The 115343-nt window shown below is 41.1% G+C and carries 74 protein-coding genes, 2 tRNA genes and 2 pseudogenes (1 of these 78 running past the window's edge); 25 read left to right on the forward strand and 53 right to left on the reverse strand.

The window, feature by feature from the left end; genetic code table 11:
• Positions 1-118: 118 nt before the first annotated feature.
• The 3 genes from ACHFIY_RS09150 to ACHFIY_RS09160 form a co-directional block, all read right to left on the reverse strand.
• On the reverse strand, positions 119-1972 hold the full coding sequence (locus tag ACHFIY_RS09150) for a glycosyltransferase family 2 protein (protein WP_410845780.1): 1854 nt from the start codon (positions 1970-1972) through the stop codon (positions 119-121).
• A gap of 146 nt (positions 1973-2118) precedes the next feature.
• A complete protein-coding gene (locus ACHFIY_RS09155; RefSeq protein ID WP_410845781.1) occupies positions 2119-4128 on the reverse strand; it encodes a cellulose biosynthesis cyclic di-GMP-binding regulatory protein BcsB in 2010 nt (669 codons plus the stop codon).
• A 45-nt stretch (positions 4129-4173) separates the two neighbouring features.
• Positions 4174-5550, reverse strand: coding sequence for a sensor histidine kinase (locus ACHFIY_RS09160; protein WP_410845782.1), 1377 nt, complete (start codon positions 5548-5550; stop codon positions 4174-4176).
• A 115-nt stretch (positions 5551-5665) separates the two neighbouring features.
• Between ACHFIY_RS09160 and ACHFIY_RS09165 the strand changes: the two genes are divergently transcribed.
• A complete protein-coding gene (locus tag ACHFIY_RS09165) occupies positions 5666-6703 on the forward strand; it encodes a glycoside hydrolase family 5 protein (RefSeq protein ID WP_410845783.1) in 1038 nt (345 codons plus the stop codon).
• 377 nt (positions 6704-7080) lie between these two features.
• Here the strand turns inward: ACHFIY_RS09165 and ACHFIY_RS09170 are convergent, their stop codons facing one another.
• Both ACHFIY_RS09170 and ACHFIY_RS09175 read right to left on the reverse strand, forming a co-directional pair.
• A complete protein-coding gene (locus tag ACHFIY_RS09170; protein WP_410845784.1) occupies positions 7081-8022 on the reverse strand; it encodes a TIGR01777 family oxidoreductase in 942 nt (313 codons plus the stop codon).
• Positions 8023-8180: 158 nt separating this feature from the next.
• Entirely contained in the window at positions 8181-8558 is a 378-nt protein-coding gene (locus ACHFIY_RS09175; protein WP_410845785.1) for an MGMT family protein, read from the reverse strand.
• Positions 8559-8695: 137 nt separating this feature from the next.
• On the opposite strand from ACHFIY_RS09175, the gene ACHFIY_RS09180 reads away from it, so the two are divergent.
• Positions 8696-9325, forward strand: coding sequence for an acyltransferase (locus ACHFIY_RS09180; protein WP_410845786.1), 630 nt, complete (start codon positions 8696-8698; stop codon positions 9323-9325).
• A gap of 83 nt (positions 9326-9408) precedes the next feature.
• On the opposite strand, the gene ACHFIY_RS09185 is transcribed toward ACHFIY_RS09180, so the two are convergent.
• Together ACHFIY_RS09185 and ACHFIY_RS09190 are read right to left on the reverse strand one after the other, a co-directional pair.
• A complete protein-coding gene (locus tag ACHFIY_RS09185) occupies positions 9409-10608 on the reverse strand; it encodes a sugar transferase (RefSeq protein ID WP_410845787.1) in 1200 nt (399 codons plus the stop codon).
• Positions 10609-10634: 26 nt separating this feature from the next.
• Positions 10635-11033: pseudogene (locus tag ACHFIY_RS09190) on the reverse strand (response regulator transcription factor); the annotation flags it as partial.
• A 178-nt stretch (positions 11034-11211) separates the two neighbouring features.
• Here ACHFIY_RS09190 and ACHFIY_RS09195 point away from each other — a divergent pair.
• Positions 11212-11661, forward strand: coding sequence for a methylglyoxal synthase (locus ACHFIY_RS09195; protein ID WP_410845789.1), 450 nt, complete (start codon positions 11212-11214; stop codon positions 11659-11661).
• Positions 11662-11736: 75 nt separating this feature from the next.
• On the opposite strand, the gene ACHFIY_RS09200 is transcribed toward ACHFIY_RS09195, so the two are convergent.
• From ACHFIY_RS09200 to ACHFIY_RS09210, 3 genes are all read right to left on the reverse strand, one after another.
• A complete protein-coding gene (locus tag ACHFIY_RS09200) occupies positions 11737-13350 on the reverse strand; it encodes a VWA domain-containing protein (protein ID WP_410845790.1) in 1614 nt (537 codons plus the stop codon).
• A gap of 178 nt (positions 13351-13528) precedes the next feature.
• The gene (locus ACHFIY_RS09205; protein ID WP_410845791.1) at positions 13529-13873 is read right to left on the reverse strand and encodes a nucleotidyltransferase domain-containing protein; all 345 of its coding nucleotides are present in this window, start codon (positions 13871-13873) and stop codon (positions 13529-13531) included.
• Positions 13874-14134: 261 nt separating this feature from the next.
• On the reverse strand, positions 14135-14617 hold the full coding sequence (locus ACHFIY_RS09210; protein WP_410845792.1) for a LexA family protein: 483 nt from the start codon (positions 14615-14617) through the stop codon (positions 14135-14137).
• A gap of 322 nt (positions 14618-14939) precedes the next feature.
• Between ACHFIY_RS09210 and ACHFIY_RS09215 the strand changes: the two genes are divergently transcribed.
• Positions 14940-15311 (forward strand): DoxX family protein, encoded by a 372-nt coding sequence (locus ACHFIY_RS09215; protein WP_410845793.1) that lies wholly within the window; start codon positions 14940-14942, stop codon positions 15309-15311.
• Here the strand turns inward: ACHFIY_RS09215 and ACHFIY_RS09220 are convergent.
• Together ACHFIY_RS09220 and ACHFIY_RS09225 are read right to left on the reverse strand one after the other, a co-directional pair.
• Positions 15294-16595, reverse strand: coding sequence for a hemolysin family protein (locus ACHFIY_RS09220; protein ID WP_410845794.1), 1302 nt, complete (start codon positions 16593-16595; stop codon positions 15294-15296). The genes ACHFIY_RS09215 and ACHFIY_RS09220 overlap by 18 nt on opposite strands.
• Positions 16596-16646: 51 nt before the next feature.
• On the reverse strand, positions 16647-17279 hold the full coding sequence (locus ACHFIY_RS09225; protein ID WP_410845795.1) for a phosphatase PAP2 family protein: 633 nt from the start codon (positions 17277-17279) through the stop codon (positions 16647-16649).
• A gap of 909 nt (positions 17280-18188) precedes the next feature.
• Here ACHFIY_RS09225 and ACHFIY_RS09230 point away from each other — a divergent pair.
• The 4 genes from ACHFIY_RS09230 (at position 18189) to ACHFIY_RS09245 (ending at position 22381) form a co-directional block, all read left to right on the forward strand.
• Complete coding sequence (locus ACHFIY_RS09230) at positions 18189-18737, forward strand: DNA-3-methyladenine glycosylase I (protein WP_410845796.1); 549 nt, start codon at positions 18189-18191, stop codon at positions 18735-18737.
• A 654-nt stretch (positions 18738-19391) separates the two neighbouring features.
• A complete protein-coding gene (locus tag ACHFIY_RS09235) occupies positions 19392-20000 on the forward strand; it encodes a superoxide dismutase (RefSeq protein WP_410845797.1) in 609 nt (202 codons plus the stop codon).
• A 541-nt stretch (positions 20001-20541) separates the two neighbouring features.
• Complete coding sequence (locus tag ACHFIY_RS09240; protein WP_410845798.1) at positions 20542-22014, forward strand: glycoside hydrolase family 10-like protein; 1473 nt, start codon at positions 20542-20544, stop codon at positions 22012-22014.
• A gap of 58 nt (positions 22015-22072) precedes the next feature.
• A complete protein-coding gene (locus ACHFIY_RS09245) occupies positions 22073-22381 on the forward strand; it encodes a hypothetical protein (RefSeq protein WP_410845799.1) in 309 nt (102 codons plus the stop codon).
• A 726-nt stretch (positions 22382-23107) separates the two neighbouring features.
• Here the strand turns inward: ACHFIY_RS09245 and chrA are convergent.
• From chrA to ACHFIY_RS09270, 5 genes are all read right to left on the reverse strand, one after another.
• Complete coding sequence (gene chrA / locus ACHFIY_RS09250; protein WP_410845800.1) at positions 23108-24367, reverse strand: chromate efflux transporter; 1260 nt, start codon at positions 24365-24367, stop codon at positions 23108-23110.
• Between the two features lie 181 nt (positions 24368-24548).
• Complete coding sequence (locus ACHFIY_RS09255; RefSeq protein ID WP_410845801.1) at positions 24549-25493, reverse strand: isopenicillin N synthase family dioxygenase; 945 nt, start codon at positions 25491-25493, stop codon at positions 24549-24551.
• 56 nt (positions 25494-25549) lie between these two features.
• Positions 25550-26701: an adenylyltransferase/cytidyltransferase family protein gene (locus ACHFIY_RS09260; protein WP_410845802.1), complete on the reverse strand. Its 1152-nt coding sequence runs from the start codon at positions 26699-26701 to the stop codon at positions 25550-25552.
• Positions 26702-27143: 442 nt separating this feature from the next.
• A complete protein-coding gene (locus tag ACHFIY_RS09265) occupies positions 27144-28589 on the reverse strand; it encodes an ammonium transporter (RefSeq protein ID WP_410845803.1) in 1446 nt (481 codons plus the stop codon).
• 290 nt (positions 28590-28879) lie between these two features.
• Positions 28880-29953 (reverse strand): outer membrane beta-barrel protein, encoded by a 1074-nt coding sequence (locus tag ACHFIY_RS09270; RefSeq protein WP_410845804.1) that lies wholly within the window; start codon positions 29951-29953, stop codon positions 28880-28882.
• A gap of 628 nt (positions 29954-30581) precedes the next feature.
• Between ACHFIY_RS09270 and ACHFIY_RS09275 the strand changes: the two genes are divergently transcribed.
• On the forward strand, positions 30582-32771 hold the full coding sequence (locus ACHFIY_RS09275) for a glutamine synthetase III family protein (protein WP_410845805.1): 2190 nt from the start codon (positions 30582-30584) through the stop codon (positions 32769-32771).
• Between the two features lie 244 nt (positions 32772-33015).
• Here ACHFIY_RS09275 and ACHFIY_RS09280 read toward each other — a convergent pair whose 3' ends face one another.
• Together ACHFIY_RS09280 and ACHFIY_RS09285 are read right to left on the reverse strand one after the other, a co-directional pair.
• A complete protein-coding gene (locus ACHFIY_RS09280) occupies positions 33016-33726 on the reverse strand; it encodes an RluA family pseudouridine synthase (RefSeq protein ID WP_410845806.1) in 711 nt (236 codons plus the stop codon).
• Positions 33727-33865: 139 nt separating this feature from the next.
• A complete protein-coding gene (locus ACHFIY_RS09285; protein ID WP_410845807.1) occupies positions 33866-35110 on the reverse strand; it encodes a pseudouridine synthase in 1245 nt (414 codons plus the stop codon).
• 763 nt (positions 35111-35873) lie between these two features.
• Between ACHFIY_RS09285 and ACHFIY_RS09290 the strand changes: the two genes are divergently transcribed.
• Together ACHFIY_RS09290 and ACHFIY_RS09295 are read left to right on the forward strand one after the other, a co-directional pair.
• A tRNA-Ser gene (locus ACHFIY_RS09290) sits at positions 35874-35962 on the forward strand.
• 21 nt (positions 35963-35983) lie between these two features.
• Positions 35984-36057, forward strand: a tRNA-Pro gene (locus tag ACHFIY_RS09295).
• A 294-nt stretch (positions 36058-36351) separates the two neighbouring features.
• Here ACHFIY_RS09295 and ACHFIY_RS09300 read toward each other — a convergent pair.
• The 9 genes from ACHFIY_RS09300 to ACHFIY_RS09340 all read right to left on the reverse strand — a co-directional run bounded on the left by ACHFIY_RS09300 (position 36352) and on the right by ACHFIY_RS09340 (position 47078).
• On the reverse strand, positions 36352-37263 hold the full coding sequence (locus ACHFIY_RS09300; protein ID WP_410845808.1) for a hypothetical protein: 912 nt from the start codon (positions 37261-37263) through the stop codon (positions 36352-36354).
• Between the two features lie 94 nt (positions 37264-37357).
• Entirely contained in the window at positions 37358-37591 is a 234-nt protein-coding gene (locus ACHFIY_RS09305; RefSeq protein WP_410845809.1) for a DUF1016 N-terminal domain-containing protein, read from the reverse strand.
• 17 nt (positions 37592-37608) lie between these two features.
• On the reverse strand, positions 37609-38631 hold the full coding sequence (locus ACHFIY_RS09310; protein ID WP_410845810.1) for a PDDEXK nuclease domain-containing protein: 1023 nt from the start codon (positions 38629-38631) through the stop codon (positions 37609-37611).
• Between the two features lie 157 nt (positions 38632-38788).
• On the reverse strand, positions 38789-39448 hold the full coding sequence (locus tag ACHFIY_RS09315) for a BRO-N domain-containing protein (protein ID WP_410845811.1): 660 nt from the start codon (positions 39446-39448) through the stop codon (positions 38789-38791).
• A gap of 145 nt (positions 39449-39593) precedes the next feature.
• Positions 39594-42455: a M1 family metallopeptidase gene (locus ACHFIY_RS09320; protein ID WP_410845812.1), complete on the reverse strand. Its 2862-nt coding sequence runs from the start codon at positions 42453-42455 to the stop codon at positions 39594-39596.
• A 302-nt stretch (positions 42456-42757) separates the two neighbouring features.
• A complete protein-coding gene (locus ACHFIY_RS09325; protein ID WP_410845813.1) occupies positions 42758-43333 on the reverse strand; it encodes a sugar transferase in 576 nt (191 codons plus the stop codon).
• A gap of 6 nt (positions 43334-43339) precedes the next feature.
• Positions 43340-44317 carry a Gfo/Idh/MocA family oxidoreductase gene (locus ACHFIY_RS09330; RefSeq protein ID WP_410845814.1) on the reverse strand — a complete coding sequence of 326 codons (978 nt, stop codon included), beginning with the start codon at positions 44315-44317 and terminating at the stop codon, positions 43340-43342.
• A gap of 79 nt (positions 44318-44396) precedes the next feature.
• Positions 44397-45035 (reverse strand): protein-glutamine glutaminase family protein, encoded by a 639-nt coding sequence (locus tag ACHFIY_RS09335; RefSeq protein WP_410845815.1) that lies wholly within the window; start codon positions 45033-45035, stop codon positions 44397-44399.
• A 276-nt stretch (positions 45036-45311) separates the two neighbouring features.
• Positions 45312-47078 (reverse strand): glycoside hydrolase family 3 protein, encoded by a 1767-nt coding sequence (locus ACHFIY_RS09340; RefSeq protein ID WP_410845816.1) that lies wholly within the window; start codon positions 47076-47078, stop codon positions 45312-45314.
• 161 nt (positions 47079-47239) lie between these two features.
• Here ACHFIY_RS09340 and ACHFIY_RS09345 point away from each other — a divergent pair, with 161 nt between their 5' ends.
• The 8 genes and pseudogenes from ACHFIY_RS09345 to ACHFIY_RS09380 all read left to right on the forward strand — a co-directional run bounded on the left by ACHFIY_RS09345 (position 47240) and on the right by ACHFIY_RS09380 (position 56232).
• Positions 47240-47473, forward strand: coding sequence for a hypothetical protein (locus ACHFIY_RS09345; RefSeq protein ID WP_410845817.1), 234 nt, complete (start codon positions 47240-47242; stop codon positions 47471-47473).
• Positions 47474-47771: 298 nt separating this feature from the next.
• A complete protein-coding gene (locus ACHFIY_RS09350; protein WP_410845818.1) occupies positions 47772-48002 on the forward strand; it encodes a peptidase associated/transthyretin-like domain-containing protein in 231 nt (76 codons plus the stop codon).
• Positions 48003-48014: 12 nt separating this feature from the next.
• Positions 48015-48227 (forward strand): hypothetical protein, encoded by a 213-nt coding sequence (locus ACHFIY_RS09355; protein ID WP_410845819.1) that lies wholly within the window; start codon positions 48015-48017, stop codon positions 48225-48227.
• 35 nt (positions 48228-48262) lie between these two features.
• A complete protein-coding gene (locus ACHFIY_RS09360; RefSeq protein WP_410845820.1) occupies positions 48263-48631 on the forward strand; it encodes a hypothetical protein in 369 nt (122 codons plus the stop codon).
• 48 nt (positions 48632-48679) lie between these two features.
• Positions 48680-48835, forward strand: a complete 156-nt coding sequence (locus ACHFIY_RS09365) for a hypothetical protein (RefSeq protein ID WP_410845821.1) — start codon at positions 48680-48682, stop codon at positions 48833-48835.
• A gap of 18 nt (positions 48836-48853) precedes the next feature.
• Positions 48854-50029, forward strand: a pseudogene (locus ACHFIY_RS09370) (outer membrane beta-barrel family protein); the annotation flags it as partial.
• 80 nt (positions 50030-50109) lie between these two features.
• Complete coding sequence (gene rpsA / locus ACHFIY_RS09375) at positions 50110-52263, forward strand: 30S ribosomal protein S1 (RefSeq protein WP_410845822.1); 2154 nt, start codon at positions 50110-50112, stop codon at positions 52261-52263.
• A 351-nt stretch (positions 52264-52614) separates the two neighbouring features.
• Positions 52615-56232, forward strand: a complete 3618-nt coding sequence (locus ACHFIY_RS09380; protein ID WP_410845823.1) for a M36 family metallopeptidase — start codon at positions 52615-52617, stop codon at positions 56230-56232.
• Positions 56233-56430: 198 nt separating this feature from the next.
• Here ACHFIY_RS09380 and ACHFIY_RS09385 read toward each other — a convergent pair whose 3' ends face one another.
• The 5 genes from ACHFIY_RS09385 to ACHFIY_RS09405 form a co-directional block, all read right to left on the reverse strand.
• Entirely contained in the window at positions 56431-57813 is a 1383-nt protein-coding gene (locus ACHFIY_RS09385; RefSeq protein WP_410845824.1) for an alpha/beta hydrolase family protein, read from the reverse strand.
• Between the two features lie 395 nt (positions 57814-58208).
• A complete protein-coding gene (locus ACHFIY_RS09390; protein ID WP_410845825.1) occupies positions 58209-58748 on the reverse strand; it encodes an acyl-CoA thioesterase in 540 nt (179 codons plus the stop codon).
• Between the two features lie 786 nt (positions 58749-59534).
• Positions 59535-61310, reverse strand: a complete 1776-nt coding sequence (locus ACHFIY_RS09395; protein ID WP_410845826.1) for a DUF7619 domain-containing protein — start codon at positions 61308-61310, stop codon at positions 59535-59537.
• 2051 nt (positions 61311-63361) lie between these two features.
• On the reverse strand, positions 63362-64642 hold the full coding sequence (locus tag ACHFIY_RS09400) for a Y-family DNA polymerase (RefSeq protein WP_410845827.1): 1281 nt from the start codon (positions 64640-64642) through the stop codon (positions 63362-63364).
• Between the two features lie 32 nt (positions 64643-64674).
• Complete coding sequence (locus tag ACHFIY_RS09405; protein ID WP_410845828.1) at positions 64675-65475, reverse strand: nitrilase family protein; 801 nt, start codon at positions 65473-65475, stop codon at positions 64675-64677.
• Between the two features lie 289 nt (positions 65476-65764).
• On the opposite strand from ACHFIY_RS09405, the gene rho reads away from it, so the two are divergent.
• Positions 65765-67693: a transcription termination factor Rho gene (rho, locus tag ACHFIY_RS09410; protein WP_410845829.1), complete on the forward strand. Its 1929-nt coding sequence runs from the start codon at positions 65765-65767 to the stop codon at positions 67691-67693.
• Between the two features lie 169 nt (positions 67694-67862).
• On the opposite strand, the gene recR is transcribed toward rho, so the two are convergent.
• Together recR and ACHFIY_RS09420 are read right to left on the reverse strand one after the other, a co-directional pair.
• A complete protein-coding gene (gene recR, locus ACHFIY_RS09415; RefSeq protein WP_410845830.1) occupies positions 67863-68480 on the reverse strand; it encodes a recombination mediator RecR in 618 nt (205 codons plus the stop codon).
• A 217-nt stretch (positions 68481-68697) separates the two neighbouring features.
• Positions 68698-69825 carry a glycosyltransferase family 4 protein gene (locus ACHFIY_RS09420; protein ID WP_410845831.1) on the reverse strand — a complete coding sequence of 376 codons (1128 nt, stop codon included), beginning with the start codon at positions 69823-69825 and terminating at the stop codon, positions 68698-68700.
• 204 nt (positions 69826-70029) lie between these two features.
• Between ACHFIY_RS09420 and ACHFIY_RS09425 the strand changes: the two genes are divergently transcribed.
• Positions 70030-70365, forward strand: coding sequence for a hypothetical protein (locus tag ACHFIY_RS09425; protein ID WP_410845832.1), 336 nt, complete (start codon positions 70030-70032; stop codon positions 70363-70365).
• Positions 70366-70580: 215 nt separating this feature from the next.
• Here ACHFIY_RS09425 and ACHFIY_RS09430 read toward each other — a convergent pair whose 3' ends face one another.
• The 6 genes from ACHFIY_RS09430 to ACHFIY_RS09455 form a co-directional block, all read right to left on the reverse strand.
• Entirely contained in the window at positions 70581-70868 is a 288-nt protein-coding gene (locus ACHFIY_RS09430; protein WP_410845833.1) for a hypothetical protein, read from the reverse strand.
• Entirely contained in the window at positions 70868-71113 is a 246-nt protein-coding gene (locus ACHFIY_RS09435) for a hypothetical protein (protein WP_410845834.1), read from the reverse strand. Before ACHFIY_RS09435 ends, ACHFIY_RS09430 begins: the two co-directional genes overlap by 1 nt.
• Before the next feature lie 208 nt (positions 71114-71321).
• On the reverse strand, positions 71322-72758 hold the full coding sequence (locus ACHFIY_RS09440) for an NADP-dependent isocitrate dehydrogenase (protein WP_410845835.1): 1437 nt from the start codon (positions 72756-72758) through the stop codon (positions 71322-71324).
• A 237-nt stretch (positions 72759-72995) separates the two neighbouring features.
• Positions 72996-74393, reverse strand: coding sequence for a TolC family protein (locus tag ACHFIY_RS09445; protein WP_410845836.1), 1398 nt, complete (start codon positions 74391-74393; stop codon positions 72996-72998).
• Positions 74394-74532: 139 nt separating this feature from the next.
• The gene (locus ACHFIY_RS09450) at positions 74533-75888 is read right to left on the reverse strand and encodes an HlyD family secretion protein (protein WP_410845837.1); all 1356 of its coding nucleotides are present in this window, start codon (positions 75886-75888) and stop codon (positions 74533-74535) included.
• A 30-nt stretch (positions 75889-75918) separates the two neighbouring features.
• Entirely contained in the window at positions 75919-77562 is a 1644-nt protein-coding gene (locus tag ACHFIY_RS09455) for an ATP-binding cassette domain-containing protein (RefSeq protein ID WP_410845838.1), read from the reverse strand.
• A gap of 164 nt (positions 77563-77726) precedes the next feature.
• On the opposite strand from ACHFIY_RS09455, the gene ACHFIY_RS09460 reads away from it, so the two are divergent.
• The 3 genes from ACHFIY_RS09460 to ACHFIY_RS09470 all read left to right on the forward strand — a co-directional run bounded on the left by ACHFIY_RS09460 (position 77727) and on the right by ACHFIY_RS09470 (position 81047).
• Positions 77727-78650 (forward strand): LysR family transcriptional regulator, encoded by a 924-nt coding sequence (locus ACHFIY_RS09460; protein WP_410845839.1) that lies wholly within the window; start codon positions 77727-77729, stop codon positions 78648-78650.
• An 809-nt stretch (positions 78651-79459) separates the two neighbouring features.
• Positions 79460-80686: a hypothetical protein gene (locus ACHFIY_RS09465; protein ID WP_410845840.1), complete on the forward strand. Its 1227-nt coding sequence runs from the start codon at positions 79460-79462 to the stop codon at positions 80684-80686.
• A 148-nt stretch (positions 80687-80834) separates the two neighbouring features.
• Positions 80835-81047, forward strand: coding sequence for an addiction module protein (locus ACHFIY_RS09470; RefSeq protein WP_410845841.1), 213 nt, complete (start codon positions 80835-80837; stop codon positions 81045-81047).
• A gap of 94 nt (positions 81048-81141) precedes the next feature.
• Here ACHFIY_RS09470 and ACHFIY_RS09475 read toward each other — a convergent pair whose 3' ends face one another.
• Positions 81142-83664: a helix-turn-helix domain-containing protein gene (locus ACHFIY_RS09475; RefSeq protein WP_410845842.1), complete on the reverse strand. Its 2523-nt coding sequence runs from the start codon at positions 83662-83664 to the stop codon at positions 81142-81144.
• 870 nt (positions 83665-84534) lie between these two features.
• On the opposite strand from ACHFIY_RS09475, the gene ACHFIY_RS09480 reads away from it, so the two are divergent.
• Positions 84535-86325 (forward strand): AMP-dependent synthetase/ligase, encoded by a 1791-nt coding sequence (locus ACHFIY_RS09480; protein ID WP_410845843.1) that lies wholly within the window; start codon positions 84535-84537, stop codon positions 86323-86325.
• A 270-nt stretch (positions 86326-86595) separates the two neighbouring features.
• Here the strand turns inward: ACHFIY_RS09480 and ACHFIY_RS09485 are convergent, their stop codons facing one another.
• The 11 genes from ACHFIY_RS09485 to ACHFIY_RS09535 form a co-directional block, all read right to left on the reverse strand.
• Positions 86596-87675: an Ldh family oxidoreductase gene (locus ACHFIY_RS09485; protein WP_410845844.1), complete on the reverse strand. Its 1080-nt coding sequence runs from the start codon at positions 87673-87675 to the stop codon at positions 86596-86598.
• A gap of 216 nt (positions 87676-87891) precedes the next feature.
• The gene (locus ACHFIY_RS09490; RefSeq protein WP_410845845.1) at positions 87892-88821 is read right to left on the reverse strand and encodes an alpha/beta hydrolase; all 930 of its coding nucleotides are present in this window, start codon (positions 88819-88821) and stop codon (positions 87892-87894) included.
• 241 nt (positions 88822-89062) lie between these two features.
• Positions 89063-90070 (reverse strand): pectinesterase family protein, encoded by a 1008-nt coding sequence (locus tag ACHFIY_RS09495; RefSeq protein ID WP_410845846.1) that lies wholly within the window; start codon positions 90068-90070, stop codon positions 89063-89065.
• Positions 90071-90143: 73 nt separating this feature from the next.
• Entirely contained in the window at positions 90144-91775 is a 1632-nt protein-coding gene (locus tag ACHFIY_RS09500) for a glycoside hydrolase family 28 protein (RefSeq protein WP_410845847.1), read from the reverse strand.
• 230 nt (positions 91776-92005) lie between these two features.
• A complete protein-coding gene (locus ACHFIY_RS09505) occupies positions 92006-94624 on the reverse strand; it encodes a T9SS type A sorting domain-containing protein (RefSeq protein ID WP_410845848.1) in 2619 nt (872 codons plus the stop codon).
• An 82-nt stretch (positions 94625-94706) separates the two neighbouring features.
• Positions 94707-95498: a rhamnogalacturonan acetylesterase gene (locus ACHFIY_RS09510; protein WP_410845849.1), complete on the reverse strand. Its 792-nt coding sequence runs from the start codon at positions 95496-95498 to the stop codon at positions 94707-94709.
• Between the two features lie 66 nt (positions 95499-95564).
• Positions 95565-99020: a pectinesterase family protein gene (locus ACHFIY_RS09515; RefSeq protein WP_410845850.1), complete on the reverse strand. Its 3456-nt coding sequence runs from the start codon at positions 99018-99020 to the stop codon at positions 95565-95567.
• Between the two features lie 45 nt (positions 99021-99065).
• A complete protein-coding gene (locus ACHFIY_RS09520) occupies positions 99066-100088 on the reverse strand; it encodes a GntR family transcriptional regulator (RefSeq protein ID WP_410845851.1) in 1023 nt (340 codons plus the stop codon).
• 315 nt (positions 100089-100403) lie between these two features.
• Entirely contained in the window at positions 100404-102446 is a 2043-nt protein-coding gene (locus ACHFIY_RS09525) for a T9SS type A sorting domain-containing protein (RefSeq protein ID WP_410845852.1), read from the reverse strand.
• A gap of 98 nt (positions 102447-102544) precedes the next feature.
• Complete coding sequence (locus ACHFIY_RS09530; protein WP_410845853.1) at positions 102545-112711, reverse strand: T9SS type A sorting domain-containing protein; 10167 nt, start codon at positions 112709-112711, stop codon at positions 102545-102547.
• A gap of 1157 nt (positions 112712-113868) precedes the next feature.
• A protein-coding gene (locus ACHFIY_RS09535) for a pectinesterase family protein (RefSeq protein ID WP_410845854.1) crosses the window boundary here: on the reverse strand, positions 113869-115343 show its 3' portion. Its footprint extends 1423 nt past the window's final position; only the last 1475 of its 2898 coding nucleotides appear in the window; the start codon falls outside the window, past its right edge — the gene reads right to left on this strand; its stop codon occupies positions 113869-113871.

Raw genomic sequence — 115343 nt, forward strand, 5'->3', positions numbered from 1 at the left:
AACAAATTTTCAGAATGCTCATACCCAGTCCTGTGCAAAATCCAGGACAACACCAAATAGAACACTAATAAAACAAGTGCCAAAAACCCATTAATATATTTATCAACAAATCTATTCATTATTCGGGGGTTACAACTGCGCTTGTAGAAGACAACTTACTTAAACCATGGTTGGTTTTTTCCCAATAAAAAGGCTTTGTAATCAATTGCCACAAGCCCATGTAGGCAGCCCTTGAGTGCATTAGCCAATAAATTGGGTTTAATATTGCAAATAATATCAATTCATAATACCGCCTTTTAAACACGGCCAGCATATTTACATATATCATCAACACATTGCCCGCAATAAAATTAAAGATGGAAATATACAATACCCAGTCGGGGAAAATAGACCGTATGAATGCAAATTTGAATATCATGTACAAAACAAAGAATGCTAGCAATATAGGATATAATAAAAAAGTAAAGGATGTGCCGCCAATAAAAAAGTTAAACCCAAAGAAACCCCTCCACCCTACTTGCCGTACCAACCTGGCAGGATTGCGCATGTGAACTAGATAGGTTTGCATATAACCTTTTATCCATCGGCTGCGCTGGCGTATCCAGTTAAAAAATTCATTGTTTGCTTCTTCTAAAGTAGTACTATTTACAACCCCTACTTTCAAGCCCCTGTCATATACACGAAGCCCCAAGTCGGCATCTTCTGTTACATTAAATGGATCCCAAGCGCCTAGTTCTATAAGGGTAGCCAATTTAAAGTGGTTTGATGTGCCACCCAAAGGAATAGGCACGTCTAATGTTTCCAGCCCACTTAGCATATAATCGAACCAATAAGAATATTCTAACGTAAACATCCTTGTAAGCAGGTTCTCATTTTTGTTAAAGTAGTTTAAGGCCCCTTGCAGTACCACAAATTCTTCGGGCAGTTTCCTAAACTGGCACACTACTTTTTTTAGCTGATCGCTATCTGGCACGTCTTCCGCGTCATAAATAGCTAGGTATTCGCCCCTAGAAAAATACAAGCCATAGTTGCAAGCTTTTGGCTTGGTTTTGGGCATGTGGAAAGGCACAACAATTACCTCGAAATTAGCTGGGAAGTCAAGGTTCCTTACTGCATTCAATGTTTTGTCGTCATCTTCTTCTATCAGTAGCTTTACATCTAGTTTTGCCCTGGGGTAGTCTAGACTACGCAGGTTCCAAATCAATTTACGGATTAGTTTATCCTCTTTATACACCGGCAATAAAATAGTATAAACCGGTAGCGTTGCCTCGTTTACGCCTTTTATTTCTTCTTTAGATACTACCTCGTGCAACTCAGACTTAGATCCAGTAAGGGCTAGGTATAGCTTGAACAATATAGAGAACAAAAAGAAAATAGAGGAAAGTAAGTTGAGGACAATAAAAGTTGGTTTAAAGAAAATGATGATAAAAATGAACCCTAAAGCCACAGACCCAAAAAGGAAATACAACTGCGGATCGGTAAAAGTGATTAATGCAGAACTTTCTGGATATTTTTTCATCAAGCTGAATACCGCTTCTTTTACAAAGAAACCGCCTCTTAACTTGTGCGACAACCAAGTAATATCTAAGTCAGATGCAGCTACAAGCTTTATCTTGCACTTAAATTTTACAACTAAACTGGTTACCAATTTTTCATCAAAAGGGTCTGCTGCGGCTACTAGTAGTTCGCCACTTCCATTTTTGCGGATAGGCAAATACAAAAAAGCATTCATGTGCGATATATCGCATTGGTTCACATACGCTTCATCTAGCTCTTCGTCACGTAAGTTTATCGCTACGTGACCTTGTTGTTCTAAGTAAACTAAATAGTCCCTGCGTACTAAAAAACCAAAGTTTAGTGCAGCTTTAATAGGCGCATAACTATAAATGTTGGCAATATTTAATACAGCATCAAGCTTTTCATCCGTAAATGAATTGCCTGTTACCATTCTATGCAATACACACTGTGCCATACATTTAGTTAACGAAGTATAATTATACTAACCTAAAACAGGTTTTCGATTATCCTTATGTTTATATTAAAAGATTGCTGGTTATGGTTGTCAGTGTGTTGCTGAAACACAACCTGAAACCTATAACCAGCAAACTGTAAGAAAAATTAAAGCTCTTTAAATGTTTCCTGAGACTCTTTTACTTTATTGCGCACAAATAAAAGGGCTAACAATACCAATACTAGCAGCAAACAAAGCAAAATCCATTTGTATTTTTCATAAAACACTTGAAAACCATTAGACTCACCCCTATAACTAACCAAATCGTTGTCTTCTGGCAGTTTAAAGAAGTAGTTGCTCTTCCCACTACTGTTTGCAATACAAACATTGCTTTCAATCTCGGTAAGCTGCGTACTAAAATTTTTAATTACGCTTTCAAAAGCGGTCTTATTGCTGCTATCCCCTCCCAAGGATGTAACCATAAGCACAGTACTGCCCCGTTCCTTAAAAATCTGTGCCATCCCACTACTAGAAAAATCATTTATATTATAAGTAATTTTCCCATCATTGTCTTTATACAATTGAAAATCTTTTGTATAGTTTACTGGCAGCTCCGTGAAATTTTTCACGAAAGGATCCGTTTTTGTAAGCAAGGCTATAACATTAAAGCCTTTTAGGTCATCCATTGTTGTTTTATCTGACGCAACAAGTGGCGGAACAATTATTTTGTTGTAATTAGGATTGAAAGGGGCGTTCAATTGGTAGAAAAGCTCGCCAACTGAAGATATGATGTTTGAGTTGTATAAGCTAGGAGAAACCAATATTTTGGTAGGTACTTTCCTAAACTCGGCAGGGAAATTGAAAAAACTATAAAACTTGTTTACCTTTTCGCCTACAAACGTAAGCGTAGAAGCTTTTACATTCACGAAAGCAAAGAAACTGCTAAAGCCTTTTTCACAAGTTTTCTCGTATGGGCGAAACCTATACTCCACTTCAAGTGTGTTGAATTTGCTTAGCATATACGGTTTCAGCTCTATGTCTTCAATAAAGTTTACCCTGTTTTTAAGGTTGGAATTATATACAAGGTTTTGATTGAGGTATATATTAATAAACCCCCTGTCATCCTGCTTAATAGCAGAAAAGAAACTTTCTAAGTGAAACGTTAGCTTGGTGGGTATTGCATTAAACTCTGTTAAAGAGAATACATACTTGCTTTTTAGCGAGCCAATTCCTTCTAATAACGACGGTGTTGCACCAAGACTTTCGAGTGAAACAATTAGCGGAGACTTGTTATCTACGTTTGAATAACCTGGAACAGCCTCGTCAATCAACATTTTTTCAGAAAAGGCGCCGCTCAGCCGTTTGTTACTGGTAAGTGCGTTGATTGCTTTTTTATAGCCTTCTGCATCTTGGCCAGTTATAACCATTACAGTCCTCATCCCCAAACCTGTGGTAACACGTGCAAGCGATATTAAGCCCTGCCCTTTGCCCATAGAGGGTATTACCTGCCTAACTGAATATGGAAGCTTGTCTGCAACACCTGTAATAACACCAAAAGGCAATGAATCATTAGAATTATATACGCCTGTATAAATGTCTTTCTGCGTGCCTTGTTTTAAAATGGTATAAATAAGGCCCCCAGCAGTTAAATCATTCAAATCTGCTGTTGCAGGAGAATAAACAGAAGTAAATTCCTGTATCCATTCTTTAAGGCTGCGTTGGTAGCCAACTATGTCCTGGCTAACTACGCTTATATAAGAACTGTTTTTTATACTCATCCACAAAGCTATATTATCTATATCACGGCACTGATCGCCGCTAATACTCATGGAAGCTGCTATTTTTAGCTTTATGAACCTTCCATCTGGCTGTAACTCAGATTGGTTCAATGGTACTTCTATCCTAAACATGGTATCGGTAGCTGTTACAGCTACCCTTTGCGTATATACTGGCAAATCTTTAACGCTTACCACAATAAACGAGGTATTTGCATCCAAAACCTGGGACGCAGAGATATTCAAAACCAGCTTACTTCGATTTATGTCGTCATCTGGTTTTACTTTTATATAATAGCTCAACGACCCCGTAATACCATTGATAGAAGCATCTTCATAGCCCATCGACTCGAACGAGCGGATTGACTGTGCTTCCAAGCTGGCCATTTTTAAAACCAACATTAAGATTAAAATAAATTTAAACCTCATTTTCATTTTCATTTTCATTTACTTAGAAAGATTAAATTCCAACCGATAAAAATTCCCTGTACTTTCATCGCTATTATATGTAAGCTTACCACCCATTTGTTCTGCTAGCGTTTTTGCTACAGAAAACCCCAAAGTAGTTTGTGTTGCAACCCCATGCGACTGGCTCAGCTCGTCTAAGCCGTTAAAAAGCTGTTCCAATTTTTTGCTACCCAAAATTTTACCTTTATTGGCTATATCCAGCACTGCTTTGTTATCTACCTTATGTAAATGGATAGATACAATAGTGTTACTTGCAGAATACCTAACTACGTTAGACATTAATTTAACCAATACCTGATCTAAAAATATTTTATCCAAATATACAATAGTAGAAGATGGGTCAATATTAAGCTGCAACTTTATTTGCTTCATGGTAGCTGCGTCAGACATGTCCATTGTAACCTGCTCTACCGCCTTCCCAAAATCAATATCAGTATAGTTATAGTCTATTTGGCTACTTTCCGATTCGGCTGAATTTGCCATTTTCTCAGATAAATACTTCAGTTTTTCGTTTCCAACACCAATATAGCCCAATATTTCCGTTTGCTCTGCTGTAAAATTTTCATTTGTCTCTTTAAGCAAGTCAAGCGACATTTGTATAGAACCTGTAAAATTCCTAAAGTCGTGCAGTATCATGTTCAAAGCGCTATACCTATACTCGCTTAGTTTATTTAGCTTCCTGTTTACCTCTTTTATTTCATTTTGCTGGTCATTAATTTTTTCATTCTGTTCTATTACCCTATTGCTGGCCACTTCTATAATCAGGTTCTTTAAAATTTCTTTTTTTGCTATCTGGTATCTGTTGAATCCAATTAAACAAGAAAAAGCAGAAAGTACAAAGAAAATGCCTCCACCATTTGCTATCAACACATCATAACCATCATATTTGTTGAACAACTTATAAAAAACAATTAATACCCCATAAGCAATTAAGCATTGTAATATAGAATAGAAAGGTTTCCAAAACACTGTTATATTCAATAATACAAAGAAAATTGAAAACAACAGGAAATACGGCAATATAGAAGAAACAGAAGCGATGGAACAAATACTGGCATAAAAAAATGTATTCAATCCTACAATAATGGATAGCGTCATCTCCGTGCCCCAGTTATTTTTTGCAAGCCCTCCATAAATGTAAAAGCAATGCGACAAAAAAACAATACAGATACGTATGGCAAACAACCACAACCAATCTGCCGACAAAAAAGAATAATCCAACAACCAAAACAGCGGTAAAGCATATATTAATGTCCAGTGTATTACATTAGCATAATATTTAGCCTTAGCTTTCATTTCCATAGAAAGGCTTTCTTGGTCTATATTTACAAAAGAAAACTTTAAATCGTTTACCATGTTGGGGGTTATACTGTCGAAATTTCAAATTTTTGTGAAAATAGAGATTAAAAATATAAAATTCATACTATTAGTAATATTTTCTGCATTTACTACGCTACTTTTTGCTAACACTGTGGATAAAAGCCAAATATATAGCAGAAATAATGCACATTTAGCAGAAATAATAGGTGCAGGGGTAAACCTGTCGCTGCTAGAGCATACATGGGAACATGCAGAAGATTTATTAAAAACAGACATGAAGCCCAAGCTGGAAGCCATTAGAAAATCTGGTTTCCAAACAGTGCGTGTACCCGTTGCCTTTGATATGTTTTTGCAGCCAAACTCGTCTAATTTGCAAATAGAATTGATAGACAAACTGGGCGAAGCCTACAACACCTGCGAAAAGCTAGGCCTCCACATGATTATAACTTACCATTATGGGAAAATATACTATGGCAGCGACAACAGGTATGCAGAAAGAGACAGGGTAATGTGGATGTGGAAGCAATTGCAAAACAAATTCAAAGGCATGGGCTACGACAAATTATTTTTTGAGCTGTACAACGAGCCAACGGAAGAAAGAAATGCGTGGAAAGAAGATGTTACCTACCTAGTAAATGGCCTGCGGTGGGAAGAAAAGGAACGCTATTATATTATTGGCGGCACCAATTACAACAATGCTGACGAATTGCTAGACCTTGGAAAACTGGAGGACGACAAAGTTTTATACACATTCCATTACTACGAGCCTTATCTGTTTACACACCAAGGAGCCGAATGGGTAAAAGACCGGACTGCCCTTAGCAATATACCTTACCCTTACGACAAAAACAAGATGCCTCCTTTGATGGACAGCACAATAGGGTCTGCAGTAGAAAAAGATTATACCAAATACCCTGCAGAAGGTACAAAAGAGTTTATGATGCTAAGGGTACGCCTGATAGCTGCCGAGTGCAAGAAAAGGAATATGCCGCTTATTTGTACTGAGACGGGCGTTATAAACCAAGTGGAAGATCAATACCGGGGCAATTATTTAGAAGATGTTACTTCCATAATGGACAACCTTGGCATACCTACTTTGCTATGGGACTATGACCAAAGGTTTAGCGTAGTAAAACCCAATGGAAAGCTACTAAAAGAAGTAAAACAATGGCTAGACAGCAAAAGATAGCCATTTATATTTTGCCATGAAGGCGGAAAGACTCGAGGGTGTATTTAACCTGTATTTTGCAGTTGACTTCGTTATGAAAGACACAAATCCAATAAAGACAAGTATTTGAGCCGAATTTTGGGTCGAAAACATAATGTACTATGGCAAGGCCAAAAAATCCAGCAAATGCTTGTGTTTGAAGTAGTTGGGGCTTGCAATAGATTTCAACTGCAAAACCCTAGTTAAAATCAAGGTGGCAAAATGTTGCTTTTTTCGATGGGCTACACCAATCGCTTATTTATGACAACCCTTCGAGGCTTTGCAGCTCTATTTGCCATAACTTCATTTTCGCTAAACTCTTTTTCTTAGTGCTATTTTGAGCCTTCGTGTCTATGTGGCTATTTTTTTTGTGACAATTCATTCAAACTTTTCAATGCTCCTTCTAGCTCTGGATATTTATAGGTAAGCCCCGCTGATTTTATTTTAGCGTTGCTTACAGTAGCACTTTTTAGTATTTCTACGCTCATTTCGCCCATGGCTAACTTAAGTACAAATGCGGGTACATGAACGGGTATAAAAAAACTGCCTTTCTCTATTTTAGCTAAGGCAATCGTAAAATTATTATTCGTTACTGGGTTAGGGGCTACAGCGTTGTATGCGCCATTCATGTTTTCATTTTCCAAGGCATAAACAAACATCCGGCACAAATCCTCAATATGTACCCAGCTAATTACTTGGTCTCCATTACCTAATATAGCTGCAATACCTACCTTCAATGGATTCTTAAACTCGGGCAATGCACCGCCTTCGTTGCTTAGCACAATGCCGATCCGCAGTTTCACTAGCCTTTTCCCCAGTTTTATTACTGGCTCCATGCTTTCCTCCCAAAGCCTACAAGTTTCCCCAAGAAAAGCATTGTCGGCAGGCTCGTTTTCCAAAAAGCCAAGCTGCTTGCTTTTGGGCGTGTCTGCCCCATACCAGCCAATGGCAGACGCACTTACAATACAGGCAACCTTATTGGGCATCGTTTTCAATGCTTTTACTATCAAGGCACTGCTCTTAACCCTGCTTTCTACAATTTCTTTTTTTCGCGTGGCACTCCACCTTTTATCGGCCACGCCAGCCCCTGCTAGGTTGATGATATAGTCTGCCTTGGCTATGGCAGCGGCATCAATGGTTTGCTTTTCCACGTCCCACAAGGCATAGCTGATGCTTGCGTGCCTTTTTGCAAAAGGCTTGCTGCGCGTGAGTATAATAACATCATATCCTTTTACTATCAGCAGCTCGGTCAGGTGCTTGCCTATCATCCCTGTGCCCCCGGCAATTAATACTTTAGCCATATTGCAAAAATACACAAAGTGCTTGGGAATACCCAGGGTATAAATGGCCATGGGTAAATCACACCCACAAGGAGGCACGAAAACACAATGCAGCATTAAGGAATTAAGCAAAAAAGAATTGTACTTTTTAGCATTTGGCGAGGTATAACCAATTTTTTTTAAATTGAAGGATCCCAAAATTTATTTTCAAAGTCTTCAATCCTGTCGTTTTGCACCTTTATGTTTTCTTTGGCAAGCAGCTCTTCCATTAACGTGGGGGTGGCAAAATGGGCTTTGCCGCTTAGCTCTCCCCTCCTATTTACCACCCTTTGTGCTGGCACGGGCGGAGTTTGGGCATGTGCCGCATTCATAGCCCAGCCTACCATTCTTGCACTTAGCTTAGTGCCTAAAAATGCTGCAATGGCACCATAGGTAGTAACTCTCCCTTCGGGTATTTGGCGTACTACATTATACACTTGTTCAAAAAAAGGCATGTCTTTTTTGCCACTTGGCAGCGTGGCGGTAAGTTTGTCTATTGCTGTTTTATTTGTTGCCACGGGCAATGAATTTTAAGTTGCAACTTAACCGTTTTGTTTCAATTAGATTTAGTAAAAATAATCAGGCTGCTTGTATATAACAAACATCCGTATTTTCGATGGATACAGGATTGCAGCAAAAAATTTAAACACTTACCATGTCTTTAAAAGAATCTATTAAAAATAACCCCCGCCTAAAAAAAATTATCCATTGGATGCTGGTACCTGCCAACGAGGCTAGGCCAAGAGGCTGGGTAAAAATGCTGGTAAACCCTTTTTTGCACAAGCGTGGCAAAGGCTCGGCTATACGCCGAAGGACAAGGATAGACGTGCTGCCGTTCAAAAAGTTTGTACTGGGCGAGCATTCTGTAATTGAAGATTTCTGCACCATTAACAATGGCGTTGGCGATTTGATTATTGGCCACCATACGCTTATTGGCATGGGCAACACCATTATTGGTCCTATTAATATTGGTAACCATGTTATTTTTGCCCAAAACATTGTTGCCAGCGCATTGAACCATGAATACAGGGATGTAACAAAACCAATACATGAACAAGCCATTTTAACCGCCCCCATTGTAATAGAAGACGAATGTTGGATTGCTGCTAATGCGGTGATTACAGCAGGTGTTACCATTGGAAAACACAGCGTAGTAGCTGCCGGGGCAGTAGTAACCAAAAGCATACCACCGTATTCTGTAGCAGTGGGCAATCCTGCCAAAGTAATAAAGCAATACGATTTTGAAAAAAAGGAGTGGGTGAGGGTAGGCATAAGTGATAAGTAATAAGTGGTAAATTATAAGTCGTGAGTCATCGAAGAATTTATCAAGCTCTTTTTGCTATTACGACTTACCACTTACCACTAAAATTACACACTCTCAGACTGGAACAATGCCGGTATTGTTCTTAATAATAGTTTTATATCGTTGCCAAAGCTGTGGTTTTCTGCGTATTTGTTGTCCAGCATTAGGCGTTCATCCTCGCTCATTTCTCCCTTTCCTCTTTTTTCTACCTGCCACAGGCCTGTAATGCCAGCTGGTGCCATAAAACGTAGGGAATATTTATCCGTGGTTAATTTTTCAGCCTCGTATAGCGGAAGCGGGCGGTTACCTACAATGCTCATGTCGCCAATTAAAACATTCCACAACTGTGGCAATTCGTCAATACTCGTGTTGCGCAGCACTTTGCCCACTTTCGTAATGCGGGGATCGTCTTTTAGCTTAAAGAATGCAGAACCTGCATTGGCTTTCCTGAAGTCGTTAAAATTCTTTTCGCACCATTGGTTGTCATCGGAAAAAAATGGCTGCTGGCATTTAGTGCCTTTTCGCATACAGTCTTCGCACAGCAATGGCGCATCTGCTACTGTTTCTTCTAATGCTTCCGGGGTAGCAGCATATTGGTTTAGGTGTTTTAAGTCTTTCAGGCGCTTGTCGGCATTTACAAACATAGACCTGAACTTGTAAAACTTAAATATTTTATAGCCAGTGCCTACCCTTAACGAATAATAAAATACCGGCCCCTTAGACTCTAGCCTTAATAAAATGATAACAATCAGCAACACCGGGGAGAGGCACAGCAAGGCCATGCTAGCAAAAAATATATCGAAAGCTCTCTTGATGGCAGGGGTTTTGAAAGCCGTGGCCTTGTCTGATTTTTCTTCCTTTTTTAGGGCTGCCCAGTTGCCGACTAAGAAATTAATCCTTGTCTCCAGCACTTTTGGCTTTACAGGCAGCTTGAACACATCTGCCACGCCAAACTTTAAGGCAACCTGCAAGGGGCTGCCACTGAAATTGTTGGTCAAAATAAAATAAGGCACATTTACAAAGTGCTTGTTTTGTAGGGTTTGCAACAGGGTAACACCATTGGGACCTAAAATTTCGCTTTCTACTATCACTGCTTTGATGGGAAGTTGCTCCCTTTCCCAACGGGAAAAAAGTTCTATGCCAGTGGCAAAAAACAATAATTCCAAATTGTTGAAGTTGCATTGCTGCAATGCCTGTATATGCTGTTTTTGAATGGCTATTAAAGCAATGTAAGATTTGCCTTTGGCTTGTACTAGGGTATCCATAAATAGCTTTAAATAGTTGAAATTTTTCCTGTCCGCCTTAAAATTGCATTGATGCGAGCCAACAATTCCCTTGGATTAAAAGGTTTTACCAAATAATCATCAGCACCTGCCTCCAAGCATTTGATCCTGGTATCGGTGCTTTCCTCGCCCGACAAAACGATAATGGGTATAGAGCTAAAAAAACCGCTTGCCCTAAGCTGGTCCAGCAGTTCGTAGCCATTCATGCGGGGTGTGTTCAAATCGGAAATAATAATGTCCACCACATTGCCCTCGTGCAAATACGATAAAGCCTCGAAACCATCCGGAAAGATGGTAACCTTGTAATTGTTGGTGTTCAAGTGGTGGCTGAGCACAAGCTGCATAGGCTTATTGTCTTCTATCACCATCACTTTTATCTGGGAAGCTGTTTCTTGCTCGCTGCTCATTTTTTTTTATTTAATATTTCTACACAGTCAGGGGTTGTTTTGCATCGGGCTATTGGCGCACAAATGATTGCAACGCTCAAATATAAAAATTTTATAGTCATCCGGTAAAATATTCGTGATAATAAACCGTGCAATTGCATGAATACTTATCTTCATTTTTCAATGTTAGTGAAAATTTATGAATAGGAACCTAACTGCTAGGAAAAGAATAGCCATGATAGCCCACGACCACAAGAAAGAAGACATCGTGCAATGGGCCACGCACAACAGGCATACACTGGCCAAGCACGAGCTATATGCCACAGGCACCACAGGCAGGCTAATAGAAGAAGCACTGGACAGGCCGGTGAAAAAATTGTTAAGTGGTCCGTTGGGCGGCGACCAGCAGATTGGCAGCCTGATAGCTACTGGCGATATAGACATCGTGGTTTTTTTCTGGGATCCCATGGAGGCACAGCCGCACGACCCCGATATAAAAGCATTGCTAAGGCTTTGCGCTGTTTGGAATATACCCATGGCTTGCGACCGCTCCACGGCCGATTTTATTATTACTTCCCCTTTCATGCACGAGGCTTACGAAGTGATTATAACAGATTATTCTGCATATTTGAAAAGGAATATTGTTTAGGGGCGATATGTTTATATGTTAGTTAGCTTTCGTGAGTAAACAAACAACTTATTACTTACCACTTACGCCTAAATTTTACCAATCCTTCTCGGCCTTCATGTCTGGGTTGGCTTTCTTTTGTTGTACTTCTTGTTGCAGCCGTTTTTCTTCTTCCCTTAGCATATTAAGTTGTTGCTCAGCCTGTTTTTTATTCATGGGCTTGTTTTGCTCTTTCTGCTGGTTCCTTTTGGGTTGCTGCTGCTGATTTTTTTGCTGGTTTTGTTTTTTTAATTCATTGATTACCATCTGCAAATTTTCACGTGTGGCTTCGTCATTGTTGTTCAACATCAACGATTTTTTAAAAGATTGCAAAGCCGCTTCCATTTGCTGCTGCTTTGCTTCGGCTACACCTTTGTTGTACAACGCTTTTGCTTGCAGCAAAGGGTCATTTGTACTATTGGCCAATGCTTCCATCTGCTTGGCAGCCTCTGCAAATTGTTGCTGGCGGTATAGGCTATTGCCGTTGTTAAATGCTGCTGCGGTGTTTTTAGTATCTTCACCCAATACTTTTTCATACGCTGCCTGCGCACCCTTATAATCGCCTTTACGGTACAGCTCGTTGCCTTTCAGTATGTTTTCAGTATTGGTTTGTGAAAAACCAGGTACTGCTATCAATAGTAGGGGAACAAGTGCAACTAGTGCCACTTTTGAACGTGGCTTGGCCTTTTGTTCGCTAATAAAACTTTCTATTAGCAGCATCAAAACAGCAACGCCTAAAAAGATAAAAGCATAAGATTTGTAATTTACATAGCCGCCCGGGTTCAAAATGGCTTTTTTCTCCATCCCGTTTAGAATTTCTGCCAAATCTGCACTTACATTGGTTGTATTGTCTAGCTGATGGTATGTGCCACCTGTAGCAATGGCTATTTGCTCCAATAGGGCTTTGTTCAACTTGGTAATAACGGTTTGCCCGTTTATGTCTCTCTTGTATTCATTTGTCCCAGGTTCTGTAATGGTGCTTCCTTCGGCAGAGCCAATGCCAACGGTGTGCACAATTACCCCTTTTTCTGCTATTGTTTTTGCCGCTTCAAGGGCTTTGTCGTCTTGGTCTTCCCCATCGGTAATTAAAATGGCTGCCTTGTATTTTTTTTCTTTCGTATTCAGGCTGTTGCTGCAAAGCGTCAAGGCACTGCCAATGTCTGTGCCTTGCAAATTGACCAAGCTGGGGTTGGCATTGCTTACAAACATTTTTGTAGCCGCAGCATCCCCCGTTAGGGGCATTTGCAGAAAAGCATGGCCTGCAAACACCACTAGGCCTATTCTATCGTTTTGCAATTGCTGGCAAAGTTGGTAAATCAGTTCTTTTGCTTTGCCTAGGCGGTTTGGCTTTTCATCTTCTGCCAGCATGCTGTTGCTTACATCCAAGGCAATTATTACATCTATGCCACTAGCCGCAGTGCCTTTGCCAGCAATGGGTTTGCGGAAGTTGGCAGCAGCTACAAGCAGCAACGCAATAGATATGAGGATAGAAATTGTTTTAAAAAGGTACTTTTTGTGCGAATAGCTGATGGTCAACTGGTTTACAAGCCTTTCATCGCCCAATAATTTCCTGGTTTTTTGCTTCCAGTTCAGCACATACAGCAGCAAGCCCACTAACGGTAGCAGCAAGGCAAGCCCGTATAAAAAAGATATGTCTTGAAATTGGAGCATGGTTAAATATTAATGATTTTTTCAGCCATTGCAATAAAATATTCTGCTGCTGCAATGGCATTCGTAATATCTATAGTAGAAAGTGGGAGCTTAACATTTGGATACAGTATTTCCACGCCATATTATTTTGGCCGAACCTATATCATGGTATGCTTTTTCCATCCATTGCAATGCCATTTCAAGGTTTTCTTTCATACAATACTTTTGAAGTGGGGATTGCTGATTTTAAAAATGAATAGGGGCTGTTTGCTTCAAGGTCAAACTCGCTGGGTGTATAAAACAATATATCCAGCGGCACTTGCGACCCTATTAATGCCATCCGTGTTTCATAGCTCCTTTGCATCCTCGGCAAGGTCGATTCTTTAATAACAAGAAAATCAAGATCGCTATCCACTGTTGGGTTTCCATTGGCATAAGAGCCAAACAAGATTAACTTATCGGGGTCAGAGGCTTTGATAATAATTTCTGCTATTTCGTTTATTTTCTCTGACGTGTACAATTGCAATGTGTTTGTTGCTTCCATAACTACATATTTTACTTAAACGCAGTGTAAATATAAGCCTTTCTCCTAAAAGCGGGTTACTACTCAGGTGAGAGTTTGGTTAATATGCCACAACGGCACGAAGACACAAAGAGGCACAAAGTTTTAAAGGAAGAATAAGAAAAGAAAAAGAAGAAAAATGATGTTATCAATATCTTCCAAACTTTTTTTCTTCGTGCATCTTCGTGTTTTTGTGCCTTTGTGGCTAAGCAAGGGGCACTTATATATCGTGTCTACCACGCTTTACTTCTTACTCCCCTTCTTTTTAGGGGCATTATATGCAATAAGCGCAGGCTCAAATAAATGTACTACACAAGTAACTACGCCCCATGCACTATATGCAGTGAACTCCTGAAGCATGATATTGCGGTGGTTTTTGTTTGCGGCCTCCAGCCAATAATTGCCTGCCAATTGGCGGTAATACCTCACAAGCAATTCGCCATCTACAGCAGCCACAATTATTTTTCCCGGCGCAGCTTTTATGCTCCTGTCCACTATCAGCACATCGCCGTTGCTAATGCCAGCACCCAACATGGCATCGCTGTCCATCTTAAAAAAGAATGTGGCTGGCTTGTTCATGATCAGTTGTTCGTTCAGGTCTATGCCCCGTTCGGCATAGTCGTCTGCCGCGGCCCCAAACCCAGTGGCGTTGGCTGTTTGCACGTCATCTTGGCTAAATTTTTTTGTGCCGTTGTAAGTTGTATTGTATAAGCCCTCTTGTAACATAGCTTGTATTTTATTGCTAAATTAGTTAGTTTTTAAATAGCAAAATAATTTAGCAATAAGTGAGTAAAAAAATATTTTAAAAAAAAAATTGCTTATAACGGGTATTTTTTGTTATCAGTAATTTGTTTCCTTGTTACAAGTAGTATCTACCCATTGGCTCTTTTTCTGGCTTCTCGGTTTGTTTTGTATTTAAAACAATTAAAGAAAGTAAAGTTTGGTTACTAACAGGGTTCAGGCAGTGGGATAGTATTATAATTCGCAAATAACGAAAGCCCTGTTTGATGTAAGCTATTGGTATCTTTACTAGTACAACAAGTTTTTAATGAAAACAAACAAGCAAGCATCAGTATTTTTATTTGGGATTATTTTGATAATAGGAGGTATTTTCCATTTTTTAAAACCACTTGTATATTTCCCATTTATACCAGATTTCTTGCCAAAATATTTGGTCAACTACTTGGCAGGGGCAGTAGAAATAGTATTGGGCATTGGTGTTTTTGTTCCAAAGCTGGCTTCAATAGCAGCTTATGGCATATTCCTGTTGATGATTGCTTTCCTGCCTTTGCATATGGCTGATGTATTTAAGCTGCATCCAGCTATTGGCAGCCACGCCATTGCATTAATCCGGTTGCCAATGCAATTTCTGCTCATCTGGTGGGCATGGGCTAATTATAGGTTACTTTATCAATCCTAGCAGCCCGCCATTTCCTTGTTCTTCTTTTACCAGCACCTTGTCTATTCGGTGGTTGTCCATATCTACAATTTCAAAGTCGTATCCACGCCAGGAGAAAGTGTCTCCTGTCTTGGGTATTTCCTGCAGCTCGGTTAATATAAAGCCTGCAAGCGTGTCAAATTCTTGGTCTATCTCGTCTATCCATTCGGTTTTGTCAATATGTTTCAGGAAGTCGTAAAAAGATAATTGCGCGTCAATCAAAAAACTGCCATCTGGGCGTTCTGTAATTTCATACGCTTCCTCGTCAGGCTGGGGTATATCGCCCACAATGGCTTCCAATATATCGTTTAGCGTTATCAAGCCTTCCACGCTGCCATATTCGTTTACTATAAAGCAATGGTGTATTTTAGTGCCTTTAAATTTTTCCAATACCTGATAAGCGGTATTATTTTCGGGCACATACATGGGTTGCTTGATGATGCTTTCAAGCAGCACGCCCGCATCGGCCGTAAACAATTCCTTGATGGTTACAAAACCTTTTATTTTATCGATGCTGCCCTCGCATACAGGGTAAACCGAGTGCATGGCTTCTTTCAGTTTGCCCTTTACTTCGCCTACGGTTTTGGTAGCCTCCAACCACTCTATATCGCTGCGGTGCGTCATCAGGCTGGTAATATTCCGGTCACTCAGGTGAAAAACCCGTTCTATTATTTCTTGCTCGGCTTCCTCAATAGTGCCTTGCTCAGTCCCTTCGCTGATGATGGCTTTTATTTCTTCTTCCGTTACAGATGTGTCGTTGTGCTTAATGCCTAGGATATTTACTAAGAAATCAGAAGAATGGTTTAGCAGCCACAAAAAAGGAAAAGTAATAGTAGATAATACCTGCATGGGGCCCGCCACAATTTTGGCTATGGCTTCTGGATTGCTCAGCCCAATGCGCTTAGGCACCAGCTCGCCCAATACCAATGACACATAAGTAATTACTATCAGCATCAACACTTTAGATATTGAGTTGATGTATGGCTTTACTACGGGAAAATGCTGCAGCCAATCTGCTATATGCTGCTTAATGCCCTCTTCGGCATAAATACCTAGCAAGATGCTAATTAAAGTAATGCCAATTTGCACCGTGGCTATAAAAGTATCGGGGCGGTTGGTAAGCAGCAAAGCCCGGCGGGCTTTTTTGTCGCCTTTGTTAGCCTGTGCTTCCAGCCTAGCTTTTCGGGCAGATACAAGCGATATTTCGGCCATGGCAAACAATCCATTGAGCAACACCAAGCCAATTATGATTAAAAATTCTATCATTTCGAGTTAAAAATATATATCTTATTTGCTAAGATAGGGGTTAGAACGGCACTATGTATCAGGAATTATTAACGGATAATGGATTGCGACCCGCCTGTTGTAAAAAGAAGCCACCATATAGCCAATGCCACAGCCCAGCAAAGCACCCACAAAAACATCTAAAGGGTAGTGTACGCCCACATAAATTTGGCCATAAGAAATGCTGGCTGCCCAAAAGTATAAAGGCCATTTGAATTTATTGATAAATGGTTTTAATGTTTGCAAAAGGAACATGGCAAAACCAAAATGGTTGGTGGCATGGGATGAAGTAAAGCTATAGCCTCCAGAACAATGGTCGAGCAAAAGCCTTACGTTAAACTGCAAATAAGGGTCAGCACAAGGGCGCAGTCGCATAAACTGGTGCTTGAAAAAAGTACTGCTTATTTGATCAGACAACATAATATTGAAAATAACAAACAACAGCCAAGGCCAAACACGTTTGCCAAAATTCAAGAATAGGAACACTAAAATAAACAAGTAAAGCGGCACCCATGTAGTGCTTTCCCTGTACCAAGGGTAAATGCTATCCAGCCAAGGGGTGGTGAACTTGGAATTGATGAGCTGGAACAGTTTTTTGTCGGCTTGGATTAAAGCATCTATCCAATGAGCGGATGAAACTTCTATTATTTGGGAAAACAATTGCATGGCGTAAAGATAATAGCTCTTTTATAATGTGGATAATAACAGCTAGGCAAGGGGTGCATTTCAAATCTTCGCTTTTTATGGGCCTTTTTTTGAAGAGGCTTTACTATTTGATTGTGAAAGCCCCACCCTAAATCCCGACCTCACCCGAACCCGCTCCAAAGGGAGAGTAGGGCAAGAACAAGGGAAAGCGAGCAAGAACAAAGGAGGGGAATGCGAAGGCTTAAGCGAATACTTCAACTGGGTTATTTTTTGTTTTTCGGTGGTTTATTTTTTTTGCTATTTCCCTTTTTTTTGCATTTAACTCATTGATATTCAGTTGTTTATGTTTTTTTTGGCCTCATTTTTTATTATAATTTAAGTGAATTTTATGATAATTTATTGATAATGGAATGATAGTTTTATTATAGTAGAATGATAATTTATTGATAAGAAACCTATAAGATTTTGATGGTGGATTATCATTTTCCCAAGACAACTAATATCCGATGCAGGAGGCAAGGCCAAGATGCCCCTAGTTGCTCCTGTAATGTAAAAGTCGGATACATAAGTATATAGCCCAAAATAAAAATCCTATATGGGGGAAATATGCCCCCATGAGCATCCCAAAATTCCCCCATATAGGATGCTTGCTGGCAGCAAACAGCAGGGATTGACTTATTACAAGAATAAATATTTCGTACTTCTGCCAAATTGAAAACAACAAAAAAGCGAAATTTTGAAATGCACCCTTGAAAAGGTGTTTCAAAAATATATGGCAAGATAGAGTTTGTGTAATAGTTTACTAAGTATAAAGCAAAACTGGTGGGTAGCCAATAAAATTATTTTGTGTAATTGGTGTATATATTTACCAAATATTTTGGCAAAATGCAAATTATAAAAGCTTCACCTATTTTTTTAAATTAGAACATCATGTCTTACTGTGCCGCAATAGAATATATGCCGGAGGAAAGGAAGGCATTGCACAAAGCCTACCACGACACATTATATGGCTTCCCTATACACGATGACAACGAATTGTTTTGTCGCTTGGTGCTGGAAATAAATCAGGCTGGCCTTAGCTGGGAAACAATATTGAAAAAAGAAGCCACTTTCAGGAAGGCATACCACAATTTCAACATAGAAAAGGTAGCTGCTTATACCGAGGCAGACAGGGAACGCTTGATGGCAGACCCAGGCATTATACGCAACAGGCTAAAAATAAACGCTGCCATAGAAAATGCAAAAACCATATTGGCTTTGCAAAAAGAACATGGCTCTTTTGAAAAATGGATAGCAGCGCACCACCCCAAGACAAAAGAGGAATGGGTAAAACTGTTTAAGAAAACTTTCCGCTTTACAGGCGGCGAAATTGTAAACGAATTTTTGATGAGCACAGGGCATTTGCCGGGGGCACATACGCCGGATTGCATTATTTATAAAGAGGTAATGCAGAAGGAACCCATGTGGGCCAGGCAATAAATCCACATATTATTTAACTAAACCTAGTTACAGCTACATCTAGGCAAAATGGCACAAACTTCCGTAGACGTAGGGGCTTGGCTTGCCTCTGACCTTTCCTAAACTGGGCATGCCCAGCCCATTCCGCAATATCGCTTACCCCACCCTTTTTACAATTAAAGCATTTTGAATAAGGGCAAACATCCCAATTTATATACAAAAACCCAAATATCACAATCAGGGCAGGGGCAAGCCCAGCCACTACAGGGCAAACGCATCTAAATTTATTAGAGGTAAGATTTGCGCATTGACACCAGTAATTGCACAAGCCACCTCATTTTATGGGGTTCCGTCGAAGACGGAATTGAAAAAATCGGCACGAAATTTTTTTCAAAGCATAAAATGGAGTGGTGGTGCAATTACGAAGCCCGCCAGCTGTGAGGCAAAATTCCTTAAACTGAAATACTGTAGAATTAGATAGGCAATTTGGCATAAAATAATTTTGATGCGCTTGCCCTACCAGCCCCTACGTTCACCACGCTGCCTCAAAGTGATTTATAATTGTTAAAGAGCAGATACTCCTCAAATCATAACTTATAATTCATAACTCATAACTACTTACTTCCTACTTTTGTAGTGGACAATTTAATTTTCATTTTTTAAAACCATACAATTATGTCTTTTACCTTACCGGCATTGCCTTATGCACTAGATGCCTTGGAACCATTTATTGATGCTACTACCATGCAAATACACCATGGCAAGCACCACCAAGCATACGTTGACAATTTAAACAAAGCCATTGCTGGCACGCCAAACGAAGGCAAAACACTGGAAGAATTAGTAGCAGTAGCTGGTACTATTTCCCCAGCCGTTCGCAACAATGGCGGTGGCCATTGGAACCATACTTTTTTCTGGGAAAGCCTTGCCCCGCACACTGGCAGCAGCTTGCCTACTGGTGCAATAGCCGATGCTATTACTGCTGCTTTTGGCAGTTTCGATGTATTTAAAGAAAAATTTGCAGCTGCTGGTGCTACCCGTTTTGGTAGTGGCTGGGCTTGGCTGATAGTAAAAGATGGCAAGCTGGAAATAAGCTCTACACCCAACCAAGACAACCCATTGATGGACGTTGCCGAGGTAAAAGGGACACCAATTTTGGGCGTTGATGTTTGGGAACATGCATATTACCTGAAATACCAAAACCGCCGCCCGGAATATTTGGGTGCTATCTGGAACGTGATTAATTGGGCAAAAGTAGCTGAGCGTTTTGCTGCTTCTAAATAAAAAATAGCCACAAAGGCACGAAGGCTCAAAGTGGCACGAAGGAAATAAGAATAAAAAAAAGCCGCTCCGTTTTATAATGGGGGCGGCTTTTTTTCTGCCATGAAGACGCCAAGCCTCAAAGAAGCACTAAGAAAAAGAAAGAAAAAGGGATTACTTTCTTTCTTTGTTACTACTCAGGTATTATTTATATCCCATGTATTTAAAGCGAAAAAGAAAGAAGTACAAGCCTAACCACAAGGTTCACAAAGGGTTTACACAATGTACACTAAGAAATTCTCTTTAAAATAAGTACTGCGTTACACTTTAAGAACACAAGGATTGTGCGGAACCCTGCCACTTATTCGGGATTTTGCAAATTCTTTGTGCCATTCTTTTCCTTGTGTTCCTTGTGTTTTCTATTCCTTGTGTACCTTGTGGTAAAAATATCCTTTCTTTTTCTTCTTCCCTTAAAACTTTGTGCTGCTTTGAGCCTTCGTGCCTTTGTGGCAAAAACATAATATTTCCAAACAATCATATTCCTCTGTGTTATTATCTTCGGAGCATGAAAAAAAGGGTTTCAGGCGTGCTATTTTTGGTTTTTTATGCTCTTTCATGGGCAAGCGGGCAAGTGAATTTTGAATTTAGGGGGGTATGGGTGGCCACAGTAGAAAACATTGACTGGCCTAGCCAAAAAGGGCTTTCTGTAGAGGCTCAAAAGACCTCATTTATCAGTATGATCGATAGCCACCAGCGCAATGGCATCAATGCTATTATTATGCAAATACGCCCTGCCGCCGATGCCTTTTACCCCTCTCTCTTCGAGCCTTGGAGCGAGTACCTCATGGGCAAACAAGGCACGCCGCCAGACCCTTATTACGATCCGCTTGCTTTTATGATTGAGGAAACCCATAAACGGGGCATGGAGTTCCATGCATGGTTAAACCCTTACCGGGCAGTTTTCAATGTTTCTAAATCGTCTGTTTCCCCAACGCATATTACCCGCCAGCACCCAGAATGGTTTTTAACCTACGGCACCATTAAATATTTCAACCCAGGGCTGCCGGAAGTAAGGGCGTTTGTAGGCGAGGTAGTAAGGGATATTGTAAAACGCTACGATGTAGACGGCATACACATGGACGATTATTTTTATCCTTACCGCATACCCGGCAAAGAATTCCCCGACGAAAAAGCATACAGATTATATGGCAACGGGCTAAGCAAAGACGATTGGAGAAGAAGCAATTGCGACAGCATCATCAAAAATATTTATGAAATAATCTGCGAGACCAATGTGCGGGTAAAGTTTGGCATTAGCCCTTTTGGCGTGTGGAGGAACAAAAGCCAAGACCTAGATGGCAGCAACACAAAAGCTGGCGTAACCTGCTACGACGAGCTTTATGCCAATATATTATTATGGCTGGACAAAGGATGGATAGACTATGTAGCCCCTCAGCTATACTGGGAGCGTGGGCATAAACTTTGCGACTATGACGAGCTATTAGGCTGGTGGAACAAGCATACCTTTGGCAAGCACCTATACATTGGCCATGCCCCTTACCGTGCCAACAGCAATGCCGCCTGGCGAAATAAAAATGAAATACCCAACCAAATAAAAGGCCTGCGCAATTACGAAACCACGCAGGGCAGCATTTTTTTTAGTAGCAAAGACCTAGTGCGCAACGCCAATGGATGGGGCGATAGCCTACGCTATAATTATTATGCCCTCCCTGCAATTGTGCCACCAATGGATTGGATAGACAGCATACTGCCTGCTAACCCAGAAGTGATAAAGGGGCAGGGCAGCTTGTTTACATTTAACTGCCCGCCAAAAACCAAAATAAAAGGCTTTGCCATTTTTGCGCTACCGCCTTTGGTAGATGCCAAAATAGAATACGCAACGCTTGTAAAAATATTAACAGCTACAACCAGTGCCGGCTTTGATAAGGCAGGGACCATTGCCCCTGCAAACAACCGCTTGTTTGTCGCCACTATCAGCATTAACAATAATATAAGCAGCTGGGTAGAGCTAAAATAATTTTAACCAACAGTGTAATATTTTCTTAAAGACTGTTACTAACAAATAAACATCTGTAATGGAAACTATTAACACAACCGCTGGCAGCAATAATGCACAGCCAACCAATCCAAAATACATTTGCAGCACGAAAGTAAACAAGGTGCTTTATGCTTCATTTGTAGTGTTGGGTATATACTTTTTAATAAAAGGCGATGCTATGAGTGCCGCATCTAACGTAGGAGTTGCCTTGGTTTTTGACCCTTTCGACCAAACAGTAATGTGGAAAAACAGGCCGCTTTACCAGCGGGCTTTGCTGTTCGTGCAGGTAAGCATAGTATTAAGCCTGTTTGTTTATGGCATTGTTTACCCTACTGGTGGAAAGTAAAATAGATACAAAACATCAAATAGCTCTTAGGGATAGAATAAAGAAAAGTAGGGTGCATAAATATTTTCGCTTATCTACTTTTTTTGATTTACCCAGAAGCGTGCCTTAATTTACCAAAAACCTTATATTTGCGCTAGAAATGCATCTCATACTAAGCATTTACAAGCTAGTTTCCAGGCAGTAGCATGATAGTTCCTTTTTTGCTAATATTAAAATAGTTGTAGTGCTAAAATTGGTGTTGCGTTTATCACCCACAAATCACTCACTTTTTCTCACAAATCACTCACAAAACACGCACAAATCACTCAAAAAGTACGCACAAAACACTCATGAATCACTCACAATTTTTTTCAAATATTGTTGATAATCAATGGTTTAAATGAGCGAAAGCGATTTTTTGTAAAACGGCAAAAGTGGAAAAAAGACCCAAAAATGGCCAAACTGAAACTATTTTAATAAAAAACCCAGTAAAAGTAATAGTATAAAAATTGTATAAGTGTTCTCGTTTTGCACTCCATCTTCTTGCTCCATCCCCGTGGGTTAGTTGGTTTCAGCCTTTCAGGATAAGTGAGGCCGGATGGGAACAGAGTTGTGCTACGGTGATTTTTTTACTAAAAAACTGAAAAAATTTTATGCACCTACCAAAATTCATGGCAAACAGCACCGCACATTCCCGAAGGGTGTCATATATTAACGATGGGTATATCCCAGCAAAAAAACAAGTCTCTAAATCAACCAGCCCAGCAAGAGGGAGGCTACAACAATAAATGGCGGAGGTATTTTGGTAAATTGCAGCGTAGCAAAAGTTAATACAATTGCGCCAATATCTGCCACGGCAAGGATAGGCAGTTTGGTTTGATCAAGCTGTATAATGTCTTTAATTAAGTATAGCGTAGCACCTCCCATTAGGCCTACTACTGCCGCATTAATGCCTTCTAGGGAACGATAAATCACAGCATATTTTTTCAGGTTGTGCCACACTGGGAAAAAGAATAGAACCAGCAATACACTGGGCAAAAAAATACCAATAGCCCCTAAAAAGCAGCCGAGCAATTGGGTAGCTACTGTATTGTCAGTACGCAGCACCATGCCACCAGTGAATGCCCCTATAGAAAACACGGGGCCAGGTATGGCACGCACCATCCCCGACCCAGTAAGGAAATCGGCCTTGTCCATCTGCAGCACATCCCTTCCTGTTTCCTTTATATGTGGCGTGGTAGGCCTTACCACAAACTGCTCGTACATCATGGGCATCAGCACATCGCCACCGCCAAAAACAAGGCTCCCAAACCGGTAACTATTTTCAAATACGTTGAATGCTTTGTGGCTAGGCCATTTATACCTTGTTGCCGTTTCTGAAAGATAGCCAGCAATGCCAAAAAGGGCTAAAAATATAAGCATATTGCCCCATTTTATTTGCTTGGGAGGAACGCCTTTTTGAGGTATCCGTTTGCTGCTAAAGTTGGTGGCAATGCCAGCGGCAATGATAACCAAAGGAAAAACCCAGGGCGTTTTGAAATAAAAGAAAGTAATAAGTGCCGATGCAGTTAATATAACCCGTGTAATGGTATTGTTGATAGCAATTTTAAATACCCTAAAAGCAGAAAAAGCAATAAAGCCAACGGCCATGGGCTGTACAAAATGAAAGATATGGATGTTTACAGCCCTGTCGTCGTAATAATCCAACAGGAAAGACAATGCCCCCATAATGGTGCAGGCAGGTGTTATCCAAATAAGCAGGGTGAGAATTGCCAGGGGAATGCCACCCCGCTTGTAGCCAATAAGCGTAAGTGTCTGGGTAGAAGATGCCCCGGGGAGCATGTTGCAGAAGCTAACAAAGTCTATCAGCTCGTTTTCTGTAATGTCTTTCCGCTGCTGCACAAAAGTGCGCATCATCATGCCGTAATGCCCCTGTGGCCCGCCAAAAGCAGTAAGACTATGCACGAACACTGCACGCAAAAAAGGGAAATGGCGGAGTAAAACCATGGGCGGAATGAGAAGCGGTTTATATTCTTTAAAGCCTTTAAAAATGAAAAGTAGGTTGTATTATTTACACATGCAAATAAAAAAAGGGAAAGTAAGTAGCTATATAGCTGTTACTTACTTTCCCTTGCTGGAAATATTGCTTTAAACGTAATACCTATAAGATAAAACCTACAACTTACTACTATTTCTTCAACCCAATTTCCCTAAGCCTTTCGTCCAAGTATTCGCCTGCTGTGGCATCAGGGTATGCTTTTGGATGTGTTTCGTCAATACAACTGTCCAAACATGCCAAGCTCATCTCGCTGCGAGGGTGCAAGAAAAACGGCATAGAAAACCGTGGCGTACCCCAAAGTGCCTCTGGCGGGTTTACCACCCGGTGCGTGCTGCTGCGCAATTTATTGTTGGTAAGTCGTTGCAGCATATCACCCACGTTTACAACTATTTGGTTTGGCAAAGATGTAACGCCAATCCATTCACCTTGTTTGTTTAATATTTCAAGCCCATCTGCAGATGCGCCAACCAATAAAGTAATCAGGTTTATGTCTTCATGCTGTTCTGCACGCAGTGCCTTTTTAGGTGCTTGCCTAATAGGTGGGTAATGTATGCAACGCAAAATAGAATTGCCATTGTGTATGTGGCTGTCAAAATAATGCTCGTCAAGGCCTAGGTACAATGCTATTGCTTGAAGCAGGGATTTACCTGTTTTTTCGTAGCTGCGGTAGGCTTCTTCCAAAGTAGGGTTGAACTTGGGTATTTCTTTTACCTGCACATTGTCTGGATAATCCTCCTTGATGGCATCATTATCCACAACCATTTGCCCAAATTGGAAAAATTCTTTTAAATCTGGTGCATCGCTGCCTTTGGCGTGTTCCCTTCCAAAACTGGTAAAGCCACGCTGGCCAGCAAGTTCTGGTATTTCGTATTTTACCTTTTCTTCTACAGGAAGCGTGAAAAATTCTTGCACATACTCGTAAATCTCAGCAATAAGCGCATCGGGCAAGCCATGGTTTACTACCGATACAAAACCTACTGTTTCGTAAGCCGAGCCTAGTTTCTGTACAAATGCTTCTTTTGTTTTTGCATCGCCTTTTAAAAATTCTGACAAGTCAACCACTGGGATAGACATAAATAATTATTTGTTGTTAAAGTGAAAAATAAAAATAAGGCATACAAGATAGCTTTTTAATTTGTATCTTTTCGCCTAATTTTTATTTGAATAGCATTTTCCAGTGGCTTATCTGCAATAAACACCAAATAACCGCCCCCGCCGGCCCCACTTAGCTTCCAGCCAGCCACTTTGTCTTTATAACTATCAATCATCGAAAGGATGTCGGGCGATACCATGTTGGGGAACATATTAATTTGCGCCTCAAAAGAAGCAGTAACGGCTTTGCCAAAAGCGACAATGTCTTTTGCCTTTATTGCATCCCAGCATTGTATGGTGGCATCTGCTAGTGCTTTTGCCCCATCGGCAGTAATGTTGGTACCTTCAAGAACAGAATAGCCCGATTTCCTTGGGCCAAGTGTAACCAAGAAAAGGTGTTTTTCTATCCAGCTAATGACACCTTCATCGTCAACAGATTCTATTTTGTGTGGCCAATAACCACCACTATAGTCATATTTATTTAGGCACGGCATCACAATGCCCAAGGCATCCTGCGAGCCAGCAATGGTTTCTGTACCGGGGGGGTTTTCAAAAGTAAACAATACCTTGGCCAATTTTTCTTTGTCGCCAGAAGGAATTTCAGTCCGCCAAAGCTCAATGGCTTTGTTTCGTGTACTAGACGACATCCCACTTCTGTTGTTAAATTCAATGGTTGGCTCAATGCATATCGTGATCACCGGGCCTGGGTAATGCTTTGAAACAAAAGGTTGGTCTAGCCAGCCGCCAGCCAAGTCTATCCTGAAAGGGATTAAACATTCCGAACGCAAGCTAGTGGTGGAACGTACTGGCAAATCGCCATGCGGCACTCTTGGGAATATTTTGTATTCAATGCCCCTCTCTGCACAAATCCTAGCTTTTTCTGGCGTAGATCCATCTTCGTTTACCAAGAAGATATCTGGTTTTATTTCTTCCATCTCGCCCAGGAAATCAATAATGCCAAATCCTTTATTGATTTTGCATTCAGCAACGGCAGACAGATTTTCCAACATGTACTTCCGCTCGTACTGGTGGTTAACGGGGTAACGGCCTTTTAGCTGGTACACATTCTCATCGTTGCCAATGCAGGCGTGTACTTCGCCCAATTTTTTTGCCTCGTTTAAAAAAGCAACATGCCCGCTATGCATTAGGTCGAAGCAGCCTGTTACCATTACTTTTTTGGTCTCGCTCATTTTGTTCTTTTTTTTTATTTTATTTTCCAATATGATTCAATCGTATCAAGGATTACGAAAATAATTAAATAGCATACAATTCTGGCTATTTTTTGGCGGAAATCCTTGTATTTGTTGGTTTATTATTAAGCATATTTCAAATATTATCAACAATCCGCACTATGTTATCAAAATAGGCAAAAAAATAGTTTTTTAGCAATAATTTTTTATTTTCATTAAGGCTAAATGGCACAAAAGAAGCAGAAAAATCTTCAATACTGTACCTTTCTTCTATTCCATACCTTAAACCCTAAACCTTATGCTTGCGCCCCCAACCTTTGTCCTTTACGCCACTTTAAGTATTTATCCCTTTATAGCAAAAATAAACCTGTTACACAAAATAAAAAAGGGCACACCAAATTGGTATGCCCTTTTTTAAAAGGAAATTATTTGTTTTAAAAAATTATTGTGCAGGGTAAGCTAGACTACCATGTTCCAGTAAGTCAAGGCCACCTTCTTCAATTTCTTTTTCAACACGTAAACCCCATGGGTTTGGAAGCATTTTAATAAGCCACATCATAAGGAATGTAATTACAAATGTAGCTATTGCAATAGTGAAAGTGCCAATACATTGGGCTTTCAATACGCCTACGCCACCACCATAGAACAAACCAGCCACTGGGGCAGAGTTATCAGCACCTGTAGGGCCAGTAGCACCATATTGGTTGCTTGCAAATAAGCCTAAAGAAATAGTACCCCATAAGCCACAAAGGCCATGCACAGGAACCGCACCAATAGGATCATCTATACGTAAGTATTCCAATAACAATGTACCCAAGTACACTACCAACCCAGCAATAGCACCCAAAAGTACTGCTCCTAACGGAGATACCCAATAACAAGGGCATGTGATGGCAACTAAACCACCCAATACACCGTTACAAGTAAAGCCAAGGTCAAATTTACCTTTTGTGTCGCCAAACCAAAGGGCCAAATACATTGCTACCATACCACCGGCACAAGCAGCCAAAGTAGTATTAGCAGCCACGCGGCCAATACCTTGCATGTCAACAGCAGATAAAGTACTACCTGGGTTAAAGCCGTACCAGCCAAACCATAGGATAAAAGTACCAACTGCGCCGAGTGTAAGGTTATGCGGCGACATTGGGCCACCGCCATCTCGCTTAAAAACACGACCTAAACGTGGGCCTAATACAATAGCACCAGCTAAAGATGCTACACCACCAATGGTATGTACCACAGTAGAGCCAGCAAAATCCCTGAAGCCATTGCCCAAAGTAGGCAAGAAATGATCTGCACTACCCATTAAAGCTAAGAAACCATCTGGTCCCCAAGCCCAGTGTCCAATAATAGGATAGATAAACCCTGTGATACCAATACTGTAAAGGATATCTCCCCTAAAGCTAGTACGGCCAATCATAGCACCAGATACAATAGTGGAGCAAGTATCGGCAAATGCATATTGGAAAATCCAATGAGCAAGGATAGGTATACCTGTTGCAAAATAAGTGTCAGGCGCACCTTGCAAGAAATACCAATGCTTGCCAATAAAGCCGCTTCCTTCGCTAAACATAAATGCATAACCAATAGCCCAGAACAGCAAGCCGCACAAACAGGTGTCAAAAATACACTCCATCAATACGTTCACGGTTTCCCTTTGGCGGGCAAAACCTGCTTCAAGCATTACAAAACCTGCTTGCATGCCAAATACCAAAAATGCAGCTACCAACGTCCAGATGGTGTTGGCTGTGTTTATCAACACAGTTTCGTGTGGGGTGTATGTTTCACCCGCAGAAGCTGGTGTGGCAATCATGCCAGGCAACAATTTCATTGCTGCTAAAATAATCAATAGACCCAGGATTTTTCCGGTAAATAACGTTATGCCCAAACGCCAGTTTTTACCTTTAATGAACCTTTGCAAGAAACTCGGTGTAGATAAGTTGATCGACTCCATAATTAGTAGGGGGGTTTAATGAATAAATAGTGTTTAAAGGAAGAAGTTTCAGCTAAAATACAAGGTTTATTGTTTCAAAAATCACATTGCAATAAATTAGATTTGTAATATTTGCACAATCAGGCCACTGTTTGCTTACAAAACACCTAGTAAGTTTAACTAAAACCATCGATTATTACATAAAAATCAAATGGTTTTAGTTTAAAACATCAAGTTTAAATTTATTAGAATTTATAAGTTGCAGCTAGAATAAAACTAGCAGCTGATTTAGTAGCAGCACCATCTTTCTTAGCAAAATAATCTTCTTTAGAATTGTCTAGCCTTAACTCTGGTATAATTGTAAGGTTAGCAAATTTAAGGTTGCCAGACAATGTTGTAGCAAATATGCTTTTTGGCCATGTTGTGATAGTTGTAACTGGGTCAGTGTAAGATACTTTAGCACCATCCTGGTCGTTATAATATTCACCACGTAGTGTTAAGCCAAACATACTTGTTGGGTCATAATTTAAATAAAGTGCATTGCTGCTCCAAGTTGATTTAGCACCACTCATGTACTTAATACCTTGAACAGTTCCATCATAAACAATTCCAAATTTACTGCTCAACAAAAAGTTTAATACTAAATCTACCTGATTAAGTTTAGAACCAGCTTGGTCTGTACCACCCTGATAATTCAAATACGCCTTTACTTTGTCATTTTTTGTTCCAGTACTAAATTGGGCAATTGCCATTTTGTTTTGAGAAGTTGTAGTGCTAAAATCAGTAGGATTTGCAATACCAACCATTAAAGCTGATTTGCCGCCCAAAGAGATGTCCGCCTTAAGTCCTGTATGAAAGAACGGACCCTCGGAAAAGCCATAACTCATACTGTAGTTTCTATTTGCATAAGCATCTACCAATTCCCAGCCAACATGTGTAGCCCATTTACCTGCTGTAAACTTAAGTTTGCTAGACGGGGCATAACTTAGGTAAGCTTGTTTAACTGCAGCAATTGAATTTGTACCATCGTTATAAGAAAATTCAGAAGCTCTTCGACCAAATCCTAGGTCAACTGTAGCTGCAACTTTACCAATTGTATGGTCAATTTTTACACTTGCCATGCCAAGTTCAAAAGAATTTTTTGAATTAGTGAAACTGGTAATGTTATTTGTGGTGGTACCAGGTGCATTATTAAAATCATACCTGTAATACGCATCTACTGAAGTTGTAAAGGTAGTAGTCCCTTTAGTAGAATCCTGACTGTGCGCGGCAAAGAACATTGCAACCGCTGTGCTTAGTGTAAGTACTTTTTTTAACATGTTTTTAAATTGTTTTAAGTGTTAAGAAAGAAAAAGAAATCTAATTGCTACAAGCCATAAGCTTTGATCAAGAGCTTATAAAACCTACAAACAATTAGTTTTCCGTATAAAGCATAACTTATGCAGCGCATAAATAATGGTATAAATATTTTTCTATTCACTCGCAACAGGTTTTGCGGGCTTTAACTGTAGGTAATTATTAAGGTATAGTGGTGGCAACTTCTGTAAAAGCTTTTCCTGCGTGTTTTTTAAAGGATAAGCTGCAGCAAATGAAACCGTAACTAACCTGAAAAATTACAAAGAACTAAAGGGCAAAATGGGGCTAAGAACGAGTGATTTTTATCCAAAAACAGTATAAATCAATTAGTAATACATCAAAAACGATTGCAAAATAGTAATAAAAAATTAAAAAAGCTAATAAAAAATTATATTTTATTTATTTTAATGAGTTACTCTTTCAATAAATTCATTTAAGATAAATATGTTATTTATACACACCTAATGGCTTTTTAAAAGCAAAAAGCCGCTATAAAAGTTATTTTTTTATGCACATCAAATCATTTTTTGGAAAAAAAGAAAAAATATGTTTCTTTTGGGGAATTATCAATTAATCTAAATTTTCGTAACCATGTCATTAAGATTTGATGCAATCACAAAGCTTACCGACGAAGTTGAAGCCAATGGCTCAAAATCTTCGAAAATAACCGCCATCTTTGGCGAGAATGTATTTACCCTTAAAACTGCCAGGGAATTTTTAAGCGACGATGCTTATAAAAGCTTGGTGGGGAGTATTAAAGGCGGAAAGAAAATTGATCGCTCCAACGCCGGCCAGATAGCCAATGGTTTACGTGCCTGGGCAGAAAGCAAGGGTGTTACGCACTATACCCACTGGTTCCAGCCGTTAACGGGTACTACTGCCGAAAAGCACGATTCTTTCTTTACGCTAAAAAGCGATGGCACAGCCATTGAGGAGTTTGATGGCGGAGCCTTGGTGCAGCAGGAGCCGGATGCTTCTTCTTTCCCGAATGGTGGCTTAAGGGCTACATTTGAGGCACGTGGCTATACGGCCTGGGATCCTTCTTCCCCTGCATTTATTATTGAAATTGGGCCAGGCAGAACCTTGTGCATCCCCACTGTTTTCATTTCATATACTGGTGAGTCGCTAGATTATAAAGCACCATTGCTAAAGGCATTGGAAGCATTAAACAAACATGCTGTTGATGTTGCACATTATTTTGATAAGAATGTAAACAAAATCACGGCTACATTGGGCTGGGAACAAGAATATTTTGTTATAGACGAGGCATTAGCCAATGCCCGCCCCGATTTAGTGCAAAGTGGCCGTACCGTGTTTGGTGCCGCACCTGCTAAAGGGCAACAACTGGAAGACCATTATTTCGGCTCTATCCCAGAAAGGGTTTACGCCTTTATGAGGGACTATGAAAATGAAGCCTATAAACTAGGTATTCCTTTGCGTACCCGCCACAATGAGGTTGCCCCTGCACAGTTTGAGTGCGCCCCTATTTTTGAAGAAGTAAACATAGCTGTAGACCATAACACTTTGTTGATGGACGTGATGAGCCGTGTAGCCAAACGCCACAAATTGCGTGTGTTGCTACATGAAAAACCATTTGCGGGTATCAACGGTAGCGGCAAGCACAATAACTGGAGTTTGGCTACAGATACTGGCGTTAACCTATTGGCACCGGGCAAAACACCAAAAACCAATTTGATGTTCCTGACTTTCTTTGTAAACACAATTAAAGCAGTGCATGATTTTGCAGACATCCTTAGGGCTTCCATTGCATCTGCCCCTAACGACCACCGTTTGGGCGCAAACGAAGCACCTCCTGCCATTATTTCTGTTTTCGTTGGCCAGTACCTGTTTAAAGTATTGGAAGAAGTAGAAAGCCGTGTTGGCGACAAGTTTGACGAGCAAGACGAAGCAATCCTGAAACTAGATTTACATAGGAGCATACCAGAAGTACTGCTAGACAATACCGATAGGAACCGTACTTCTCCATTTGCGTTTACAGGTAATAAATTCGAGTTCCGTGCTGTTGGTTCTACTGCCAATTGCGCCAACCCAATGACTGTGTTGAACACCATTATGGCAGAAACGCTAAAAACCTTTAAGAAAGACGTAGATGCGTTGATTGACAAAGGCGAAAAGAAAGAAGTGGCCATCATGCAAACCATACAGCGCTACATTGTAGAAAGCAAAAAAGTGTTGTTTGAAGGCGATGGCTATGGTGAAGAATGGCACAAAGAAGCCGAAAGACGCGGCTTGCCTAACTTGAAAACTACCCCAGTTGCCTTGGATGCGATGATGACAGAAAAAACAAAAAAACTGTTTGAATCAAATGGCATTTACACCCATAGCGAATTGGAAGCTAGGTACGAGATAGAGCTGGAAAAATATGTGAAGAAAGTACAGATAGAAGCTAGGATAATGGGCGATTTGGCACTGAACCATATTATACCTGCAGGTGTTAAGTACCTTACCCAATTGGCTGGCAACATCGAGAACCTGAAAGCTGTTGGCGTTCCAGAAACAACGTATAGGAGCCAGTTGGCTATCTTGAACGAAGTAAGCGAGCATATAAACGTTGTTTACGAAAAAGTAAACGAAATGGTTGAAGCAAGGAAAGTAGCCAACAATATCAGCGATATGAGGTCAAAAGCCATTGCTTATTGCGATGATGTGAAAGGGGTTTATTTCGACATTATCCGCTACCATGTTGACAAACTGGAGCAATTGGTAGATGATGAAGAATGGACATTGCCTAAATACAGGGAAATGTTGTTCTTAAGGTAATCAGTTTTATCAACATGAGAAAATAGCAAAAACTGCCTCCACTTAGTTTTGGGGGCAGTTTTTTGTTTGTTATTATTCGCCACATTGGCACATAGTTTATAACAGGAGCTTTGTTTTTCATTAGCACACATAGTCTTGCAAAAAAGCAAATTTCTTAAGAACGTAAGCCTATATTAAACCTTCCTAAATGCCCATAATACTTTTCAAATCTATGTGCTAATTTGTCTTTGTGGTGAAACTTTTTCTATCCTTTCCATTTCCTCAATTGTTGCAACGATGCCCTTATATCTTTGGGCAAAGGGGCTTCAAATGAATAATCTTGCCCGTTTAGGCTAAACTGTAGCGAGGCAGCATGTAAACCCAACCTTGCCAGTATGGGTTTTTCCTCCTCCTCTTTCTTGGCAAGATTATACCGTTTTTTCAGGGAAGATATTAGCACAGGTAAGCCATCCCCATATAAAGGGTCGCAAGCAATGCTATGCCCTATATGCTTTGTATGCACACGTATTTGGTGTGTTCGGCCTGTATGTATCTGAAACTGTACCCATGAATAAATCCCGAAACTTTCCAGCACTTCATAATCCGTAAGCGATGCTTTGCCGTTGGCATGTATGGCCATCGTGCCGTTTTTGGCAGGGTGCTCCATAATGGCAGCATCAACGCTCCCTTTTTGGTTCATTAGTGTGCCATTCACTAGGCCTAGGTAGTGTTTTTTCACTTCCCTCCCTTCAAAAAGCTGGGAAAGCTGCTTGTGGGTTTCCTCGTCTTTTGCAAAAACAATAATTCCGCTAGTGTCTTTATCTAGGCGGTGCACGGTAAAAATAGTTTCATATTTTTCTTTCAATATGTCTTTTAGCGAAGGCTCGCTTTGCATCCTGTCGGGTATAGATAACATGCCCGATGGCTTGTTTACGGCCACAAACCATTCGTTATCTGCTAAAATATCAAGTTTCATTTGAGTGGTACGTTGTAAGTGGTACGTTTTAGGTGTTTAGCCATTCTTGATGCTAGGGTTGCCAACCTTTTGAAGGTTGGCAACCCTCAAAACCCTCTTTGCCCTTAATTTAAAACTCAAAATTTTAAATAATGCTTTCTTATTCCTCCATTGTATCCAGCTCGGGATTGCTGGTTTCTTTTTTCTTGGTGCTTTTGTTCATGTATTTCAAAAGCCTTATTTCGCTTTCGTTTAGGAAACGCCATGTGCCACGCTGTACATTTTTCTTTGTAAGCCCTGCAAACATTACTCTGTCTAGCGATTTTACCTCGTAGCCCAAGTGTTCAAAGATGCGGCGCACTATGCGGTTGCGGCCGCTGTGTATTTCTATGCCTACTTCGCTTTTGTCTTTTAAGTCGGCGTAAGCAAGGCTGTCGGCCTGTACCATGCCATCCTCCAGTGTAATGCCTGTAAGTATGCTTTCAAAGTCTTTCTTGGTTACAGGCTTGTCTAACCTCACGGCATATACCTTTTTTATCTGGTAGCCGGGGTGGGTTAGCTTTTGTGCAAGCTCGCCGTCATTGGTCAGTAGCAGCACGCCCGTGGTGTTTCTGTCTAGCCTGCCAACGGGGTAAACCCTTTCTTTGGTGGCATCTTTCAACAAATCCATTACTGTTTTCCTGCCTTCAGGGTCAGACGAGGTTGTGATGTAGTCTTTCGGCTTGTTCATTAAAATATACACTAAGTTCTTTTTCGGGAATAATTTATTGCCTTTTAGCAACACAGTATCCGAAGGGGCAACTTTGTACCCCGGCTCATATACAACATCGCCATTCACTGTTACAACACCCTGTTTTACCATCTCTGCTGCTTCTCTTCGGCCACAAATGCCTGCATAAGCTATGTATTTGTTTAGGGGCATTGCATCGACTTCATCGGCCCTGCTACCTGTTTCTTTTGCGCCTAGCACTTGGTCGCCTTTAAAATATTTATCGCTATTGCTGGTAATATATTTTTTAGAAAACTTCTTGTCGGCTGGCTTCCCTTTTTGTGCTTCAGGGCTTGTCCTTTTTTCAGCACCATTGCTTACAGTGGGTGCATCCTCATCCTTTTTGTAGAACTGGCGTTTGTTCAACCGTTGTTTCTTTCCAGGTGTTGCTTCCTTTTCTTGGGCTTTTTCAAATTTCTTATTGGGTGCTTTTTCAGTTTTTTCTACACGTTTTGCCTTAGCGGCTGGGGCAGGGGCTACAACACCATGTTCCTTTTCCCACTTTTCACGGCGTTTTTGGTCGCCAATGGCTTTGGCTTCTTTCTTGGCACGCCGCTTCTCGACCTTTATCATTTCTTTTTTCTTGGCCCCTTGGGGTTCACTGTTCATAAACTTGTCAAACGCATGTTTTGCCATAATATTTCATTTGCTGTTTTTTCAACAGGTAGCACAAAGGTAGTACAAACGAGTGCATTTCAAATATTCGCTAATAGGTTAGAATGCATAAAACTTTTTCGCTTTTTATTTAACCCAGCACAACCTCACCCCTTCCGAAAAGCCGAGACAAGTTACCCAAAGGAAAGAATAAAAGGGCAAAGAGACAATATGTGCATATTTTTAGTAATATAGATATCTGCTAGTTTTATATTAAAATAGTTTCAGTTTTTCCATTTTTATGGTTTTTTTACTTTGTTTCTTTTTTTCAAAAATCATTACCTCCCTTGTAAACCATTGATTATCAATTCCAATATCAAATTTTTGTGCGTGATTTGTGCTTATTTTGTGCTTATTTTTTGAGTAATTTGTGCCTGATTTGTGCATAGTTTATGCTCATTTTATGCATAAATTGTGCGTATTTCACAATTATAAATGCAAGACCAAATTTTGGAACTACAACTATCTTAATATTAGTAAAAAAAGAGCTACGATTGGGATGCCAAGACACTAGTTTTGTAAGTAGTTTGTATCAAGTGCATTTCTAGCACAAAGTTAAGGTTTTTATAGATTTGGGCTTATTTGGACAAAACGAAAAAGTTTTATGCACCCATGGGTTATTGTGCAAGTGCAGGCAAAGAGTAAAAAGCGTAGTAAGCAGGTAAAAAAATATGTTTTATATTTTTTTTGGGCGTTTGGCACAGCATCCCTATTTTTGCAGCCCTCTCTGAAAAAGAGCAAGGACGGTGAGGTGGATGAGTGGCTGAAATCAGTAGTTTGCTAAACTGCCGTACGGGTTAAACTGTACCAAGGGTTCGAATCCCTTCCTCACCGCTGAGGTTTGGCAAAACCAATCGGGAAGTAGCGCAGGCCGGTAGCGCACCTGGTTTGGGACCAGGGGGTCGCAGGTTCGAATCCTGTCTTCCCGACTTTATAAAAAAGGTTGTATCGTAAATGATGCAACCTTTTCTTATCTATAGCCTGCCTCATTTTTTGGAGTTTAAGGAGTAATGGACAAAATTGATGCTATTTTCTGAGTTCCAATGCCTTAAAAAACTCATACAATACTTGCCAGTACTGCATTTTAGATGTTTTTTTGTAATCAATATTCTATTGGAAATACTTTGATTGCTTAAAACACAATGCTAGCCTTAATTACAGGGAATTTGAGCATCAATTTTGTCCATTACCCCAAGTTTAATCTATTTATTAGTGCCAAGTATTTAACCCTTTACCATCTTTGCAAACCAAGGTAATTTATTAAAATGCCAATGAAAATACGGCTGGTTAATACTCCCCATACTTTCATAAAAACTTTTTACTCCGGGCAAATCGCTCCCTTCAAAATCAAAAAGCATGGGCTGGTTGCTTAGTTCCTTAAAAAGGTTATCATACAAAAAATAATTGCTTTCCAACCCTCTGCCTAGCGGTGAAGTATAATTAAGGATATTGTAATACCGTTTGCCATCTTGCAATATCAATACAATGCTTAGTAATTCATTGTCATTGTTTGTTACTTTCCTTATTGCAACTTTATTTAGTTTAGCCAATTGCTGGCAAAGGCTGATAAAAGAAGCCATATTTGCTTCTGTAACATGGCCGATATTGGGTTTATTGTATTGGTAAAATAAATGACTGGCTTCGTATACATCTGTGTCTATTTGGTATTTAAGTCCCTGCTTTTCTGCCCTGTTTATGTTTTTCTGGAATGATTTTTTATACCCTTCTTTTATGACTTGGTAGGGCTTGTTTAAATCTAGGATATAATTGTTGTACAAACTGCCGTTTAATGGGTTTAGGAAACTTAGGTTTTCGTAGTTAAAAAGATGAGAGCCATATTTTGCAAACCTTTGGATAGTCTGTTCCAATTGGGCAGCACTAATACTTGCTTTGCCTATCAAGCCCAACTGCTGCGTGAGTGGCGGGGTATATAAATAGCGGAAGCCCCATTTTTTTAGCCATGGCAAGGGCATAATAGCTTCATAATCGTCTATGACCAAGGCACTCCAGTTATCTGCCATCGCATTTAAGTAATGGGCTGTAGCATATATTAACCCATTTACATTTGCCTCCACGCAAGCATCCCACTTGGCAGTGTCAATTTGATGGGCAGGGATTATTTGAATTTGTTCCATGGATACCTTTTTTTATTTAATGTGTCCAACTGAATTGTGTCCGCAGTACAGACACAATTGGGAATGTTCGGTAAAACTGACGATACCAATTTAGCTAACGATAAGAAAACCCACTACCAAATTGGGGTTCCAAATAATCAGATAATGATTTTATAAGAAAATCTCCATAGCCTGCTCGTTCTTTGCCCTCTTGTTCCTCTTCAAATATTATCTTGCCTATTTGCCAATACATGAGCAGCCTTTCGTTATCTACCGACCGGATTGCCCTTTCTTTTGCAGTAGCAATAATGTCGTGTATTTGCTGTTTAAGTTGTTGTTTAATTTCCATTGGCAAAATATGAATGGTTAATTATTAATCATTTTCTCTCTTTCCAATCTTTCTTTGGCTTCTATTAAGATGCTATGTATTTTTTGTTCCAATTGTTTTTTAGGTGGCAGTTCTGTCCAGTACTCTGCTACCATGATGCCGTCTTTGTGCATTTCTAACAGTTCTATTTGTTCCCTGCTGCTTTCGGCACAAAGTATTAAGCCTACTGGGGTATTTTCCCCTTCTGCTTTTTCGTATTTGTCCAGCCATTTTAGGTACAGTTCCATTTGCCCTTTGTGCTTGGCTTGAAACTTGCCTAGTTTTAATTCTATGGCTACAAGCCGTTTTAAATTGCGATGGTAAAAAAGCAGGTCTAAATAAAAATCTTCGCCATCTATTATCATTCTTTTTTGCCTTTCTACAAAGGCAAAGCCTTTTCCCAGTTCTAATATAAAGGCTTCTAAATCCCGCAAAATGGCAACTTCCAATTTTTCTAAATAAGTGTTCTGAAGCCCTAAAAAATCTAAAAAATATGGGTCTTTAAATGTATTGTGTATGGCAGGATGGTTACTGATGTTTTGCAAATTGGCTATTGTGCTTCGTTCATAAGTTTTGGAGCTAATTTGTTTGCGTAAATCTCTCACACCTAATGCTTGGGCAGCAGATGCTTGCGCATAATACATTTTTGCTTCTTGGCTTTTAAGTGGGATTAATTCTCTAAAATGAGACCAGCTCAATTGTCGCGACAGTGTCGCGACAATTGATAAATCTGGGAACTGCTCTGCGAACTGCATCATTCTCCGCAGGTTGCCCAATTCAAAATTCCTGCCATAACTGTTTTTCAATTGTGTAGACACTGTCAACACAATTTGTTTTCCATAATCCGCCCGTTTGTTTTGCAGTATATCTTCGTTGATGCGTTTGCCCACTTGCCAAAACAATAGCGTAAGGGTGCTATTGGCTTGGGCTACCACTTGCTGCTGGCTTTGCTCTATAAGTTGAGACAACTCGGTGAGTAAGTCTTGTCCTGAATTATGTATGTTTGGTGTATTGCTTTTCATTTCAATTTTTTATTTTCCTTTTTTGGTGCAAGGAAGTTTTCGCCAGTAACCACACTTTTACCTGTTTGAGCTTCTAATTCTTTCTGTGCATTTTAGCTACTAATCCTCCTTTTTTACTGGCTACTGCATTTTGTTGCAAGCCTTTGGCTTCTTCTGTTTAAGCTATTTGCCTTGTTGATAATTCCGCAAGTGCTGTAAAAATTAATTCAGCTTCGCTCATGTGGTCCCTTAGGTTTTGAGATTGCAAGCCTTTTAAATCCTTATGTTTTTTTACGGTTAGCCCTGTCCATTCTTGGTGTATGATATTGGTAAGCGCTGCAAACTCTTCCCCTTTTTTTACGCCGCTTTCCTGCCAGTAATCGGTTAGTTTGTTGCGGGTTTCCTGCCCTGTCATCCGTTGGTGTATCCACTTTTCGCTGCGGCCTAGTTTTTGCCAGTTTTCCCTTGCCCGGTCTATGCCTTGGCTGGGGTCGGCTATTTCCTGCATACGCTCGTAGCCTACTTTTGACAGCCATTGTTTAAAGGGTTCTGCCTTGGGGCTTGGTATGGATTGGATAATGCGTAGCAAGGTTTGGGTATCGGCTATATCTGTTTCTCTCAATTTCCCATCATCGGCAGGCATTTTCAACTGTCCCAAAAATTGGGACAGTTCGCTTCCTTCCGCAACAATCTTTGTTTTTAAAGCACTCCAATACTTTCGCGGCCTTGGGCTATCTGTTAGTATTTCAATCACATCTATTACGCTGAAATACCAAATTTCATTATCGGCATCGTAATGGCTCCTTACTTTTTTCTCCTCAAATAATTTTACATTCATAGCATTTTATTGAGCAATAAAGATAGTAATTAATTGCTAAATTAATTAGCTTTCCGGTACTTTTTTATTTCGCTGCTGTATATATTTAGATAAGGAAGTTGTTAAGGGTTTTGAACCATTTCAGGGCAACCGCAACGGATTGCCCCTACAAAGGCACGTTTTTCACCAGTTTATTCAATTGTATGTTTTGGATGTCTATGCTAAAGGAAATGCTTTTGCCAAAACTTTTGCCAGGGAAAACAGAGTTGTAATAATCCCTATACACTTGGCTATACATTAGCGGCAAATAAATATTTACATATTTCAGCAATGATATTTGAATGCCTGCATCATAAAGGAAACGAGGCGTATTCACAGTAGGATCCCATGCCTCGGCATAAGTACCAATATCAACAAAAAACTTAAACGGCAATGGGAAATGCCTTATTACAGCATCGGGAAAAAGGCGCTGCACAAACTTAGGGATGTCGCCAGTAAAATTAACTGCGGAAAGCCATTTGTCGGTTTTGCCCACCTGCCCTTGCAATTCTTTGCCTACTTTAAAAAAGCCGTCTCGTTCCATTAATTGCTGGCTGTTAGCCCCTTCAAAATCGCCACGGCCTATAAAGTAATTGCTGTAAGTATAGTCCTCATTGCCACGAGGGCCAGTAAGGTTCAAGAAATACCTGGCGGTTTCATATTGGTATTGGCTGCCAATATGAAAAAACTTACCTGCAAAAAAACGCACATTCAAGCCTTTTCCATCCTGCTGCTCACTAGCATAGTTGAAGAAATAATTGGCGGTTAGCCCTGCCCTCGCAAAATCTTTATTGGCATCTATGGTCAAATCAACATTGTAAGGGTACAAGGCCTTGAAATCTTCCAGCCTCAATTTTAATTGTACCAAGTTCCTATTGGTGCGTTGGATAAAACTGGAATCGTATCCTTTTACGCTTTTGCTATTGTAATCCTGCTCGCCTATAAAAAATGTCTTTAGCTGGATTAATTTTTTTACGCTGCTCGCAAGGTATTTGTTCCTGATATTGAAACGGATAGTAGGGTCTATCTTAAAAAACTGAACATTGTAGTGTGCTGGGAACAATGAATCATTAAAATCAATATGCTTGTAGCTAAAACTGCTGAATGAGCTGTTGATATTTATATTGTCTAAAAATCCTTTTTTTACAGGTATCTTATAGGCTACCCTTGCATAATAATTCAAGCGGCTGGTCTGCGTGCCGTAAAGCGGTATTGCCAAGAAATTAAATTTGCTCAAGGGCAATTCGTAATTGTGTATCATGCCGCCAATCATCAGATTGTCGTAGGCATTGTAGCCTATCATGGGCGAAAGGGAAATAAACCTGTATTTGTCTGTATTTTTAAAAGGAAAAAATGCGGCTAGCCGGTATGGCTTGTTTACTGCTGGTGGTGGGGTACGCTGTGCAGCAGTTGTAAACAATTGGGTATATAAGCTATCTAAAGGTTGGTTGCTGGCAGTTTGTATGGATTGCTTAAAGTTTTCTGGGTAAGGGTGCTTGAACTGCCATTGGGCATAATAATTTTTCATGCTTTTTTCAAACAAGGGCTTGCCAAGCTGCTGCTCTAGCTGCTGCATCCATACGGCTGTTTTTTCGTAAACAAACAAGCCATAGTTTACCATAGTAAAAGAATCGGCTGGCAAGTCAATCGGCTGGTCTTTGCCAATATTTTCCAGGTTTTTGATAACAGACTTTTCAATGCTTTCTTCTGTTGAAATGCCTCCTTTTTTGGCAGGTGGATATTTTTCAGCAGTATATTTTTTCTCATAAAAACTATTCATGCCCTCGTCCATCCAAGCGTGGGCACGTTCATTGCTTGCCAGCGATCCATAGAACCAATTGTGCCCCAGCTCATGTGCAATAACTGCATCTAATTCCTGTCCACCACCTTGCGTGGTTATTAGTGTGATTGATGGGTACTCCATGCCGCCGCTACCTATTGTTTGCGGCCCGCTTAACACGCTAGCGGTGCTGTAAGGATAGTTGCCTACATGCTTGTCATAAAATTTCAAGCCATTTTTGGCATAGGCAATACTTGTTTTCCAGTTTTCATATTGCCACGGTGGATAATAGGCAAAAACATCAACGGATTTGTTTTCCAATTGCACAGTATCGTGCTGCACTAAAAATTGCTTACTGGCAAACCACGCAAAATCATGTGCATTATTTAGTTGATAGTGAAGCGTTTTGAGTGTAGCAGCAGATTTTGGGGCAATGGATTCCTTGGTTTTAAAATTTTTATTTTTTGCAGCGGACGTACTTTTTACAACAGTTGTAAATTTATTATCCCTTTTTTTATTGTAATAGATATAATTTTCTTGTTTGATGGGTTCTAACGCGGCTATGCCCAGCAACTTTGTTTTTTCTGCTTCGGTTTGCAGGATACCCGAAGCTGCTACAATATAGTTTTGGGGCAGGGTAATTTGAACATCGTAATTGCCAAATTCGCTGTAAAACTCACCTTGGTCAAGATAGGGCATTGGGTGCCAGCCTTTGTTGTCATATACAGCAGGCTTGGGGTACCATTGGGTTATCTGGTAGTTTTGCTTTACATGCCCGCTCCTAGAAAAATTGTAAGGCAGTTTTACATGAAAGGAAGTAGCTATATTTATAGACTGTCCAGGAAACAAAGGCTCCTTTAACATTAACTTTACTACATCTATATATTGCTGGTGCTGCTGCGTGTCGGCTTTTATATTGTTTACTTTAAACGAAAGGTTGGATATATAGCCCCTGTTTTCTTCCTTGGAAAAATAAAAATCTGTCCTGTCGTTTTTTAGTAACTGCTCGCTAAAAGCAGTACGGTCGTTTTTGTAGGCATTTGGCCATAGGTGAAACCAAATAAAATGGAGAGTGTCGGGCGAATGGTTGGTATAGGCAATTTCCTCATAGCCATCTAAGCTGTGCAGAATATCGTCTAATTGTACCTTGATGTTATAATCTACCTTTTGTTGCCAATAGCTAGCAGGAACAAAGTTGCCTTGTGCCATGGAGGCACATAGGTGAAAAAGAAAAAACACAGTTATTAGAAGATAACGCACTTTATATCAAGATTATAGTAGTAATTAAATTGTACTTACCGCGGGTTGCACCCGTGGCTACTATTGTTCAACCCTTGCAGGTTTTTTGGGCAAAATACTAATTCATAAGTATGCAGACTTAATTAAGTTAATACTATTTTATTTTAAAGACCTCACCCCCAACCCCTCTCCGAAAGAGAGGGGTAAGAACAAAACCCTCTTAGAATTATATTAAGATAATTATGGCTCATTACTTAATTATTAATTCCTAATTATTTCCCTTTCCCCATCAATACCTTCCACATCCCTTTGGCAATAATACGCAAGTCTTTAAAAGGCGATGGATTTTTTAGGTATGCCAAGTCGTATTGCATCCGCTCTTTCATTTCTGCCACGGAAGATGCGTAACCATACTCTACAATGCCTATGGATACTAAGCCAGGCTTTATGCTTAGCAAATTAGTATATTCTGGTGCTATTTTTACCAATTGGTCTATATAATATTTCCGCTCTGGCCTCGTGGAGCCAACAAAACTCATGTCGCCTTTTAATATGTTCCACAGTTGGGGCAGTTCGTCAAACCTGCGTTTGCGCATAAAAACGCCCCATTTGGTTTGCCTTTTGTCGCCTTTTACCCACAATGCCGGGCCATTTTTTTCAGCATCGGGATACATGCTTACAAACTTATACATCATAAAGGGCTTTCCTTTATACCCAATCCGCTCTTGACTGTATAATATTGCACCACCTGACGATAGCGCAGTAATTATAAGTACTAATAAAAAAAGAGGGGATAGTATTACGATAGCTACCAATGCCACTACCACATCAACACAGCGTTTTAGCATACGGTACTATTTGGCCTGCCTATTGGCACTATTAATTTTTTCTATAATCTGGTGGGCCACTTCCATGGCTAGGTAGCCATCTATTTCGCTTACCACGGTTGACGTGTTGTTTACAATGCTGCTTACAAACGATTCTAGTTCTAGTTTTATAGCATTGGCAACAGGCACTTCGGGGCTGCTTACGGAAATGGTCTTGGTGCCATTGGGCGTTTCCAAGTCGAAGGAGAACGTGTCTTCGTCTCCTTGTTGTTGTAATTTTATTATTTCTGTTTTCTTTTCTAAGAAGTCTATGCTTATGTAGGCATCCTTCTGGAAGAACCGCATCTTGCGCATTTTTTTCATGCTGATGCGGCTACTGGTAAGGTTGGCCACGCAGCCATTATTGAACTCGATGCGCACATTGGCAATGTCTGGTGTGTCTGTCATCACGGCCACGCCGCTTGCATGTATATTCCTCACAGTGCTTTTTACAACGCTTAGCACAATGTCTATGTCGTGGATCATCAAATCCAAAATAACGCTTACCTCTGTGCCCCTAGGGTTGAATTGTGCTAGGCGGTGTACTTCAATAAACAATGGGTTCATTGGAACGTTTTTCAAAGCCAAGAAAGCAGGGTTAAAGCGTTCCACATGCCCTACTTGCATTTTCACATTGGCTTCCTTTGCCATGTTTACCAAGTCTTTTGCCTCCTCCATGGTATTTGCCAAAGGCTTTTCTACAAATACATGCTTGCCTTTCCGCAAGGCTCGCCTACACACTTCGTAGTGGCGGTCGGTAGGCACTACCACGTCTATAATATCGCAGGCATCAAATAGCTTGTCTTCGTCTAAAAAACGCTTGATGTTGTAGGTGGCAGCCACTTCTTTTGCTAGTTCGTTATTAGGGTCGAAAAAGCCAACGATTTTTACGCCGTCTATTTCTTTCCAGTTATTCAAATGGAACTTGCCCAAGTGCCCTACCCCAAAAACACCAACATTCAACATACATGCAATATTTAAAGACAGCAAATATAACCCATTGGGTAAAGGAAGGAGCGGGTATTTTTTAGAGGGTAGGCAAATTTCACCTAAAGGGCGAACCCCCATTCTTTAGCCTGTTAAATTCCCGCTTTGTTTTTTCAATTAGCCTTTGGTTGCTTTGTATCATTGCCTCGCCTTCTGGCGATGCGCCGTTCAGGCCAGCTAGGCCTTCTATTGTCCAAGTATAGTTTTCATCGTTCCTAATATGCCAATTGTCTGTTTGTATCATTTCGGCTGGAAAAATATAATACATACTTTGCTTTATTACATAGTAGCTAAAAGGCAAGTCGGTAACATTGTTTGCCCACCAGGATACAGGCTGGGCTTGGCTCTGCGTAGCGGGGTCTATGGAATAAAATTCTATCACGTTGTTTATGGAAACAGGTATCAATGGTGCCACATGGTAATTCCACAGGTTGGTGAGCGTGCCTTGTTCGTTTTTAAGGAAAAAACCGCTGAACACCCATCCTTTATAGTTGGGTATATTCCATGCTTCTAATAACAATGTAATGGCATTTGCCCTGTCTTCACAGTCGTTATTGGCATTGTCCCACATAAACAACCAATGATTTTGGAAAAAAGTGAAGATTCTATTGGCATATTCCAGCGTCAGGGGGTTGGCCACGAATACATCATCGGAAACTGTTTGGTCGAAGAAGGTATTTAGCTGGGCATTTTCCATTTGTACTAAAATACGGTATTATTCGGTATTTGCAATTAGTTTTGTATTATTTTTTTGTTACTAGGCTACAATAAAATATAGCCACAAAGGCACGAATACACAAAGCAGCACAAAGTTTTAAGTGAAAAATGAAGTATAAATCGTTTTATACTTCATTTCTTAGTGCTTATTTAAACCTTTGTTGCAAAAAAGGAAGTGAGTAGCTTGAAGGTCAGAACCGTTCAGGGCGTTGAGAGAAGGGGCTAGCAATAGCAGCATATACTCGCTGGCAACTTTCTACTTACCAACCACCCCATCCCCAAACTTCAAATTTCCACAAACAGTTACTGGCAGCTTCCCTTTGGCAATTAACTTACCTTCAAGCCAATCTGCTGCCACTTGCTGTATGCTGCTGTCATCCTCATAGCAGGCAAGCAAAGTAGGCGCATCGCAGGCAAATTTAATGGCATAGGGGTTGCCAAAGAAAATAGTAATGGGGTTGGGGGTTTGCTGCAAAGCTTTTAGTAAATAGATAGACGCATTGTCCAACCCAAAATTATTGGCCGGGCGGCGGCTATAGTTGTGTACGCCAATAATAATGGCATCATATTGCTTTTGCTGTAATGTATTGATTAATTGCTGGGCTGCCGATATGTTTATTTTATTGCCATATACTTTTACGCCCAGTTGTGGCTCGATGGTTTCCTTCACTGTGTCGCTTTTGCCCAAATCGCCCGAAAAAAAGTAGTTGTCGCAGTTTAATTCATTTTTTAGGCGAGTTGCTAATAGGCTTTCTTTGCTTATGCCAATGCCTATATAGGCTATGCGTTGCCCTTTTCTTAGTTGGGTAGCGGCTGTTTTGGTTCTAAGCAATGTAAGGGCATTCTCAGCAATTCGGCGTTTGATACTGTCTGTTGAAATATTCAATTCAGCAACCAAATGGCTGGTATCAATGGGCTGCAATTGGGCTAGCCCAAGATTATATTTAGCCAGCAATACTTTTTTCACGCTTTTGTTAATTTTTTTCCAACTAAGCCTGCGTTCTTTAATGGCTTGCTTAATAGCAGCAATGGCTTCTGGCACATCGCTGGGCAAGCAAAGCATATCGTTCCCTGCAATAAGGGACAATACAGAGGCCTCCCCACTAGGGAAAAACTTGCTGATGCCTTTCATTTCCAAGGCATCGGTAAAAGTGATGCCCTTAAAATGCAATTCATCCCTTAAAATACCTGTAACGCTTTTTGCTGACAGTGAAGTGGCCAAATGTGCTGTTGTATCTATTGCAGGGATATATAAATGCGCCATCATCATGCTGCCAACACCTCCGCTAATCATTTTTTTAAAGGGGTACAGTTCCAGCGAGTCCAAAGCCTGTCGGCTTTTGTAGATTACGGGCAAATCTAAATGGCTATCCACAGCTACATCGCCATGACCGGGGAAATGCTTGGCACAGGCCATTATGTTTTCTGCCTGCATACCTAGCATATATTGCGTGCCAAAACGGGCTACTTTATATTTATCTTCCCCAAAACTCCTGTCGTTAATTACGGGGTTTTCTGGATTGTTGTTAATGTCCACAACAGGTGCATAGTTTACCTGCACACCCATGCGCTTGCACTGGCTGCCGATGGCCTTGCCCATCTCATATACAAGGCTGCTGTCTTGTGTGGCGCCAATCATTAATTGGCGTGGGTAGTTTGTTACGCTGTCCAACCGCATACCTAGCCCCCATTCCGCATCCATGCACACCATCAATGGAGTTTTGGCAATACCTTGATAATTGTTTGTCAACAAGGCTTGCCTTAAAGGCCCACCTTGAAAAAAACACAACCCGCCTACATTGTATTGCTTTATAAGGTTGGTTACTTGCTGCACATGCTCAGGGCCAAGGTTGCTATGCGCCCTGATAACCATTAGCTGCGCAATACACTCTTCTTTTGATAATTTCTTAAACTGCTGCTTTACCCAACGTTTGGCACTGTGCGATTTTGTATAAAACTGCTGCGCTATCAAGGGCTGCCCAACAAATATAAAAAACAAACAAGTAAATATTATTTTCTTCAACTTATAATTATTTCAATGGTGTACAAAGTATTGCATTTTTATCGGGCAGCCTAACTACATATCCGCTCGCTCATATAATTAAACTTATAAATACTTGGAATTTATTTGATAAAAGTAGGCGAAGTGTATTTGATATTCTTATTTTTGAAAAAATCCTGATAATGAATGTACAACTAATACAGAACGATAAAGGGAAGACAACTGGCGAATTTATCCCTACAAAGGAATGGAAGCAACTTAAAAAGCAATACAGTGGCTTGGAAGATTTGGAATATACAGAACCAACCAAAAAACAAATTTTACAAGAACTGAAAGAAGCTGTTATGGAACTTTGCTTAATAGAAAAAGGCAAGCTGAAATCAAGGCCTGCAATGGAATTGCTGAATGAGTTATAAAATACCCTACTATTAAAATTATTTTGCCAAAATACTTGCAACCCTAGAACTGAAGCAACGTTTTTAAAATGATACCATAATCAACAAACAACCAATTACAATAGCTATATCCAATAAAAATGAAGCAAATACTACTTTTAACACAAGTCTTTTTCATAACTTTTTTTACCTACGCCCAAACAGTACCCGCAACGGCAGTAATAAAAGGAATCGTGGAAGACTCCCTAAAAAAAACACCCTGGGCTATGTTACTATATCGTTTGTTGACAAAGCAACCAACCTGCCCATAAAAAGCGCATTGTCGAACGACAATGGCAGTTTTGAATTTACTGGGCTGCCCGTAAAGGCCTATTTATTGCAGGTGGCATCTGTTGGCTACCACAACAAAACAATTGTACTGCCTGTGTTCCCCACATCTGGAAAGCCACTTATTGATGCTGGCAATATCAGCCTTGCCGCCGCCCCGGCGGGGCTAAACGAAGTCGTGGTAACAGCCGTAAGGCAGATTATTAAACAGGAAGTGGACTGAATAAGCTACGATGTGCAGGCCGATCCAGAAAATAATGCCACCAACGTGCTGGATATGCTGCGTAAAGTGCCATTGCTGTCAGTTGATGCATCTGAAAATATAAAGCTAAAAGGAAGCGGCAATTACAAGATATTAATAAATAGTAGGCCCTCTGCTTTGATTGCCAAAAACCCTGCGGATGTTTTTAAGTCGATGCCAGCTAGCAACATCAAAAAATTGAAGTAATAACCACCTCGCCTGCCAAATACGATGCAGAAGGGTTGGCTGGCCTTATCAATATCATTACCAAGAAAAATATGGACGAGGGTTATAATGGCAGCCTCAATAGCCGGTACAACAGCATTTATGGCCCAGGTATAAATATCAATGCCACGTGGAAACAAAAGAAATTTGGAGTAAATGGCTATATAGGGGGCAATTTTAGCCCTAGCACCGTCTCAACCAAAAATGGATATACAAACAACATCACCTCGCCTGTTGTTTCTAATTTTTTGCAGGAAGGCACACGTTCTTTAATTTTTACCAACAAATATGGCACCCTAGAACTAAGCTATGAGATAGACAGCCTAAACCTGCTTACAGCCTCCATTGAGACTTATTTTGGCGATAATACACAAGGCAACACTTAGTTTTCTAATTTAACAGATGCCAATAATGCAATATCCCAGTCATTTACTTTGTCTAACAGTAACAAAAACAATTATAGTGGCACTGACTTGGCTGTAAACTACCAGCTAGGGTTCAAGAAAAACAAAGACCAACTGCTAACGACTTCTTACAAGTACAGCAACCAAGCAAACGAGCAAAATACCGATGCCGCTTATTTAACTTAGTATAACTACAATTTTCCTAATTATATACAGTACAACCATTCTGGCACTAAAGAGCATACGATACAGGTTGACTATGTTCAACCCATGAAAAAAATAACCGTGGAGGCTGGTGCAAAAGCGATACTAAGGAATAGTTTCAGTAATTTTAGGAACGACAATTACGACTCTGTTGCTAAAGTATATAACACCGTTCTTTCTCAAACAAACAACTTTACCTACCAGCAAAATGTTTATAGTGCCTATAATTCCTATCAATTAAAGCTGGACAAATTCATTGCCAAGGCAGGGCTACGGGTAGAACATACCACGGTAAATGCAAATTTTGCTTCGGTTGGCTTGCCCTTGAAACAAGATTACAATAGTTTTATCCCCTCTTTTTCATTGCAACAGAAATTCAAGGGCAGCAATAGTGTTACCTTTGGGTATAGCGAACGCATACAAAGGCCAGGCATATGGCAGCTAAACCCATTTGTAGATAGGAGCAACCCCAAAGTGCTGAACTTTGGCAACCCAGATTTGCAGCCAGTAATCAACCATTCCATAGAGCTTAATTATAGCAACTACGCCAAGGGTTCCATAAACATAGGGCTTACCTATAGCTTTGCCAACAACACGGTGGAAAATGTAACAAGCGTTGATAAAGACACCGTAACTAGCACCACTTATGAGAATGTGGGACAAAATAGGGGGCTGGGCCTAACACTGAATGCCAACTACCCTATAACTAAAAAGCTAAATATCAATATCAACTCTCAGTTGCTGCATGTATGGCTAAAAGGCACTTTCAATGGGCAGTTTTACAACAATAGCGGCAACCAAGGGCATTGCTTTGTAAGCACCAGCTATAAATTTGACAATGGGTACAGTATAGGTTTTGATATTGGCTACGACAGCCGCTATGTGCTGCTGCAAGGCAAGGACAATGAGTATTTTTATACTTCTTTCAGTGGTTCGAAAGACATCCTTAAAAAGAAAGCTACTATTTCCATTTACCTAAACGACCCTTTTATGAAATACAGGACAATAGATTTCCGCACCACTGCCAGTGGCCTTAGCCAATACAACTACAACTACGATTATGCAAGGAAAATAAGCATTAGTTTCCGGTACAAGTTTGGAAAGCTAAGTGGCAGCATCAAGAAAAATGAGCGTACCATTAGCAATGATGATGTAAGCGGAGGGGGAAGGCATTAATTTTAGCTTTCCATGTTTCTGAATATAAAAATGCTTCCGTACATTTGCAGCCCGAAATAAAAAGCTTCGGGTTTTTAAATATGAATTTTTTCATTAAACAATTAAATGCAGATGCTCAGGATAGCGCAGCAGCCACAGAAGAGGTTGTAGAAGCTACTACTGCAATAACAAACGCACCTGTTGAAGAAACAACACCGGCTATCGTGGCCGAAGAAGCACCTGCTGCACCAGAAGTTCCCACTGCACCAGAAACACCTGCTGTTCCTGAAGTAGAACCTGCTGTGGATGAACCATTGCCTACAGTAGTGGCAGAAGTACCTGCTGCACCTGTGCAAGAACAAACTGCACCAGCAGCAGAGGTAGCTGAAATTGCCGCCCCTGAATTTGTGGCAGCACCAGAAACAACCGAGCCAGTTGTGGCACAAGCACCTGTTGAAGAAGTGATAGCTACGGCTCACGACGATTTTGACTGGAGCGTTGACAAAAGGAACGTTAGCATTTATGCTAAAGAAGAAAAAGAAAAGTACGACAAAGTGTACGAAAACACTTTCGTGCAGATTGAAGACGGTGAAATTATCAACGGTTCTGTAGTTGGCCTTACCAAGACAGACGTAGTGGTAAACATTGGCTTTAAAAGCGATGGCTTGATTTCCCTGAACGAATTCCGCGATGTGCCTACACTTGTTATAGGCGATATTGTAGAAGTAATGGTAGTGGAAAAAGAAGACAGGCAAGGAAACCTTACATTAAGTCGCAAAAGTGCAAGGGTTTACCGTGCATGGCAGCGTATTGTGGAGGTGAACAAAACTGGCGAAGTGGTTACTGGCCTTGTTACCAGCAAAACCAAAGGTGGCTTGATAGTAGATGTATTTGGCATGGAAACCTTCTTGCCAGGTTCTCAGATAGATGTGAAACCTGTAACTGACTACGATCAATTCGTAGGCAAGACAATGGAGTTTAAAGTTGTAAAAATCAACGAAAACATCAAGAATGCTGTTGTATCGCACAAAGCCCTGATTGAAAGCGACATTGAAGCGCAACGCGTGGAAATAATGAGCAAATTGGAAAAAGGCCAGGTGTTGGAAGGTGTTGTTAAAAACATCACAGACTTTGGTGCTTTTATGGATTTGGGCGGCTTAGATGGTCTATTGTACATCACCGATATTTCATGGGGCCGTATTTCTCACCCAAGCGAGGTGTTGAAAATGGATCAGAAATTACAAGTGGTAGTATTGGATTTCGACGACGACAAAAAACGTATCAGCCTTGGCTTGAAACAATTGACCCCACACCCTTGGGATGTGTTGCCAGCAGGCTTGGGCGAAGGTTCTACCGTTCGTGGCAAAGTAGTGAACATAGAAGACTACGGTGCTTTCTTAGAGGTTCAGCCAGGTGTTGAAGGCTTGGTACATGTAAGTGAAATTACTTGGGCAAACACACCGGTTAACGCTAAGGAATTCTTTAAACTAGGCGATGAGCATGATGCCAAGGTGGTAACTTTAGACAAAGACACCCGCAAAATGAGCTTGTCTATCAAGCAAATGACCAGCGACCCTTGGGATACCATCGAAAACAAATATGCTGTTGAAAGCAAGCACAAAGGCTTGGTGAAAAACATCACTCCTTATGGCGTGTTTGTAGAATTGGAACCAGGCATTGGCGGCATGATACACATCAGCGATTTAAGCTGGTTGAAACGTTTCAACCACCCAAGCGATTATGTAAAAGTTGGTGAATACATTGATATTATTATCATGGGCATTGACAAAGACAACCGCAAATTGCAACTTGGCCACAAACAATTGGAAGAAGATCCTTGGAATACCCTTGAAGATACTTTCGGTATCGGTAGCAAACACGAAGGTACCGTTACCCGTAGGGACGATAAAGGTGCTTTGGTACAATTGCCTTATGGCTTGGAAGGTTTTGCACCTGCCCGTCATTTAACAAAAGAAGATGGCAAAGCAGTAGTTGCAGAAGAAACATTGCCATTTATCGTTATTGAATTTGACCGTAATGAAAAACGCATCCTTCTTAGCCACAGCCGTGTTTGGGAACAAGCACAAGCTGAAGAAAAAGAAGTAGCGAAAAAAGAAGCAAGGGTAGAAGCTGAGAAAACACATAAAGAAGTAAAAGCAGTTCAAGCTAAAGTTGAAAAAACAACACTTGGGGATTTGAGTGCTTTGGCGGATATCCGTGCTAAACTAGAAGAAGGCGAAGGCAAAGCAAAATAAGCTTACCAATGTTTTTAAATAAACAAAAGCCACCTTGCTGAAAAAAGCAAGGTGGCTTTTTTGTTAATACTAAATTAGCCACTAAGACAATAATGCTCAAAGTAGCACTAAGAAAAAAGGAAATCTATGTGCCTATGTAGGAGTAGTAACCCAAATTTTATTACCTTTCCAAAGTTGATAAACAAGCCATGAAGCGGTTTGTAATATTTTAGCATCTAATTGAAATAGATTGCTAATTTTAGGATACTTGTGACAAGAAATATTTCAAGTGCATCCATAAAACCATCATCCCCTGAAACTGCCTTTTGTTGCTGATACTTATTTATTTTACTTTTTACCAAAAGTATTTGTATGATACGGTTACCAATATTGATTTTATTTCTGATACTAATTTGCCATAATGGCTTATTAGCCCAGCAGCAATTAGATACCTCTATCACCAACCTGTTAGCAAAAAATGGTTTTAACAAGGTTGAAAACAAAACAGAAAAAAACAGTAGCAGCAACTATATTATTTCCAATAATTATACCGATGAAGTATTGGGCTTGCAGCATGTTTACCTACAACAAACATATCTAGGCATAACAGTTTATAACGCTATTAAATCATTGGTATATAAAGACAATATATTGCAATATGCCTCAGGAAATTTCATAACAGGCATTGCGGCAAAAGTACCTACTGCCACCCCTTCGCTTACAGCATCAGCGGCAGTATCTAAAGCAGCTACTTATTTGCAGTTGCCAAGCCCGAGCAACCTTGTGGAAATAGAAAACACTTATGATGCCAACAAAAAAATAGTTTTTTCGCCTGCTGGCATCGCCAGGGGAAATATTGTTACTGAATTGGTTTGGGCAAGCAATGACGATTGGGTTAATATCCATTTAGCATGGAACATTAGTATCGATGTTGCCACATCGCCTGATTACTGGAACATAAGGATTGATGCACATACTGGCGAAGCTATTAGCCAAAATAACTTTACGGTATATGAAGGGCTTGCTACAACTAAAACGGTACAAGCAAAAATTGAAACACCTTCCCCAGCATTATCTTTCAACGTTAAACAACAGGCTACTGGCACAGTTGCCTTTCCACCCCCACCCACAGTTACCACAGCCCTATACAATGTAGTTCCATACCCTTACGAAAACCGGTTTGCAGGGAGCATAGCAGTTGAAACAAACCCTTGGGCAAAAGCAGGCATCAACAACAGTGCCACCACTTATGGCTGGCATTTTGATGGTACTGTCAACTATAATTTCACAAGGGGCAACAATGTTTTTGCTTATGACGATAGCCTGAATAAAAATGTGCCAGGCAGGGCAGACACTTCTACTACCACTGGGGCAACGCTCACGTTTAAACACACGCCCGATTTTACCAAGCAGCCTTTTACCACTACCAATAGGCAGTTTGCCACCGATAACCTTTTTTATTGGAACAATACAATGCACGACCTTTTTTACCAATATGGCTTTACAGAAGCGGCTGGCAATTTCCAAAACGACAACATGGGGCGTGGTGGCATTGCGGGCGACTATATAAAAGCAGAAGCGCAAGACGGATCAGGTTATAGCAACGCAAACTTTTCTACCCCTAGCGATGGGGGTAGTGGCCGCATGCAAATGTACCTATATACACCTGTAAGTAATTTAGTAACTATCAATTCGCCAGCAGCAGTTGCAGGGAATTACTACTGTAAAGAAGGCAACATAAGCACTAAGAACTTACTGAAAAATGTGGGTACTAAAACGGCAGCAGTAGTGTATTATAACGATTCGAGCACTGCCACTACTACACACAATGCCTGCAAGGCTCCGGTTAATAATATCAGTGGCAAAATAGCGTTTATAAATAGTGCTGGCTGTAGCTATGCTGTTCAAATTAAAAATGCACAGAAAGCAGGCGCTATTGGCGTGATTGTATGCAGTGTGGGTGCATCCTTAGTAATGACTGGCACAGACAGTACCATTAACATACCTGCCGTTATGGTTTCTAGTACAGACGGCGCCATAATAGCAAAGCAGCTTACGGCAGGCGCAGCAGTAAATGCGAGTTTGTTTGCAAGCGCTTTTTTTGACGGGGATTTGGATAATGGCATTGTTACCCATGAATACACCCACGGCATATCCAATCGCCTTACGGGTGGTGCAAAAGGCGGATGCCTTTCTAATAAAGAACAAGGTGGCGAAGGGTGGAGCGATTATGTTGGGCTAATGATGACAACCAATTGGGCAACAGCACAATTGACAGACGGCACCAAAATAAAAACACATGCCTGCTATGCCTACAGCCAAATAGCTTCTGGGCTAGGGAACCGGGCATACCCCTACACCACCAACATGGCAATTAATCCACATACTTATGCCGATGTGGCCAAAAATAGCGAATCACATTTTATAGGGGAGGTATGGTGTTCAGCCCTTTGGGACATGACATGGAATATTATCCAGCAAGTAGGTTCTATATACCCCAATTTATACAACCCAAAAGGTATTGGCGGCAATACCATTGCCCTGCAACTGGTTATAACTGGGTTAAAACTGCAACCTTGCAGCCCTGGTTTCTTAGATGCACGGAATGCTATTTTAGCAGCCGATTCCATCTTATATGGCGGCATGTACAAATGTGCTATTTGGAGTGCCTTTGCACGCAGGGGCATGGGCTATAGTGCTGTGCAGGGCAGCTCTAATAGTACTAACGACCAAGTAGATGCATATGATGTACCGTGTTTTACGCTTAGTGGAAGGGTGGTGAACCCAAACAGTATAGCCATACCCAATGTTGCTGTAAAAAATACTAGCGGTACCCTAGTTCAATCTACCACTGCATCTGGCAGCTACAACTTTACTGCTTATGCCTCCAATGCCAATACAATACGCCCAAGCAAGAACAATGATGTAAACAAGCTAAATGGCGTTACTGTTGCCGATGTTAGCCTCCTCCAGCAGTATTTGCTAGGGATGGCTACTTTAACCTCACCTTATAAACTTATAGCCGCCGATGCAGACAACAATGGCGTCATTTCTTTGCTGGACATGGCTTTGCTAAAAAGGGTTGTACTAGGGAGAGATACCACATTTAAAGGCAACCGCAGGTGGGCATTTATAGATAGCAGCTATAGTTTCCCCAACCCTGCTAGCCCCTTCCCTTATAAGGACAGCATACAGTTTAACAGCCTTGCAGCTAACAAAACAAACCAAACCTTCATCGGGGTAAAAATTGGCGATTTAAACTACGACTGGAACTCAACTATACTTAGCACTCCGCAGCCTACTAAACCTATTGTATTTTACTACAACAATATAAGTGTATCCAACCAAGCGGAAATACATATACCAATCCGGGTAAGGGATTTTTCAAATATCCTTGCCATGCAATACACATTGAATTTCAATAGCAACCTGCTGCAATTTAAAACCGTTGCCAGTAACCCGTTGAATATGGACTATGCCGCAAACCATAGCGACGAAGGTAACCTTGCATTTGCATGGGCTAATGAAAAAGGCATTGGGCAAACCCTGCCCGACAGCACCGTTATTTTGGATTTGGTATTTACTAAACTTTCAGAAATCAACAATCCAGAAGATATTGCCATTACTTCAACCATTACGCCCATAGAGGCTTATGATGCCAATTATGGCCTGCATGGCATTGTGAAAGCAGAAGGCAAAGTAACCAATAATGCGGAAGGCTTAACAGTCAAAGAAAGCTGGGAAATAACGCCCAACCCTAACAATGGCACCATAAAGATAAACATGAACCTGATAGATAGCAAGCATATCCAGTTTCAACTAACTAGTGCGAGCGGACAATTATTACTCATAAAAAAGATGGTAGCACCCAAAGGCAATAGCAATATTTCTATCAACCTGCGCCAGCAAACTAAGTTAGCCGCTGGCATGTATTGCATTAAAGCTGTAGGTATAGTTGATGGCAATGTAAAACAGGTGGTAATACAGTAGTAATATGACTTCTTTAATTTAGCGTTACATTTAGCCACAAAGGCACAAAAGCACGAATAAATACAAAGAAAAAGAAAGTTAAAAAATATTGATAACATGATTTTTCTTCTTTTCTTCCCTTAAAACTTTTTGCTTCTTTATGTCTTTTTGCCTTCGTGGCAGATTAACCAAACTTGCACCTTAGTAGTAACCTATTTTCTATTTCGTTTTTTCCTTTATCCACTTAGTAACATATTCTAGAACCACGGGCGAAAAGGTTTGCTCAATAGTGCCATATTCACCCACTAGGCCTGTGGTGCATTCTTGGAACAAATGGTTTAACCCGGGGAATATCTTTGTTGTTACTGTTTTGTTACCTCCTTTTGCAAGGGCTTTGTTGATGGCTGCTATGTTTTCTTTGGGTAGCACTTGCAGGTCTTTTTCACCATCAACTGCTAATACAGGGCATTTTACTTTTGCTAAAGCTAGAGCAGGGTCATATTGTATAAAATACCGCATCCATGGAGTAGTAATCTGGTCTACCAAGGTTTTTACATAGTCTTTCTTTTTTATTCCTGCAGGGGTATCTTTTGTTGCTTGAAGCAAATAGCTTTCCACGCCCGTTTTCATTCGCAGGGTGTCTGTTGCTTTTACCACAATATCAAATGCGCCAGCATTAATGGCTTGCTGCTCAGCTATTTGTTTTGGCGTTTCGCCCGATGCTTTAGCTATTGCCGCTTCTTGCAACAGCAACAACTTGTCGCCCCTTAGCCCTGGTCCCGCCAGTAAAACTATAAAGCCAATCCCTTTAGTACTGGCGGCTACCATCGGTGCTATTAACCCACCTTCGCTATGCCCCATCAACCCAATTTTTTGCTGGTTAATTTCTTTCCTTGTTTTTAAAAATGCAATAGCTGCTTCTACGTCAGTAGCAAAATCCTGCGAAGTTGCTTTTTTAAAATCCCCGGTCGATTTTGCTGTACCCCTGTCGTCATACCTTAAAACAGCTATGCCGTTCTTAGTTAAATAGTCGGCAATTATCAAAAATGGTTTATGCCCCATCAATTCCTCGTCCCTGTTTTGTGGGCCGCTGCCTGTTATTAAAACAACAACAGGGTAGTTGCCTTCTTTTGAAGGCAGGGTTAAAGTACCAGCCAAGGTAATGTTTGCGCTGGGATTGGGGAAAACAACATCTTCTGAATAGTAGGGGTATGGCTTGGCAGGTTCTTGTGGCCTTTTTACTATTTGCTTTTCTGCTTCTTTACGTGACAAATCCATTGGGAACTGTTGCCCTGCTTGTTTAAAAGTACCTGAGAAAAGGTTTTCTTTATATAAGCCTGTGTATTCGGCCCCTAAATTGGTTATTTCCAATTTTAGTGTGCCATTTTCAAATGTGGTTTTGGATACCGGTATGCCTTTTGCCCCTTGGTCTGGGCTGTCCATGGTGGAGCTAAAGCCATTGTCGGTTTTATTGATATGGACAATAAGCCTTAGTTGTGCGCCTGGCACTTTTAAAACACCGTTCCATTGCCCTGTAATGTCTTGCCCCATTGCCGTAAAAGCGGTTGCTAATACAAATAGTATGATAGCTGTTTTTTTCATGATTAAGATTTAACAAACAAATTCAAACATAGCAGTTGTTTAAAGTTGTATTTTGAGGTTAAAAATATTTCAAAGTGCGGTTCTTTTATCATTTTGTATGTCGTGCCTACGGTACTTAAACCCGGATTTTGCAGTTGAAATCTATTGCAAGACTCAACTACTTCAAACACAAGCATTTGCTTGATTTTTTGGCCTTGCCATAGTACACTATGTTTTCGACCAAAAATTCGGCTCAAATACTTGTATTTATTGCATTTGAGCCTTTCATAACGAAGTCAACTGCATAATCCGGGTTAAAGAAAACTGAGCGATTAATGCAACCCATATATCGTGCCTAACGGTACTTTTCATGCAATTCTTTTGCAAAAAAACAAAAGCCTAAACAACTTCCTATTCTATTCAGTATCCTCTTTTGCAATAGTTGCCGTGAACAAGGCTTTTAACTCATGTGCATCGTCTGCTTTCATTTTCCCAGCCAGTACCAGCCGCAACTGCCGCCGCCGCAATGCGCCTTCAAAAAGGCGGTGCTCCTCTGGTGTTTCAGGGATAAGCTTGGGCACAGCTTCGGGACGGTGATTTTCTGCATCCAATGCCACAAAGGTAAAATAGGCTTCGTTGCTAGGGTACTTGTATTGGTGCAGCGTGTCTTCGCCCCATGCACGCACATGTATTTCCATGGAAGTAGAAAACGCACGGGACACTTTGGCTTCTATATGCACAATATTGCCAAGCCTAATGGGGGTTTTAAAACTTAAGTTATCTACCGACGCGGTCATGCAAAGCTTGTTGCAATGCTTCATGGCGGCCATTGCCGAGGCAATATCCATCCAATACATCAGCCGCCCCCCCATTAGGTTGCCAAAATGATTGGTATCGTTTGGCAGCACCATTTCGTTCATAATAATAAAACTCTCGCTTGCTTTCTTCGCTTCCATACAAAGTATTTGCACTAATGTAAGGGTTTATGATTCACGCAGCAAAGAATTATCGCCACAAAGACACGAAGGCCCTAAGCAGCGCAAAGAAAAAAAGTTTACATTCTTTTTCTTTTCGGGGCTGTTTATATTTTTATTTAGCGTTTAAAGGTAGGCTGTGCAGAACCCAGGGAGACTTTTTTGTACAGTTTTCAAATATTCCACGTGGGTTTGAACTCAGTTATTTTTTGTTTTTCGGTGGTTTATTTTTTTTGCTATTTCCATTTTTGCCTGTAACTCATTGATATTCAGTTGTTTATGTTTTTTAAGCCTCATTTTTTATTATAATTTAAGTGAATTTTATGATAGTTTATTGATAATGGAATGATAGTTTTATGTTAGGAAAATGATAGTTTATTGATAAGAAACTAATAAGATTTTGATGGTGGATTATCATTTTCCTAAGCCAACTACCATCCGATGCAGGAGGCAAGGCCAAGGTGCCCCCTGATGCAAAATTGGTAAGGATAGGTATATAGGCCAAAATAAAAATCCTATATGGGGGAAATATGCCCCCATGAGCATCCCAAATTTCCCCCATATAGGATGCTTGCTGGGAAGCAAAAAAAATCAGTCGCTACTACATCCGGTTAGATTTCTCCTATCGTCGAAAGGACGGGAATGGGGTATCTGAAATGCAATGACTCGAACCAAAATACAGCTAAAAACTGAACGAAAAGGCTTCCTGATTCTGAACAGCCTACCTCCGAGGTTTTTGAAACCTCGGAGGTTTTAGATACATAAAGGTTATTCCACCACAAACTTTTGGTTTGCTATTTTGCCATCGGCAGTAGCTATTTGTACCACATACACACCACGCGGCAGGTTAAAATCTAGCCTGTTTTGTGTAGCAAGTATGTTCAGCCCCGCTTTTGCAGCTACAACTTTGCCCATATTGTCCATTATATTTATTTGGTTAATGTTTTTGCCATCAACCAATATAAAATTCTTAGCAGGGTTGGGGTAAATACTGATGCTTGGTGCCAGTGGCTGCGTGTTGATGCTTTTTGTTTCGCTGTAGCTTATGGTACCGTCTTTGCCCACTACTTGCAGGCGGTAGTAAAGGGTGCTGTTTTGTGCCAAGGCATCGGCTGCATGGGCATCCGTAAACGTATAAAAGCCTCCACCTGTGGCTGTTGTTTTGCCAATGGTGGCAAAGTTTCTACCATCAGTGCTGCGTTGTATGTTGAAATAAGCGGTGTTGATTTCCCTTGTAGTTACCCAATTGTTTGCAATGCCACTAGCCAAATGTTGCAACTGGTACGAAACAATGCTTACTGGCAGTATAACTCCTTTGATAAGCGTGGCTGCATTGTTGGTTAGTACTGGGCTATTATAATCAAAGTATATAGAAGCATTGTTGTAAATATCAGTGCCGGCGGTAACTGTTAATTGCGGCTTTAAACGGAAATGTATAAAACCATTGCTTTGAACTTGGTTGGAACCACTGTCTGGCAGGTTGATGCCAAGGAACTGGAAGTAAATAACATTATTAACCAATGTTATCATGGGGTTATGGCTACATGCTATCATTTGCAAATAGCCGGGGTTCAGCATGGTGCTCAGCGTATCTGAAATCACAACATTGCTTGCCTCAGCTGTGCCCACGTTTTGGAAATGGATGATATAGTCTATCCATTCGCCATTTTTCACTTGCGTGATGGTAAGCTGCGGCGTGGCCTGTTTAAAATTGGGGTCGTAGCTGCCACGTATCAGCGTATTGATGCTTGCCGTGGCCTTGGCTTTCGTGCTTGTTACAGTGGCGGTTGCTTTCAGGCTGTCGCCAGCCAATGCAGTTTTCTTTACGGTGAAACTCAGGTAAGGGAAATGGTAGTTGCCGCGAAAAAAATAGTTGTCAAAATAATTTGCGCTCAAGGTGTCCTGCCATGCAAGGGTATTGCCAACATGGCTGGTCAGTGGCACAGATGCAGCGTCGAATACCAGCCTGCTGGAATCGTAAGTAAAACTAACCGTGGCATTAGCATTTGTAGTGCCAATATTCCTAGTGCCAATGCTATACAAAAGCTTTTTGCCCGGCACAGGTGTCTCTAAAGGGTAAATATGGATATCTAGGCTATCTTTTACAATCGTTGGCTGCAAGGCAATGTCTGGCAATGTTAATATGGTATTGTAGTCGTTCAAGCCAAAACTACTGCTGTCTGGCACGGCTTTGTAAAAAGCAGAGGGCTGCACACGAAGGCGGAAACGGCCTGTATCGCTTGCCGTGATGGAAAATTGGCCTTCGTAATTGGAAAAAGCAGATTCCCCTGTATTTAAGTTGGCACGAATAAATGGTATATAATATTCATCCTTGTCTTTTATGCCATTGCTGTTATTGTCGCCAAATACCTTGCCCATTACGGTTGGGTAGGCACTACAATGGTAGGGGTTGTTTGTGGGGTTGCAGAGGGACGGGATAAGTGCATTTGTGATGACAACCAAATTGCTTAGATAGTTAGGCAAGCATTTTACCCCTGTGCCAGTTAAAGACAAGAACCTTAAAGAATTAGGTAATTTAGGCAAACAGGTTAAGTTACTGTTGCCAGAACAATAAAGAAATTGTAACCCATGCAGGGAATCTAAATTTGGGAGAGATGAAATTTGATTATTCTCAAAAGTAAAGTATGACATTTCTTTAGGCAAACTTTGGGGTAAAACTGTTATTTTATTGTTGTCAACAGAAAGAGCATATAGTAAGCTTGGCAACGCAGGGAGAACGGATATATTATTATTGTTACAGGTTAAAAAATGGAGGGAGTCTGGTAGTATAGGCAATGATGTTAAATGATTATACTCACACTGAAGAAAAGTAAGCTTTTTAGGTAAATAAGGCAAATACGTTAATTGATTATAATTGCAAGATAATGTATCCAACTTTGTAGGTAAATTAGGTAAAGAGGTTAATTTATTTTGCTCGCAATTGAGAAAGGTTAATGAGTCTGGAAGTTGCGGCAAAGTAGTCAGCTTATTAGCAAAAACATCTAAATGGTTTAAATGTTTGAAATACTGTACTCCTGTTAAATCTTTTATTATTCTATTTGTATCAATACCATAAAAATAACTTAAACTTGTTTCAGCAAGAATGTTAGTGCAAGTAGTGTCCATTTGTCCTGTCTTATTTAAGCAGGCAGGGTATAATGCTCTTAAGTATACTTTAAAATTACTATCGGGTATATCTACATAATTTGAATAATCGTTCGTTACACCGCAGGTGTTAGTACAAATAGGCAAACCAGCAGGTATTATGGTTGCACCACTTAGCATTTCATTGGGCAAACATTGTACGCCTGTGCCAGAAATGTCTAAATATAACAAACTATCAGGCAGTTTGGAAATACAACTAAAAAGATTGTAAGAGCAATCCAATGTCTTTACGGAATTCGGAATATTGGGCAGAGCTTTAAAAAAATTATTGCTAAAATTTAAATCTGATAAAGAATTGGGCAACAAAGGCAAAGTTGTTAATTTGTTATACCCACACTCTAAACGGGTTAATGAACTGGGTAATACTGGAATATTCGTTAGTTGATTTTTCCCACAACTAAAAGTAGTTAATGTATTGGGTAATGTTGGAATATTAAATAAATTATTACTGCTGCAAACCAATGATGTTAGCGTGCTAGGCAAAACAGGCAAACTTGTCAATTCGTTATTATCGCAATCTAAATCAGTTAATACACTTGGCAGTATAGGCAAGATGGTTAATTTATTATGACCACACCATAACGTATTTAGTTTAGGTAGTATTGGCAAACTTGTCAACTGATTATAATGACATTCTAAAGTTTTTAGTGTGGAAGGTAATATAGGCAACGTTTTTAATTGATTAAATTCACAATTTATATACAGTAAATTTTTAAAATATTGAATTCCATTCAAATCACTGATTGAATCATTATATGCAGATAATAAAGTGGCATTAATTATCGCACTACACGTTGTATCCATCTGCTTCTTCCCATTAAAACAGGCAGGGTACTGCTTAATTAAAACCTTCTGGAAATTACTATCAGGTATATCCACATACTGTGCTTTTACAAATGTTGCAAGCAACAAACAACTACATAACAAGGTTAGTGATTTTTTCATGGTAGAACTTAAAGGTATTAGTAAAAGCTTTTTTGGGAAAATGGTTTCGCAATATATACTACTACATTTAGGTGGCAAAAGGTTGGGTATTTAGAAAATTTATTTTTTAAAAAAATGAATACGCAGTTTTTTTAGTAAAAAAACTATAAAAAAAGAATTAGCTATTTCAAGGGATTGAAATCCATTGCTACAATATCGGCCGTGCCTATGGCACTTAAACAGGAAAATGCTTTTAAAAAATCGATTAGCTATAAATACACGTTCGGGTAATTATCAAAAAAAGTGTGTAGTTTTTATTGTGTACATTTAAAACTACACAACAATAACTACACAGATTATTTTAGGAAAGAAATAAATTGCTTTGGGTGCATAACGGCACTTTGCAGGCAATTGCTTTTGTAAAAAACAAAAACTAAAACAACTTTTTCACTTAATCCTTAGGCTACTTCGAGCCTTTGCGTCTTTGTGGCGAAAAAACATTACAATTATTTTACTGTCCGCAGCTCGTCCCAGCGGGTGGTGTAGCGGGGGCTATGGAAGTTTTGCTGCATTTTCCAGTTGCGGGCAGTGCCAGCAGCGGCAAATTTCAGCACGTCGTCCCGCATGGAAAAATTGATATTGTCCACCATGCTCATCAGCATCCTGTTTTGGTTTTTATTGGGCGAAGCAAATAAGTTGCCTTGTATCGCATTGTCTGGCACAATGCCACTTAGTATCACGCCTGCTTTTTTGTACAGCCTCCCTTCCTCAAAAAGGGCATCTACCAGTTTCACGGCAGGCTTTATCAGTTCATTGGTTAGAGAGGTAGCCATGGGCAATGTTATATGGCTGCCCACGCTTGGCCCATGCCTGAAATGTGCTGTGTTGCTTTGCTCCTTCGGCACTACAAACACACTGATGGTGCTGGCCGCACTGTGCTGGCGGCGCAGTTTTTCCGCTGCCCTAGAGGTATAGGTGGCAATGGCTTCTTTAATGCTGTTAATATCTTTTACAGGGCTGCCAAACATACGGGTGGTGGCAATCATTTTTTTCTCAACAAGCTGTTTTTCTAGGTTATTGCTTTTCTCGCCTTTTAGCTCGCGCAGCAAACGCTCGCCTACTACCCCGCCTAGGTTTTTCCTGCCCCATTGTATATCGCGCTTGCTTAGGTCGTAGGCCGTATTAATGCCTATTTTTTTTAGCTTCTCGGCATACTGGTATCCCACGCCCCACACATCGTCTATCATTGTTTTTTGCAAGGCCTGCTCGGTTTTCCGTGGGCTGTCTAGCACCAGCACGCAATTGGTAACGGCCTTGTTTTTCTTGGCCAGCCGATTGGCCACCTTGCTTAGCACTTTGGTAGGGGCCACGCCTACAGATACCTGTATGCCCGTCCACATTTCTACCGTGTGCCTAATGTTGGCAGCTACCTCGTGCAGTTGCTCACGGGGTATTTTTTGCAGGTCGATAAAGCATTCATCTACCGAATACACTTCCACATTTTCTTCGCCCATCAGCACCCGCAGGGTTTCCATTACCCGCCAGCTCATGTTGCCATATAAATTGTAGTTGCTAGAAAAAGTAGCCACGCCATGTTGTTCTATCAATGGTTTTGCCAGAAAATAGGGCCCAGCCATGCCTACGCCAATGGCTTTTGCCTCGTCGCTGCGGGCAATAATGCAGCCATCGTTGTTGCTAAGCACAACAACGGGCTTGTTTTTCAACTCCGGCCGGAACACCCTCTCGCAGGAGCAATAAAAACTGTTACAATCTACGATGGCTATCATGGGCGTGTTTTTTTGAATTTGTTGCTGTGTTACTATCCTCCAATAACAAAGGTATCTGCATCTTTTAAAAAGGGCAGTTGCACCCTTGTATTATGGAGTATTTCCTTGTTTAAGATAATAGTAAATACGTCATCTTCGTTGGTTTTTGTATATAGCACCTCCCCTAGCGGGCTTACAACCATGCTGTCGCCACAGTGGTATATGCCATTTCCATCATTGCCAACCCGGTTTACGCCTATTACAAAGCACTGGTTTTCTATAGCCCTTGCTGCGAGCAAAGTTTTCCAAGCATGTGCCCTTTTTTCAGGCCAGTTGGCTACATACAAAAGTATGTCGTATTCTGCCTCGCTACCCTCTTCCGCAGTTATTTTTTGCTGCCTTGCCCATACCGGGAAACGCAAGTCGTAGCAAACCTGCAGATTTATTTTCCATCCTTTGGCCTGTGCTATCAAGCGTTTGCTGCCTGGCGTATATACTTTGTCCTCACCAGCGTATGCAAATAGATGCCTTTTGTCATAATACCCATATTGCCCGTTTGGCAGCATCCAAACCAGCCTGTTGAAATATTTCCCCTTATCTTCAATAGCAAGGCTGCCTGTAATGATTGTATTTTTTTGGGCTGCCATCCGTTTCATCCATTGCACGGCTGTTCCCTCCATTGTTTCCGCTACCATCCCCGGTGCCATGCTAAACCCTGTGCTGAACATTTCGGGTAAAACTATTACTTCTGTTTTTTCTGCAATAGTATTTATTTTACCTTCCAGCATAGAAAGGTTGGCAGCAATATCTTCCCAAATGATATTGGTTTGTATTAATGTGAATGTGAGTGACATAGTGTAAAAATAAGAATTGGTTTAGATATAAATAATATCAATAATCCATGCACCTGCCCTGCTAAAAATTACCGTTGGCATACATATTGCAATTAAATTTTTTAGTATCAAACATTTTGCTGTAACATTGCACTGGAAACAAATTGCACGCCGTTTAGCCATCTTGCTTTACCCGCAGTTTCTCTCCTTCCAACTTTTCACAAAAACAGATTGATTTTCAAATTACTTAATACTTAAGACTGTATTTCATAGCGCCAAGTACCCACTGGCATATTATTAACACTTACCTATGTACGACATTTCGCAATTGAACGACATGCTACTGCCAGAACTATTGGATGTAGCAGAACAACTGAAACTCACTAACGTAAAAAGATTGAACAAGCAGGCACTGATATACAAAATATTGGACAGCCAAGCTGTTACCGCAAGCGAAGCCAAGGAAGAAAAGCCAAGGAAAGCCCGTGCACGAAAAGTGATTACCGTGAAGACATCTACCAGCAATGGCGTGGAGGAAGCCGAGGTAATGGAACCAAGCACGCCAACCCCTGTGCAGCAGCCTGCGCCTGCGCCACCAGTAGAAGCAACCCCGCCTCCAGCCCCTGTGGTGCAATTGGAAATACCAATAGAGCCAGCAAAGGAAGAAACGCCCGCAGCCGAAAGCAGCGAAGCGTGGCAGCCTATTACCAAAAGGAAGCGCAAGCCATTGGTAAGGCGGGAGATATTGCCAGAGGAACGCATCCAGCCAGAAATAAAAGAAGAAGTAAAGGAAGTGCCTAAGAAAGAGGCAAAGAAAGAGGAAGAAGAGTTAGACTACGACCCCGCAGAACTAGGCTTGATTACCGATATTGACCCTAAGCAAATGAGCTTGGCAGAGCAAATGCTTATGGCCACGGAACACCTTAGCAACCAAATAGAGATACCTAAGCTGTTTATGCCTGCTGTTATAGACGAAAACGAAGGCGTGGATGAGGAAGACGATGATGATGAGCGAGCGGCCGAAAGCGAAAACACGGTTCCTATAGAAAATTACTTTGCTGCTATAGAACCACTAGAAAAGCAACAAAAAAGCTATAAGAAAGAGCCTGCATTCAATATAGAATTTGAAGGCATTATTAATGCGGAAGGTGTTTTGGAAATGATGACCGATGGTTATGGTTTCCTCCGTTCATCCGATTACAACTACCTAAGCTCGCCAGATGATGTGTATGTATCGCCAAGCCAGATAAAATTGTTTGGCCTGAAAACAGGCGACACGGTTGCAGGCACAGTGCGCCCTCCAAAAGAAGGCGAGAAATATTTTGCGCTTTTGAAGGTTGACGGCATCAACGGCAAACGCCCCGACGAAGTGCGTGACCGTGTTCCTTTTGATTATCTTACACCACTATTCCCTTACGAGAAGCTGAACCTGTTTACTACCCACAACAATTTCAGCACCCGTATCATAGACTTGTTTACCCCCATAGGCAAAGGCCAGCGTGGCTTGATAGTAGCCCAGCCAAAAGTGGGTAAAACCATGTTGCTGAAAGAAGTAGCCAACGCCATAGCAGCCAACCACCCAGAATGCTACCTGATGGTGGTATTGATTGATGAAAGGCCGGAGGAGGTTACAGACATGGAACGCAGCGTGAAGGCAGAAGTAATAGCCAGCACGTTTGATGAGCCTGCTGAAAAGCATGTGAAGGTATCGGCCATGGCTTTGCAAAAAGCCAAAAGGCTGGTAGAGTGCGGCCACGACGTGGTGATATTGCTAGATAGCATTACCCGTTTGGCAAGGGCATACAACACCGTGGCACCTGCCAGTGGCAAGGTACTAAGCGGTGGCGTAGAAGCAAACGCCATGCAAAAACCCAAGCAATTTTTTGGTGCTGCCCGTAAAATAGAAAACGGCGGCTCCCTTACCATATTGGCCACTGCCCTGATAGAAACAGGCAGCAAAATGGACGAAGTGATTTTTGAAGAATTTAAGGGTACGGGCAACATGGAACTGGTGCTTGACAGGCGATTGGCCAACCGCCGTATTTACCCTGCGATTGACCTAGTAGGCTCTAGTACAAGACGTGATGACTTGTTGCTGGACAAGGAAGTGCTGCCACGCATGAACATCCTTCGATTGTTCCTAAACGACATGAACACAGAAGAAGCGATGAACGAATTGCTGAGGCGTATGCGTGGTACAAGGAGCAACGAAGAGTTTTTGGCCAGCATGAATAGATAATAAAATAAGTTAGGTTTTATAGCCACAAAGACACGAAGGCTCGAAGAAACACAAAGGTTTAAAGGAAGGAAGCAGCATGTTCTCTTTACTTTTTATCTCAGTGACACTTTGAGCATTCCTGTTTTTGTGGCTTTTTTTCAGGCATATAACCATACTCACCACTGACTACTCACTTTACATATTGCTGCACAGGTAGCCTATTGGTAATGCTACGGGCAAGGGTCATTTCATCGGCATATTCTAATTCGCCGCCAAAAGATATGCCCCTGGCAATGGTGGTGATTGTGCAGTTTACATTTCCCAATTTCCGTTGGATATAATAAATGGTGGTGTCGCCCTGTATATTGGGGTTCAGGGCAAACAGCAATTCGGTGGTTTCTTCGTTTTTTATCCTGGCAATCAAGGTTTCAATATTCAACTGGTCTGGGCCCACGCCATCTAATGGGGAAATAATTCCCCCTAATACATGGTAAGTACCGTTGTATTGCTGCGTGCTTTCTATGGCAATTACATCCCTTATGTTTTCTACCACGCAAATCATTTGCTGGTTGCGGCCTACAGCATTGCTGCAAATATGGCAAACAGCAGCGTCGCTTATATTGAAGCACCGCTTGCAAAACTGGATGTCGCGCCGCATCTTGGCTATAGTGTCGCCAAAATGCTGCACTTCACCCATATCTTGTTTCAACAAGTGCAGCACTAGCCGCAAAGCGGTTTTTTTGCCTATACCGGGCAGCCTAGCAAATTCTGCCACTGCATTTTCTAATAATTGGGAAGGTAACTGCATCTATTTCCTGAAAAGTGCAAAGGTGAGGGATAAAAATGAGATATGCGTAAATGAGGAAACTTATACATTGCTACTGATTTTTTTTCGCCACAAAGGCTTGAAGGCTCAAAGTAATACGAAGGAAGGAAGAAAAGAGAATATGTTTTAGGTTATCCCATACCCTTAGACTTCTTTTTCTTAGTGCCGCTTCGAGGCTTCGTGCCTTTGTGGCAAAATACTATCCTACAGCTTTTTCCAAGCAATCCCAAGCCGTATCTGCCGTTTTTTCCCAGTTAAAAACTGCTACTTCCTGTAGCCCTTTTGCAATAAGGGCACTCCGTTGCTGCTCGTCTTTATACAACAATTTCATTTGATTGGCCAATGCTTCTATATCATTAGCCGGGGCATAAAGGCAGGCTTCGCCTCCTGCTTCTTTTAAATTAGCATTAGCGGCGGCAATTACCGGCACGCCGCATTGTATGGCAGAAAGCAAGGGAACGGCATCTGCCTCATAAAAGGCGGGGCATATAAAAGCATAGGCAGCGGCTGTTACCGTAGCCAATTGCTGTATTGTAATATCTTTTAGCAACACTACATCCTCCTTGTATTTGTAGCTGTTTAGTTTTGCCAGCACGTCATTTTTTGGGGAAAAGGAAAAAGCACCCGCTACCAGCAATTTCATGTTGCTTTTGTGCCACTTTTTAAACAGAGAAAATGCTTTTAGCATACCTTCTATGTTTTTTACGGGCTGGTTGCCCCCGGCAAATAAAAAATATTCCCTCCCATCCGCATAGCTGTCTTTTGTTTGCTGCCTTTGTATGCTGTCAATTGGTTGGAATATGGGGTTAGCCGCTGCACTCACAAAAGAAATTTTATGTGCCACTTTGGGAAATTGGGCTATCAAATCTTGCTTTGCACTAGCGGAGAGTACAATTACCTGATTTGCCTTTTTTATGGCTTGCTTTGTATGGTATTTGGCACGCCAAGCCTGCATGGTAGTTAAAAAACGAGGCTGGTTTATCCACAACAAGTTTTCTATTACTATAACTTGTGGGATTCTGGTTACAGCACTGAATAAACCATAAGGCTGCAAAACCACATCGGCCTTTAGTTTTTTTAATATACGAGGCAACTGTACATTGTTCCAGATTTTTAATGCAGCCAATGAGGTGATTGCTGAACGAACCAAAACAGGTGTACTGTTTGCGCTGCTATTAAAACATTGCTTATCTGTGTTGCGTACTATGAGAAAAAAATGGTGTTCGGGGTATTTGGTCATTAGCACATTAACCACCTGCTGCAAAAACAACTGGTTCTTGCTTGCCGTTTCATCACCAAGGCAAATTGTATTTACGGCTATTTGCATAGGTGGCAAAAATAAGCTGGTTTTTTATTTGCCGTGGTAATATTGGACAGCAATAGAAAATAACGGCTCTCTGGAACTAAATTATTATCACCATATTGCTATAAATACAAAATTTATTGAGCAACATCTTTTTTTATTAACATATACGCTTATTTTTGAAGCATTGGTAGCAAATTACGCTTATTAAAAAAAAATTAAATAAAAATGACAAATTTTGAATTAATACCAGCAAGCCTTAGCAAGAAGCTATTGGGCTTAACCATTAACGAAGCTTTGCAACAAGGCATTATCACAAGTGTGGGCGACGAGCAGGGCAATTTTATTTTTGCTGACGGCGAACACCCAGACGTATTTTATGCGCTGATAAACAACTACATAGTACGTTGCAGCGAAAGCGTTACCAGTAGCGGCCTAGAAATAGCTTCTATTGCAGGAGGGCTGGTGTTCTACAAGTTTTTGCAAAATGGGGAGGAATCCTGCAAAATTGGTATGCCGCATACTGTAAAGCTAGGTTATGTGGTTTCGCAATTGCCTAGGTAAAAAGTTTATACCACTGATTAAATGATTTTAATGATGGAGGTCCTTGATTTTAAAGCGTTTTATTAAAATCATTTTCGCAAACCATTTTCAGATGACTATATATATTGCTACAAAGACACAAAGGCTCGAAGTAGTGCTAAGAAAAAAAGTTACTACCCACCACATAGTAAAAGCGAAATGCTTTATTAATCTGTGGTGAGTAGTAACATATTTATTTACCCAGCATCTAACGTTATTATTTCTATTGAGCAATTGATTTGCATTTTTTGCCCCCTTTCGGCAATAAAGCCAAGCGTGTTTTTCAATGAGCTGGTTACTGCTTTTAGTTCTTCAACCCGTTTTATAGAATTGGAAACATCTTTGCCAAACCTTTCCTGATTGCTGAACAACTCCATTTGGTGATGGTTAATTTTATATTTTATAAGGCCAGACAATATTTTATCTGCTTCTAATGGGGTGAAAACACCATCTATTAACTTGAAACTATGCTTTGTACTCATCATTAACTGATTAAGGTTATTTCACTTTGTATATTGATAGTTGCCCCTGACTGACCTACAAATTTCCTGATTTCAGACAAGTCGTTCTGCAGCCGCTTAATTTTACCCTCGGCAAACTTGATGTCCTCCTCATTGGAGGTATTGCTTATTTTGCTTTCGTGGTATTTTACTTTTACTTGGATCATCTGGGCTATAATGTCAATTGCGTCTTTTGCGTTGAACTGCCCTTGTATAAGTTGTATATTCATAATGTATTTTTTGCTTGTTTTTCACCACATAGGCAGATAGAACACATAGATTTAAGCGAGTAAAGGATAGAAAACATAGAATATTTCCATTCTTTTTAAGCACTTCTTGTTTGGTAAGCGATTTTCAAAGGATAACAACTCCTATGTTCCCTCTCTTTTCTTCGCTTAAAACTATGTGCCTATGTGGTGAGTGGTGAGAAATGATTTTTTATTGTCCTTGTGCCAATGAAAACGCCTGTTTGCCGTCAAAAGCATAAAGGTTTTCGGTTTTAATGGTGTCGATATTGTGGTTTACTGCATTTGTTAATAGACCGATGATGTCTTTTTTGCCAATAGCAGCTCCTTCCGCAGGTTTGAAACGGCACCTCCAATGGTCTGTGCAAAACGTTTCTTTGAAACCATCTGGATACACTTTGATACCCCTGTTGGTTATCATGGAAAGTTTCACGGCATCTGTGTCTAGCTGGTGTATGATTGTTGCCAGCTCGTCGGGGTTGGTGCCAGCCCAGTGTACAAACACATCCACGCCTACTAATTCTTTTTTGGCAGCAGGTCTTCTTTTATAGGTTGGTAGGTTGAGCGCTGCATTATTGTCGTAAGACACTTCTTTTAGCAAACTGGGCTTTTTCCCTAGGTTGGCTATCACCGCTTGTGCAAACTCCTTGGTGCCTACTTTTTGCTTGCTTGTGCCTTCCTTATATATATCGTAGGTATGTATGCCATCCTCAATGGTTTTTAGCCATGCATTCTGCACTTTTTCGGCTATTGCTGTTTGTCCAATATGGTTCAGCATCATTACAGCACCTTGCAACAAGCCAGATGGGTTGGCCGAGTTTTGCCCTGCCCTCCTTGGCGCAGAGCCATGTATGGCTTCGAACATGGCACATTCCTCGCCTATATTTGCCGAGCCAGCTAAGCCAACTGAGCCAGTAATTTGCGCAGCCACATCCGACAATACATCGCCATATAAATTGGGCATCACTATCACGTCAAAAGCCTCGGGTGTATCGGCCAATTTTGCTGCGCCTATGTCTATTATCCAATGCTCATTTTCTATTTCGGGGTATTCTACTGCTATCTCGTCAAATACTTTATGGAACAATCCATCGGTTTGTTTCATGATATTGTCCTTGGTAAAGCAGGTTACTTTCTTCCTGCCATATTGCTTGGCATATTCAAAAGCATAGCGTACAATTTTCTCGCAACCAGGGCGGCTGATTAATTTTAGGCACTGCACCACTTCATCAGTTTGCTGATGCTCTATGCCAGCATACAAATCTTCTTCGTTTTCCCTAACGATCACCACGTCCATTATTGGGTGCTTTGTTTTCACGAACGGGTGCAGGCTGGTGCAGGGGCGGACATTGGAATAAAGTCCTAAAAACTTACGGGTAGTAACATTAAGGCTTTTGTAGCCGCCGCCTTGCGGGGTAGTGATGGGGGCTTTTAAAAAAACCTTGTTCCTGCGGATTACATCCCACGATTCTTTTGCAATGCCAGAAGTGTTGCCGGCCAAATACACTTTTTCGCCCACTTCAATTTCTTCTACTTCTATCTCGGCACCTGCTGCCAAGATAATCTCAAGGGTTGCGTCCATTATTTCTGGCCCTATGCCATCCCCTTTTGCAACTGTAATCTTTCTCATATTTTTTGTCTTTGTTTTATTTTGACAATGCAAATATGGATAGCACAATTGATATATTTTTATTTATAGTTTCAATGATTATTATAAATAAAATTTATGATTATTTTTTTACCACTAAGGTGCAAAGGCTTTAAGTAGCACAAATTTTAATGGAAATAGAAAAATATGTTAGCAATATCTTTTAACCTTCTTTCTTAGTTCCGCTTGGTGCCTTCCTGTCTTTGTGGCAAAAAAACATTATTTCAATATCCCCGCTGCCCATTCCATGGCATACTTAGCTTTGTAACATTTCAGGGCTAAGTCTATTTGCTTTTGTAATATTTCTATCACTTTGGTTTCTCGGCTGTTTACCAAGAAAAGAGAGCTTTCACCTTGTTCAAATTTTAATTCTTCGGTGTGCAGCAAGGCTTGGTAGTTAACATACATATTGCTGGAGATTTGCAATTGCTTCGCCAACGCATAAAATTCATTATAGTAACTGCGTATTTTATTTTCTGTCTGCTGCCGCTTGTTCAGTAATTCGAGGTTGGTTTCTTTAATTTTCAATTGTGCTTTTTTATAATCGCCTCGGGCTTCCCTCAAATATAAGGAGAAGCGTATATCTATCCCCCATTTATAATTGTTTTCTAAATAATTGGTACCAAAGTTTTTGGGTGCGTAATAATCTTTGCTCAGCAAATTGGCCTTGGCCGTAAAATATGGCAAAAGGCTTTGTGCTTTTAACCTTCGCTCCACTTCCAAGCCCTTTAGCTTGTAGTCATACATTTGTAAGGCTGGGTTTTGGGTGGCAGATTGCGCCAACAAATCTTCCACGTTTTTAAAGTTGCTGGTGTTTGCAAATGACAGCCTATCTGACACATAGTTGTCAGGCAACTGGAAGGCAGTATAGTTTTCAAGCCATAAGTAGTTGGCTAGTTCCATCTTTGCATTGTTCAGTTTCAAGAGTGCATCTTCCTGTAATAGTTGATAGTTTTGAATTTGCGTATAGGCCTCAATGGTATCTGCCATAGCACGGTCGCCGTTGGCAAATGCAATGCGCACAAGCCGCATCCTTTTGCTGGCTATTGCCACAAACTTTGAATAAGCCATATACTGCTGTTGGCTTGCCGCCCACTGCCAGTAAGCAAGGCTGGCATCGAACAACAAGTTGTTGAACATCAGCAGCCGCTCCTGCTCGCTTTGGCTGCGGAGTATTTTGGCCTGTTGCAACACAGCCCGCCGCTTGTCTATCATCAAGCCCTTTGCCAGTGGTATCTCCAAGCCAATATAACTTGATTTGCCTTTTGTAATTTCCGATGAAAGGTTGCTGCCCCCATTGTTTTCTATCCCGGTTTTTAAGTTGCCCACGGGCAGTGGGGCAATCAATTCTGGATTGGTGTAGTAATAATAATTTTTGCCGTCAAGCGTTTTGCGGCTGGCGTCTAAATCCAAGGCGGGGTCAAAAGCCCCTTTGGCAGCCATTAGTTCTGCTAGGGCTTTGTCTACTTGTATGTCGGCTTGCTTGGCAAGGGGGTGGTATTTTTTTACTTGCTGCAAAAAATCGTCTATTGTAAATATTGTTGGGGCATTGCTTTGGGCATAGCACCCTGCAACCAGAAATAAAACCCCGAAAAGGGATATAAATTTTTTATCCATGATTTATTTGAATCTAAATAACAACGTTGTAATAAGGGTTGCCAACCTTTTGAAGGTTGGCAACCCTATACTAGACCAGACCATTTATCCTTCTTTTTCTTGGTGCTACTTCGTGTTTTTGTGCCTTCGTGGCAAAAAACTAATAGTCCTTTTTCTTGTCCCCTCCACTTTTAGATGGCTTGTAATAATCTGGCGGGAAGCCATTGATATTGCGCCATAGTTCGTAGTAAACAGACACATTCTTCAGTAAGGATATACCGGTGGCACCACCTCCCATTTTCAATTGGGTAGGCCACTTTTTTTCTTCCGGGTCTTCTGCTACCAGCACCCTGAACTTGCCGTTGCTGCTTACCGACGTTTCCACAGCCGATACCTTGCCGCCAAACGTGCCAAAGCTGTTTTTGGGCCACCCGCTAAACACGATAGCAGGGAAGCCGTCAAACACAAAACGCACTTTTTGCCCAATATTGATTAGTGGCAGGTCCATGGGTTCCACAAACATTTCCACTGCATACTCTATTTCCTGTGGCACTATTTCCACTATCATCTCGCCCTCTTTTACCATTTCGCCTAGGCCCGCTACTTTGGCTTTTATCACCTGCCCGCTTTGCGGTGCCCTTATATAGTATAGCTTGTTCCTTGCATCGTAGCTGGCGTATGTGTTTTGGAGTTTTGAAACATCCGCCTCTGTAGAAGCTGCGGCAGAAATAGAGGAGAATTTATCGCCCTCGGCCTTGGATATTTTATCGGTGTATTCCTGCACCGTGCTATTTTTTTCAATCCTCAAAATGGTCAGTTCCTGCTTGTTCTGTGCCAATTTGTTTTCGATGCTTGTTTTTTTGGCACTGCCATTCTGGTAATTGGCGCGCCGCTTTTCAAACTCTACTAGTGAGATGGCTCCACTGTCCAGCATTATTTTTGCCGCATCTATCTGCCGCTTGTAAATACTTAGCTCGTTGGTTACTGCTATCAAGTCGGCACTGTCGCTGGCTACTTTTAGCTGTTGCTGTTGCAGCTTGTTGTCCAGCGATTGCATTTTTAATACCTGCATTTGGAGTAGTGCTGCCGTTTGTGTTTGGGCTGTGCCCGCCTTGCTTTTGTAGCCTTCTATGCTTTGCTGTTTGGCATCTATCTGCTGTTGTGTCCTTCTTAGAAGCTGTGGATCGAAATAATCTACTTTTACTTCGCCCAACTGCAAAATGGTGTCACCTTCTTTTACAAAGTCACCTTCTTTTATGTACCATTTCAATACCCTGCCTGCAATAATGGTGTTTATTTCCTGCGGCCTTTGTTCTTGCCTAATGGTGGTAATAGCCCCTTTTGCACGGATATTCTGTGTCCAAGGCAAAAACATTACCAGCACAAGGATTATCAAGATGCCCCAAAGCCATTTTTTTATTTGGTTTTGTTTTTCAATTTTGTACACTTTCTTAAAAGAACCCAAGGCACTTTGTTCTGCCTGGTGTTCTATATCTGCTATTATAAAATTTTTCATTTTTTATTTTGTAAAAGGCTGAAATTGTATTTAAAGTTTTATAGTAGCACCACACTGCTTAGAAAAAAAAGTATTGCCGGATGCAATGAGTACAGTAGTGCTTTTAAGTTTTTTCAAGCAATCCATCAATACTGTACCTGTAGCTTCGTCTAGGTATTCCAAGGGTTCTTCCAGCAGCAACAGGCGGTGGTTGCCTAGCAAGGCGCGGATCAATAATATTTTTTGCCTTGTTTGCTTAGATAAGCGTTTGCCTACTGGGTCAATTGGCATATACAAACCCTGCTTGCTCGTTTGCACAAATTCGGTTAAATCAAATTTTTCGACCATTTCAGTTACTTCATTCAAACTAATATCCTCATTGCCCATGGTGATGTTTTCCAATAAAGTGCCATGAAAAATGTCTTGGTTGTTCAATAATACCCCCGTCCTCTCCCGAAGGCTTTGCAAATTGTAATTCTCAATTGACTGCCCATTGATTAAAATAGCCCCTTCGTAATTTTTGTAAGTGCCCGTCAGCAGCCTCAATATGGTTGATTTGCCTGCACCAGATGCACCTGTTATATGCACAAGCTGCCCAGCTTCGATAATGCAATTAAAATTGTGCAGTATAGTATCTGAATGCGGGTAGCTAAAGCTGGCATTTTTAAATTGTATGGTTATACCCTCTTTAATATCTTCCAACACAAGGCTGCCGCCCGTTTCTTTTTCTGCCTCGGTTATTTTGGCCAATTTTTCTATAGATACCATTGCATCATAAACTTTGTCTAGGCTTACAATTAATTTTTCAACAGAGCCTATTATGGTGATAATCACAATATCTGCTGCAATAAATTGGCCTACATTTATTTGCTGGTCTACCAGCAGTATAGAGCCTACAATAAGCATGGCTGCCGTGATGATGATTTTGAAACTAATCAAGCTCCAAAATTGTATCAGCAATATTTTAAAATAGCTGGTGCGCGCCTCTAGGTGGTTGCTGATAAGGCCATCGGTTTTGGCAATATGCAATTCGCTTTTCGAATACTTGAATGAATTTACTACCCTGGCTGTCTCTTGCAGCCATGCCGCCACTTGGTATTTATAATCGCTAGATTGTAGTGCCAATTGCAAGCCCTGTGGCGAAGTAAAGTATAAAATAAGTATTAATATAAACAACAACATGATGCCAAACCCAATGAAAACAGGATGGTAAAACGCGAGTAAGAGCAAGCCCAATAAAATTTGTATGATGGCGGCTGGCAAGTCTAGCAGCAACTTGTCTAGCCCTTTTTGCAGCGAAATGGTATCGAAAAAGCGGTTCACCAACTCGGGCAGGTAGTAATTATCTAGTTTTTCAGTATTTAGTTTAGGCAACCTGTCGCTAAACTCCAAGCCATACCGAAGGAATATTTTTTGCTTAAGTTTTTCAATAATCTCTAGCTGCCTTACTTGCAGCAAGCCATTTAAAAACGTTCCAAAAACCACTAGCATTATCAGCACAATGATGGAAGTGGAAATAGAACCCGCCATTACAAAACTGAGTATGGTTTGTATGCCTAAAGGAAGCGACAACTGCACCACGCCAGCCATGATTGCAAAAGCATAAATGGATGAAATGTCTTTCTTGTCGAGCCTGATAATTTGGTAAAACTTTTTTAGGGAACTACTGATGGATACATGGTTGCTTGAAGCCATATTTAAAAAACATGTTTGATGTGAAATAGGTGCTTATTTTTTCCAATAACAATTTTAAAGCCGATTTTAATTATTATTTAAGCTATTTTTAATTATTGCAAAAATGAATAATGTCATTTATATAATACCATTCATCTTTGTAAAGAAAATCATAAAAATTATTTATGAACTATACTTTTAACCAATTACGGATTTTTTTAAAAATCACGCAAACGCAAAGCGTTACCAAGGCCGCAGAAGAATTGCACCTTACGCAGCCAGCAGTGTCTATCCAACTGAAAAATTTTCAAGACCAATTTGAAATACCACTTACTGAAATGATTGGCAGGAAAATTTTCATCACCGATTTTGGGAGAGAGATAGCCGTGGCTGCCGAGAATATTTTGAGTCATGTACATGCTATTAATTACAAGACCTTGGCACACAAAGGCCAGTTGGCAGGCCGCTTAAAAATATCGGTGGTATCTACAGGCAAATATGTGATGCCATACTTTTTATCAGATTTTTTGAACCAGCACGAGGGGATAGAATTGATGATGGATGTGACCAACAAACTGAAAGTGCTGGAGAGCTTGGAAAAAAACGAAGTGGACTTTTCCCTTGTATCTGTATTACCTGAAAACTTGCAGATAGAAAAAATGGAGTTGATGCAAAACAAACTGTATGTGATAAGCAATACAAAACAGCAATTTGAAAACAAACTGCATGACAAAAGCATTTTTGAAACGCTACCCTTAATTTACCGTGAACAGGGTTCTGGTACCAGGCAAACGATGGAGAAATTCATCCTTCAAAACAGTTTGCCTGTGAGGAAAAAAATGGAGCTTACATCCAACGAAGCGGTAAAACAAGCCGTTATTGCAGGCTTGGGCTGCTCTATCATGCCCTTGATAGGCATAAAAAACGAATTGCAAAATGGGGAATTGCAAATAATACCAGTAAGCGGGTTTCCGATAAAATCGGTTTGGAATTTAATTTGGCTGAAAGGGAAAAACCACTCGCCACTTGCCCTTGCTTATTTGCATTATTTAAACACGGAAAAGGAGAACATCGTCCACAAGCGGTTCGATTGGTTTGAAAAATATTAGTGTTTCACTACTCGCCACTTATAAAATATTGCCATTAAGGCATTAAGAAAAAGAAAGTAAAAATATAACCAATCATATCAACAAGCATCCTATATGGGGGAAAATTTGGATGCCCATGGGGGCATATTTCACCCATATAGGATTTTTATTTTGGCCCATATATATATCCATGCCAACTTTACATTAAAACAGGAATTAGCCACACTAGAATTAGCTCCTGCTCAAGTTGGTAGATGACTGGGGAAAATGATAACCCACTATCAAAATCTTATCAGTTTATTATCAATAAATTATCATTCTGCTATAGTAAAACTATCATTCTACTATCAATAAACTATCACAAAATTCACTTAAATTATCATAAAAAATGAAGCTTAAAAAACATAATCAACTGAATATCAATGAGTTATAGGCAAAAAAGGAAATTAGCAAAAAAAATAAACCACTGAAAAACAAAAAATAGCCATTTCAAATCTTTACGTAGTTCTTCAATTTCCCTCTTTCCTTCTCCCTCTCTCTTGTTCTTGCCGAGTCTCCCTTTGGAGGAAGGTTGGGGTGAGGTCGGGCTAGAGTGAGGTTGAAGGGTTTGTGGGGCTATTACCATCAATTATATATGTTGCTGATAAATAAAACAGGACAATAAAAAGCGAAGATTAGGAATGCACCCCCATTCAATTTTAGCACGTTACATATATTTGGTAAAATACACTACTCGTATAGGCTAAATATTTATTCTAAAATCTATTACCTTTAAACTTAACATCCAAGTGATTTTCGTTTAATTGGTTTCATCCAAGATTTACCGCTATATGATAAAATTAAAAAAAGGTAGGGAAGAAATAATATACCTTTTAACAAAGGCAATAGAAAAATACAAGGCTGAAACTGGGCATGAGATAATACAAAACACCAATAGAAAAAATTATGAAGGGCTAGCACAGGTACTTAGCGAGATTAGCAACCAATTGCCCCATACAGAAGCAACACTTGGCCACGACCATTATGCCCCTGATAAAAACCAAGCCGATTCAAAATACCCATTCAGGAAATATGATATTACAGGCGGGCAAATTAAAGACGCTATTTCTGGCATTGTATCTAACCCGAGGCCTTTTTTGGTAGATGCCTGCTATATCTATTTGTTTACTGTTGGCCGAAAAGGCTTTGCCTTAAACCCACTTGATGCAAACCTTACAATAAGCCCTGACGAGGAAGCAGCTAAATACCCAACCCCAACGATAGATACAGATGGTGCATTGCAAAATAGCCCCAATATTATTGAAACTAGAAAGGAACAACATCAAAAAAACAAACCCTTTCTTTTTGCTATCTTCATACTTCTAGCAACAATTGTTTTAATGGGCTGGCAATTGTATAGCAACCACCAAAAATGGCAAACTACAAAGCGTGATTTGAACATATTGCAGTACCAGCCTACTAAAATTGAAATTGACAGCCTAGAAGGGATATGGCTAAACTATATAGGATCCCCACAGGCAAGGTTGTCTAATGCCAACCGATACCATTTGGTAGTGCCAAATATTGTAGAGATAAAATTTAAAGACGGCTATTTTATACTCAACCGCTATGGGGCTAATTTCAATCATGTGGGGTATGCCCAGTTTGAGGCCAAAAACCTAGTATCGTTTTATTCAAGGGTGAAAAATGCGTTGGACAGCATGGAGTCGCCACGGCATACAATGCTTACATTAACCACGAGCAAGCAATATTTAACAGCCATTTCTACTTCATGGAATTTTGACGTGGGCGAAAAAAACAAGATGATTGGCATAAGAGAGGTTTTTATAAAGCTAGGCAAAGGCGGCAGCATAGAAGAAGTAATGAATGAAGTGGAAAACTCTAGTTGCCAATGCAAGATTATCCGGTGGCACAAGGAAAATAAACAAATAAAAACATTTTACCTTAAAAACGAGCTGCTAGACACAATCCCTTTTAAAGAAATAAGGCCGTTGATCAATGAAAAAAGTATCTTGTTTAAAGACCCCGAAGACAGTGTAATGCTTTTGCACCAATGACCACTGTTGGGTTTTAGCAATCAAGTGGCAAAAAAACTACCTTTAGTTGTGAAGATTTTTTAAAGTAATGCCGTATTTTTGCAAGAAGTCTTTTGAAGATTTTACCAAAGAAAATCTTCAAAATAATCCGTATTTTCACAATAAGTATATGCGATACACGAAAGAATCATTGATGCTGCTTCCGTTGGAAGAAAAAATTGCATTGATAACCGATTTATGGGATAGCATTGGTAATCAAGACTTAAACCAATCCATATCTGAAAAGCAAAAAGAATGGATAAGGCAACGTCTTGAACAAGACAAGAACAATTTACTAGGTGCAGTTACTTGGGCAGAATTAAAGAAAAAATATACTAGCTAATTAATTTTGAATTAGTTTTCTAAAATCAAGGCTTACATAAATTATTATCCTGTTTTTTGCTTTCTATAAACCGTAGAAGTTTTTTTGTACCCTTCTACTTTTCTCCCCCCTTCTCCTTCAAATACTTCGCATAATTAATCCCGTACCGCAGCTCGGAATAGGAATAAGCATTGCCCAAGTGTTCCAATAAAGCACTTGCATTGTCGGTATTTAGGGTGTCTATGGCTTTTACAATAGCATTTACCTTTTCTGCTTCCATCAGTTTAAAAATATCTACCTCGTTTGTTTTTACCATTTGCGCTAAATGACCTTCTACCGTGCCCATGGCAAGGTTGCGCTGCTGTGCAATGGCTGCCGGGTCTATACCTTCTTTAAACATCCTTAGCGTTATGGAAACAGTGCTTTCCTTGCCCTCTTTATTTGGTTCTACTTCTTTTTTGGCATTTGTTTTCTCGTGTATCAAGGACGACAATCCTTTTTCTGCACAATAAGCCTGTATCAGCTCCAAGAACTGTTGCCCGTATTTCTCAACCTTGGCATCGCCAAAGCCTGTTATCTTTTTCAGTTCCTCGGGCGCGTGGGGCAGGTAACGTGCCATCTCGTCAATAGTAGCACTACTGGCCACTATATAAATGGGCAGATTGCCCCCTGTGGCACAAAGTTTATCCCGCAGCTCCCGCAATTGCTTGTGCAAAACAGGGTGCGGGCTGTTCGCCCGCTTATAAACCGTGGAACCAGCGTAGGCATTCACATTTAAGGTTGGTACTTGCAGGGCAGCTTTTTGCTCCTGATAACTATTGATATTGAACCCGTTGAAAGCCGTGGCAATCAACTGGTTTTTAGTATATAATAATGCATACAATGCTTTTAGGTTGTCGTAGTATTCCTTTGCATAATTGCGGCTGTCTGTAACCGCTGGCGATTCTGTTATGGCTTGCAACAACTCATTCAAATGGGTTGTAAAATAGACGGCTGCTTTTATTACCCGTTCGTTTATGGTAGTCGTATTATTTTCTTGGAACATTTGCGCCAATTGTGCCTGAAAGGTTACGCCTACCCTTTGCAGGTTTTTTATCTTGGCAAACTGGTCGTTTAGCCAAGGCAGGGTTTCGCTGTTAAAAGAACCTTTGTGTTCATTCAGCAATTGCAACAAACTGTCCATGGGGTCGGTGGCTTTCTCCATGCCGAACAACTGTACCATTGTTTTTTCTTGGAACATCTGCTTGCTAAATAGCAGGTTGCTTTGCAGGGCATTGGCGTTGGTTTTGCTGCGGTCAAATTCCAGTATCCGTTCATCTGTAAACAGGCTGTTATTGGTAATATGGCTTTGGAGCACCAGCCCCTCTAGAGATGTGCAACGGCTTAGTGCGACATACACCTGCCCGGGTGCAAAGGCACTTCCCGCATCTATAATGGCTTTTTCAAAAGTAAGCCCTTGGCTTTTGTGTATGGTTATGGCCCATGCCAGCCTCAAGGGGTATTGGGTAAACGAACCAATAGTTTCCTCCTCTATCTGCTGCGTGGTTTGGTTCAGGGTATAGCGGATGTTTTCCCATTTTTCCTTTACCACGGCTATGGGTTCTGCATCGTCCTTGCATTGCACATAAATGGCATCATTGTCCATCTTGGTAATTACCCCAATCTTCCCATTAAAATATCGCCTTACTTTTTCCTTGTCATTTTTAATGAACATTACCTGTGCGCCCACTTTCAGTTGCAGGTTGTCCTCGGCGGGGTAGGCTTTGTCGTTAAACTCGCCTTCTATGCTTGCTTTGTAAGCCACTGGCTTTGCCACTAGGTTTTCCAGCCCCGTTTGGTTGATGGTTTGTGCCTTATTGTTGTGTGTGGTAAGGGTAATATAGCCCTCGTTTTCACGGGTGGAAAAGGAGGGGTTGTAGCGGCTTTTCAAAATATCCATTGCTTCCTCGTCCATCTGGTGGTTGCGCACTTTGTTCAGCACGCTGATAAATTGAGGGTCGCTTTGGCGGTAAATTTTTTCTAATTCTATGTAGATAGGTGGCTGCAATTCGGCCACTTTGCTGCTAAAAAAATAAGGGCTACTGTAAAACTGGCTCAGCATTTCCCATTCGTCGTTGGGTATCACGGGAGGCAACTGGTGCATGTCGCCAATCAGCAGAACTTGTGCGCCCCCAAATGGCTCGTGGTAGCGGCTGCGGAAATGGCGCATCACGGTGTCTATGGCATCCAGCGTGTCGCAACGCACCATGCTTATCTCGTCTATAATCAACAATTCTACTTGCCTGATTATTTCCCGCTTGTCCCGGTTCAGTTTAATGCGGCCTAGCAAATGGTGCTTGTCCATCATTTTGTCGTTCTGTTGCTGCACGTCCCGCAGGTCAAAAGCCCCCCGCACTGGGCCGGGGATAAAAGGGCTAAAAGGCAATTGGAAAAAAGAGTGTATGGTAGTGCCCCCGGCATTGATTGCGGCAACGCCCGTAGGTGCCACGATAGCACATTGTTTGCCGCTATGCTCACGGATATAGCGAAGGAAAGTGGTTTTGCCGGTGCCCGCCTTGCCCGTGAGGAAGATGTTTTCGTTGGTAAACTGCACATAGTCTGCCGCCAACTGGAATAGGGTATTGTGTTCGGTTGCCATAGGAAGTAAAAATAAAGAATTATTGGAATTTTGAGGAATGTATTGCACTAAGGGTGCATGAAAGTTTTTTGCTTTTTAGTGAAAACACCGTAGTACCTCCCTGCCCGCCACTTATCCCAAAAGCCGGAACAAACACCCCACAGGCAAGAAGATGGGATGCAAAACGAGGACACTTATACAATTTATACACTATTACTTTCTCTTAGGTTTTTATTAAAATAGTTTCAGTTTTGCCAATTTTGGGTCTTTTTCCCTATTTGCGATTTTTTGAAAAATCGCCCCATCGCATTTAAGTAATTGATTATCAACAATAACGGAAAAATTTTATGCTTATTTTGTGCTTATTTAGTGCATATTTTTTGCTTACTTTTTGCTTAATTTATGCGTATTTTTTGAGTACTTTATGCATACTTTATTACTCTAAAAGCAAGGTTAATTTTTTAGGCTAAAACTATCTTAATATTAATAAAAAAAGAACTTTGATGCAAGTGCTAGTTGATAGCTTGTAAAATACATTTAACTTGAGTTTTTAGCAAGTGCATTTCTAGCACAAAGATAAGGTTTTTAAAGATTGGGGAATATCGCCACAAAGCAAAAAAAATTTATGCATCCGCCACTAATACCGAATTTTCACGAATGAATTTTATCAAGCGGTAATAATTAGATGGGTTGAAAATTGATGCCATCTTAAAGCAATTGAATTAATTTTATTTTTTATCCTGAAATTATTAAAATACTAATAAATGAAATAAGTTGAAGCTGCAATATAAAAAAATATTGCACCAAAATATCCCTTCCTTGCATTAGTAGTTGTAAATTTGATACTGCATTTGCCAGTGCAGCCCATTATTTACCACAAACGATTGTACCATGGAAAACAGCAAACGCTTATTTGATTGCGTGGATTATCAATTAGCCAACTTCCCCAAGCAAGCCATGCTTGCCGCAAAGGAAAAGGGGCAATGGAAAACATATAGCACACAAGCCGTTCAAGAAATAGCAAACACCCTTAGTGCAGGGCTGCTGGGGCTAGGCGTAAGCGGCAACAATATGACGGCCGAAGGGGCAGACAAAATTGGCATCATTAGCAACAACCGCCCGGAATGGATTATTACAGACCTAGCCGTGCAGCAAATAGGGGCAATACTTATACCCATATACCCTACCACAAGTGCCACGGAAATTGAGTTTATATTAAACGATGCCGAGGTAAAATATATGTTTGTAAGCGATGCAGACATGCTGCAGAAAATAAAAACCGCAAGCCCAAAAATACCCTCCCTTCAAGGCATTATTACATTTAATGAAATAGAAGGGGCAAAACACTGGTCAGCTATATTGGCACTTGCTACCGATGGCAGTATTGTGCAAGTGGAGCAAATTAAAAAAAGCATACCCACATTGCACACAGCTACCATTATCTATACTTCCGGCACCACGGGCACGCCCAAAGGAGTAATGCTAAGCCATGCCAATATTTACGCCAACGTGATGCTGAGCAAAGCAAGCTTTCCTTTTGAAGATGCCCCACAATCGAAGGTACTCAGCTTTTTGCCACTGAACCATATTTTCGAGCGGATGGTTACTTATATATACCTGTATAGCGGAATTAGTATTTACTATGCTGAAAGCCTGGAAACCATTGGCGACAACCTAAAAGAACTGAAACCAGATGGCTTTACAACCGTGCCACGCCTGCTGGAAAAAGTATTTGAGAAAATAATGCTGAAAGGCAATGAGTTGAAAGGCATAAAGCGAAACTTGTTTTTCTGGGCGGTAAGCCTTGGTGGCAAATACGACAACAGGGTTGATGGCGGCTTTTGGTATAATATGCAGTTAGCCATTGCCAACAAACTTATTTTCAATAAGTGGCGGGCGGCTTTGGGCGGCAACATTAGCTTTATAGTAACCGGAGGGGCAGCCTGCCAGTCGAAGTTGCTGGGCATTTTCAACGCTGCGAAAATACCTGTTTATGAGGGGTATGGCCCAACTGAGAACAGCCCAGTAATATGCGTGAACCGCAAAACAAAAGGCGGGCAAAAATTTGGCACCGTGGGCCCACCTATAGATGGCATACAAGTAAAACTGGCCGATGATGGCGAAATATTAGTAGCAGGCCCTTGCGTGATGCAAGGCTATTACAAAAGGCCAGATCTAACCGCTGAGACCATTAAAGACGGGTGGCTATATACGGGCGACATAGGGACTTGGGAGGAAGGCAACCTGCTAAAAATAACCGACCGTAAAAAGGAGTTGTTTAAAACAAGCGGAGGCAAATATGTAGCACCACAGCCATTGGAAAACAAAATGAAAGAAAGCCCTTTTATAGAACAAGTAATGATAATAGGTGCAGAAAAAAAGTTTGTGGCATCTTTAATTGTGCCATCTTTCCCTACAATAAAAGAATGGATGAAAGACAAAGGAATTGCGATTGGCACAAATGAAGAAATTATAAAAAACAAACTTGTAATAGCACATTTTCAAGGCATCATAGAAAAATACAACAACTTTTTTAACCACGTGGAGCAAGTAAAAAAGTTTGAATTGCTACCCAAAGAATGGAGCGTTGAAACTGGGGAAATGACCCCTAAGCTAAGCCTGAAACGGAAAGTGGTGATGGAAAAATATAGGGATGTGGTTGAGGGGATATATAAGGTTTAGGTGGAGGCTTAACCACAAAGCACACAAAATTTTTTCGTAATGGAGCACAAAGCAAGCAATCTTCTAGGCTAAACTTTCCACATGCCCCAACCACCTAAAGGGGGCAAAAAAAGGAGACTATTGTACAGTTCAAGTAGGCTAATTAAAATGGGAAAAGCCGCATTTGGAAAGGGGGAAATTATACTAATGTAAAAAGCAACTTCAACCTTTGCTGAACGTCATGACCTTCAGTGATATTTATTTATTGAAGCCCTCTCTTATGACTTATGACTAAAGCACTACTCCCATCATTTCCCCAACAGCCATCAAGTCATCTACTACCGATTGCGCGATAGGTATCCCCTCTTTCATGCGGATGGCTTCTATTTCCCGTTCAGGGTCGCCTGGAATTAGAACCTTTTCATGCCCTGGGGCGGGTTTAGCCTGCCGGAAGCGTCCAATCCAATTGTCCATGTGCTGTTTAAAATCTTCTGCCGGGCGGAAAGCATCTATGCGCATAGCCCCAAAAAAATGCCCTAGCCCTTCGCCGGGCATGTTAGCTGGCATGGCAATATAGGCAGGGAACGGTGGTGCCCAAGGACCATAGCTTGCCCCGCTTAGCACAGCAGAAAATATATCTACTATGCTGCCCAAGGCATAGCCTTTGTGGCTGCCATGCTCCCTATCGCTGCCTAGGGGCAGCAAAGCACCTTGCTTTTTTAGTGCGTTGGCGTCTGTGGTTGGGTTGCCGTCTTTGTCTTGCACCCAGCCTAGGGGGGTGTCGGCATTTTTGCGTTGCAATATTTCCAGTTTGCCGTTTGCGGCAGTGGTGGTAGCAAAATCGGCTACAAATGGAGGCTGCTTGCCAGCGGGTATAGCCACGGCAATAGGGTTGGTGCCCAGCATTTTTTCTATGCTGAAGGTGGGGGCAACCAATGCGCTTGCATTGGTCATGGCAATGCCTATCATGTCGTGTTCCAACGCCATCATTGCATGGCAGCCTGCAATGCCAAAGTGGTTGCTGTTTTTCACGCTTACCCAGCCCGTGCCTACTTGCTTGGCTTTGTCTATAGCCACTTCCATGGCAAAGGGGGCAACCACCAAGCCTAGCCCTGCATCGCCATCCACAACGGCCGTGGAAGGCGTTTCATGTACTATTTTAATGTTTGGCGTGGTATTGATGCGCTTAGCTTCCCAAAGGCGCAGGTAGCCGCTTAGCCTGGCCACGCCATGGCTATCGATGCCCCTTGCATCGGCAGACAAAAGCGTTTTGGTGGCTGTTGCTGCATCGGTAGCATTGCAGCCCATTTTTATAAAAACAGTGTAGGTAAATGTATATAATTGGTGGTATGGAAACAATCGTTCTTGCATGAGGCAAAATTAACAGGCTTTTGCATGAACCGTTGTTTTAAGTACAAAAAAATCTGGTTACTACCCACCGCCTTTATTACTACAAAGGCACGAAGGCTTGAAGAAGCACTAAAAAGAAAAAGGTTATTTCTTTTTCTTCTTGCTTCAAGACTTTGTGCTTCGTTGTGTCTTTGTGCCTTCGTGGCTAATTGCTTAAAATTACACCTACATAGTAATCTATTTTTTAATCGGCAATGGCTTTATAAAATCCATCTCTTTCAACCAAGCTTCGCACAATGCTTTCCAAATATCTGTTGAGCCGGGGTTGTTGTTCAGCCCAATGGCATGGCCACCTTGTGGAAAAACATGGAAACTGGTGGATATGTTTTTCTCTAGCAATGCCTTATACAAGAGCAGGCTATTAATGGGTGGAACTGTTTTGTCATTAAACGCATCGGCAATGAAACAAGGAGGTGTAGCGGGGGTTACTTGCAGCTCCATTGAATATTTATCGATTATTTGCTGTGAAGGGTTATTGCCTAAAAGATTGTCCTTGCTTCCTTTGTGTGCATAGGCACCCATGCTGATTACCGGGGATACAAGAACCATAAAGTTTGGGCGAAAAGAAACCGTGTCCAACTCGTCTTTTATAGCCGATACATCGTTAGTAATATTACCCATCATTGCCGCCAAATGCCCACCTGCAGAAGAACCCTGCACGCCAATCCTATTCACATTTATGCCCCATTTAGCAGCACTTGCCCTTACAATACGCATGGCCCTTTGGGCATCTTGAATGGGACCAAGTTCCCTTTGCTGCAAGTCAGGCGAAGTGGGCAGGCGATAATTGACCACAAAAGCACTGATACCCATGGTATTGAACCATTTGGCCAATTGGAAACCGCCCAAATTATAGGTTAAGTGATGATAACCGCCACCAGGGAATATGAGCACTGCTGCACCACAATTATCGTCTTTTGATGGCAGGAATACATACATACCGGGGTTTGCTACCTGTATAGCACGGTCATTCACAATGCTATCGTGTATTATTAAACCCTTGGTATTGGGCATTTTCCCACTAGGCCAAAGGGGTATGTATTCTTGTGCATATAAGGATGTAAAAAGCAGGCAATTAATCAAATGGGCAGAAAAGAAATGCTTCATGACGAGTAGTTTAAACGGATGGTTATTACTCACCACATAGGCACATAGCCACATAGTAAGAACCAAAAAGAATATAATATCCTATTATGACTAAAGAGCAACATAGATTATTCATAATGGCTGTTTTTTTGTAAGGTATATCTCATTTAAAACCTATGTTGGACTACTTATAACTATTTGCACTTTTTACCTTACAAATCTATGTGCCTATGTGTCTATGTGGTAAATAGTAAAAGCCGGATTAGAAAGGTTTCCAATCATTAAAAATATTCTGGATGGTGTATTCCTTTGCCTCATCTTCCGTTAATTGTTTGCACCAAGATACACGTTTGTCTGTTGCAGCACCTTCGCCCGTATTTTTATACTCGGCATAATAGGCGGTACCCTCATTTTCTATTTTGTTCCAATTGTGCCAGCCTTCTGGACGGATATGTTTGCCTAATTCACAATTCATGAATACAACCCTTGCATAAGGCCTCCATGGCCTACCCAAATATACTTTCTGTGCTTCCTCATTGGCTATCAGTTTACAATTCATAAACACATACCCAAATTTTTGGTGTTGTGTTGTAGAGGCTGCCGTAACATAAGAATTGGTCAGGGACTTAATGGTGCAATTTTTAAATACGACTGTGGCATTGCCAAAGATAAAATCGGTCGTGCCTTCGATAAAACAATTCGTGTAGTACTGCCTACTGTTGTCATTTGCTGTAAGCAATGTGTCTTGGTTTCCAGTCAAATTACAATCATTTATTACAAAACGGTCGCCATCTACATGCAACGCTACCCCTTGCCCTACCCTACCTGCTCCATTTTTAATGGTTAAGTGTTCAATGGTTATGTCATTGCCACTAATGTGCATGGTATAGGAGTTGAAAGTGGAGAATTTCTTTTTTTCGTTCACGGTGTCTGCATTCATAAATTTTCCGGAATAGTCGTCATTGGTAATAATTACCCCCTCCCTGCTTTCACCTTCAATGGAAATATTGGTAACCGTGGCTGGGATAATAATTTTTTCATGGTAAACACCATTCTTGATATTAATGGTAATATGTTCCGGCGAATAGGCCCTTAGGGCATCTATCGCTTCTTGGATGGTTTTGAAATTGCCTTTGCCATCTTGGGAGACCGTTATTTGCTTAGTAGTATTATCCTTTTTTTGTGCCATTCCTATATTGCTAATAAACAAAAAGGGCAGCAAGGCAACCATGTATTTTAGCATGTATCGGCAAAAATGTGTTGTAGGCATGTTTGTACTATTTTTTGCTCATTGTATAATAGGGTTGCCAACCTTTTGAAGGTTGGCAACCCCTCGACCCGAATTATTGTATTTCCAAGGAATTTTCCAAAGCACCATTGTTAAACTCGGCTTTTTTCTTTGCATTGGCAATATTGGTTTTTATTGTTTTAATATCTTTTGTCCTGTTTCCATTGATACTAAAAAGCTGTTCTGAATTGTTATTATAAACCAACCCATTAAACGATACCTTATTGCTATTCTCAATATAAACGACTGGGTTTGCTTTATCAGCATCCGATTGTATATTGTTGAGGTTTATGTTTTGTGCTTCTATAATCTCAATGCCTTTTTTTGTTTTTAGCACTAAGTTGTTCAGATTGATATTCTTGATGCTCATTTCCGGAAGCCCACGTATAAATACCCCTTTCTCTGCACCATTGCAAATGATATTGTCTATGTAAAAATTTTGGAATTGCGGCGTAGATTCTGTTACGGCTGGTGCTTCTACCACTTCGCCTGGCTTAGGGGGCTTTGTGAAATAGTACATATCGAAATAGATAGCTTCTTGTATGATGTCTTTCATGAAAATATCCTTGCAATATATATTCTCTACCATGCCGCCCCTGCCCCTTGCTGTTTTAAACCGTAAACCTTTATCTGTTCCCATAAAAGAACAGTCGTACACAAAAATATTCCTTGCTCCACCACTCATTTCGCTGCCTATTACAAACCCACCGTGGGCTTTATAAACAGTATTGTTCCTGATTACCACATTTTCTGTTGGGATACCCCTTTTACGTCCTTCTTCGTCTTTTCCGCTTTTGATGCAAATACCATCGTCCCCTACATCAAATATACTGCTTTCTACCAGCACGTTCTTGCAACTTTCGATATCAAGGCCATCGCCATTCTGGGCATAGTCGGGGTTTTTTGCATAAACATTCCTGATGGTAAGGTCCACGCACAACAAGGGATGCAAGCACCAAGCTGGCGAATTTTGGAATGTAAGACCTTCCAATAACACCTTTTTGCAGCTAGTAAATACCAACAAATTAGGGCGTAAGAAATCTTTTATGGCTTCAAAATCCTTCAATGTTTTACCTGCCCCCATCTCGCCTGTTAGTTTTTCGTCACTGGCCTTTTTTATATTTTCATTTGGGTACCAAGTTTTTCCGTTACTGCTTACTACCCCGCCCGACTCTATGCGTTTCTTCCATTCATTTTCTGTAAGCTTGTCTTTGTTTACCATGCGCCAGGCATCGCCATTGCCATCCACAATGCCTTTGCCAGTAATGGCAACATTTACTACATTATCTGCGGACAAAGGCGGTTGATTCCTTGCTTGTTTTTTTCCTTCCCAATTTCCTTCAATTAAAGGATATTGGTTAAAATCGGTTGTAAATTGCAAAATGGATGCACTATTCAGGTGAAGGTTCACGTTGCTTTTCAATACCACAGGCCCAGAAAGCCAATAACCTGCTGGTATCAGCACTACGCCGCCACCACTTTTGTTACAAGCAACAATGGCATCGTTGATACTTTTTGTGTTTAAAGTTATCCCATCGGCCTTGGCACCATAAGAAACGATGTTAAACGTATCTTTTTTGAAATATGGCTCTACTGCTTTGGGCAGTTTATCCCATGAGTATTGTGCGTTTACGCTAGCTGTTGATAGCGTAACCAGGGAGAGCCCTAATAAAATTCTTTTTACCATTATCATAAGTAGTTGTTTTTATTATCTATAAATAATAAGCAGCAAGTCTTAATTGAACTCGCTTTTTTCTGATTTAATTCTTACTGCGGCATTGTTTTATGCCGTTTTGACAGCGTTATCTAGAGCCAGTCTTTACTGTATCGCTCCATCATCGCTCCAAGGTCGCTCCAAGGTAGCTCCGTCATCGTTCCGTTATCGCTCCACCCTCACTTATGACAAACTGTCTCACGTTATTCCTTTAAAAACTTTATTGTTTGCACTTGCTTATCATCAGAAAACGCAAGTAGATATACCCCTTTGGATAAGTTACCAATATTGAAACTTGCTTGTACACTGCCTACTGTGATTGGAAAAGATGCCATAGGTTTACCTTGTATATTCAGTATATTTACTACTGCATTTTGTGTAGCAGTGGGGTATTTTATAATTAGGGCATCTATCACTGGGTTTGGATAAAATGAAAAGCTATTATCCACGTTATTTTCAACCCTTACAATGGCACTATAAGAATACGCACCATCTTTATCTATCATTTTTAGGCGGTAATAGGAAACACCTTCCCCTAGGTTTTTATCAGTGAATGCGTATTGGTTATCAATGCCATTTTTAGCAGTAACGTTATTAATGCTTGCAAAATTTACACCGTCAGACCCTTTTTCTATTTCAAAATCTTTTATGTTGACTTCATTGGTTGTTTTCCATTGAAGTAATGCAGTTGCATCTTTTGCAGTGGCAGAAAAATCTATTAAGGTCAATGGCAGGGGCGCATCTGAGGTAATGCCATTTATGGTTACATTCTGATGAGCCAAGCTTCTGTTTCCTGTAACCGTATTCCAGGCATATATTCTTACAGACAATGTTTGTGAAGGCTGCACTGTTATGGATGTGGGGATGGTTGCAATTTGCTCGCCTGCTAAAGAGGCCGTGTTGGAATTAAGTATTGAGGCTGGTATTGTGGTTGTAGCTGCGTAGGAATTGCCATTGTAGCTACATTTCCCTGCCGGAAAAGATGTTGCAAAGCTATCTAAGGAATAATACACGGACAGCCTTACAGAATTAGCTCCGCCACCCAATGCACTAAAACCAATAGACTTGGTTTTGAATATTTTTCCGGCAGCAGGGGTAACTTTATATTCAGTGTATGAATCAGCATTGTAGCCAACAGGCAGGTAGGATGTGGTAGCCAAGCGTTGCCATCCACCAATACGGCCGAAAACACTGCCATACTGCACACCTGCAACATACGAACCTGTTGTTTGATTGGCAGCAGTGATGCCGCCTGTTACAGTGGCTGTTTGGTCTTTTAGCAAAGGCCAGGTAGCAGTGGCAATATTTGTAGGGATTGGTGTAGGAGATGTAGTGATGCCATTGATGTAATTTTCTAAATTGGTATATCCATTGGCAGCAAATAAGCCCCTATCTGAGGCATCTTTTGGGTTGAGGCCATTGGCAGTTTCCCATGTGTCGGGCATACCATCATGGTCTGTGTCTACAGGTGCAGGGTCTGAATTTAAAGTTGGCCATGCGTTTACCGTTTGCGCGTAAGGGGTAGCATGTTGGTAGCCGCCTTGGCAATCAATCAACCGCCCTATCCTGTTCTGTACATCATTTACTATCCTTTGGTCAAGCGTATCCCTTCTGGGTATGGTTACCCCTGCATATTTCAATACTGTATCATACGCATCAGCAGCCGTATTTGTAAAGGAAGGGATATTGGTTGGGGTATAAGGTGTGTATGCTTTTGCTATTACCGTATCGGCAGCTTTACCCGTAATCATATAGGTTCCAGACCAATTATTGTTGGTGTAAGGGGCGGAACCTTCCATAAAGTTGCCGCTTACATAATAATGGGCATAGCCATTGGCAGCGTTGCTGTCTACATTTAAAATCCTGAACCTAGTACCTGTGCCTGTGGAAGGACCGTGGCGGTAGTAGTTATTTACCACATTGTAATGGCCACCTTCACCACCATAAATGGTGTATAAACCCCAATTGTATATTACATTATTCCTGAAATCTACATTTTCTGTATCCCCAATTGCATACGTACTATTGCCTGCAAAGCGTGGGTTACGGCTTTGGCAATGCGCAAATAAGTTATGGTGGAATGTGCCATGCAAAGAGCCCCATATCCCTCCATAACCATGGTGTTCAAAATCAGCATCGCCTGTTTCAAAATGGTAGGCATAGTTCATGCCCTCGGTTATAAAATTCCATTGCAAAGTCAGGCTATCACCCCTATAAACAGTCAAGGTCTCGTCATCCCCCCATCCTACGGTGCAATGGTCTATAATCACATTGCTAGTAATACCACCAAAAGCATCATCTCCCCCACTTCCATTTAGCGGTAAGCAAGTTGAGGTGGAATCGAAGGGAGCCACGGGTACGCCACAACCAGCTGGTGATGTTTTTAATTGGTTTTTATCGCCCATCCTAAACCGCATATACCTAACAATGATATTATTCCCACTAAGCACTACGGGATAATCTGCCATGCAAATACCATCGCCTGGTGCAGTTTGCCCTGCTATGGTGGTGTTTTTGGGTATGCCTAATTTGGAATTTAAGTGGATAGTGCCTGACACCCTGAAAACTATGGTGCGATAAGGATATTTAGCAATGGATTGGCTGCACGCATAACGCAAACTGCCAACGGCATTGTTATCAGTTAAATTCGTTACTTCAAATACAGTGGTTGGGTTTGCAACTGTGCCACGCCCCCCCGTTGCAAACCTGCCTGCCCCTTCCGCACCGGGGAAAGAGATTTGCTGGGCATTGCCTTGTGTTATTGCGATAGCAAGCAACAACAAAATGGTGAGGCATTTAATAAAAAACTTCGTGTATTGCATTGAGGGGGATTATTTATAAATGCTTTATTATTGATTTAAACTTCCCGAAAGTTTTAAACTTTCGGGAAGTTATCTAGCCACTTTATCTCACATAATTATTTAAGCTACAATCCTTCACCTTCTTCAACCCTTCAATTACGCAAGCTGCGTTTAACTGTGCACCTGTAAGGTTGGTATGGGTGCCATCTCCCGGGAAAAATGTTTTTACTTGGGCTTGCCCCATTTCTTTCCAGTGGCTGGCTATTATACGGTTTAGGTTAATGTAGTAAGCACCATTTTCTTTGGCCATTGCTTCTGCCCATTCGGGATATTCTGCTTCTTTTACTACCTCACCATTTTTCTCCCACCTATACCTTGGCACTAATGAGCAAACGATGGGTGTAGCCCCTTTTGCTTTGGCTTCAGTAATAAATTTCTTCATGTACCAGCCATAGGTATGCACTATTTCCTTCTGGTGTGTTTTGATACTAATGATTTCCCTTGTAGAATCTCCTGTACCTAGCAGTGTCCCTTTTTGTTTAGTGGTATCATCTACGCCTGCATGGTCGTTATGTCCAAACTGCATGATAACATAGTCTCCTGGTTGTAAGGTTTCCAGTATTTTGTCCCACCTGCCATCGTAAATAAAAGTCCTGGTACTGGTGCCTGCTTTTGCATGGTTTCGGATGGCTATTTTATTGGTATCAATATATGGGTACAATAAACTTCCCCATCCCCAAAGTTCATTTCTACCATTGCCATCACTATTTTGAACTGTAGAATCCCCAATTATATACAAGGTTGGTTTCTGTTGCCATTTGATAATGGTGAAAGAGGTTAGGGCAATAAATACTATTGCTAACTTATAACCTTTTATGTATTTGCTTAATTTCATTTTTCTTGAATTTTAATTTGTAGAGACGTTGCATGCAACGTCTCTACAAAAAATATCTGCCCGTCATTATTTTTTTACAAACTTTAGTGTTGATACAGCCCCATTATTGCTATACAATACCATGTTGTAATGGCCACTTGCCAATTTAGAAATATCTATTACAGATTGTGTTTCATTGCTATTGATAGTATATACTGCTGCTATTTTACCATCAGCAGACATTACTTTTAAACTTGCTTTTTCGGCTGAAAATGCACGGGTTACCGTAATTGAATTTACCACTGGGTTAGGGTAAATGCTGAAAACATTGGCCAGCTTTGCATTTATCAAGTTTATCTTGCTGTAGCTGTATTTGCCATCATTGTCTATCAACTTCAAACGATAGTAAGCAACACCTGCCAATGGAGCAACATCATCATAGCCATAGCTATTAGTACCCGCAACATTTTTTGCTTTGATGGTAGCCAATGCTGTATAATTTTTGCTATCGGCACTTCTTTCAACTACAAATGAATGGGTGTTTATTTCATTGCTGGTAGCCCAAGCCAATGATACCAAATTGCTTTTTTGGGCAGCCATGAAGGCAAGTAGTTTTAAAGGCAGCACACCTGCATTGCTCACTACAAAGTTGCCAAAAGAAGTAAAATTGGAATCGCTTGTAAGATATGGGTCTGCCAAAGTACCTGTACCCGTAGCGGTAGTAGATGCAGTACCTACCCAATTGCCACCATCGTACCTGCCTACAAACAAGGAAGCCGTTGGCGAGAAATTGGCAGCCTGGTCGGTAGTACCCCATCCAAAAGTTGCCAATAAATTAGCACCTGTACCATCTGGCGTAATAGACCATTGCTTCGATACAATTTTTGACGCATCGGCAACTGGATTGTCCAATGTGCTTTTTATACCTACGGTAAAATTATCGGCAGTACCACTATTGGTAAGTGTTACGGGGGTGTAACTTGTTGTAGATGTGCCTATTGGAAACAATGTGGCATTTGCTGCAACTGCACGCTTTATAGCACCCGTACCCACCAAAGTAATAAAGCATCCATAAGAGGCAGTGGTGGTTTTAAAAGTATTTACTGCCAATGTTGCATCCAACAAACCACCATTATTTACATTGATTTTTGCAGTACCAGTATTCGTTGTTATATTGGAAATAGTATTTAGGCCTCCTTTTCCCAGAATAACCTTGCCGTTAATATTTAAAGTAGTTACAGAAGCTGTTGACTTAGCATTGCTGGTCGGTACAAAATTCTGCACAGTTGTCTGGGAACTTAAATCCAATATACCGTTAACATTATAGGTAATATTGCCTTGTGGATTGGTATTTAAACTTGCATTTCCATGTATAGTGCCTAAAGGGTTGGTTAGTTTAACTGTTTTGCCAGCATTAATAGTAAAAGTAGTATTCTCGTTGGCATTGTTTGTTGCCGTATTATAATAGCCTGTAAAACATGAATTGTTTGAACCTAAGGAAATATCTTGGTCTACCACTACATTCAATTTGTTTGTATTATTAGGAGCTGGCCTAAGCCTGCTGATACCGGTAGTGCCAGATCCAGTAATAGTAAAATTGCTGCAAGAAGTCCATATCTCCAATATAATCCCATCGCCTGTACCGTTGGCAGACCCAAACACACCATCGTTTTTAAGTACGCTACTCACAGGTGCCACACCTGAACCCACCCTGAATGTCTGCACGCCTGTAACGCCACTACCAGCGGCCAGCCCTATTGAATTTAAAGTAGCCCCTTTCTCTATTGTTACATTCGTGGCACTGCTTAATCCGTTTAACGTAACGGTATGCCCAGACTTAATAGTAACATTGGTGTTGGCTGTTGTACCCAAAGCTACAGCGCTCCATATACCATTAGTGTACTTCTCCCATATAGAATTCCCCCCCACACCCGTCGTAGAAAAGGTAACCGACGGAGCAGTTGTATATCCAGCACCTGCATTGGTAATAGTAACGGCTGTTACTATGCCACCAGTTACAATGGCCGTTCCCGTTGCAGTAATACCACCAGCCGGGGCTGCGGCAAAAGTTACAGTTGGCACGCCAGTATATCCTGTGGGGCTTGATGTTACTGTAACATTTGATACTGCCCCACTTGTGAGGGTAGAAATTGCCGATGCATTGTTTGACCATCCCCCGGAGGCTGCGCTTCTGTAATCGCCATTTATTGGAATTGATATATCTACTTTAATCATCGTATCGCTTAAAGCTTTCTCCAACCCTGTCTTTGTTGCTTGCACCCTATAGAAATAAGCTGTGCCATAAGCAGGAAGTGAATCTGTAAATTGGTACGAAACAGTAGTGTCTGTAATAGTAGTAAATGAAGCAACTGTAGTTGCGGTAGTGCTAAAATTCAAGCTATCTGTACTCCTAAGCAATTGGATAGCAGCACCCTTAACAGGCCAGCACAAATTGAACCTAAACGTGGAACTGCTCGTACTCCTGTTAGTCCTTACATTGCTAAGCGAGAGCCTTGCATCCATTGGTACACATGCAGACGAAAGTGCTGTACATGGATCCCATGTACCAAAAAGGTTGGTATTTACAAAGTAAGGGGCTGCCTGGGTACTGGTGAGTGCTTGTGTCCAGCTTAACCTATGGCTTAAATCCACAGGCGTCCCATTAAAATACATCGTGTTGTATTCTGCATAAGTAATAACCGTTGTATCAGTAGCTGCCGACCAAACTGACCAACGTGCTGGCACTATGTTTTTACCCATCCTGCAATTGAGGAAAACAACATTTGTATGCGAAGGATTAGGCGGAACGCTTTGCACATCATTGCCCCAAGGCCTGCCAAGTGTATAAGCAGTTGTGCCATTATTTTCAGGGAGCAGGCAATTCCTGAATACATACCCATATTTCTGGCCATTAGGCGTATTTGCAGCAGTGAAATAGCCACCTGTTGAGCCATCAAGCCTATCCCTGCAAAATACGACACATGAATCAAATACAACTATTGCATTACCAAAAACAAAATCGGTATTCCCATCCAAATAGCAATTGCTGAAGTACTGCCTGTTTCCCGCTCCATTAGCCAGAATTGTATCTTGCCCACTAATAAACCTACAGTTTTTGAATATTAACCTATCTGCATTTGCTTGGAGTGCCAATGCTTGTGGCCCATCATTTTGCCTGCCATAAGAATTTTCAAGGGTCATATTCATAAGTGCACAATCTGGTGCATTTATGGTCATGGTTGCAAATTGACCCACAACTCCATTCCAAGAAATGATTGTTTCATTAATGCTTTCACCAATAAAATAAAGAAAGGGCTTATTTGAAGGGATAGTTACTTTTTCCCTGTACTTGCCTTTTTTAATAAAGATTTTATAGGGTGTTGTTTGCCCAGATGGTGCAGCATCAATGGCGGCTTGTAAAGTTGTAAAATCCCCACTACCATCTTTTGCAACGGTAACATTGTACTGTGCTTTTGAAGCAAAGCAAACGAACAGCATAAATGCCATAAAAAGTGACAGTGATTTGTTGTATTTTTTTTTCATACGAACTATTTGATTTGTGAAAATTGATTGTTGTACATTAAAGTGTTATAACGACCCCCGTTTAATAATTTGGAATGGATTTTTTATCAAGGCATTTGTTTTTGTCAAAATCAACTCGGCCGCAGTAGTCCCCATTTTTTTAAAATCGGTCGTTACCACTGTTATATCCATCAAGTTTTTCAGTTCGCTTTCATTAAATGAAACAATGCCTATATCCACGCCTAGTTGATAATCTGTTTGTCGAATTTTCTTAATTAATACTACCAAGTCCTCGTCAGCTATTACGATATATACCGAGCCTTTTATTATGTTAATATCCCCTACCTTGGTGGCAAGACTGAATGGTAGTTTGTATTCTTTGCTAAATTGCTTTACCCCATTCACTATTTCAATAGGGTGGTTGCTGTTATCGGGGTAGAGCAGCGTAATGGATGTATATTTAGTCATCAAGCAGTAAACATCCTTTAATGCTGTGAAAATATCCCCGCAAAAATCTTGGTACACCCCTTTGCAAGTAGGGTAGCCTGGCAATATATTATCTAGCAATACCAACTGTTCATTTGGTATGTTATTAAAAATAGCCAGGCAATCATCTTCACTAAACCCTTTTTCAAAATAGGGCATCACAACATAGTAATGATACTTGCTAATATTTTCATCAATAATATTTTTAAGTACTGCCGTTTTGTAATGGTATATCTGCAAGTCTATAACCGCATTGTCTCCCAAGGCTAAAAGAAAACTATCATAAATAATCCTTTTGTGTGAACTAATTTTATTGAAAATAAAAAGGACCTTAATCTTACTTTCTTTGTTGGCAGATACAAAGTATCCTTTGCCAGGCACAGAATCTATATAACCTGTTTTCTTTAGTTGCTTGTATGCTTTTTCAACCGTGCCCCTTGCCACATTGTATTGCTCGTTAAAGGTATTTATAGAAGGCAGCGTTGCTCCATTTTTTAAAATATTGTTGTCTATATGCTCCGTGATTACCTTTGATATTTGAAGGTAAAGCGGCATTTTATCATTAAAATCAATAGGGAAGTCAATAGCCATATCACTAGCCATTGTCACCCTTTTATTTAAAAAAACGGGTTTGTCCAAACGCTTATTTAGCACAACAGGAAGCATAATTTATATGATTAATACCATTTATTATTACTCACCACATAGGCACATAGCCACATAGTTAAGAAACGGGAAAAATGTAATTGTTCTATTAACGTAAAGAGCAACATAGGCTGTTGAAAATGGCTGTTTTTTTGTAAAAATCTATCACACGCTAACCCTATGTTGTACTATTTTATACAATCGTGGCCTTTATTCCTTAAAATCTATGTGCCTATATGGCTATGTGGTGAAATTCCACTTGAGTAGGAACTACTATTTTTTAATAAATGACGATGTTGCCTTATGGCCATTATTGAAGAATGCCAACAAATAAGTGCCTGAGGAGAGGTTGGCCACGTTGATTGCCTCACCAGTGGCATTCTCAGCTGAAGCATGTTGCAACACAACTTTTGAATCAATCGTAAACAATACAACGGACGCATTTTTTCCTGATGCTTCATGGGAAATGTATAGGGTATTGTGAACGGGGTTCACTGTAATTTTCAAGTTACTAACCTGTCTTGCTTTTACTGCCAATACATTGCTATAAGTAAATGAGCCGTCCTTGTCCTCCATTTTCAACCTGTAAAAGCAGAGTGCGTTGCTTGCCGAAAGATGCGTGTCGTGGAAAGCATATTGCCTTTGCCCGCTGGTGGCACCTGCCGCTGCCACGCTGCCGATGGTGGTGAATGAATTGCCATCGGTGCTTTTCTCCACAAGGAATACCGAGGTATTTATTTCATCGGCTGTTGCCCAGTTTAAATCAATTGCTTGTGCATTGGCTATGGCTGTGAATGAGAGCAGCCTCAAAGGCAATGTTGCAGGGTTTACCAAATTATTCAAGTATTCCTCCAGCATCGTGTAGCCACTTGCAGCAACTGTATTGCCATCCGTGGAGTCGTTGGGGTTCAACCCTTTCGCCAGTTCCCAGCTATCGGGCATACCATCGTGGTCTGTATCCATTGGTGCAGCAGCCGTAGTATCATAAGCAGGCCACCCACCTGCAGAATCTTGTGTATCAATCATGCCTAAGTTGCCTTTCCCATAATAAGTACTTGTAGCATTCGTGGCATGTTGGGTAGCCGTTCCAGTAATGGTTTCATTTACCATCCTCTTATCAATTGTATCCCTTTTAGGATATGTATCCCCTGCTCCTGCCAATACCGATTTGTACGCATCCAATGCAGTTTGCATTACGATGGGTTCATTTTGGGTGGGGGCAGTCAATTTAAAAGAATCTATATAAGAAACAGGATAATATTGGAGATGCAAACCCAAAAAGTTGTTGGCCGTTACCGTTGGCACGCCATATACATAGTTTCCATCTAAATAAACCTTGCCTGTAAGCCTTGTTGCCCATGCTGCCTGATAGGCATCGCTGGCATTAATCAATATTTTGCCTTTGTTAGTAGGCGTGGCCGGCCCAGGCTTGTAGTAATTGTTCACGATATTTACTTCTGCCCTCCGCAAAGCAAAGATGGGTTTTCCCGTATCGGCTATTTCTATTTCATTGCCATAACAGCCCAAATCGTTGCCCCAATTATAAACCACATTATTCCGATAGTCAACATAAGCCAATGTATCATGTGTCCTAGAGCCATTGAACCTTATCTCACGGCTATGGTGGTGTGCCAGCAGGTTGTGGTGATAAGAAGCAAATTGCCCGCCCCAAACACCTGCATACCCGTGGCTGCCTTTGCCATTATAGGAAGCATTTAAGCTCTCGCTGATAATGCACCATTGCACAGTGGAATATTTATTGTCGTAAAAAGTGGCCGCTTCTTCCATGGACCAGCTCATAGAGCAATGATCTACTATAAAATTGTTTGAGTTTTCTATATCCAGCCCATACACGGCGGGGTTGTTTGTTTTTGACACATCCCCCGGCCGGAAGTGCATGTAACGGATAATTAAATTGGCGCCATAAATTTTCACCATGCCACGCTTGGTGCAGATACCGTCGCCCGGGGCTGTTTGCCCCGCAAGGGTCATGTTGGAACGTTGGATTTTTATTGGGGTCAACAAATCTATAATGCCACCCACCCTAAAAACAATGGTCAAAGGTTGGCCAGGATAAGCATTGAATGCCTGCCGGAAGCTACCGGGGCCATCGTCTGCCAAAGTGGTTACTTCATACACTTTACCTCCACGCCCACCCTTGGAATATTTGCCATAACCTTCTGCCCCGGGAAAAGCCAATTGCTGTGCATAGGCAAAATTGAAACCAATAGAAAACACTACTATTACCAATACACATTTAAGTATATGCGAACAAAAAGGTTTTAACCTGGAATGAAACTGCATATTTAATGACATAGTAAATGCTTGTATCAATGATTAAATGAAAGGATGTTGCCAAGACCAAGATTAGCCCAGTAATGGCAACACCCTTTTTCTGTTGCAATAACTCCTCTCTATTGTACCTCTATGCCTCCCTGATAAACCTGTTGCTTGCTATCCGTGCTTGTAATGGTTACAGTGTAAGCGCCTTTTGCCAGTTTGCTACTAATGCTTAACCCATGTACCGCACTGCCGCCATTGTGGCTAACCGCTTCTTCATGCACTTTTTGCCCAAGGCTGTTGTAGATGCTTACTGTGTATTTGCCTGCTACAACATTTTCCAGTTTCACGTTTAGCACCTTGCCTACTAGCGGGTTGGGATATAAGGTGTAAGGTGTAAGGCGTAAGGCATAAGGCTTAAGCACAACCACATTGCTGTAAGCCAAGCTGCCGTCTGTGCTTGTTGCCTTTATGCGGTAGTAGCTGGTGGCAGCAGGTGCATTGTCCACATAGCTGTAGCTTGCCGTAGCTGTGTTCTTCGCCGTTGCTGCGCCTATTGCGGTGTATGCTGTGCCGTTGGTTGATTTCTCTACCGTGTAACCTGCTACTTTGTTTTCCCCTATTGTGTTCCAGCTTACTGTGGCTGCACCATCTTTCAATGTAGCAGTAGCAGTGATGCTTTTCACTGCCAATACCGTTGGCTTGAACACGATGCTGAACCTATTTGCATAAGAGGCTTCTACTGTATTGTCTGCTACAAAACTTACCGTGTTTATGCCTGTGTTCAAAGCCGTGTAAGTTTTCGTATAAGCATCATATACGTAAGGCATAAGCTCATTGCTGCTATAGCTTGTGGCATCTACCTGCAATTGGTAGTTGGCTTTGGATACTTGACCTAGTTGTATGCCGATGATGTCTTCCTTCGTTGCAGGAAGCCTGCAGTCTATGCTTAATGCCCTGCCGATGCTGCTTTCCAGTATAAACATATTGTCTGAGCTATTGCTCAATTTAGGTGCATCCTCGTTTACATTGAAACCATTGCTATACCCTCCATTGAAAAGGACATTAGCCAAGTCCATCTTCCTATACTCCACGCCGCCTACCTGCCGCCACAAGCTAAGCTCCATGCCGCTTGTACTGCCAAATACAGCCGTTTTTGTACTGGATATTGCTTTAGCTGACTCTATGAACGTAATGGATGGATTGGGCGTGGTGCCTTTTACATTCTGGATAAAAAAGGCCTGCCCTGCCTGTATATAAGGCCTTAGGCCAGCGGAGCAAGTTACATACGCACCCGTGCTACCCATGGTAGGATCCAAATAGTAGTAGAAACCTGTTATATTATTTTTTGTCAATGCCCCCCAGTCAACTGGGCATACATAAGGGTTGGCAACCATGCTGAATGCGGTGTCGTTCGCGGCATTCAATGCAATGCTACTGTTGTAAACACCATTTGATACGCCAGCAATTGTGTAGGCAACATTGCCAGTAATCAATGTACCGCTTGCACGCAGCCTAGTGTCTGTCTTCATTAGCAAGCCCAGCGGTGTGTTGTCTATAGCTGTGGTGTAGAGATTAAAGCTCCTATCGCCCCTAACCAATAACCTGTACCCTTGGTACGGGTTCAGGGATATATACGTATTGGGAATGGTGGCCCATACCCCTGCGGTATAAGTGTATGCTGTTTTTGCTGCACTAAGGCTGCTATCAAAACCAGAACCACTGTTTACCCTGTTTGGCGTACTGGTGGTGTTGCCGCTAGCGTCTTTGTTTCCACCAGTGATGAACATGCCATAGCCGTTATTGGCATAGCTACCATTTTCCTGCCATTGGTTGTAAATGGTATTGCTTGCAATATAAACACCTGGTGCAATGTCCCGGTAGCTGCGGTAGCCTTTGGGTATATACCTTTCAACGCTTGCCGTGCCGCTGATGCTGCCACTGTTGCCACTTGCGCCAACAGGGCCTAGTATGCCGCTGCTGGCGATGCTGTTAGACTTGAACACAACATTGCTGTTGGTTGCCAATTGACCGCTTTGCAGGGTAAGCACGCCTGTGATGTTCAGCTTGTTGCTACCGCTGCTTACAGTGGCACCAAGGCTGTTGTTGACAGTGAAGTTATTTACTGTGCCTATGCCAGTGATGGATTGAGCGGCAGTAGTGCCTGCCAAAACAATAGTACCGCCAATTATAGTGCCATTATTGGTAAACGGCGTGCCTGTAACCGTGATGATACCTGTATTGTCGGACGGTAGGCTTAACGTAGTACCACTATTAACCGTAACTACTATATTACCAAGCGTAGTAACAATGCCTGTGGTAGTTGTATTAGTTGCCGTGTTGGTAAACGTTTGCGTGCCTGCTTTTTGGAATACAATGGCAATGCTATCTGTTGCAACAGTGGCGCTTGTAAGCGTGCCTGCATTGCTAAAATTTCCGCCTAGCATGTTGATAGTGCAAGATGAACCGCCGCCGCCATTGTTGAATTTGAATGTGCTGCCAGCACCAACGGAGAAGTTGCCGCCAACATTACAAATAGCATATCCTTTTCCTGTGCTACCATTAGTTGTAACGATTGAACTACCACTAATTGTAAGGTTGCCGTCAACAGTAAGCGTGTTTGAAGTATTGTTTCCCATGCCAAAAAACCTTAAAATACCAGAAGAACCCGTACCAGTTATTGACAAATTGCCTAATATATGTGAATTGTTTAAAATTGGGCCTGCACTAAGCGTTGTTTGTGAAAGGCAACTCCAGGTAATGTTATTATAGGTATTTGTTGGTGTACCACCAAAAGAAGGTCCTGTTGATGTTATACCAGAAACCAATAGTGTGGACCCTGTACCCCATGTAGCATAAGGTACTGTGCCGCCATTTACATTATGTTCGTATGTGCTGCCCGTGCCAAATACCGTCATCGCACCAAAAGCAGCATTGGCCACTGTGCCATAATTTTTCAGGTAACCATTCACTGTCAAGGTAGCAGCAGCATTGCTTACATTCAATGAGTCGTTCGCCGAAACAATGCAAGTGCCCGCTGAACCAATAGTAAGCATGCCTTTGGGTGAGATAATAACTGCTCCCGTACCTCCAGTGCCTGCACCAATGGTCAATGTTGCATTGCCAATGGTTAGCGCGGCATTGTTGGTGCTGTCGCCAATTACCAATTTGCTGTTTGTGCCAGACAAAGTAATGCTGCTACCCAAGCTATTTAACGTACCATTTTTCAGGTTGAAGGTTGCATTTGAACCTGTAAAATTAATGGGGTGCACGCCTGTGCCAAGTGGGTCATCGCCCCAGTTATTTACATTGGATATGTCAGTATTAGAGACATTGTAGTAAATCGGGTTGGTAATTATTTGCGTGCCTTGTGCCAAAACTGAACCTGTTGCATTTATATTCAATGAGAATACCACATTACTGGTAGCAAGCGCATTGGCAGTAAGTGTATGCCCAAGCACGGCACTGTTGGAAACATCGGCAGTTACCCAGAAATAACCTTTTGCGCCACTGGCTATCGTTTGTGTAAACGATGAGAATGTGATAGGGCTTGATGCTAAGAAAGTAGTTACCGTAGCCAAGAGGGTTGACGTATTAAACGAAGTACCTGTGGTATAGTACAATTTATAATTATTCAAATCACTAGTTACAAGCCCTGCACCTGCCGTTATTGGCACGCTTACGCTTGTAAGGGTGGCACTACTTGTGCTTGCGGCAATAGAGAAATTGGTAATGATATTGTTGCTAAAGCCTGGGAATATATTGCCAGCGGTTGCAGGGGTAACCAAGGCCAAGACAACCGATGATGTAGCCGAAACGGTAATGCTGCCTGTTTTAGAAGCTGCTGGGCTCCCATCGGTCAATACAGTATATCCATAAGTGCCAAATGCTGTAGCGGTACCTGACATAGTAACCGTATTGTTCACGTTATCTATTACCACTGAAATACCAGTTGGCGCTGTGCTGCTGTTGGCAGTACCAGTCCAGCTTACAGTTGCCGTTGTGGCAGAACCTGCCCACTCATAAACGATGGTTGTTATTGCCGTGCTAGTGTTTGCAAGTTGCGCATCCGTGCCAGCAACACTTGCCAAAGACAAAGTAGCTGCGCTAGGCGGCCCAACTGTGAATGTTGATGGGCTTGTGATGGCAACACCGCTTATATTGGTTGCATAATTAGGCGAGCTGCCTGTGGTGCCAGTGCCATCTATTGCAGTACCCCATGAACCAGCCACTAGGCTATATACCATGCCCGACCTTTGTGCCGTGGCAACTGCATCGGTCGTGCTGTTCCAAATAAAATCGATACCGGTAGATGATGAAGTAACCCCGCCAATAACCCACATGGCTTTTAAGCTATTAGTTAAAGCAGGCGAAATAGCTGCTGCCCTTACAGTTGGGGTTTCGGCAGCAGGGGTAATACGCACTGCGTTATAGCTGCTACCGTTGAACCCAACCGGGAAGGTGTAAGCAGTGCTGTAAGCAGCCGTTGACGTTACATAGCCTGTGCTGTTAGTTGCTATATGGTTACTGGCACCCAATGTACCTGCAACTGCATGGGAAACAGCCAATGCCAGGTTGTTGCTGCCCAAAGTAAGGCTGCTTGCCAACGATAATGTGCCATTTACTGAGGCAGAAGAACCCAGTGCAACACCGTTTGTTGTGCTTACTGTTAAGTTGTTCAATACAGAACTACTAGAAGGTATTTCAGTACCTGTTGTGATGCCAGAGCCATTTTGTGCATATACTACGTTTACTGTGCTACCAAAGGTTGGTGTGCCTGAAAGGCTGCCAGCAGAACGGGAAATGGTAGCACCGTTGGCCAAATTAAGCGTTTGACCACCTAAAGTAAGTGTACCTGATGTTAAGTTTAAAGCACTAGAAACAGCTGTTGTGCCACTTAATGAAACGCCAGCACTGTTGCTGATGGTGATATTGGCAGCATTGGTTAAGGAAGCACCTGTAACCTGTGCGGCAATGCCATTAAATATATAATTGGCTGTAGAACTAAGCGATGGGGATGCAACAGCAATACTTCCATTTACACCGCCTGTATGTGCAGTTTGAAGGGTTGCACCACCACTTAATACAAATGCTATGTTTGATGGGAACGAAGAAGTACCCATGTCAAGGGTGCTGCCCGAGCTTACATTAACCGTGGTAGCAGCTAACGTAGCAGAAACAGTACCAGTATTAGAGAAAGTTTGTAGAGTGCCCCCATTGAAATTTAGCACATACACATCGCTGGCATTAGTAGCAGATGTAATGGTTCCTTGATTGCTTAGGCTACCCATTAAAATAAGGCTATCCGTATGCCCATTAGCAGCTGTAACTGAATGGAAAGAATAAGTAGAACCTGTGCCAATAGTAAGGTTACCCTTGATAGTGGTACTGATGCTAACACCAGCAGTAATGCTGGTTGAAGAAGTAGTAGTTAAAACAGAACTGCCAGAAACGGCAGACAGGTTTACATTACCATTGATGGTATACCTAACTGGAAGTGTTGAAAGGCCATCAGTTAAGCCTACGGAACCAGATCCTGTAGATGATATGTTTATGCTACCACCAATGGTTATTGCCGCATTCCGCCAAGTCATGTTTTCATTGGCTGTCTGTCCAGGGCAATACCAATTGATATTGTAAAAATTCTGGTTCATGTTCCCTACATTGGTAGTTGTCATGCCCGTAACATATATTGTAGAATTTGTATTCCAAGTGCCAAGAGGCAGATTGGTGCCATTTACATTGTGCTGGTACGTACCGTTCACAATAAATTTAGCAGCAGTGGTACTATCCCTAACAGTGCCACTGTTTACAAGCGTGCCGTTGATGGTTAGTGTGCCACCGTTGGAGATATTCAATGTATCTGCATTGATAGTCAATGTTGCACCAGTATTGATGGTAAGCCCCGCGGTTGACAAAATTTTCAAGGTAGTACCACTACCAGCGAATGTAGTGGTTGACCCTAACGTGTTTACAGTACCTTTATACACATTATAGGTTACATTGGGGTTGGTAAAGTTGGCTGGGTGCGTGCCCGAGCCAGTAGCGGAATCTGTACCCCAACTGCTCAAGCTAGAAATATCACTGTTATTAACATTATAATAAGTTGGGTAAATAATTGTTTGTGTACCCCCTGCTGCTACAGTGCCAGAACCGCTTACAGCTACTGAAAAACCAAGGTTGCTAGCTGAAAGCGCATTGACACTTAATGTATGGCTAGCAGTTGCAGCAGCAGCAATGTCTGTTGTTACCCAGAAATAACCAGTTGCCCCACTGCTGATTGTTTGTGAGAAAGAAGTGAAACTGATAGGGCTTGTGGCCAAATTACTGGTAAAAGTTGACAACAATGTTGGCGATGTGAAAGTGCTGCCTGTTGTATAGTATAATTTATAGTTTGTTATATCTCCAGAAACAAACCCACTTGTTGTAATTGGCAAACTTACAGAGGTTAAAGTAGCAGATATAGTATTAACAGCCAATGAGAAATTGGCTATTGTGTCTGTTGCCCCACTGAACACATTGGCATTGCCATAAGCACTAATTGCTGCAATAGCAACATTTGCTACTGGGTTTACCGTTAGTGTGCCCGTTAAGTTAACGGCAGGTGAACCGCCTATAGTGGTTACCGTATAGCCATAAGTACCTGCTGCTGTTGCAGTTCCAGAAATAGTAACGCTGCCACTGGTATTTACTGTAATGCCAGTTGGTGCAGTAGTACTATTAGCTGTACCTGTCCAGGTAACTGCTGCACCAGTTGCCGCACCGCCCCATGAATAAGTAATATTGGTAATTGCTGTAAGTGTATTTACTGTTTGTGTGTTTGTACCCGCTGTACTGGTTAGGCTAAGTGTAGGTGTAGAATTAGGCCCTATCCCAAATGTAGTCGGGTTAGCTATAACAACACCAGTAAGTGATGTGGAATATGCAGGCGAAGAGCCGCTTGTACTGCTAGCTGTAATTGCACTCCATACACCACCAGACAAGCTATACAAAATCATTCCTGCCTGGAATGTGCCCGTAATATCGGTTGTACTGTTCCAAGGGAAAGCCAATATTGTAGCCGAAGAAGTTACGCCGCCAACTGTCCACATTGCTTTTGAGCTAACAGTGGCAGATAATGTAGGTGTAATGGACTTGGCAATAACAGTTGGGTTTTGACTGCTTGGGGTAACCGTTAATGGATTGTAATTGGTAGCATCATAACCAACAGGGAATGTATATGCGGTGCTAAAATTTGCCGTGCCTGTTACATAGCCAGTACTTCCTGTTACAATATGGTTGCTTGCACCAGGTGTTCCTGCAACTGCATTAGAAGTATTCAAAGCCAAGTTATTGACTCCTAAAGACAAGTTACCACTTGTAAGTGTTAGCGTACCTGTAACTGTTGCTGCAGCATTTAGTGTAACGCCATTAGCATTCGCTATGCTAAGATTTGTAACACTGCTTGGCAACTCATTTGCTGTAGTTGTTATTGCCGATGAAGTTGAAAAATAGATACTTGCCCCACTCGCAACACCACTAGAAGTTACGGCATTATTCAGTGTAACACTATTCGGCGTAACAGCAGTTACTGTTGTGCTTGCTGGTATATTTGTTCCAGAAACTACTTGACCAACTGCAACACCAAATGTGTTGGCAAAATAAAGTGTATTGCCATTAAAATTAATAGCTGCGCCACTTGAAATACCCGTAGAAGCTACTGGTGAAGACAGACCAACCGTAGTAGCAGAAACAGAAGTAACGGTTGTACCTGATGCTATGTTTGTTCCAACAACTGTTTGGCCAATAGCTACACCAGTTGTACTAACCATTGACAAAGATGTACCCCCAAAAGTAATAGTTGCCCCACTTGCTACTGTTGCACTTACTGTTTCTGATAAAAAAACTGATGTTGCCGTAACACCAACAACAAAAGCACTTTGTGGTATGCCTGTGCCTGAAACGGATTGCCCTATAGCAACACCTGTTGTTCCACTAGAGAATGCCAAACCCGTTCCAGCAGCTATAATAGCATTTGCAGTAGTAACAGTACTTGCCGTGATTGGTGCAGACAATGTAATTGTACCACTTGTAAGGGACAACACAGTTGTTCCAGATTGTATGCCAGTACCAGTAATGATATCACCTACATTAACCCCTGTAGTGCTAGCAAAATTTATAATATTATTGCCAAATACGATGGTGGCCCCCGATGCAACGGTTCCTATTAAATTTTGTGATAAAGTAACCACGCCAGTACTTGTGTTAACACTTGACACGGTAGTACCTAGAGGTATATTAGCACCCCAAACGGCACTACCTGTAGTATAGCCATTGATAGTAGTAGCATTGGCAGTAGAGAATGTAATGGTGTTAATAGCTGCAGTAGAAAATGTAATTGACTGCCCAATAGCAACTGCCCCTGATGTAGCTTGGGATAATGTAACTACCGTAGATGTAGGTGTACCCGAAACCGTAGTACCAGGAGCAATATTTGTACCCGTAACAACCATTCCATTAGTAATACCAGTAGTAGTCCCAAAAGTCAAAGTGGTGCCACCACTAGAAGTTGCTGTAGCTATATTTGAAAAAACAAAAGTATTTGCGGCAAACGTAGCCAATCCTGCAACATAAGTGGTAACAGAGCTGGCCGTTAAAGAAACACTTGTAGCCGTTGCCGCACTTGTAGTTAATGAAGTAGCTGTGGTTGCCGCACTTGTGTTAATTGAAGACGCAACTGTAGTTGTTGCTGCATTTGTAACTAATTTTTGTCCGTAGCCAATAGATTTAGTAGCTCCAAATGTAGGTGCTGCAGACAAGGTTCCACCCAATCGGTTAACAATTGCGCTAGTACCCATGGTTAAATTACTACCAATAGTAAAATTACCTGCTGCTAATGACAATATACCATTTACAGTTGTGGCAGAAGACAATGTAAGCCCCGCGCTATTCCTGATGGTTAAATTATTTACAGTAGCTGGCATGTAAGCACCAGTAACTGCCGAAGCTGCAGAACCAGTAAATTCATAATTTGCCGATGTGCTAAATGTAGGAACTGGGGAGATTATATTTACTGCACCATTTATTCCAGCTGCCAAAGAAGTTTTCAAGGTTGCCCCACTTGCTAATGTAAATGGATTACTTGTTCCGCTCACAACAAAAGCACCACAATCCAATGCACCTGTTACAGTATAAGTAGTAAAGGGTGTTGATGTAAAGCCAGCCATATTTGAAGCCAAAGTATAATTACCAGAAATATTTACATTGGTTGCCCTCATTGTATTTAAAAAAGTACCGCCAGTTCCCAAATCAATGTTACCACTACCCGTAAGGTTTAACGTTTCAACCGAAACAGGCGTACCTCCACTTTGACCAGACCCTAAAGATCCGCTTACACTTCCTCCAATAGAAAAAATGCAGGTATTGCCAGCCGTATTCTCATGTTGAAATTGAGTATTAGCAATAGGGTTACAATAAAAATTGCCACCAACAACCAATGTATTGGTAGTGCCAGAATTAGCTACTGGACCGCCAAAAAGTTTGATTTTAGAGTTAGCACCCCCAGTTGACAAAATACTTACATTGCCAGCAAAAGTTAATGTTCCAGCACTAGCACTATTTGTAAAAAAAGTAGCTAGGCTAGTGCTTGCAAAATTATAGAACCCAGTTGTTGGTACATTATAAATTAAATTGCCATAGGTTGCCCCTAGTGTAAAAAAACTAGCATTTGAGGTTACCCCATCTATTACAATGGTAGAGTTGGCATCCCATGTTACATTGGTGGAGGGTATACAAGGGGAGGGGGAATTACCAAAAAGCACATTATACTCACAAATAGATCCACTTGCCATAGTAAGGTTACCAGTAACTGTAAACTGGCCAGTGCCCCTTAAATGTAACACCCCATAGAATGTAATTGTCGAATTTACAGTTAGTGCATAGCTGCCTGTCATCGTTATCACATCAGTAACTAATCCTTGAGGCGCAGTGGAGGCCGCAGCATAAGTTGCGCTGTCCGTACTTACCAGCCAACCAGAGGCACTACTTGTTGTAACGTTGGTAGTTGCTTTGTAATAATTTGTTGCCGATGCAGTAGTGGGCAAACTACTTATAGCTGCCACTAAAATCAATGAAAGCATTTTAAGCCATGCAAAACGTTGTTTTGCATCACGCATTTCCTCTTTTCGATTGCTTTTGCCTATAAAGGTAAAAATAGCAGGCAACAGGCTCATTTCCTTTTTCATATAGCTGTTAAAATTGTTTACGAAAGTGAATGGATTGATGCAGGCAGGCAGCATCGAGAAGTGTACTTTTTTGTTCATGTGGCAATCGTTTAATTAAAATTTACAAATGGCAAACCAAAAGCCCCCGTCCATGGCATGTGGAGCAAGGCAAAATTGTAGGTGCAAATTTTTTCTTTTGAACGAACAATTGAGGTGTCAAAACTAGCTTTTGGTATATGTAGAAGGGTTCATTAATTGGTCTTTTAGGTTCAAAAAATGACTTTTTGAGGCTAAATGGTTGTTTTTCTTGCCACTGAGGCTATTTGTTCGGGAGTTAAACGGAAGTTGTTCGGGAGTTGAACGGGGACTTTGGGACTTGTGGGATCTAGGCAAAAAATCTCTATAACAACAGGTGCCGCCTGTAGGGACGTATTGCATTCGCTCTAGTAAATGGCTTGGCGGGATCCTCAATATGCTGGGCAATATGTTTTAGCACAGGGCATGTCGCCCAGCAGAAATTTGGGGCTTGTGTATTCAAAATAGTAGAGACGTTGCAAGGAACGTCTCTACGCATATAATTTGGAAAGCTATTTTTAGGGTGCATTTCAAATCTTCGCTTTTTATTCCCCTTTTTTATTTATCAGCAAGATAGATAATTGATGATGATAGGCGTACCCTAATTCCCGACCTCACCCCAACCCTCTCCAAAGGGAGAGTGAGCAAGAACAAGGAGAGGGGGGCAAGAACAAACGAGGGAATAAGAAGAACTAAGCGAAGATTTGTAATGGCTTATTTTCTGCTTTTAAGTGATTTATTTTTTTGCTATTTCTCCTTTTTGCCTGTAACTCATTGATATTCAGTTGTTTGTGTTTTTTAAGCCTCATTTTTTATTATAATTTAAGTGAATTTTATGATAATGTATTGATAATGGAATGATAGTTTTACTATAGTAAATTGATAATTTATTGATAAGAAACTGATAGGATTTTGATAGTGTATTATCATTTTACCAGCCAACTAACATCCGATGCGGGAAGCAAGGCCAAGATGCCCGTAGTTCCCCGTTTAATGTAAAATTGGCATGAATAGGTATATAGTCCAAAATAAAAATCCTATATGGGGGAAATATTCCCCCATGAGTATCCAAAATTTCCCCCATATAGGATACTTTTTAAACTAGATTTTGCAGTTGAAATCTATTGAAAACAATAAAAAACGAAATTTTGAAATGCACCCTATTTTTACAATTTGCCAGCTTAATCTTTATTAAATTTAAGCGTGCTCACTTCTCCCTGCTTGTTCCTGATAACAAAGAAATACTGGCCCACAGCTAGCTGAGCTACCCTAATTTTCTTATTTACTATTCCATTTTCAAAGTTAACATCCATCAATTTCTTTCCAGCAAAAGAAACTACTTCTGCATGAGTATTAGCAGAAGGCTCGCTTAATACAACTGTCAATGATGTTTTAACGGGATTGGGGAATATTTTAAAGAAGGCTGCGCTATTATCAGCAGCCACTTTTACTATTTTGCTAAAGGTATATTTACCATCTTTATCCACCATTTTCAGGCGATAGTAAACTGTGCTTGCTTGTGCTTGATTGTCGCTATAATTATTTACACCCGCAGTGTTATGAGATACTATAGTTGTAAGTGTAGCAAAACTTACCCCATCGCTACTTTTTTCTACTACAAAATAGGCTGTGTTTACTTCGCTTGCGGTTGACCAGCTAAGGGCAGCAGTACCTTGGGCATAACTAGCAGTAAAGCTTAGTAGCGATAAAGGAAGTGTAATGCTTGTAGGGTTCCCTTTTACAATTACATTTTTCAAATAGCCCCAACGTGGTGTGCTTGTAGAACCCAAACCATAGTACAACCTGATAGTAAGGGTATCATTTGGTTTTAGTGTAATGTTTGAATCTGGCAGGAAACGATAGGTAGAATCGTTTGTGCCTGCAATGCGGCTCAATTTGGCAGGGTGGGCATAAGCACCATAATTTGCGGCTGGCAAGCCAACGCCTGTAGGGCTAATGCCGCTAGCGATGTCGGCTGAATCTTTCTTGAAGCCAGATTTAGAATAAACTACGCCCAATGCGCCGTTTGAAGAACCCAAGAAGCTGGTATTCAACAATATGGAGTCTATCCTTATTTTATGTGTTGAATCGGCTACCATAGCAAATTGGATATAGCAACCCCTGTTTAAAGCTGCACCTACAGACCATTTACCAACTGTTGCGTCATTGGCAAATGCCACACCACTTGCTGAATAGGCAGGGGTAGCAGCCAAAGAAGATGGAGATAACACACTACTAAATGCTGCAACAGAAGGAAGGATACCCGCTGCACGAACACTACCGCTATCGCTGTTTGATGTTGTAAAAGGCAATTGCTGCAAAGTATAAGAGTCGTTCAATAGTGGAATAGAAAGCATTTTTCCTTTTACCCTTAATGGGACAGTCAACCCGCCAATAGTGCTATGGTAAATAGAGTCATCATAAGAACCGGGTACAGTGGCATTCATCCTTACATATAGGTATTTACTGGTGATAGCATTGTTTTTTGGTATAAGTACCAATGGTTTGGCATGTGTGTTCCAAGTAGTTCCACTATCTACTGATACTTCAAATGTAGCGGGTGGAGTTATGGTAACATTGTTGGTAAGGTTAATACCTGAAACTTGATAGACCTGTGATGCCGATGGTGCACCAACGCCTTGCAGAAAATTACCCA

Origin of the sequence: Parasediminibacterium schistidii, from assembly GCF_046546515.1 — a bacterium.
GTDB lineage: Bacteria > Bacteroidota > Bacteroidia > Chitinophagales > Chitinophagaceae > Parasediminibacterium.

Excerpts from the sequence above, each read along its gene's own strand:
- ACHFIY_RS09150 (WP_410845780.1), bottom strand. The coding sequence starts at position 1,972 with ATGGCACAGTGTGTATTGCATAGAATGGTAACAGGCAATTCATTTACG.
- ACHFIY_RS09155 (WP_410845781.1), bottom strand. The coding sequence starts at position 4,128 with ATGTTGGTTTTAAAAATGGCCAGCTTGGAAGCACAGTCAATCCGCTCG.
- ACHFIY_RS09160 (WP_410845782.1), bottom strand. The coding sequence starts at position 5,550 with ATGGTAAACGATTTAAAGTTTTCTTTTGTAAATATAGACCAAGAAAGC.
- ACHFIY_RS09170 (WP_410845784.1), bottom strand. The coding sequence starts at position 8,022 with ATGGCTAAAGTATTAATTGCCGGGGGCACAGGGATGATAGGCAAGCAC.
- ACHFIY_RS09180 (WP_410845786.1), top strand. The coding sequence starts at position 8,696 with ATGTCTTTAAAAGAATCTATTAAAAATAACCCCCGCCTAAAAAAAATT.
- ACHFIY_RS09185 (WP_410845787.1), bottom strand. The coding sequence starts at position 10,608 with ATGGATACCCTAGTACAAGCCAAAGGCAAATCTTACATTGCTTTAATA.
- ACHFIY_RS09195 (WP_410845789.1), top strand. The coding sequence starts at position 11,212 with ATGAATAGGAACCTAACTGCTAGGAAAAGAATAGCCATGATAGCCCAC.
- ACHFIY_RS09200 (WP_410845790.1), bottom strand. The coding sequence starts at position 13,350 with ATGCTCCAATTTCAAGACATATCTTTTTTATACGGGCTTGCCTTGCTG.
- ACHFIY_RS09205 (WP_410845791.1), bottom strand. The coding sequence starts at position 13,873 with ATGGAAGCAACAAACACATTGCAATTGTACACGTCAGAGAAAATAAAC.
- ACHFIY_RS09210 (WP_410845792.1), bottom strand. The coding sequence starts at position 14,617 with ATGTTACAAGAGGGCTTATACAATACAACTTACAACGGCACAAAAAAA.
- ACHFIY_RS09215 (WP_410845793.1), top strand. The coding sequence starts at position 14,940 with ATGAAAACAAACAAGCAAGCATCAGTATTTTTATTTGGGATTATTTTG.
- ACHFIY_RS09220 (WP_410845794.1), bottom strand. The coding sequence starts at position 16,595 with ATGATAGAATTTTTAATCATAATTGGCTTGGTGTTGCTCAATGGATTG.
- ACHFIY_RS09225 (WP_410845795.1), bottom strand. The coding sequence starts at position 17,279 with ATGCAATTGTTTTCCCAAATAATAGAAGTTTCATCCGCTCATTGGATA.
- ACHFIY_RS09230 (WP_410845796.1), top strand. The coding sequence starts at position 18,189 with ATGTCTTACTGTGCCGCAATAGAATATATGCCGGAGGAAAGGAAGGCA.
- ACHFIY_RS09235 (WP_410845797.1), top strand. The coding sequence starts at position 19,392 with ATGTCTTTTACCTTACCGGCATTGCCTTATGCACTAGATGCCTTGGAA.
- ACHFIY_RS09240 (WP_410845798.1), top strand. The coding sequence starts at position 20,542 with ATGAAAAAAAGGGTTTCAGGCGTGCTATTTTTGGTTTTTTATGCTCTT.
- ACHFIY_RS09245 (WP_410845799.1), top strand. The coding sequence starts at position 22,073 with ATGGAAACTATTAACACAACCGCTGGCAGCAATAATGCACAGCCAACC.
- chrA (WP_410845800.1), bottom strand. The coding sequence starts at position 24,367 with ATGGTTTTACTCCGCCATTTCCCTTTTTTGCGTGCAGTGTTCGTGCAT.
- ACHFIY_RS09255 (WP_410845801.1), bottom strand. The coding sequence starts at position 25,493 with ATGTCTATCCCAGTGGTTGACTTGTCAGAATTTTTAAAAGGCGATGCA.
- ACHFIY_RS09260 (WP_410845802.1), bottom strand. The coding sequence starts at position 26,701 with ATGAGCGAGACCAAAAAAGTAATGGTAACAGGCTGCTTCGACCTAATG.
- ACHFIY_RS09270 (WP_410845804.1), bottom strand. The coding sequence starts at position 29,953 with ATGTTAAAAAAAGTACTTACACTAAGCACAGCGGTTGCAATGTTCTTT.
- ACHFIY_RS09275 (WP_410845805.1), top strand. The coding sequence starts at position 30,582 with ATGTCATTAAGATTTGATGCAATCACAAAGCTTACCGACGAAGTTGAA.
- ACHFIY_RS09280 (WP_410845806.1), bottom strand. The coding sequence starts at position 33,726 with ATGAAACTTGATATTTTAGCAGATAACGAATGGTTTGTGGCCGTAAAC.
- ACHFIY_RS09285 (WP_410845807.1), bottom strand. The coding sequence starts at position 35,110 with ATGGCAAAACATGCGTTTGACAAGTTTATGAACAGTGAACCCCAAGGG.
- ACHFIY_RS09300 (WP_410845808.1), bottom strand. The coding sequence starts at position 37,263 with ATGGAACAAATTCAAATAATCCCTGCCCATCAAATTGACACTGCCAAG.
- ACHFIY_RS09305 (WP_410845809.1), bottom strand. The coding sequence starts at position 37,591 with ATGGAAATTAAACAACAACTTAAACAGCAAATACACGACATTATTGCT.
- ACHFIY_RS09310 (WP_410845810.1), bottom strand. The coding sequence starts at position 38,631 with ATGAAAAGCAATACACCAAACATACATAATTCAGGACAAGACTTACTC.
- ACHFIY_RS09315 (WP_410845811.1), bottom strand. The coding sequence starts at position 39,448 with ATGAATGTAAAATTATTTGAGGAGAAAAAAGTAAGGAGCCATTACGAT.
- ACHFIY_RS09320 (WP_410845812.1), bottom strand. The coding sequence starts at position 42,455 with ATGGCACAAGGCAACTTTGTTCCTGCTAGCTATTGGCAACAAAAGGTA.
- ACHFIY_RS09325 (WP_410845813.1), bottom strand. The coding sequence starts at position 43,333 with ATGCTAAAACGCTGTGTTGATGTGGTAGTGGCATTGGTAGCTATCGTA.
- ACHFIY_RS09330 (WP_410845814.1), bottom strand. The coding sequence starts at position 44,317 with ATGTTGAATGTTGGTGTTTTTGGGGTAGGGCACTTGGGCAAGTTCCAT.
- ACHFIY_RS09335 (WP_410845815.1), bottom strand. The coding sequence starts at position 45,035 with ATGGAAAATGCCCAGCTAAATACCTTCTTCGACCAAACAGTTTCCGAT.
- ACHFIY_RS09345 (WP_410845817.1), top strand. The coding sequence starts at position 47,240 with ATGAATGTACAACTAATACAGAACGATAAAGGGAAGACAACTGGCGAA.
- rpsA (WP_410845822.1), top strand. The coding sequence starts at position 50,110 with ATGAATTTTTTCATTAAACAATTAAATGCAGATGCTCAGGATAGCGCA.
- ACHFIY_RS09380 (WP_410845823.1), top strand. The coding sequence starts at position 52,615 with ATGATACGGTTACCAATATTGATTTTATTTCTGATACTAATTTGCCAT.
- ACHFIY_RS09385 (WP_410845824.1), bottom strand. The coding sequence starts at position 57,813 with ATGAAAAAAACAGCTATCATACTATTTGTATTAGCAACCGCTTTTACG.
- ACHFIY_RS09390 (WP_410845825.1), bottom strand. The coding sequence starts at position 58,748 with ATGGAAGCGAAGAAAGCAAGCGAGAGTTTTATTATTATGAACGAAATG.
- ACHFIY_RS09400 (WP_410845827.1), bottom strand. The coding sequence starts at position 64,642 with ATGATAGCCATCGTAGATTGTAACAGTTTTTATTGCTCCTGCGAGAGG.
- ACHFIY_RS09405 (WP_410845828.1), bottom strand. The coding sequence starts at position 65,475 with ATGTCACTCACATTCACATTAATACAAACCAATATCATTTGGGAAGAT.
- rho (WP_410845829.1), top strand. The coding sequence starts at position 65,765 with ATGTACGACATTTCGCAATTGAACGACATGCTACTGCCAGAACTATTG.
- recR (WP_410845830.1), bottom strand. The coding sequence starts at position 68,480 with ATGCAGTTACCTTCCCAATTATTAGAAAATGCAGTGGCAGAATTTGCT.
- ACHFIY_RS09420 (WP_410845831.1), bottom strand. The coding sequence starts at position 69,825 with ATGCAAATAGCCGTAAATACAATTTGCCTTGGTGATGAAACGGCAAGC.
- ACHFIY_RS09425 (WP_410845832.1), top strand. The coding sequence starts at position 70,030 with ATGACAAATTTTGAATTAATACCAGCAAGCCTTAGCAAGAAGCTATTG.
- ACHFIY_RS09430 (WP_410845833.1), bottom strand. The coding sequence starts at position 70,868 with ATGATGAGTACAAAGCATAGTTTCAAGTTAATAGATGGTGTTTTCACC.
- ACHFIY_RS09435 (WP_410845834.1), bottom strand. The coding sequence starts at position 71,113 with ATGAATATACAACTTATACAAGGGCAGTTCAACGCAAAAGACGCAATT.
- ACHFIY_RS09440 (WP_410845835.1), bottom strand. The coding sequence starts at position 72,758 with ATGAGAAAGATTACAGTTGCAAAAGGGGATGGCATAGGGCCAGAAATA.
- ACHFIY_RS09445 (WP_410845836.1), bottom strand. The coding sequence starts at position 74,393 with ATGGATAAAAAATTTATATCCCTTTTCGGGGTTTTATTTCTGGTTGCA.
- ACHFIY_RS09450 (WP_410845837.1), bottom strand. The coding sequence starts at position 75,888 with ATGAAAAATTTTATAATAGCAGATATAGAACACCAGGCAGAACAAAGT.
- ACHFIY_RS09455 (WP_410845838.1), bottom strand. The coding sequence starts at position 77,562 with ATGGCTTCAAGCAACCATGTATCCATCAGTAGTTCCCTAAAAAAGTTT.
- ACHFIY_RS09460 (WP_410845839.1), top strand. The coding sequence starts at position 77,727 with ATGAACTATACTTTTAACCAATTACGGATTTTTTTAAAAATCACGCAA.
- ACHFIY_RS09465 (WP_410845840.1), top strand. The coding sequence starts at position 79,460 with ATGATAAAATTAAAAAAAGGTAGGGAAGAAATAATATACCTTTTAACA.
- ACHFIY_RS09470 (WP_410845841.1), top strand. The coding sequence starts at position 80,835 with ATGCGATACACGAAAGAATCATTGATGCTGCTTCCGTTGGAAGAAAAA.
- ACHFIY_RS09475 (WP_410845842.1), bottom strand. The coding sequence starts at position 83,664 with ATGGCAACCGAACACAATACCCTATTCCAGTTGGCGGCAGACTATGTG.
- ACHFIY_RS09480 (WP_410845843.1), top strand. The coding sequence starts at position 84,535 with ATGGAAAACAGCAAACGCTTATTTGATTGCGTGGATTATCAATTAGCC.
- ACHFIY_RS09485 (WP_410845844.1), bottom strand. The coding sequence starts at position 87,675 with ATGCAAGAACGATTGTTTCCATACCACCAATTATATACATTTACCTAC.
- ACHFIY_RS09490 (WP_410845845.1), bottom strand. The coding sequence starts at position 88,821 with ATGAAGCATTTCTTTTCTGCCCATTTGATTAATTGCCTGCTTTTTACA.
- ACHFIY_RS09495 (WP_410845846.1), bottom strand. The coding sequence starts at position 90,070 with ATGCCTACAACACATTTTTGCCGATACATGCTAAAATACATGGTTGCC.
- ACHFIY_RS09500 (WP_410845847.1), bottom strand. The coding sequence starts at position 91,775 with ATGGTAAAAAGAATTTTATTAGGGCTCTCCCTGGTTACGCTATCAACA.
- ACHFIY_RS09505 (WP_410845848.1), bottom strand. The coding sequence starts at position 94,624 with ATGCAATACACGAAGTTTTTTATTAAATGCCTCACCATTTTGTTGTTG.
- ACHFIY_RS09510 (WP_410845849.1), bottom strand. The coding sequence starts at position 95,498 with ATGAAATTAAGCAAATACATAAAAGGTTATAAGTTAGCAATAGTATTT.
- ACHFIY_RS09515 (WP_410845850.1), bottom strand. The coding sequence starts at position 99,020 with ATGAAAAAAAAATACAACAAATCACTGTCACTTTTTATGGCATTTATG.
- ACHFIY_RS09520 (WP_410845851.1), bottom strand. The coding sequence starts at position 100,088 with ATGGCTAGTGATATGGCTATTGACTTCCCTATTGATTTTAATGATAAA.
- ACHFIY_RS09525 (WP_410845852.1), bottom strand. The coding sequence starts at position 102,446 with ATGTCATTAAATATGCAGTTTCATTCCAGGTTAAAACCTTTTTGTTCG.
- ACHFIY_RS09530 (WP_410845853.1), bottom strand. The coding sequence starts at position 112,711 with ATGAACAAAAAAGTACACTTCTCGATGCTGCCTGCCTGCATCAATCCA.